Origin of the sequence: Streptomyces omiyaensis (assembly GCF_014650895.1) — a bacterium.
Lineage (GTDB): Bacteria > Actinomycetota > Actinomycetes > Streptomycetales > Streptomycetaceae > Streptomyces > Streptomyces omiyaensis.
In genome coordinates, this window is record NZ_BMVV01000017.1 from 56444 (window position 1) to 171786 (window position 115343).

100 protein-coding genes, 1 tRNA gene and 1 pseudogene (2 of these 102 running past the window's edge) are annotated in these 115343 nt (G+C 73.6%); 77 read left to right on the top strand and 25 right to left on the bottom strand.

The window, feature by feature from the left end; all coding sequences use genetic code 11:
* The 4 genes from IE287_RS25340 to IE287_RS25355 form a co-directional block, all read right to left on the bottom strand.
* On the bottom strand, nucleotides 1–66 hold the 5' portion of the coding sequence (locus tag IE287_RS25340; RefSeq protein ID WP_189851494.1) for a malonic semialdehyde reductase. Its footprint begins 525 nt before the window's first position; the window shows 66 of its 591 coding nt (coding positions 1–66); it begins with the start codon at nucleotides 64–66; its stop codon lies off the left edge, out of view.
* 307 nt (nucleotides 67–373) lie between these two features.
* Nucleotides 374–604, bottom strand: a complete 231-nt coding sequence (locus IE287_RS25345; protein WP_189851495.1) for an exodeoxyribonuclease VII small subunit — start codon at nucleotides 602–604, stop codon at nucleotides 374–376.
* 72 nt (nucleotides 605–676) lie between these two features.
* Nucleotides 677–1882, bottom strand: a complete 1206-nt coding sequence (gene xseA / locus IE287_RS25350; protein ID WP_189851496.1) for an exodeoxyribonuclease VII large subunit — start codon at nucleotides 1880–1882, stop codon at nucleotides 677–679.
* Nucleotides 1883–1913: 31 nt separating this feature from the next.
* Nucleotides 1914–3317 carry an APC family permease gene (locus tag IE287_RS25355; RefSeq protein ID WP_189851497.1) on the bottom strand — a complete coding sequence of 468 codons (1404 nt, stop codon included), beginning with the start codon at nucleotides 3315–3317 and terminating at the stop codon, nucleotides 1914–1916.
* Nucleotides 3318–3371: 54 nt separating this feature from the next.
* Between IE287_RS25355 and IE287_RS25360 the strand changes: the two genes are divergently transcribed.
* Together IE287_RS25360 and ppgK are read left to right on the top strand one after the other, a co-directional pair.
* A complete protein-coding gene (locus IE287_RS25360; RefSeq protein ID WP_189851498.1) occupies nucleotides 3372–4373 on the top strand; it encodes a 4-hydroxy-3-methylbut-2-enyl diphosphate reductase in 1002 nt (333 codons plus the stop codon).
* Between the two features lie 29 nt (nucleotides 4374–4402).
* Entirely contained in the window at nucleotides 4403–5155 is a 753-nt protein-coding gene (gene ppgK, locus IE287_RS25365) for a polyphosphate--glucose phosphotransferase (RefSeq protein WP_189851499.1), read from the top strand.
* 194 nt (nucleotides 5156–5349) lie between these two features.
* On the opposite strand, the gene IE287_RS25370 is transcribed toward ppgK, so the two are convergent.
* Nucleotides 5350–6042, bottom strand: coding sequence for a DUF6542 domain-containing protein (locus IE287_RS25370; protein ID WP_373307896.1), 693 nt, complete (start codon nucleotides 6040–6042; stop codon nucleotides 5350–5352).
* A gap of 179 nt (nucleotides 6043–6221) precedes the next feature.
* On the opposite strand from IE287_RS25370, the gene ychF reads away from it, so the two are divergent.
* Entirely contained in the window at nucleotides 6222–7310 is a 1089-nt protein-coding gene (gene ychF / locus IE287_RS25375) for a redox-regulated ATPase YchF (RefSeq protein ID WP_189851500.1), read from the top strand.
* A 186-nt stretch (nucleotides 7311–7496) separates the two neighbouring features.
* On the top strand, nucleotides 7497–8240 hold the full coding sequence (locus IE287_RS25380; RefSeq protein ID WP_189851501.1) for an SDR family NAD(P)-dependent oxidoreductase: 744 nt from the start codon (nucleotides 7497–7499) through the stop codon (nucleotides 8238–8240).
* 132 nt (nucleotides 8241–8372) lie between these two features.
* Here IE287_RS25380 and lipP1 read toward each other — a convergent pair whose 3' ends face one another.
* On the bottom strand, nucleotides 8373–9368 hold the full coding sequence (gene lipP1 / locus IE287_RS25385) for a LipP1 family hormone-sensitive lipase (protein ID WP_189851502.1): 996 nt from the start codon (nucleotides 9366–9368) through the stop codon (nucleotides 8373–8375).
* A 265-nt stretch (nucleotides 9369–9633) separates the two neighbouring features.
* Between lipP1 and IE287_RS25390 the strand changes: the two genes are divergently transcribed.
* The 9 genes from IE287_RS25390 (at nucleotide 9634) to IE287_RS25430 (ending at nucleotide 17560) form a co-directional block, all read left to right on the top strand.
* The gene (locus IE287_RS25390) at nucleotides 9634–9888 is read left to right on the top strand and encodes an acyl carrier protein (protein WP_189851503.1); all 255 of its coding nucleotides are present in this window, start codon (nucleotides 9634–9636) and stop codon (nucleotides 9886–9888) included.
* Nucleotides 9889–9926: 38 nt separating this feature from the next.
* A complete protein-coding gene (locus IE287_RS25395) occupies nucleotides 9927–10742 on the top strand; it encodes a hypothetical protein (protein ID WP_189851504.1) in 816 nt (271 codons plus the stop codon).
* Complete coding sequence (locus IE287_RS25400; protein WP_189851505.1) at nucleotides 10735–11925, top strand: beta-ketoacyl synthase N-terminal-like domain-containing protein; 1191 nt, start codon at nucleotides 10735–10737, stop codon at nucleotides 11923–11925. Before IE287_RS25395 ends, IE287_RS25400 begins: the two co-directional genes overlap by 8 nt.
* Nucleotides 11922–12701, top strand: coding sequence for an enoyl-CoA hydratase/isomerase family protein (locus tag IE287_RS25405; protein ID WP_229883725.1), 780 nt, complete (start codon nucleotides 11922–11924; stop codon nucleotides 12699–12701). The genes IE287_RS25400 and IE287_RS25405 overlap by 4 nt, the downstream gene beginning before the upstream one ends.
* Before the next feature lie 403 nt (nucleotides 12702–13104).
* Nucleotides 13105–14439 carry an MFS transporter gene (locus IE287_RS25410; protein WP_189851506.1) on the top strand — a complete coding sequence of 445 codons (1335 nt, stop codon included), beginning with the start codon at nucleotides 13105–13107 and terminating at the stop codon, nucleotides 14437–14439.
* 274 nt (nucleotides 14440–14713) lie between these two features.
* A complete protein-coding gene (locus tag IE287_RS25415; RefSeq protein WP_229883726.1) occupies nucleotides 14714–15574 on the top strand; it encodes an ATP-grasp domain-containing protein in 861 nt (286 codons plus the stop codon).
* Nucleotides 15575–15838: 264 nt separating this feature from the next.
* Nucleotides 15839–16426 (top strand): DUF1062 domain-containing protein, encoded by a 588-nt coding sequence (locus tag IE287_RS25420; protein WP_189851508.1) that lies wholly within the window; start codon nucleotides 15839–15841, stop codon nucleotides 16424–16426.
* Nucleotides 16427–16643: 217 nt separating this feature from the next.
* Nucleotides 16644–16811: a hypothetical protein gene (locus IE287_RS25425; RefSeq protein WP_189851509.1), complete on the top strand. Its 168-nt coding sequence runs from the start codon at nucleotides 16644–16646 to the stop codon at nucleotides 16809–16811.
* A 35-nt stretch (nucleotides 16812–16846) separates the two neighbouring features.
* Nucleotides 16847–17560 (top strand): response regulator transcription factor, encoded by a 714-nt coding sequence (locus tag IE287_RS25430; RefSeq protein ID WP_189851510.1) that lies wholly within the window; start codon nucleotides 16847–16849, stop codon nucleotides 17558–17560.
* Nucleotides 17561–17775: 215 nt separating this feature from the next.
* On the opposite strand, the gene IE287_RS25435 is transcribed toward IE287_RS25430, so the two are convergent.
* Genes IE287_RS25435 through lysX form a run of 5 tightly spaced genes read right to left on the bottom strand, consistent with a single transcriptional unit; the run spans nucleotide 17776 to nucleotide 25965 of the window.
* Complete coding sequence (locus tag IE287_RS25435) at nucleotides 17776–18831, bottom strand: acyl-CoA dehydrogenase family protein (protein WP_189851511.1); 1056 nt, start codon at nucleotides 18829–18831, stop codon at nucleotides 17776–17778.
* A 1-nt stretch (nucleotide 18832) separates the two neighbouring features.
* Entirely contained in the window at nucleotides 18833–19987 is a 1155-nt protein-coding gene (locus tag IE287_RS25440) for an acyl-CoA dehydrogenase family protein (RefSeq protein WP_189851512.1), read from the bottom strand.
* Nucleotides 19988–19997: 10 nt separating this feature from the next.
* The gene (locus IE287_RS25445) at nucleotides 19998–23960 is read right to left on the bottom strand and encodes a non-ribosomal peptide synthetase (protein ID WP_189851591.1); all 3963 of its coding nucleotides are present in this window, start codon (nucleotides 23958–23960) and stop codon (nucleotides 19998–20000) included.
* 5 nt (nucleotides 23961–23965) lie between these two features.
* On the bottom strand, nucleotides 23966–25090 hold the full coding sequence (locus IE287_RS25450; RefSeq protein ID WP_189851513.1) for a M20/M25/M40 family metallo-hydrolase: 1125 nt from the start codon (nucleotides 25088–25090) through the stop codon (nucleotides 23966–23968).
* Entirely contained in the window at nucleotides 25087–25965 is an 879-nt protein-coding gene (lysX, locus tag IE287_RS25455) for a lysine biosynthesis protein LysX (protein ID WP_229883727.1), read from the bottom strand. The genes IE287_RS25450 and lysX overlap by 4 nt, the downstream gene beginning before the upstream one ends.
* Nucleotides 25966–26218: 253 nt before the next feature.
* Between lysX and IE287_RS25460 the strand changes: the two genes are divergently transcribed.
* The 13 genes from IE287_RS25460 to IE287_RS25520 all read left to right on the top strand — a co-directional run bounded on the left by IE287_RS25460 (nucleotide 26219) and on the right by IE287_RS25520 (nucleotide 38936).
* Nucleotides 26219–26950, top strand: coding sequence for a sulfotransferase-like domain-containing protein (locus tag IE287_RS25460; protein ID WP_229883728.1), 732 nt, complete (start codon nucleotides 26219–26221; stop codon nucleotides 26948–26950).
* Between the two features lie 135 nt (nucleotides 26951–27085).
* Entirely contained in the window at nucleotides 27086–27682 is a 597-nt protein-coding gene (locus IE287_RS25465; protein ID WP_189851515.1) for a beta-sandwich domain-containing protein, read from the top strand.
* A 1-nt stretch (nucleotide 27683) separates the two neighbouring features.
* Nucleotides 27684–28736 carry a BtrH N-terminal domain-containing protein gene (locus tag IE287_RS25470; RefSeq protein ID WP_189851516.1) on the top strand — a complete coding sequence of 351 codons (1053 nt, stop codon included), beginning with the start codon at nucleotides 27684–27686 and terminating at the stop codon, nucleotides 28734–28736.
* Between the two features lie 100 nt (nucleotides 28737–28836).
* Nucleotides 28837–30075: a DegT/DnrJ/EryC1/StrS family aminotransferase gene (locus tag IE287_RS25475; RefSeq protein WP_229883730.1), complete on the top strand. Its 1239-nt coding sequence runs from the start codon at nucleotides 28837–28839 to the stop codon at nucleotides 30073–30075.
* A complete protein-coding gene (locus IE287_RS25480; protein ID WP_189851518.1) occupies nucleotides 30072–30923 on the top strand; it encodes a transketolase in 852 nt (283 codons plus the stop codon). The genes IE287_RS25475 and IE287_RS25480 overlap by 4 nt, the downstream gene beginning before the upstream one ends.
* Nucleotides 30920–31888, top strand: coding sequence for a transketolase family protein (locus IE287_RS25485; RefSeq protein WP_189851519.1), 969 nt, complete (start codon nucleotides 30920–30922; stop codon nucleotides 31886–31888). The genes IE287_RS25480 and IE287_RS25485 overlap by 4 nt, the downstream gene beginning before the upstream one ends.
* Entirely contained in the window at nucleotides 31885–32064 is a 180-nt protein-coding gene (locus IE287_RS25490) for a lysine biosynthesis protein LysW (protein ID WP_229883731.1), read from the top strand. Before IE287_RS25485 ends, IE287_RS25490 begins: the two co-directional genes overlap by 4 nt.
* Nucleotides 32065–32174: 110 nt before the next feature.
* Entirely contained in the window at nucleotides 32175–34079 is a 1905-nt protein-coding gene (locus IE287_RS25495) for a hypothetical protein (RefSeq protein ID WP_189851520.1), read from the top strand.
* Between the two features lie 115 nt (nucleotides 34080–34194).
* On the top strand, nucleotides 34195–35226 hold the full coding sequence (gene argC, locus IE287_RS25500) for an N-acetyl-gamma-glutamyl-phosphate reductase (protein ID WP_189851594.1): 1032 nt from the start codon (nucleotides 34195–34197) through the stop codon (nucleotides 35224–35226).
* Between the two features lie 22 nt (nucleotides 35227–35248).
* Nucleotides 35249–36118 (top strand): [LysW]-aminoadipate kinase, encoded by an 870-nt coding sequence (locus IE287_RS25505; RefSeq protein WP_189851521.1) that lies wholly within the window; start codon nucleotides 35249–35251, stop codon nucleotides 36116–36118.
* Nucleotides 36115–36675, top strand: a complete 561-nt coding sequence (cysC, locus tag IE287_RS25510; RefSeq protein WP_189851522.1) for an adenylyl-sulfate kinase — start codon at nucleotides 36115–36117, stop codon at nucleotides 36673–36675. Before IE287_RS25505 ends, cysC begins: the two co-directional genes overlap by 4 nt.
* 14 nt (nucleotides 36676–36689) lie before the next feature.
* A complete protein-coding gene (cysD, locus tag IE287_RS25515; RefSeq protein ID WP_189851523.1) occupies nucleotides 36690–37628 on the top strand; it encodes a sulfate adenylyltransferase subunit CysD in 939 nt (312 codons plus the stop codon).
* A gap of 6 nt (nucleotides 37629–37634) precedes the next feature.
* Complete coding sequence (locus IE287_RS25520; protein ID WP_189851595.1) at nucleotides 37635–38936, top strand: sulfate adenylyltransferase subunit 1; 1302 nt, start codon at nucleotides 37635–37637, stop codon at nucleotides 38934–38936.
* 75 nt (nucleotides 38937–39011) lie between these two features.
* On the opposite strand, the gene IE287_RS25525 is transcribed toward IE287_RS25520, so the two are convergent.
* The gene (locus IE287_RS25525) at nucleotides 39012–40202 is read right to left on the bottom strand and encodes an ATP-grasp domain-containing protein (protein WP_189851524.1); all 1191 of its coding nucleotides are present in this window, start codon (nucleotides 40200–40202) and stop codon (nucleotides 39012–39014) included.
* 261 nt (nucleotides 40203–40463) lie between these two features.
* On the opposite strand from IE287_RS25525, the gene IE287_RS25530 reads away from it, so the two are divergent.
* From IE287_RS25530 to IE287_RS25580, 11 genes are all read left to right on the top strand, one after another.
* On the top strand, nucleotides 40464–41603 hold the full coding sequence (locus tag IE287_RS25530; RefSeq protein WP_189851525.1) for a fatty acid desaturase family protein: 1140 nt from the start codon (nucleotides 40464–40466) through the stop codon (nucleotides 41601–41603).
* A 119-nt stretch (nucleotides 41604–41722) separates the two neighbouring features.
* Entirely contained in the window at nucleotides 41723–43654 is a 1932-nt protein-coding gene (locus IE287_RS25535; protein WP_189851526.1) for an FAD/NAD(P)-binding protein, read from the top strand.
* A 93-nt stretch (nucleotides 43655–43747) separates the two neighbouring features.
* Nucleotides 43748–44506 (top strand): SDR family NAD(P)-dependent oxidoreductase, encoded by a 759-nt coding sequence (locus IE287_RS25540; RefSeq protein ID WP_189851527.1) that lies wholly within the window; start codon nucleotides 43748–43750, stop codon nucleotides 44504–44506.
* Nucleotides 44507–44786: 280 nt separating this feature from the next.
* Nucleotides 44787–47753: an AfsR/SARP family transcriptional regulator gene (locus tag IE287_RS25545; protein ID WP_229883732.1), complete on the top strand. Its 2967-nt coding sequence runs from the start codon at nucleotides 44787–44789 to the stop codon at nucleotides 47751–47753.
* Nucleotides 47754–47785: 32 nt separating this feature from the next.
* Nucleotides 47786–47959: a hypothetical protein gene (locus IE287_RS25550; RefSeq protein ID WP_189851528.1), complete on the top strand. Its 174-nt coding sequence runs from the start codon at nucleotides 47786–47788 to the stop codon at nucleotides 47957–47959.
* A gap of 249 nt (nucleotides 47960–48208) precedes the next feature.
* The gene (locus IE287_RS25555) at nucleotides 48209–48388 is read left to right on the top strand and encodes a lysine biosynthesis protein LysW (RefSeq protein WP_189851529.1); all 180 of its coding nucleotides are present in this window, start codon (nucleotides 48209–48211) and stop codon (nucleotides 48386–48388) included.
* Between the two features lie 2 nt (nucleotides 48389–48390).
* Nucleotides 48391–49122, top strand: coding sequence for a 2OG-Fe dioxygenase family protein (locus IE287_RS25560; RefSeq protein WP_229883733.1), 732 nt, complete (start codon nucleotides 48391–48393; stop codon nucleotides 49120–49122).
* A gap of 238 nt (nucleotides 49123–49360) precedes the next feature.
* The gene (locus IE287_RS25565; RefSeq protein ID WP_189851530.1) at nucleotides 49361–52030 is read left to right on the top strand and encodes an AfsR/SARP family transcriptional regulator; all 2670 of its coding nucleotides are present in this window, start codon (nucleotides 49361–49363) and stop codon (nucleotides 52028–52030) included.
* Nucleotides 52031–52116: 86 nt separating this feature from the next.
* Nucleotides 52117–52878, top strand: a complete 762-nt coding sequence (locus IE287_RS25570) for a DUF4232 domain-containing protein (protein ID WP_189851531.1) — start codon at nucleotides 52117–52119, stop codon at nucleotides 52876–52878.
* A gap of 401 nt (nucleotides 52879–53279) precedes the next feature.
* The gene (locus IE287_RS25575; RefSeq protein ID WP_189851532.1) at nucleotides 53280–54854 is read left to right on the top strand and encodes a S8 family peptidase; all 1575 of its coding nucleotides are present in this window, start codon (nucleotides 53280–53282) and stop codon (nucleotides 54852–54854) included.
* A 221-nt stretch (nucleotides 54855–55075) separates the two neighbouring features.
* Nucleotides 55076–56281 (top strand): DUF4190 domain-containing protein, encoded by a 1206-nt coding sequence (locus tag IE287_RS25580; protein WP_189851533.1) that lies wholly within the window; start codon nucleotides 55076–55078, stop codon nucleotides 56279–56281.
* A 223-nt stretch (nucleotides 56282–56504) separates the two neighbouring features.
* Here IE287_RS25580 and IE287_RS25585 read toward each other — a convergent pair whose 3' ends face one another.
* A complete protein-coding gene (locus tag IE287_RS25585) occupies nucleotides 56505–57848 on the bottom strand; it encodes a glycoside hydrolase family 18 protein (protein ID WP_189851534.1) in 1344 nt (447 codons plus the stop codon).
* A 257-nt stretch (nucleotides 57849–58105) separates the two neighbouring features.
* Between IE287_RS25585 and IE287_RS25590 the strand changes: the two genes are divergently transcribed.
* From IE287_RS25590 to IE287_RS25610, 5 genes are all read left to right on the top strand, one after another.
* Nucleotides 58106–58858 (top strand): GntR family transcriptional regulator, encoded by a 753-nt coding sequence (locus IE287_RS25590; protein WP_189851535.1) that lies wholly within the window; start codon nucleotides 58106–58108, stop codon nucleotides 58856–58858.
* A gap of 501 nt (nucleotides 58859–59359) precedes the next feature.
* Complete coding sequence (locus IE287_RS25595) at nucleotides 59360–59536, top strand: SPOR domain-containing protein (protein ID WP_189851536.1); 177 nt, start codon at nucleotides 59360–59362, stop codon at nucleotides 59534–59536.
* 22 nt (nucleotides 59537–59558) lie between these two features.
* The gene (locus tag IE287_RS25600; RefSeq protein ID WP_189851537.1) at nucleotides 59559–60005 is read left to right on the top strand and encodes a (deoxy)nucleoside triphosphate pyrophosphohydrolase; all 447 of its coding nucleotides are present in this window, start codon (nucleotides 59559–59561) and stop codon (nucleotides 60003–60005) included.
* 182 nt (nucleotides 60006–60187) lie between these two features.
* Nucleotides 60188–60610 carry an ATP-binding protein gene (locus IE287_RS25605; protein WP_189851538.1) on the top strand — a complete coding sequence of 141 codons (423 nt, stop codon included), beginning with the start codon at nucleotides 60188–60190 and terminating at the stop codon, nucleotides 60608–60610.
* Nucleotides 60611–60754: 144 nt separating this feature from the next.
* Nucleotides 60755–63340, top strand: a complete 2586-nt coding sequence (locus IE287_RS25610) for a SpoIIE family protein phosphatase (protein ID WP_189851539.1) — start codon at nucleotides 60755–60757, stop codon at nucleotides 63338–63340.
* 33 nt (nucleotides 63341–63373) lie between these two features.
* Here the strand turns inward: IE287_RS25610 and IE287_RS25615 are convergent, their stop codons facing one another.
* The gene (locus IE287_RS25615) at nucleotides 63374–64084 is read right to left on the bottom strand and encodes a PspA/IM30 family protein (protein WP_189851540.1); all 711 of its coding nucleotides are present in this window, start codon (nucleotides 64082–64084) and stop codon (nucleotides 63374–63376) included.
* Between the two features lie 114 nt (nucleotides 64085–64198).
* The gene (locus IE287_RS25620) at nucleotides 64199–66265 is read right to left on the bottom strand and encodes a TPM domain-containing protein (RefSeq protein ID WP_229883734.1); all 2067 of its coding nucleotides are present in this window, start codon (nucleotides 66263–66265) and stop codon (nucleotides 64199–64201) included.
* Between the two features lie 146 nt (nucleotides 66266–66411).
* On the opposite strand from IE287_RS25620, the gene IE287_RS25625 reads away from it, so the two are divergent.
* The 15 genes and pseudogenes from IE287_RS25625 to IE287_RS25695 all read left to right on the top strand — a co-directional run bounded on the left by IE287_RS25625 (nucleotide 66412) and on the right by IE287_RS25695 (nucleotide 86895).
* Nucleotides 66412–67440, top strand: coding sequence for a glycoside hydrolase family 18 protein (locus IE287_RS25625; protein WP_229883735.1), 1029 nt, complete (start codon nucleotides 66412–66414; stop codon nucleotides 67438–67440).
* Between the two features lie 285 nt (nucleotides 67441–67725).
* Entirely contained in the window at nucleotides 67726–68481 is a 756-nt protein-coding gene (locus tag IE287_RS25630; protein ID WP_229883736.1) for a transglutaminase-like domain-containing protein, read from the top strand.
* A gap of 156 nt (nucleotides 68482–68637) precedes the next feature.
* The gene (locus tag IE287_RS25635) at nucleotides 68638–71064 is read left to right on the top strand and encodes an ABC transporter family substrate-binding protein (protein ID WP_189851541.1); all 2427 of its coding nucleotides are present in this window, start codon (nucleotides 68638–68640) and stop codon (nucleotides 71062–71064) included.
* A 275-nt stretch (nucleotides 71065–71339) separates the two neighbouring features.
* A complete protein-coding gene (gene typA / locus IE287_RS25640; protein WP_189851542.1) occupies nucleotides 71340–73241 on the top strand; it encodes a translational GTPase TypA in 1902 nt (633 codons plus the stop codon).
* 502 nt (nucleotides 73242–73743) lie between these two features.
* Complete coding sequence (locus IE287_RS25645) at nucleotides 73744–75384, top strand: peptide ABC transporter substrate-binding protein (RefSeq protein ID WP_189851543.1); 1641 nt, start codon at nucleotides 73744–73746, stop codon at nucleotides 75382–75384.
* A gap of 174 nt (nucleotides 75385–75558) precedes the next feature.
* Entirely contained in the window at nucleotides 75559–76491 is a 933-nt protein-coding gene (locus tag IE287_RS25650) for an ABC transporter permease (protein ID WP_189851601.1), read from the top strand.
* Nucleotides 76484–77437: an ABC transporter permease gene (locus IE287_RS25655; RefSeq protein ID WP_189851544.1), complete on the top strand. Its 954-nt coding sequence runs from the start codon at nucleotides 76484–76486 to the stop codon at nucleotides 77435–77437. Before IE287_RS25650 ends, IE287_RS25655 begins: the two co-directional genes overlap by 8 nt.
* 14 nt (nucleotides 77438–77451) lie before the next feature.
* A complete protein-coding gene (locus IE287_RS25660) occupies nucleotides 77452–78510 on the top strand; it encodes an ABC transporter ATP-binding protein (RefSeq protein WP_189851545.1) in 1059 nt (352 codons plus the stop codon).
* Nucleotides 78503–79591, top strand: a complete 1089-nt coding sequence (locus tag IE287_RS25665; protein WP_189851546.1) for an ABC transporter ATP-binding protein — start codon at nucleotides 78503–78505, stop codon at nucleotides 79589–79591. The genes IE287_RS25660 and IE287_RS25665 overlap by 8 nt, the downstream gene beginning before the upstream one ends.
* Nucleotides 79592–79768: 177 nt before the next feature.
* Complete coding sequence (locus IE287_RS25670; RefSeq protein ID WP_189851547.1) at nucleotides 79769–81397, top strand: peptide ABC transporter substrate-binding protein; 1629 nt, start codon at nucleotides 79769–79771, stop codon at nucleotides 81395–81397.
* 143 nt (nucleotides 81398–81540) lie between these two features.
* Nucleotides 81541–82464 carry an ABC transporter permease gene (locus IE287_RS25675; protein WP_189851548.1) on the top strand — a complete coding sequence of 308 codons (924 nt, stop codon included), beginning with the start codon at nucleotides 81541–81543 and terminating at the stop codon, nucleotides 82462–82464.
* Nucleotides 82457–83443 (top strand): ABC transporter permease, encoded by a 987-nt coding sequence (locus IE287_RS25680; RefSeq protein WP_189851549.1) that lies wholly within the window; start codon nucleotides 82457–82459, stop codon nucleotides 83441–83443. Before IE287_RS25675 ends, IE287_RS25680 begins: the two co-directional genes overlap by 8 nt.
* A 6-nt stretch (nucleotides 83444–83449) precedes the next feature.
* Nucleotides 83450–84433: an ABC transporter ATP-binding protein gene (locus IE287_RS25685; protein WP_189851550.1), complete on the top strand. Its 984-nt coding sequence runs from the start codon at nucleotides 83450–83452 to the stop codon at nucleotides 84431–84433.
* Nucleotides 84426–85490: pseudogene (locus IE287_RS25690) on the top strand (ABC transporter ATP-binding protein); the annotation flags it as partial. The gene IE287_RS25685 and the pseudogene IE287_RS25690, both read left to right, overlap by 8 nt.
* Before the next feature lie 466 nt (nucleotides 85491–85956).
* Nucleotides 85957–86895, top strand: coding sequence for a hypothetical protein (locus IE287_RS25695; protein ID WP_229883738.1), 939 nt, complete (start codon nucleotides 85957–85959; stop codon nucleotides 86893–86895).
* Here the strand turns inward: IE287_RS25695 and IE287_RS25700 are convergent.
* Nucleotides 86841–89057 carry a S9 family peptidase gene (locus IE287_RS25700; RefSeq protein ID WP_189851551.1) on the bottom strand — a complete coding sequence of 739 codons (2217 nt, stop codon included), beginning with the start codon at nucleotides 89055–89057 and terminating at the stop codon, nucleotides 86841–86843. The genes IE287_RS25695 and IE287_RS25700 overlap by 55 nt on opposite strands.
* 225 nt (nucleotides 89058–89282) lie before the next feature.
* Here IE287_RS25700 and IE287_RS25705 point away from each other — a divergent pair, with 225 nt between their 5' ends.
* From IE287_RS25705 to IE287_RS25730, 6 genes are all read left to right on the top strand, one after another.
* Nucleotides 89283–89477: a hypothetical protein gene (locus IE287_RS25705; protein WP_189851552.1), complete on the top strand. Its 195-nt coding sequence runs from the start codon at nucleotides 89283–89285 to the stop codon at nucleotides 89475–89477.
* Between the two features lie 41 nt (nucleotides 89478–89518).
* On the top strand, nucleotides 89519–90445 hold the full coding sequence (gene mshB / locus IE287_RS25710) for an N-acetyl-1-D-myo-inositol-2-amino-2-deoxy-alpha-D-glucopyranoside deacetylase (RefSeq protein WP_189851553.1): 927 nt from the start codon (nucleotides 89519–89521) through the stop codon (nucleotides 90443–90445).
* A complete protein-coding gene (locus IE287_RS25715) occupies nucleotides 90442–90795 on the top strand; it encodes a DUF6113 family protein (protein WP_189851554.1) in 354 nt (117 codons plus the stop codon). Before mshB ends, IE287_RS25715 begins: the two co-directional genes overlap by 4 nt.
* Nucleotides 90796–90947: 152 nt before the next feature.
* Nucleotides 90948–93116, top strand: coding sequence for a VanW family protein (locus tag IE287_RS25720; RefSeq protein ID WP_189851555.1), 2169 nt, complete (start codon nucleotides 90948–90950; stop codon nucleotides 93114–93116).
* Nucleotides 93117–93238: 122 nt separating this feature from the next.
* Nucleotides 93239–93607, top strand: a complete 369-nt coding sequence (locus tag IE287_RS25725) for a DUF1304 domain-containing protein (protein ID WP_189851556.1) — start codon at nucleotides 93239–93241, stop codon at nucleotides 93605–93607.
* Nucleotides 93608–93687: 80 nt separating this feature from the next.
* Nucleotides 93688–93762 (top strand) — tRNA-Ala (locus IE287_RS25730).
* Between the two features lie 17 nt (nucleotides 93763–93779).
* Here the strand turns inward: IE287_RS25730 and IE287_RS25735 are convergent.
* Entirely contained in the window at nucleotides 93780–94736 is a 957-nt protein-coding gene (locus tag IE287_RS25735) for a GlxA family transcriptional regulator (protein WP_189851557.1), read from the bottom strand.
* Nucleotides 94737–94849: 113 nt separating this feature from the next.
* Between IE287_RS25735 and IE287_RS25740 the strand changes: the two genes are divergently transcribed.
* Nucleotides 94850–95488: an MBL fold metallo-hydrolase gene (locus IE287_RS25740; protein ID WP_189851558.1), complete on the top strand. Its 639-nt coding sequence runs from the start codon at nucleotides 94850–94852 to the stop codon at nucleotides 95486–95488.
* Between the two features lie 233 nt (nucleotides 95489–95721).
* Nucleotides 95722–96522 (top strand): inositol monophosphatase family protein, encoded by an 801-nt coding sequence (locus IE287_RS25745; RefSeq protein WP_189851559.1) that lies wholly within the window; start codon nucleotides 95722–95724, stop codon nucleotides 96520–96522.
* A gap of 197 nt (nucleotides 96523–96719) precedes the next feature.
* Here IE287_RS25745 and IE287_RS25750 read toward each other — a convergent pair whose 3' ends face one another.
* Together IE287_RS25750 and IE287_RS25755 are read right to left on the bottom strand one after the other, a co-directional pair.
* Nucleotides 96720–97577: a transglutaminase family protein gene (locus IE287_RS25750; RefSeq protein ID WP_229883739.1), complete on the bottom strand. Its 858-nt coding sequence runs from the start codon at nucleotides 97575–97577 to the stop codon at nucleotides 96720–96722.
* A gap of 7 nt (nucleotides 97578–97584) precedes the next feature.
* Nucleotides 97585–98586, bottom strand: a complete 1002-nt coding sequence (locus IE287_RS25755) for a GNAT family N-acetyltransferase (RefSeq protein WP_189851560.1) — start codon at nucleotides 98584–98586, stop codon at nucleotides 97585–97587.
* A gap of 112 nt (nucleotides 98587–98698) precedes the next feature.
* Between IE287_RS25755 and fdxA the strand changes: the two genes are divergently transcribed.
* Nucleotides 98699–99019 (top strand): ferredoxin, encoded by a 321-nt coding sequence (gene fdxA / locus IE287_RS25760; RefSeq protein ID WP_030207635.1) that lies wholly within the window; start codon nucleotides 98699–98701, stop codon nucleotides 99017–99019.
* A 92-nt stretch (nucleotides 99020–99111) separates the two neighbouring features.
* The gene (locus IE287_RS25765) at nucleotides 99112–100206 is read left to right on the top strand and encodes a bifunctional succinyldiaminopimelate transaminase/glutamate-prephenate aminotransferase (RefSeq protein ID WP_189851561.1); all 1095 of its coding nucleotides are present in this window, start codon (nucleotides 99112–99114) and stop codon (nucleotides 100204–100206) included.
* An 86-nt stretch (nucleotides 100207–100292) separates the two neighbouring features.
* On the opposite strand, the gene IE287_RS25770 is transcribed toward IE287_RS25765, so the two are convergent.
* Nucleotides 100293–100742: an ATP-binding protein gene (locus IE287_RS25770; RefSeq protein WP_189851562.1), complete on the bottom strand. Its 450-nt coding sequence runs from the start codon at nucleotides 100740–100742 to the stop codon at nucleotides 100293–100295.
* 462 nt (nucleotides 100743–101204) lie between these two features.
* The gene (locus IE287_RS25775) at nucleotides 101205–102104 is read right to left on the bottom strand and encodes a hypothetical protein (RefSeq protein WP_189851563.1); all 900 of its coding nucleotides are present in this window, start codon (nucleotides 102102–102104) and stop codon (nucleotides 101205–101207) included.
* Nucleotides 102105–102133: 29 nt separating this feature from the next.
* Here IE287_RS25775 and dapE point away from each other — a divergent pair, with 29 nt between their 5' ends.
* On the top strand, nucleotides 102134–103249 hold the full coding sequence (dapE, locus tag IE287_RS25780; protein WP_189851564.1) for a succinyl-diaminopimelate desuccinylase: 1116 nt from the start codon (nucleotides 102134–102136) through the stop codon (nucleotides 103247–103249).
* Between the two features lie 73 nt (nucleotides 103250–103322).
* Nucleotides 103323–104072, top strand: a complete 750-nt coding sequence (locus IE287_RS25785) for an LOG family protein (protein ID WP_189851565.1) — start codon at nucleotides 103323–103325, stop codon at nucleotides 104070–104072.
* A gap of 46 nt (nucleotides 104073–104118) precedes the next feature.
* On the opposite strand, the gene IE287_RS25790 is transcribed toward IE287_RS25785, so the two are convergent.
* Nucleotides 104119–106377, bottom strand: coding sequence for a M9 family metallopeptidase (locus IE287_RS25790; protein ID WP_229883740.1), 2259 nt, complete (start codon nucleotides 106375–106377; stop codon nucleotides 104119–104121).
* A gap of 303 nt (nucleotides 106378–106680) precedes the next feature.
* The gene (gene folP / locus IE287_RS25795) at nucleotides 106681–107541 is read right to left on the bottom strand and encodes a dihydropteroate synthase (RefSeq protein ID WP_189851566.1); all 861 of its coding nucleotides are present in this window, start codon (nucleotides 107539–107541) and stop codon (nucleotides 106681–106683) included.
* A 120-nt stretch (nucleotides 107542–107661) separates the two neighbouring features.
* Between folP and IE287_RS25800 the strand changes: the two genes are divergently transcribed.
* Nucleotides 107662–107988, top strand: coding sequence for a DivIVA domain-containing protein (locus IE287_RS25800; protein WP_189851567.1), 327 nt, complete (start codon nucleotides 107662–107664; stop codon nucleotides 107986–107988).
* Complete coding sequence (locus IE287_RS25805) at nucleotides 107985–108626, top strand: DNA-3-methyladenine glycosylase I (RefSeq protein ID WP_189851568.1); 642 nt, start codon at nucleotides 107985–107987, stop codon at nucleotides 108624–108626. Before IE287_RS25800 ends, IE287_RS25805 begins: the two co-directional genes overlap by 4 nt.
* 190 nt (nucleotides 108627–108816) lie before the next feature.
* Here IE287_RS25805 and chcB read toward each other — a convergent pair whose 3' ends face one another.
* Nucleotides 108817–109620 (bottom strand): 2-cyclohexenylcarbonyl CoA isomerase, encoded by an 804-nt coding sequence (gene chcB / locus IE287_RS25810; protein WP_189851569.1) that lies wholly within the window; start codon nucleotides 109618–109620, stop codon nucleotides 108817–108819.
* 319 nt (nucleotides 109621–109939) lie between these two features.
* Here chcB and IE287_RS25815 point away from each other — a divergent pair, with 319 nt between their 5' ends.
* Nucleotides 109940–110107, top strand: a complete 168-nt coding sequence (locus IE287_RS25815; protein ID WP_009997451.1) for a DUF3117 domain-containing protein — start codon at nucleotides 109940–109942, stop codon at nucleotides 110105–110107.
* Nucleotides 110108–110272: 165 nt separating this feature from the next.
* Here IE287_RS25815 and IE287_RS25820 read toward each other — a convergent pair whose 3' ends face one another.
* Complete coding sequence (locus tag IE287_RS25820) at nucleotides 110273–110938, bottom strand: O-methyltransferase (protein ID WP_189851570.1); 666 nt, start codon at nucleotides 110936–110938, stop codon at nucleotides 110273–110275.
* 142 nt (nucleotides 110939–111080) lie between these two features.
* Here IE287_RS25820 and sigE point away from each other — a divergent pair, with 142 nt between their 5' ends.
* The 5 genes from sigE to IE287_RS25845 all read left to right on the top strand — a co-directional run.
* Nucleotides 111081–111839: an RNA polymerase sigma factor SigE gene (gene sigE / locus IE287_RS25825; protein WP_189851571.1), complete on the top strand. Its 759-nt coding sequence runs from the start codon at nucleotides 111081–111083 to the stop codon at nucleotides 111837–111839.
* Nucleotides 111836–112666, top strand: a complete 831-nt coding sequence (locus tag IE287_RS25830) for a zf-HC2 domain-containing protein (protein WP_189851572.1) — start codon at nucleotides 111836–111838, stop codon at nucleotides 112664–112666. The genes sigE and IE287_RS25830 overlap by 4 nt, the downstream gene beginning before the upstream one ends.
* 76 nt (nucleotides 112667–112742) lie before the next feature.
* Nucleotides 112743–114533 carry a S1C family serine protease gene (locus tag IE287_RS25835; RefSeq protein WP_189851573.1) on the top strand — a complete coding sequence of 597 codons (1791 nt, stop codon included), beginning with the start codon at nucleotides 112743–112745 and terminating at the stop codon, nucleotides 114531–114533.
* Nucleotides 114534–114651: 118 nt separating this feature from the next.
* Entirely contained in the window at nucleotides 114652–115107 is a 456-nt protein-coding gene (locus IE287_RS25840) for a sec-independent translocase (protein ID WP_189851574.1), read from the top strand.
* A gap of 88 nt (nucleotides 115108–115195) precedes the next feature.
* Nucleotides 115196–115343, top strand: the 5' end (the start) of a protein-coding gene (locus IE287_RS25845; protein ID WP_189851575.1) for a hypothetical protein. 455 nt of this gene lie beyond the right edge of the window; 148 of the gene's 603 nt are visible here — the first part of the coding sequence; it begins with the start codon at nucleotides 115196–115198; its stop codon lies beyond the right edge, outside the window.

The following is a 115343-nucleotide window of genomic DNA, read 5'->3' on the forward strand; positions in this document are numbered from 1 at the left end:
CGTGTTGGCAGTGCGGGCCTCGCGGAAGAGGAGGTCCTGGGCGGCGGGGTCGAGAACGAGGGACATGCTGCGTACCTTCCGGACTGCAAGGGGACGCCCGGCGGGGACCCGGGCGATGCCTCGACAGTACGCCCAGGATTGGTGAAATTTCAACTATCTGATCCGGATAGTGATCCGCTTCACTTCCGCCAGTCTAACCGGACCGCTTTCCGGATGCGCCGGGGACGCCCGTATCCGCCTCCCGGGTCGGCCGGACCGGCCTTCTGTCCCGGTCCGACGCTCGCCCCCGGCCCGCTCCCCGGTCCCCGCTCGTCCCCAGGGCCCCGCCCGCCCCTCGGTCCCGGGCCGTGCGCTCACCCCCCGGCCCGGGACCTCACTCCCCGGGCTCCTCCTCCGTGCCCCCCGCCGCCAGCGAGGCGTCGAGCCGGGCGCGGGCGCCCTCCAGCCAGTGCCGGCAGACCTTCGCCAGCTCCTCGCCCCGCTCCCAGAGCGCCAGTGACTCCTCCAGGGTGGTGCCGCCCGCCTCCAGGCGCCGCACCACCTCGATCAGCTCGTCGCGCGCCTCCTCGTAGCCGAGCGCCGCCGTCTCCGTACCGCTTCCCATGTCTTCTCCGTCCTCCGTCACTCTCGTCGGCCCCCGGGGTCCCGCGCCGGGCCCCTCGCGGGCCCGCCCCGGCTACGACCGGCGCACCGTGAACTCGCCGTCGGCCACCCGGGCGCGCAGCTCCTCGCCCTCCGCGACCTCCTCCGCCGCCCGGACCACCGCCCCGTCCGTCCGCTGGAGCACCGCGTAGCCGCGCTCCAGCGTCGCCGCCGGGGAGAGCGCCCGCACCCGCGCGCGGGTGTGCGCCAGCTCCGAGTCCGCCCGGTCCAGCAGATGCCCCAGGACCCGCCGGCTGCGCGCGAGCAGCGCGTCCAGCTCGTCCTCCCGGACCTCCACCATCCGCTCCGGACGCTCCATCACCGGCCGGGCCAGCGCGTGCGCCAGCCCCCGCTCCTCGCGGTCGAGCAGCCCCCGGACCGTCCGCAGCGCCCGGTCGCGCAGGCCGCGCACCCGCTCCAGCTCCTCGCCCACGTCCGGCACGACCTTCTTGGCCGCGTCGGTCGGCGTGGAGGCCCGCAGGTCCGCCACCAGGTCGAGCAGCGGGGAGTCCGGCTCGTGCCCGATCGCCGACACCACCGGGGTCCGGCACGCGGCCACCGCGCGGATCAGCTGCTCGTCGGAGAAGGGCAGCAGGTCCTCGACGCTGCCGCCGCCCCGGGCCACCACGATCACGTCCACGTCCTCGTGCGCGTCGAGCTCGCGGACCGCCTGGATCACCTGCGGCACCGCCTTCACGCCCTGCACCGGCACGTTCCGCACCTCGAAGCGGACGGCGGGCCATCTGCGCCGGGCGTTCTCCAGGACGTCCCGCTCCGCAGCCGAGGCCCGGCCGCAGACCAGGCCGATCAGGCCGGGCAGGAACGGCAGCGGCTTCTTCCGGTCGGCCGCGAACAGCCCCTCGGCCGCCAGCCCCCGCTTCAGCTGCTCCAGCCGGGCCAGCAGCTCGCCGATCCCGACCGGCTTGATCTCCACCGCCCGCAGCGACAGCTGCCCGCGCGGCGCGTACCACTCCGGCTTGGCGTGCACGACGACCCGGGCGCCCTCCGAGACGACGTCGGCCACCGCGTCGAAGACCTGCCGGTAGCAGGTCACCCCGATGGAGACGTCGTGCGAGGGATCGCGCAGCGTCAGGAAGACGACCCCGGCGCCGGGGCGGCGCGAGAGCTGCGTGATCTGCCCCTCGACCCAGATCGCCCCCAGCCGGTCGATCCACCCCCCGATCATCCGGGAGACCTCACCCACGGGCAGCGGTGCTTCGGCGGACGTAGTCAGACCCATGCACCGAGCGTAACGGGGCGCTCCGACAACGTCATCGCCGCGGCCCGTCCTCCCGGGAGCCGGGCCGGCCCCCGACCGGGCCCCGCCCGGCGCCCTGCACCGCCAGCACCACCAGCCCCACGCCCAGCCAGACCACGCCCACCACCTGGGCCGCCGGGGACGCCTCCACGATCACCGCGACCAGGATCGCCGCGCCGATTACCGGCAGCACCACGTGCTTCAGCCAGTGCGGCTCCCCCTCCGCCCGCCGGACCGCGAACCAGCCCACCACGCTCGCGTGCAGCAGGACGAAGGCGGTCAGGGCGCCGACGTCCACCACCGACACCAGGTGGTCCAGGCCGTCGTCACGGCTCGCCGCCCAGACCGCGGCGGCCATCGTCACCGTCGCCGACACCAGCAGGGCCACCCGCGGCACGCCCGAGTCGGTCCGCGCGAGCGCGTGCGGCAGCCGCCCCTCCCGGCCCATCGCGAAGAGCAGCCGCCCGCCCGCCGCCTGCCCGGCCAGCGCCGCGAAGGCCGCGCCGATCGCCTTCGACGCGGCGACCAGGTCGTGCAGCCACCCGCCGACCGAGCTGTCCACCGCGTCGTAGAAGGCGGAGCCCTGCTTCCCCGGATCGGCCGCCAGCTCCGCCGACGAGACCGGTTCGAGCAGCGCCACCAGCCAGGTCTGGGCGATGAAGAGGACACCGGCGAGCACCAGGCAGAAGAGCAGCGCCCGCGCCACCTTCGACGAGCCCCCGGTCACCTCCTCCGCGAAGGAGGCGATCGCGTCGAAGCCGAGGTACGACAGGACCGCCACCGACACCGCGCCGATCACCGCCGCGAGCGAGAAGGTCCCGTCGCCGGTGAGCGGCGACCACCAGTCGCGCTGCGCCCCGTCCCGTGCGAGCACCACCACCGCCGACACCACGAAGACCAGCAGCACCACGATCTCCATGGCGAGCACCGCGAAGCCGACGCGGGCCGCGGCCCGCACCCCCCACAGGTTGAGCAGGGTGGTCACCACCACCGCGAGCCCCGTCCACACCCAGCGGTGCACCTCGGGCACCAGCGCCTCCATCGCGATCCCCGCGAAGAGGTAGGCGACGGCCGGGATCAGCAGGTAGTCGAGCATCGCCATCCAGCCGGCGACGAAGCCCGGCCCCTCGCCCAGCCCCTTGCGGGCGTAGGCGAAGACCGAGCCGGCCAGCGGGGCGACCCGGACCATCTGCGCGTAGCTGAAGGCCGTGAACGCCATCGCCACCGTCGCCACGACGTACACCAGTGCGACGGCACCGTGGGACTTCGCGTCGAGCGTGCCGAAGACGCCGACCGGCGCCATCGGGGCGATGAACAGCAGCCCGTACACGACCAGGTCGCGGAATCCGAGCGTCCGTCGCAGCCCCGTGTGGTCCGGCCCCGTTGCCGCCCCGTCCACCTGCGCGTTCTCAGCCATGGCGTCAGTTTCGGACACGGCCTCGCTCCAGGCGGTCACCGACGCGGCCTTACGATGGGACGCATGACTGCAACGCCCGCGACCCACCGCCCGAAGCGTGTCCTGCTCGCCGCTCCCCGCGGCTACTGCGCGGGCGTCGACCGTGCCGTGATCGCCGTGGAGAAGGCCCTGGAGCAGTACGGGGCCCCCGTCTACGTCCGCCACGAGATCGTCCACAACAAGTACGTGGTCCAGACGCTGGAGCGGAAGGGCGCGATCTTCGTCGACCAGGCCACCGAGGTCCCGCCGGGCAACATCGTGATGTTCTCCGCGCACGGCGTCGCCCCGACCGTCCACGAGGAGGCCCGCCAGGGCCGGCTCGCGACGATCGACGCCACCTGCCCGCTGGTCACCAAGGTCCACAAGGAGGCCATCCGGTACGCCAAGGAGGACTTCGACATCCTCCTCATCGGCCACGAGGGCCACGAGGAGGTCATCGGCACCTCCGGCGAGGCCCCCGACCACATCCAGCTCGTCGACGGCCCCGAGGACGTCGCCAGGGTCGAGGTCCGCGACCCCTCCCGGGTCGTCTGGCTCTCCCAGACCACGCTCTCGGTCGACGAGACCATGGAGACGGTCGACGCGCTGAAGGACAAGTTCCCGCAGCTGGTCTCCCCGCCGTCGGACGACATCTGCTACGCCACGCAGAACCGCCAGACCGCGATCAAGGAGCTGGCCGGCCAGGCCGAGCTCGTCATCGTCGTCGGCTCGAAGAACTCCTCGAACTCGATCCGCATGGTGGAGGTCGCCAAGCAGGCCGGCGTCCCCGCCGCCCACCTGGTCGACTTCGCGAGCGAGATCGACGAGGCCTGGCTGGAGGGCGTCACCTCGGTCGGCCTCTCCTCCGGCGCCTCCGTCCCCGACGTGCTGGTCCAGGAGGTCCTGGAGTGGCTGTCGCAGCGCGGGTACGCCGACGTCGAGCTGGTCAAGACCGCCGACGAGCACCTCACCTTCTCGCTCCCCAAGGAACTCCGCCGCGACCTGCGCGCCGAGGCCGCCCGGCTCGTCGGGGAGTAGCGGCCCGCGGATGCCCGTACGGTGATTCCATGAACGTCTTCGGAGTGGACATCGGCGGCTCGGGCATCAAGGGCGCCCCCGTGGACCTGGGGCGCGGCGCCCTCGCCGAGGAGCGCCACAAGGTCCTCACCCCGCAGCCCGCGACGCCCCAGGACGTCGCGGGCCGCGTCGCGGAGGTCGTCGGCCACTTCGGCTGGACCGGCCCGATCGGCGTCACCTTCCCCGGAGTCGTCACCGGCAGCACCGTCCGCACCGCCGCCAACGTCGACCCGTCCTGGGTCGGCACCGACGCGGGCGCGCTCATCGAGGAGGCCGTCGGCGGCCTCCCCGTCACCGTCCTCAACGACGCCGACGCGGCCGGCGTCGCCGAGATGACCTTCGGCGCCGGCCGGGGCCGCACCGGCACCGTCATCCTGCTGACCCTCGGCACCGGCATCGGCTCCGCCGTCTTCACCGACGGCCGCCTGGTCCCCAACACCGAGCTCGGCCACCTGGAGCTCAAGGGCCACGACGCGGAGAAGCGGGCCTCCTCCAAGGCCCGCGAGGACGAGGAGCTGACCTGGGAGCACTGGGCGACCAAGCGCCTGCGGAAGTACCTCGCCCACGTCGAGATGCTCTTCTCCCCGGAGCTCTTCATCCTCGGTGGGGGAGTCAGCCGCAAGGCCGACAAGTTCCTCCCCTACCTCGACGGCATCCGCGCCGAGATCGTCCCCGCCGAGCTGAGGAACGACGCCGGCATCGTCGGCGCCGCGATGGCCGCGAGGGCGGCGGCCACGCGCTAGGGTCCCCGCGGCCCCGCACCGGCGGCTTCGTGGCGTACGGGCCTCGCGGCCCCGCGCCCGCGGTCCCGCGTCGTGCGGGCCTCGCGGCTGCGGGGCGGGGGACGCCCGTCAGTGAGGTGAGGGATGTCCGGAGGAATGTCCGTCGGAGGGGCAGGGGGCGCCCGGCGACGCGTCGGAGCGACCTTCCGGTCCGGTCACGGGGTCGTCCGCCGGCCGCGGGCGGGAGGGCCGCCCCGGCGCGCGGGAGCCGTGCCGGGGCGTGCGGGAGCCGCGGCGGGCCGGGCGGGAGCCGTGCCGGCCGGGCCGCGCGGGGGAGCGGCCGGGGCGGCGGGCCTGCGCCGGCGGCGGCTCGTCTCCCGCACCTTCCGGACGCTCGCGATGATCCCGGCGACCAGCGTGCCCCCGTACAGCCAGCCGGCGTGCACGGCGAGCGCCGTGACCACCGCCATGGCCTGCCCGCCGAAGCCGCCCGTGCCGCCCGCGATCGGCACCACGCCGACGGCGAAGGCGATCGGGACGGCGATCGGCGCGGTGACCAGGTCGGCGGTGCGGACCCAGAGCGCGGTGAGCGCGCTCACCGGCAGGAACAGCAGCCCGAAGGCCAGCGGCGAACCGTCCAGGACCAGCCAGTCCAGGAAGCCCACCACGAGCATCGCGGCCGAGGCGAAGAGTCCCGCGCCGAGCCCGGTGAGCCGGGGGGCCGGCAGCCGCCGCAGCGCCTGCACGACCGGCGGCACCGGCCGCCGCGCCGCCGCCGGGGCCCCGACCCGGTAGACGGTGGCCGCCCCGGCCGCGCCCCCGTCCACCTCCACCAGCGCGCCGGGCGGCGTGAGAGGGGTCTGCGGTCGGCGGCGGCCCTGCGGCTGACTTGTCCTGTGCTGCTCCACCTCACCAACGTAGGTCGGGAGGCGGCGGGAGGTGTCCGGGACACGCCCTTTGGGTGATCTCGGGACGCAGTTCGACCGAAGTCGACCGGACGCCGGTCCGGGCGGCCGGTGAGCCGCGCGCCGGGCCCCCCGTAAACTGGGGGATCGACCCATCATCCGTATCTAGGGAAGTCGCCACCGTGTCGCTCACGATCGGAATCGTCGGCCTGCCGAATGTCGGCAAGTCGACCCTGTTCAACGCCCTGACCAAGAACGACGTGCTGGCGGCCAACTACCCGTTCGCCACGATCGAGCCGAACGTCGGCGTCGTCGGCGTCCCCGACGCCCGGCTGACCAAGCTCGCCGAGATCTTCTCCTCGCAGCGGATCCTCCCGGCCACCGTCGACTTCGTCGACATCGCCGGCATCGTGCGCGGCGCGAGCGAGGGCGAGGGCCTGGGCAACAAGTTCCTCGCGAACATCCGCGAGTCCGACGCGATCTGCCAGGTCATCCGTGCTTTCAAGGACGAGAACGTCGTGCACGTCGACGGCAAGGTCTCGCCGAAGGACGACATCGAGACGATCAACACCGAGCTGATCCTCGCCGACCTCCAGACCATCGAGAAGGTCCTCCCGCGCCTGGCGAAGGAGGCCCGCATCAAGAAGGACGTGGCCCCCAAGGTCGCGGCCGTCGAGGCGGCGAAGGAGATCCTGGAGCGCGGCGACACCCTCTTCTCCCAGGGCGTCGTCCAGGGCTCGGAGAAGGCGGAGCTCCTCCACGACCTCCACCTCCTCACCACCAAGCCCTTCCTCTACGTCTTCAACGTCGACGAGGACGAGCTCACCGACGACGCCTTCAAGGCCGAGCAGAGCGCCCTCGTCGCCCCGGCCGAGGCGATCTTCCTCAACGCCAAGCTGGAGCAGGACCTCGCCGAGCTCGACGAGGAGGACGCCATGGAGCTCCTCCAGTCCGTCGGTGCCGAGGAGCCCGGCCTCGCCACCCTCGCCCGCGTCGGCTTCGACACCCTCGGCCTCCAGACCTACCTCACGGCCGGTCCCAAGGAGTCCCGCGCCTGGACGATCAAGAAGGGCGCCACGGCCCCCGAGGCGGCCGGTGTCATCCACACCGACTTCCAGAAGGGCTTCATCAAGGCCGAGGTCATCTCCTTCGCCGACCTCGTCGCCACCGGCTCCGTCGCCGAGGCGCGTTCCGCCGGCAAGGCCCGCATGGAGGGCAAGGAGTACGTCATGCAGGACGGCGACGTGGTGGAGTTCCGCTTCAACGTGTAGTCGTGCGTCCGTCGCGCGGCCGGTCGGGCGCGGGCGGGGCGGGAGGGGTCGGGCTCCGTGGAGTCCGGCCCCTTTGTCGTCGTCGTGCCGGGGCGGGGGTTCCCGTCGTCGGGCGGGGCGGCGTGGTGTCGGATTGTCTGTCATGTCCACGTGGAACGGGAAGATCGCCGACGGTACGATCGGCGCATGACACGGAACGTGGTGATCAGCGGTGGCGGAACCGGACTCGGCCTCGCGGCCGCGCGGACCTTCGCGGCGGGCGGGGACCGGGTGCTGCTGCTCGGACGGCGGCGCGAGGTGCTGGAGGAGGCCGCCGTGCCGGGCGCGCGCGTGTGCGCGGCCGACCTGACCGAGCCCGAAGAGGTGCGGGGCGTCAGGAAGTTCGTGGACGCCGAGCTCGGCGGCCGGGTCGACGTGCTGATCCACAGCGCGGGCGGCAACGGGGTGCTGGAGCCCCCGGCCGCCTCGGACGACCCGCTGGACGCCGTCGCCCACGACTGGACCGTCAACTTCCGGATCAACACGCTCACGGCCGCCCTGCTGACGGAGGGGCTGCGCGAGCAGCTCGCCTCGCCCGGCGGCCGGGTGCTCTTCCTCAGCTCCATCGCCGCCTACCGCGGGTCGAACCTCAGCGCGTACGCCGCCGCCAAGGCCGCGCTCCACCCGTACGCCCACGAGCTGGCCCGCGTCCTGGGTCCGCGGGGGATCACCGTGAACCTGGTGGCACCCGGGTTCATCGAGGAGACCGGGTTCTTCGGCGGGCCGCCGCCCGAGGACCGGAAGGCGATGTGGGTCGCCGAGACCTCCACCGGACGCGCGGGCACGCTCGCGGACATCGCCGAGACCCTGCACTGGCTGGCCTCTCCCGCCGCCGGGCACATCACCTCGCAGGTGATCCAGGTCAACGGGGGCGCCGAGCGCGGGCGTTGAGACCCGGGGCGGGTCCGCCCCGGGGAGACGACGGGGCTCCCGCGTCGCCGCGCCGGTGATCGAGATCGCCGGCCGGCGACGCGGGAGCCCCGTCCCGCGTCACGGGCCCCGCTGCGGGCCCGTCGGTGCCGCTCAGACTCCGGAGGGCACCCTTTCCTCCGCCGCCGCGGCGTTCTCCGCGGAATCCGAAAGGTCGGTCCCCCACTTCCGGCGCAGATATCCGGCCATCAGCGCCAGGGCGTCCCTGGACGTCCCGAGTTTCGCCGCCACGGCCAGGAAGCCGTGCGGAAGACCCGGATAGTCGTGGTGCTCCACCGGTACGCCCGCCGCCGAGAGCGCGTTCGCGTACGCTTCGCCCTCGTCCCGTACGGGGCACAGTTCCGCGGTCAGGATCAATGCCGCGGGAAGGCCGCCGAAATCGGCCGCGTTGAGCGGTGAGGCATACGGGGAATCGCCGTCGGCGGGCTGCGCGAGATAGTGATTCCAGAACCACGCGCTCGAATGCGCGTTGAAGAACATGAGGTCCTTGTTCTCGCGCATGGACTTCGAATCCATGTGATGGTGCAGCGGCGGGTAGACGAGCACCTGGGCGGTGATCTCGGGCCCCTTCTCGTCCCGCGCCATCAGGGCCATGACCGCGGCCAGATTGCCGCCCGCGCTGTCTCCCGCGACGGCGATGCGACGACTGTCCGCGCCGAATTCGGCAGCGTGCTCCGCCGCCCACTTCACGGCGCTGAAGCAGTCGTCGACGGCCGCCGGGAACGGGTCCTCGGGGGCCAGCCGGTAGCCCACGGACACCACGACGCAGCGCGCCATGGTGGACAGCGCCCGGCAGATCGAGTCCGAGGTGCTCAGGGACCCGACGACGAAGCCGCCGCCGTTGAAGTACAGCAGCATCGGCAGCGGTTCGTCGCTCCGCGGGCGGTACACCCTGACCGCCTGGGGGCCGGCCGGCCCGGTGAGGTCCACGTCGAGGACCTCCTCCGGGTGCTCGTGCCAGTCCCAGTTCACGGCCTCGGTCTCGGCGTCCGCCCGGCGGGCCTCCGCCACGGACATCTCGTAGAGCGGGGTGAAACCGGTCGCCTCACGATAACGCCTGATCATCGCATAGGTTGGATCAAGCGGCATGGAAACTCCTCAAACTCTCCGCCATCGTTTCCGTAATGAGAGCGCGGTGAATGGCGACCGGGCGAAACGCGCCCGATCCGCCGCGCCTCGACGGACGTTAGGATCACCTTCCGGCGAGGCGCGTCCGCATCGCGCTGGTCCGGGCGGAAGCACTTCGCTGATCATTCTTCCGCGCGGGTAAGTCCCGTGATTACTGCGTGCCGCTCTCCCCCCTGCCACACTCGATTCACGTTCGAAGCGTGTTCGGCAATCGCTAGGAGGGGAAATGTCTGACATTCTCGATGAGCAGCTCGTGAAGGCACTCAAGGGAGTCGCTGAACTCCCGGAGGAGTTCGAGGTCACCGGCGAGCAGAACCTCAGGTCGGAGCTGGGAATCGACTCCCTGGGGATGATCGACCTGGTGATGCACGTGGAGGAGGCCCTCGGCATCAAGATCGGCGAGGAGTCCATCGGCAACTTCGCCACCGTCGCCGACCTCCAGAGCCACGTCCGCGAGCTGGCCGCGACGGCGGCCGCCTAAGTCCCCCCGCCCCTGTTCCTGATACAACGGAGTGCCGTGTGTTCGAGTTCAGTCTCCGTCAGGTCGCGCTCTGCGGACAGCAACCCGGGGAGGAGCCAGGAGAACTGGCCGCACCCCCGTCGGACCTGACCGCGGTCATCGGCACCGTCGGTGACCAGTTCCGCGACTCCTTCACCCGTCTCTGCCTGTACCTGGCCCGCACCCACGACGAGGCGCCGCAGACGCGCACCGACGACACCGTGGTGATCGGCACCGAGTACGGCAACACCGAGGCGCTGGCCAGACTGCAGCGCCGCGCGGAGACCGACGGCAGGATGCTGTCCGCCAAGCACTTCCCGAACGCCACGTCGAGCTCCGCCTCGGCGTTCGTGAACATCGGGATCGGCGCCACCGGCAGGAACCTGACGCTCAACGGGGGTCTGCTCACGCCCGTGCTGGCGATCTGGCAGGCCCTGCTCGCCCTCGCCGTCGACCGGTCGTCGATCAGCAAGGTGCTGATCGGCGACGTCTACTCGCCGGAGGCGCTCCTGGACGCCGGCCTCGCCTCCCACGGGCTGCGGTGCCGGTCGGGGCTGACCCACGCCACGTTCGCCCGGGGCACCGAGTTCCGCGCGGAGTTCGACTTCACGCCCGACGACGACGAGACCGCCGCACCCGGGGGACGGATCGGGTCGGTCCCGTCCGAGGACCGCAACGGGGCCTTCGTCACCGCCGAGTTCCTCACCTCGATCCGGACGCTGGAGGTGGGCGAGCAGGCCGTGCTCACCTGCCGGGGTCCGCTCGCACGCCGCGGCGTGCTGACCGTCACCAGGCAGACCATCGACACGGCAGACCACGGAGGTCGCGGTGAATAGGGCAGCACGCATCTTCGTCACCGGCCTGGGGGTCATCTCCCCGGCCGGCGCCGGCACCGCCCCCTTCTGGGACGACCTGTGCGCGGCACGCAACCGGTTCACCGACCTCACCCCGCTGTACCCGGGGATGAAGGAGGGCATGCTCGGCGGCCGGGTGCCCAAGGACGCCTGGGACATCGCGCTCGAACAGGTCCGCGAGCAGACGCGCGCGCGGCCGCGGGCGGCCTCGGTGTTCGCCGAGTACGCGGCGCTCGAGGCGCTCCGCGACGCGGGCCTGGAGCGCGGCGACGACCTGGTGCGCGACGCCGTGGTGTGCATCGGCACCAGCGACGGCCAGGCCGACGCCCTGGAGGACCTCGTCGCCGGACGCAGGGACATCGCCGAGACCGGCGGCTTCTCCAGCTACTCGGTGACGACGGACGTCGCGGCGGCCGTCGGCGCCCGCGGGCCGGCGTTCACCACCCAGAGCACCTGCGCCTCGGCGAACGTGGCGGTGTCCAGCGCGATGGAGATGCTGCGCAGCGGGGTCGCCGACACCGCGGTCGTCGGCGGCTGCGACCCGTACTCCGAGAAGAACATCATCGGCTTCAGCTCGCTGCAGACCATCGGCGCCCAGCGGTGCAGGCCGTTCTCCACCGACCGGCGCTACGTGACGCCGTCCGAGGGCGCCGGCGTCCTGGTGCTCCAGACGGAGGACGCGCTGCGCCCCGGGCAGCGCCCGTACGCCGAACTCCTCGCGACCGCGATCAGCAACGACGCCGGCCACCCGACGGCCCCCGACCGCGGCGGCGTCGAGGCCTGCCACCGCCGGGCGCTCGCCGAGGCCGGGATCACCGCCGACGACGTCGACGCGATCTTCGCCCACGGCACCGGCAGCCGGGCCAACGACACGGTCGAGGGCGGCATCTTCACCGAGCTCTACCCGCGGGCCGCGGTGACCGCGATCAAGGGAACGGTCGGGCACCTGATGGGCGCGGCCGGCGCGGCGGGCGCGGTGGCGTCCTGCCTGACCATGCGGCACCGGCTCGTGCCGCCGACGGCCGTGGACCCCGAGGAGGTCGAGGGCGGCCTGAACCTGGTCACCGGCGCTCCGCTGGCGCTGCCGCGGCTGCGGTACGTGCAGAGCAACGCGTTCGGCTTCGGGGGCAACAACGCGATCAGCATCTTCCGGAACGTCGCGTGAGCGCGCCGGTGCGGCTGACCCACGACGGGCCGCTCGCGATCCTCACCATGGACGCCCCGCCGCTGAACCTGTTCGACCTCGCGATGTGGGAGGCGTGGGAGGCGGCGGTTGCGCGGCTCACGGACGATCCGCCCCGGGCCCTGCTCGTCAGGGCGGAGGGGCGGGTGGTCAGCGCGGGCGTCGACGTCCGGGTCTTCGCCGACACCGACCCCGCCGACGCGGAGTCGTTCTGGGCGAGGTGGCTGCGGATCGCCCAGGCGCTGGAGGCGCTGCCGTGCCCGACGGTCTTCGCCGCGCACTCGCTGACCCTGACCGCCGCCTTCGAGCTCGCGCTCGCCTGCGACCTGATCGTCTCGACCGGGTCCGCGCGGTTCGGGCTGGTCGAGCGGAAGGTCGCCTTCACCCCGTCGATGGGCGGCACCCAGCGGCTGGCCGAGCGCGCCGGCCCGGGGCGCGCCCGCGAGCTCGTGATGACCGGCGACCTGTACCGCGCGTCGGAACTCGCCGCGTGGGGCGTCGTCAACGCGCTGTTCGAGCCGGCCGGCTTCCACGAGGCCGCGCACGCCTACGCGATGCGGCTGGCCACCGGGCCGACCGCGGCGCACGCGGCGACCAAGCGGATCGTCCGCGCCTGTCTCGACGGCGGGGTCCCGGCCGCCGACGCGGTGCTCGCCCCGGTCGCGGCCGGCGTCGTGCGCACCGGGGACCACCGCGCCGCCGTCGCGGCCTTCCTGGCCGAGGGCCCGGAGCACCGCACGGCCTACGCCGGCCGCTAGAGCCTGTCTGACAATTCCCGCCGGGTCCGGCCCGCCCGGCACGCACTCCCCCGTAGCCCTTCGGGCACGGGAGGTGCCCCCATGCCGCACGGCCGGAACGCCCAAGTAGCTCCGCTACGCGGGCGCCCCGGCCGCACGCCGATCGCACGCACCGGACGACCCGGCCTGATCCGACGCCAATTGTCAGACAGGCTCTAGGGCCTCTTTCGGATCGTGCCGGGCCCGACCAACGCGATCCGGAGGAGACGGCCCGGCCGTCCGCGGCCCCCGCCGCCGCGGGCGGGCGAGGACGACCGGGACCCGGGCGCGGCCACGGCGCGCGGACCGCCGGTCCGGAGCAATCAACCGTCACCCGACCGCGAGCGGCCTCAGCACGGGACGCCCGCGAGAATTGCGAGCCATCATGTCGCCCACCCCGTCCGTAGACTCCCCGAGCACCGGCGACGGCGCGGAACCGCCGCAGACCCCGGAGGACCGCGTCCCGGAGCCCCGGACCGCGAAGAACCCCTTCGTGGCGGTCGTGCACGACAAGGTCATGCGCGCCCCGCTGTTCTGGAGCGCCGTCGGCCGGCTCCCGCTCTACCTGATCTCCGTCTCCATGGTGGTCTTCACCGCGTCACGGGGGCTCAGCTACTTCTCGGCCGGCCTGCTCCTGTCCGGGTACAGCCTGGGCGGGGCGGCCCTCGCGCCGTTCGTCGCCCGGGCCGTCGACCGGTACGGGCAGCCGCCCGTGCTGCTGATCACCGGCGCGGTCTATCCCGTCGCCCTGATCGGCTTCGTGGCCGCCGACCCGGAGGCGGTGGCCCTGCAGCTGGTGTGCGTGGTCGTCGCGGGTGCCGCGATGCCGCCGATCAGCGGCTGCATCCGCTCCCTGTGGAGCGCGCCGGGCAACACCGAGCGGGTGGGCCTCTCGCTGGAGGCGGTGCTGGGCGAGGTCTTCGTGATCGGCGGGCCGCTGCTGTTCAGCCTGGTGCTGATCTGGGGCGGCGCGGGGTCGGCCCTCGTCGTGGGCGCCGTGCTCACCAGCGTGGGCGCGATCGGGTTCGCGGCGACCCGGGCCTCCCGGGACCGGAAGGTCGCCCCCGTCACCGGCAAGCGCGACCCGCTGGGCGCGCTCCGCTCCCCGGCCCTGGTCAGGCTGCTGGTCCTGCTGCTCGTCGCCGGATGCGCGACCGGCGCGTACAGTGTGGCGGTACCGGCCTTCGTCGAGACCCACGGATCCGCCGGTGACATCGGGATGGTCTTCGGCGTATGGGGCGTCGGCGGCATCCTCGGCGGGATCTGGTACGGCAGCCGCACACTCCGCCGACCGTCCGAGACCGTCTTCGCCTGGGGCCTGCTCGCGCTCGCCGGGGCCTCCGCGCTGGTGCTGGCCGCCTGGGACAACTGGTCGATGGGCGTCGCCCTCGTCGTCCTCGGCCTCCTCCAGTCGCCGGTCACCGCGCTGTCGTACGAGCTCATCTCCCGCACCGCGCGGGAGGGTTACGTCACCGAGGCGTACACGTGGGCCATCACGGTCAGCGTGGGCGGCTCGGCGATCGGCTCCCAGCTGGGCGGCCTCGGGCTCGGCGCGTACGGCACCTCGGCGCCCTTCCTCGGGGCGGTCGTCGGCATGCTCGTGGTCGCCGCGCTGGCCTTCGGCGCCCGCCGGCTCTTCGCGGCGCCGGCCGAACCGGACGCCTCCGCCGGGCCGGCCGCGACCGCCGAGCCCGCCGCGGCCGTGACGTCACCCGCCTAGTCCGCTGCCACGGACGGTGAACGCCTTTCGGTCAAAGGGGAGTTCGCCGTGACGCAAAGGCAACCGGAGGGAACCAGAAGGGAATTGCGGGGGAAGTAGTCCCTGCATACTGGGAATTATGCGTGCACACTCCGAGAGAAGCTCGCAATTCAGGCTGTTGCTGGTGATGCCGAGTCATCAACTGGCACTCAAGGGGACGGAGTCGGGGTTTCGCATCTGGTCGCTATGGGATCCCGCGCAGCTCGACGCGGATCTGCGGTCCCGCCTCGAAGAAGTGTCCGAAGAGCTGCTGCTCGCCGACTTCACCGACGAGAGCGGTCTGCGCGAGCTCATCGCGCGGACCGCGCGGACCCACGACCTCGACGTCGTGCTCCACTGCGGGCACGACGGCTCGGTCCTGCCCGTGGCCCGGGAGGCGTGGCGGCTCGGGCTGACCCCGAACGCGCCGGAGGTCCACGAACGCCTCCGGGAGGGCGGGACGGACGATCCGGTCCCCGCCGGGGCCCCCCGGGTCAGCGTCGAGACGCTGACCGTGGACGGGATCCACCACGTCCTCGGCATGACGGCCCAGCGCACCACGGGGGCGCCGGACTTCCACGTGACCGGCCACCTCCACCCGGCGCCCCTGGACGAAGCGGCGCAGAAGGTCATCGCGGGGGAGGTCACGGACCTGCTGTCGGCGAGCGGATACCGCTCCGGGCCCGCCCACACCCAGGTGGCGCTGCTGCCGCTCGGGCCCCGGATCGTGTCCTGCCGGGCGCACCTCGGCGACGACCGCATCCCGCTGCTCATCGACATCGCGCGGGGCTTCGACCCGGAGGCGGCGGTCTTCGCCGGCCTGCTGGGCACCCGGCCGGTGGTGGGGCCCGCCTCGCGGTACGCGGAGATCGGTTTCTTCCGGCTGCCCGAGGGGCGCCTGGAGACGTACACCGGCACGGAGGAGATCGCGGTCACGCCCTGGGTGCGCGGCGCGCGCTTCCCCTACCGGCCCGGCGACCGGGTCGCCCCGATCGGCGAGCGGGCCAGCCGCCGCGCCTACGTGGTGGTCGAGGGGGACACGCCGGAGCTCACCCGCGCCCGGGTGGCCGACGCGCGCCGCGACCTGGTCGCGGACATCCGGCCGTCCGGGGACTGACCGCCGGGGCCGCCGCAGGGTGTTCCGGCGGTGGCCCCCGGCGGTCCGGCGGTGCTTCCGGCGGCGGTCCCGTAAGCGGGGCGTGTACGCGGACCGGCCGGACGTCATCGCCGCGTGTCGTGCCGGTTCCACCGCTCGCGGACGCGCCGGAACGCACAACCTCCGTAACTTTCCAGGTACTTGCCGGCGCAAGAGCGCCGGCGCGAATCGTCCCGGGTCCCCGGTCGACGAAGTGCCGATCGCTCACCAGTACCTGGCGGTGAAATGTCCGAGATCCAGTCGAGCAGTACTGCTGTCCTCGAGAACTGGGTGGTCAAGCCCGTCCGTCTCCCGCTGATTCGCCGCCGTTGCCACGGATGCGCGTCCGGCACCTTCCGGACGACCGGCAAATTCCGCGCCAACGCGAACCACAAGCTCATCGACATCTGGCTCCTCGCCCTCTGCACCGGGTGCGGGGACACCACGAAGATCGTGGTCATGGAGCGCGTCCACGTGAGGTCGGTCCGTCCCGAGCTGCTGGACCGGGTGCACGACAACGACCCCAGCCTCGCGGCCGAACTGCTCCACGACGCGGCCCTGCTGCGCCGCAACCACATCGACCTCGACTGGTCGGACGCCTGGCGCCTCGACACCGGCGGACCGGACCGGGCGGACCACCTGGACCGCGAGGCCGTCGACGTCTCGGTCCGCTTCGCGGCGCGCATACCCGTCCGGCCGGCGCGGCTGATCGCCGAGGGCTACGGCCTCTCGCGGGCCGGGGTCGAGAAGCTGATCGACGACGGCAAGCTCGTCTCGTCGGTCCGGCTGAGCGGCAAGCTCTCCGGCGACTTCACCTTCACCCTCAAGCGCTGAGCCCCCGCGCCGGCCCCGGTCCGGCCGGGCGCCGACCCCCTCTCCGTACGCCCGTGACCTCGCTCCACGCGAGGTCACGGGCGTCTTTCGTGCGGTGCGGGAGGTCCGGGCGGGCCGCGGGGATCAGGCGGGTGCCCAGAGGGGAACGGACCGGGAAGAGGGACCGGGACCATCGGCGGTGTCGGAACAACCGGCTTCCACGAAGGAGTCACCTCTCATGCGCCGTATCGCCCTCTCCGCCGCCTCGGTTCTTGTCGGTGCGCTGGCGGTCTGCCTCACCGCCCTCCACGCCCCCCAGGCGTCCGCGGCGCAGGAGCAGGCCGTGGCCTCCCAGCCGCCGGCCGTGGTCGTCGCGGCGCCGCTCGACAACCACGGCAACGACTGAGCCCCGCACGTTCCCAGGCCTCGGAGGGCAACGCAATGACCATCAGGGTGCTCATCTGTGACCAACTGCCCGTCATCGCGGATGGTCTCAAGACCCTTCTCGACGCGATGCCGGAGATCGAAGTGATCGGCACCACCCACAACGGCATGGAAGCCATGGTGCTGGTGCGCACCAACCGTCCCGACGTCGTCGTCACGGATCTGGAACTCCAGACCATCTCCGGCCTCGAACTGATCCGCCGGCTCGGCAAGGAGGAGGACTCGCCCAACGTCGTCGTCTTCACCGCGACCCCGTCCGACCGGACGGTGAGCGACGTGCTGCACGCCGGGGCGAGCTGTCTGCTCGGCAAGGCCGCCAGCCCCCAGGAGCTGATCGCCGCCATCCACGCGGCGGCCGCGGGGCAGACCCTCCTCGCCCCCAGCATCGCGGAGCGGCTCGTCAGCTGGTTCCGCGCCCAGCCGGAGCCGCAGGAGCCGGTGGCCTGCCCGGAGGTGACCGAACTGACCCCGCGGGAGCGGGAGGTGACCAGGATGGTCGCGCTCGGCATGTCCACCGAGGAAGTGGCCAGCGAGCTGATCATCGGCGAGGCGACCGTCCGCACGCACCTCTACCGGGTACGGACCAAGCTCGGCGTCCGCGACCGCGCCGAGCTCGTGTCCCTGGCCTACCGGACCGGACTGATCCACTCGGAGGAGCGGGCGTTCGGCGGCGAGCCGGCGCTGTCGTCCGGCGGCCTCAGAGCCAGCTGATCCACCGCACCGTCCGCGCCGCGCCGCACCGTCCGCGCCGCACCGCCCGCGCCGCCCGCTCCGGTCCGGCCGATCCGCCACGTCACGCCGCCCGGTCGGAGCCGGCCGGTCCGCCGTGCCGCCCGCCCCGCCCGCGGCGCTCGTGCCGCCCGCCCCGCCCCGCCCGCCCCGAGCGGCCGGGGCGCGCGGCGGCCGCGGTCCGCCCGCCGCCCGGCTCAGCCGGGGAACACCGCCGCGGCCCGGCTGCGGCGCGCCTCGCGGACGCGGTCCGCGCCGACCGCCCGCCACAGGGCGGCCGGATCGCCGTACCGGGCTGACTCGGCCGCGGCCAGCCGGTGGTACCGGTGCAGGCCCAGCTCCGGCGTCATCGCGCGCACGCCGCAGGTCTGCATGCTCAGCCGCACCACGTCGCGCGCGGTCTCCGCCGCCATCGCCAGCGCCACGGCCGGCGCGGTGCCGACCGCGCCGGGCTCGGAGTCGACCAGCCAGGCGCCCCGGTAGACCGCGGCCCGCGTGGCCCGCACCTCCACCAGGGCCCGCGCCAGCGGGAAGGAGACGGCCGGCAGGTCGCGCAGCCGGGTGCCGAACTGGCGCCGGAACCCCGCGTACTCGACGGCGGTCCGGTGCGCGCCCGCGGCGATGCCCAGCAGGTAACCGGCCTGCCGCAGCCGCGCCCGGGAGAGCGGGCCGGCCGGCGCGTCGTCCAGCGGCCCGGCCACCTCCCCGACGGAGACCGGCGTGCGGTCGAAGCGGACGGCCGGCGGCCAGCAGGCGTCCTCGACGGAGAGACCGGGCGCCCCGCGCCCCACCGTGAGGAGCACCGACCCGTCGCCGGTCCGGGCGGCCACCAGGAAGCGGTCGGCCGTGACGTCGTCGACCGTGGCCGTGCCGGTGAGCTCCCAGCCGCCCGCCACCGGGACCGCGGCGACCCGGCCGCCGGCCGGCAGGGTCTCGAACCCGGCCAGGGCCGCGCCCGCCGGGTGCCCCAGGTCGGCCGCCAGCGCGTCGGCGCGGTAGGAGTTGCCGCGCGCCGCGCGGCCCAGCTCCTCGCCGACCAGCACTCCGGCGGTGAGACCGAGACCGAGGCCGCCGGCGGAGACCGGGCGCTCGAAGGCGGACGCGTCCAGCGCGTCGAGGACCGGCCGGGTCGGGCCGGAGGACCCGTCGGTGACCGGCGCGCCGTGCAGGCCCTTGCGGGGCTCGACGCCGGCCAGGCCCTTGCGCAGGGCCTTGCGCACTTCGGTGAGGAGCGGATCGGGGTGCAGGTTCATGTCAGTGCTCTTCCTGTCCGAGGGAGTCGAACGCGGCGGTCACGATCTGGAGCATCACCTCGGAGGTCCCCGCCGACAGCGTGAGCCCCGGGGCCTCCCGGTGGGCGGAGTCGAGGACCAGTGCCTCCGGGGTGCGGTCGGCCCGCTGCCGGGGGGTGGGGACGCCGACGGCCCAGGCCGCCACGGACTGCGCGAGTTCGCTGCTGTGGTACTTGGCGACGGCCGCCGCGAGCTGGTCGACCCGGCCGTCGGCGAGACCGGTGAGGACCTCCCAGCACAGCACGTGGTCGGCCGTCAGCGCCCCGTGCCACCGGCCGATCCGCTCCAGGTGCTCCTCGTGGGCCGCGTCGGGGCCTTCGTCGAGCAGCGCGTCGAGCGCCGTGCCGAACCAGCGCTCGGCCTTGAGGTGGTAGTCGAGGCCGGTCCGCTCGACGGCCAGGGCCTCGTTGAGCAGCGGCCAGCCGCCGTCGCGCGGCCCGATCAGGTCGCCGCCCGGCACCGGCACCGCGTCGAGGTCCACCCGGTGGAAGTGCTCGTCGCCGATGCCGGGGATCACCGACACCGTGACGCCGGGGTCCGTCATGTCGACCAGGAAGAGGCTGATCCCCTGGTACTTGCCCGCGCCCGGCGTGGTCCGGGCCGCGCACAGCCCGAGGTCGACGAAGCGGGTCTTGAGGCTGAAGACCTTCGTCCCGGTGATCCGGTAGCCGTCGCCCTCCGGCCGGGCCACGGCGCGCAGCGCCCCGAGGTCCGAGGCCGCGTCCGGCTCGGTGTAGAGCACCGAGGCGAAGCTCTCCCCGCGGGCCATCGCCGGCAGGTACCGCAGCTTCTGCTCCTCGGTGCCCGCCATCAGCAGGAACTGGCCGACGATCTGGACGGTGTTGACGTGGAAGGTGTCCGGCACGCCGGCCCGCACCAGTTCCTCGGCCACGATCGCCGCGTCCGTCGGCGGGCGGCCCGATCCGCCGTACTCGGCCGGCCAGTGCACGGCGAGCAGACCCAGCCGCCCGAGCAGCCGGTACAGCGGGCGCGCGTCCGGCTCGACGCCGTCCGCGCCGGTGGCCTCCGCCGCGGCGGCGCGCACCTCGGGGGAGCGCAGCGCCTCGCGCACGTGCGCCCGGAACCTCTGCTGGTCCTCGGTGAATCCGAACCGCATGGTGGTCTCCTCAACTGGGGAGCGTCGCTTCGAGCGCCGCGACGACCCGGCTCAACGCCGGCTCCGTGAACAGGGTGTAGTGGTCGCCGGGCACGTTCTCGGCCCGGAAGGGGCCGGTGCACACCGCCCGCCACTGCTCTTCCATGGCGATCCGCGGCGAGGCGGTCAGCAGGGTCACCGGCCCGCCGTACGGGGCCGGCGGGCGGTACTCCTGCATCGCCAGGGCGCAGAACCGGAAGGTCCGGTAGCTGTCGGCCACCTCCCCGCCGGCCTCGTCGAGCTCCGGCGCGATCTCCTCCGGGGCGCGCCCGGTCAGCCTGGCGAGGTCGTGCACGAAGCGCTCCCGCACCGTCGCCTCGTCGAGCGGGACGGGGTCCTCGTCGTAGGCGGAGTCCAGCAGGACGACCGGAGCGCGCTGCCCGGTCTTCTCCTCGATCTGCCGGGCGACCTCGAAGGCGAGCACCCCGCCGTACGACCAGCCGGCCAGGCAGTACGCGTCCGGCAGCCCGGTCTCCAGGAGACGGTGCGCGATCCTGGCGGCGGACGCCGCGAGGCCCTCTCGCGGAGGCAGGGCGCAGTCCTGCGGATCGGCGGCGAAACCGGTGACCGAGACGGACTCCGGCAGCGCCCTGAGCAGCGGTACGTAGCAGAACAGCGCACCTCCCGAGGGGTGCATGAGGATCACCTGCGCCGGGCCCGACGCGCGCATCGGCACCGGTGTCCGGCCGGTGTCCCGGCGGACGGCGCGGCGGGCGTCGACGGTGGCGGCCAGGTGGGCGACGGTGGGCGAGGCGAAGAAGTCGCCGAGCGCGATCTCCACCCCGAACCGGCGCTTGATCGCCGACATCAGCTGGACCGCCTGGAGGCTGTTGCCGCCGGCCAGGAAGAAGTCGTCGTGCACGCCGACCCGGTCCTCGCCCAGCAGCGGGGCCAGGACCTCGCGCAGCAGCCGGCGTTCGGTCGCGGTGGGCGGGCGCCGGTCGCCCCGTTCCCCGCCCGCGCGGCCCGGGTCCGGCGCGGGCAGCCTGCGCCGGTCGACCTTGCCGCTGGAGGTGACCGGCAGCTCGTCGAGGACCACGAAGTAGGACGGGATCATGTACGCGGGCAGGAGCGCGCCCAGGTGCTCGCGCACCGCCGGCACCTGCTGCCCGGTCACCCCGGTGAGGTAGCCCACCAGGTGCTTCGCCCCGTGGTCGTCGGTCCAGGCGACCACGGAGACCGGGCCGATGCCGTCGAAGCCGGTCAGCGCCGACTCCACCTCGCCCAGCTCGATCCGCAGGCCGCGGATCTTGACCTGCTGGTCGATCCGGCCGAGGAAGACGAGGCGGCCGTCGGGCAGCCGCTTCACCAGGTCGCCGGTCCGGTACAGCCGGCCGCCGGGCGCGGTGCCGAAGGGGTCGGCGATGAACTTCTGCGCGGTCAGCTCGTCCCGGCCGAGGTAGCCGCGGGCCAGTCCGGCACCGCCGATCACCAGTTCGCCCGGCACCCCGACCGGCACCGGGCGCAGCTCGCGGTCGAGCACGTGCGCCACGTGGTTGGCCATCGGCAGGCCGATCGGCGGCGAGCTCTCCCAGCTGCCCGGGCACTCCTCGACGATCATGGTCACCGTGCACTCGGTCGGCCCGTAGCCGTTGAACAGCCGGCGCCCGGGGTTCCACCGGTTCACCAGCTCGCCGCTGAAGCTCTCGCCGCCCACGAAGGCGATCCGCAGCGCGTCGAACCGCTCCGGGGCCAGCAGCGGCATGACGGTCGGGGGCAGGTCGATGACGGTGATGCCGTGCCGCTCCATCAGGGACTGGAGCCGGTCGACGGAGAGCCGCTCCTCGTCGGTCGCCACGTACAGCCGTGCCCCGGTCAGCAGGGCGGAGAAGGTCTCGAAGACGGAGACGTCGAAGGTCGCCGAGGCGAAGCCGAGCACCCGGTCGGCCGGCGTCAGCTCGAACAGCTCCCGGGTGGAGTCGATGAAGTTCACCACGCCGCGGTGTTCGAGGAGCACGCCCTTCGGCTTGCCGGTGCTGCCGGAGGTGTAGATGACGTACGCGACGTCGCCGGGCCGGGCCGCGAGCGGCGGGTTGTGGCCGGGCAGCTCCGCCAGTTCGGCGCGGACCTCGTCCAGCACCACGACGGGCGCGCCGACCCCGCGCACGGCCCGGCCGGCCTCGGCGTGGGCGACCACCAGCCGCACCTCCGCGTCGGCGGCGATCTCCGCGACCCGCCCGGCGGGACTCGACGGGTCGAGCGGCACGTAGGCCGCGCCGGTCTTGAGGACCGCGAGGATCGAGGCCGGCAGGTCCGCGTTCCTGCGCAGGCACAGACCGACCCGGTCGCCCCGGCCGACGCCGCGTCCGCGCAGCAGGGCGGCGAGCCGGTTCGCCCGGAGGTTCAGCTCGGCGTAGGAGGTCGCGGCGTCGTCGACGACGACCGCCGTGCCGTCCGGGGCCTCCTCGACGCGGGCCTCGAACTCCCGCACGACGGTGGACTCGCGGACGGGCCGCACCGGTCCGCCGCCGACCTCGGCCAGGAACGCCAGGTCGGCCGGGCCGAGCAGCTCGGCGGCCGACAGCGGGGCGTCCGGGGCGGCGGTCAGGGAGTGCAGCAGGCCGTCGTAGTGCCCGGCGAAGCGGGCGACGCTCTCGGCGTCGAACAGACCGCCGTCGAAGACGATGTCCAGGACGCCGTCGGCGCCGGCCCCGGACGGGCAGGTCAGGGTCCAGCTCATGTCGGTGCGCGGGGCGCCCGCCCGGAGCAGCTCCACCGAGGTGACGAGACCCGGCAGGGCGACGGCGGCCTCCTCCCGCCGCACTTCGAACTCGACCGGGTAGACCGGCGGGCGCGAGGGGTCGGAGACCGGTTCGACCGCCTCGACGAGCCGGTCGAACGGCAGGCCGCCGTGGGCCGACGCCTCGGCCGACTCGCGGGCGACCCGCCGGACCAGGGCGCGGAAGTCCGGGTCGCCGGAGAGGTCGGCGCGCAGCACCCGCGGCGCGGTGAAGAGCCCGACGGTCGAGGCCAGGGCGGGGTGGGGCCGGTCGGCGGCCGGCGAGCCGATCACCAGGTCGTCCACGCCGCAGTACCGGTGCAGCAGCGTGAGGAACGCGGCGGTGAGCACGTCGGCCGTGGCCGCGCCCTCCTGCCGGGCCAGCTCCGCCGCGCGCTCCAGGGCCCGGTGTCCGACCGCGAAGCGGCGGGCGTCGCCCTCGGTGCCCCGGGTCTCGCCGCGGGGCCGGTCGGACGGGAACTCCAGCGCCTCGGCGCCGGCCAGCCGCTCGCGCCAGTGGGCGGTGAGCCGTTCCAGGTCGTCGGCGCCGCGCCGCTCGTGCTCCCACAGCGCGAAGTCCGGGTAGTGCACGGCGGGTTCGGGGAGGCCGGCGGCGTCGCCCGTACGGGCCGCCCCGTAGTGCCCGGCGAGGTCGCGGAGCAGGAGGCCGTGCGACTCCGGGCCGCAGTGGACCGGGGGGACGTCGAGCAGGAACAGGTGGTCGTCGGCCGCCACGCGCACCAGCAGCGCGCGCCAGGCCGGGGTGCCGGCCGGGTCGAACGGCTCGCGGGCGCGCCGCGCGACCAGCTCCCGGGCGGCGCGGAGCCGCTGCGCGTGGTCCCCGCCGTCGGCCTCGACCAGCGGAAGCCGCACCGGGACCCCGGGCGCGACCACCTGGACCGGGCCGTCCTCGTGCTCCACGAGCGTGGTCCGCAGCGCCTCGTGCCCGGCCGCCAGCGAGGCCAGCGCCGCGTGCAGCGCGTCCCGGTCGAGCTCGCCCCGCAGGCGCAGCAGCAGGGGCGTGCCGCCGGCGGGGCCGCCGCCGGGCGCGGCGGCGCGGTCGAGGAAGCGGAGCGACTCCTGCGCGGGCGAGAGGGGGGCCGGGCCCGTGTGCCCGCGCGGGGCCAGGCCGGGCTCCGCCGCCGCCTGCCGCCGCACCCGCTCCAGGAAGCGCGCGCGGCGCTCCTCGGGCAGCGCGGCGAGGCGCTGGGTCATGTCGGTCACTTGATGCTCCTCAGCGGCGGCGGCGCGGCGCCCACCAGGTCGCCGGTGCGCCCGGGCAGGTGGGCCAGCTCCGCGATGGCGATGGTCAGGACGTCGATGCCGCGCAGGTAGTCCGCGAGGACGATGTGCTCGTCGTCGGCGTGGTCGAGGCTGCTGTCGCCCGGGCCGTAGGTGGCCATGGGGACGTCCCACACCTCGGCGAGGGTGTTCATGTCCGAGGTGGCCGTCTTCAGCACGAGCCGCGGCTGGGCGTGCAGCCGGCGGATGCCGGTGACCAGGGCGCGTACCACCGGGTCGGCCCGGCCCACCCGGCAGGCCGACACCGCGTTCAGCACCTTGAGCTCGCCCTCGGCCAGCCGCTCGCGCAGCTCGCGCACCAGCTTCTCGTCGTCGAAGCCGGGAGGGGTGCGGATGCTGAGGTCCATCGAGGCGGAGGTCAGGTCGGCGTTGAGCCGGCACAGCGTGGGGCCCGGCCGGTCGAAGACGGCGTGGCTCGCGTCCGGGCCGAGCAGGTCGAGCAGTGCGTTCCAGCAGGAGACGGCCAGTTCGGACGCCTTCGGCACCGGGTTGCTCGGGTGGGTGGCGGCGCACTTGACGGTGTAGCGCAGGTCGAGCTTGCCCTTGTAGCCGAGCACCACGCTCGACCAGCCGCTCGGCTCGCCGATGATCAGGGCGTCCGGTCGCTCGTGGCGGGCCCGGATCGCCATCGCGCCCCGCGAGGAGGGGGTCTCCTCCTCGACGACGCCGATCACCACGATCCTGCCGGGGAAGTCCACCGCGCCGGCCGCGGCGCAGATCATCGCGGCCAGCGGTCCCTTCGCGTCCACCGCGCCCCGGCCGTAGAGCCGGCCGTCCTCGGAGCGGACCGGGACGTGGCCCGGGACGGTGTCCATGTGCCCGAGCAGCATCAGGGTCGGGCCGTCGCCGCGCTCGATCACGCCGATCGCGTTGCCCACGTCGTCGATGTGCGCGGCGAAGCCCAGGCCCGTCATCGCCTCGACGAGGAAGTCGGCCAGTTCGCGCTCGTGGTACGAGGGGGAGGAGGTCTCCAGCATCGTGCGCAGCAGTCCGGCGGCGTACGTCTCGGTGACTCTGCCCGAGGGGGTGAAGGGCCAGTTCATCGCTGACTCCGTTCCAGCAGGTGGTCGAGGATGCGGTCCGCGACGCTGACCCGGTCGCCGAGGACGGACTGGAAACCGGAGAACTCCACCCGGTGGTTGACCTCCAGGACCAGCAGACGGCCGTCGCGGTCCTCGATGAGGTCGACGCCGGCGATGTCCGCGCCGACGGCGACGGCCGCTTCGAGGGCGAGCTTCTCGATCTCGGGCGTCACCTCGCAGGGCAGCGTCCGGCCGCCGAGCGCCACGTTGGTGCGCAGGGCCTCGCCGGTCCGGTAGATCGCGCCGGCCACCTGTCCGCCGATCACGATCACGCGGATGTCCCGGTCCGGCTTGTCGACCAGCTCCTGCACGTACGCGAGGTGCGACTGCGGTCCGGCCAGCGCGCCGGCGTACTCCAGGACGCCCTCCGCCGCGACGCGGTCGGGGAGCTGGACCACCAGCCGGCCCCACGAGCCGACCAGCGGCTTGAGCACCGCCGGGTAGCCGAGGGAGTCCAGGGCGTCCAGGGCGGCCTGCGGGGTGAGGGCGAGCGCGGTCCGTGGCGTCGGGACGCGGGCCGCCGTCAGGGCCTGGGTGGTGAGCCACTTGTCGCCGCACACCTCGGTCGCGGACACGCTGTTGACCACGTCGACCCCCGCCGCGGCGAGGCAGCGGGCCGCGTACGCCGCGCGCGTCTGGCCGATCTCCCGGTTCAGCGCGAGGCCCCAGGGCAGCTCGCGCCGCTCGGCGGGGAACCACTGCCGCCGCGGGTCGAGGTGCTCGTAGGGGACACCACGCCGCTCGAAGGCGTCGAACAGCCGCTTCTCGTCAGCGCCGATCCTGCTGGCGAGCACGGCGATCCTGCGGGCGTCTGGGCGCTCGGGCGTTGCTGACACGTGACCTCCGTATGAAGCACCACTGCTGGACCGGACGGCGGGCCGGGCCCGCCGCGTGGAGGAAAAAAATAAGAGGGCGGGGCCGGCCCGCGCGTCCGCGCCGAATGGAATCGCAAGGACGCATCGCAGGGAGCCGGGCCGTCGTGATTGCGAATTCTGATTACCCGGCCCGGACCGGCGCCGTGCCATTCTTGACCGCATTCGAGAACACGGCGGAAATCATCGGCCGCCGCGAGGCACAGAGGGGGAAGTCGTGGAGAGAACGTCGGAACGGATTCCGGTGCTCGCCCTGTGGAGCGCGCCGCGCTGCCGGTCGACCGCGTTCGCGCGGATGATGACGGAGCGGGGCGACCACGCCGTCGTGCACGAGCCGCTCTCCCGGGTGGTCGACTTCGGCGAGGTCGAGGTCGGCGACCACGTCGCGCACGACGAGCGGGACGTGCTCGCCCACCTGCGCGCCATGGCGGCCCGTCAGCCGGTGTTCTTCAAGGACACCACGGACTTCCCCTACCCGGCGCTCCTCGCCGACGAGGACTTCCTCGCCGCCGCGACCCACACCTTCATCATCCGCGACCCGGCCGAGGCGATCGCCTCGCACCACGCGCTCAACCCGGAGCTGGGCCGGGACGAGATCGGCTTCGCCCGGCTGTACGAGATCTTCGCCGCCGTGCAGGCCGTCACCGGCACCACGCCGGTCGTCATCGACTCCGACGACCTGCTCGACCGCCCCGCCGAGACCGTGCGGGCCTACTGCGAGGCGGTGGGCATCCCCTTCCTCCCCGAGGCGCTGAGCTGGCAGCCGGGCATGCGCGCCGAGTGGCGGTCGACCGACCGGTGGCACCGGGCGACCAGCGAGACCTCCGGCTTCGCCCGCGGCAGGACCGACGGCGCCCTGAAGGTGGCGGCGGACCCGGTGCTGAGCGCCTTCCGCGACCACCACCAGCCCTACTACGAGAAGCTGCGCGCCGCCGCACTCCGCCCGTGACGTCCGGCGGGCCCGTCCGCCTGCTTACCCGGCGCGTACGCCGCATCCGCATTCGGATGGGCAGGGTAATCGCCATGCGGACGATGAGCACGAATCAGCAGACTACGTTCGAGTCGTACATTCCGTTCCAGCGAGGTGGGGCACTTGACGGGGATCTCGACGTCCTCAGCCACAAGGTTTCTGTTCGATCGGATCGATATTTCCGAGCATCGCAATAACGCGGCGATATCCTCGGCGGCGGAGACCGGAGCAGGGGCATTCAATGTGTGGCGGAACTCGTTCGCGGCGGAATACCTGCCGGCGGGCGGGAGCCTCGTCCACGTGGACGGGGTCCCCTTCGAGTTCCCGCCGGTCTGCGAGGGGTCCGACAACATCCGCTGCGCCGGCCAGTTCATCAAGGTCCCCCGGGACCGCTACGACTGGATCCACGTCCTGGCCGCGTCCGAGCGGCGCTCCGAGGACACCGTCGACCTGACCTTCGCGGACGGCTCGGTCGACGCCGAGCCGCTGCGGGTCTCCGACTTCTGGGCCGCCCCGGCGTGGTTCGGCGAGGTCAAGGCCTTCGAGAGCCTGGCCATGCACTACCCGCACCACGTGCAGCGGGGCATCCCCGCGGTGATGTGGGCGCAGCGGGTGGCCGTGACCCGGAGGGCCGACCTCACCGGCATCCTGCTCCCGCGCAACGTCGCGATGCACATCTTCGCCGTCACCCTCCAGCGGACGGAGCTCTGACATGACCGTCGAAACGACCGCGCGCACCTACACGATCAGCGGTCCGGAACCCGAGCTGTGGTACCGCGACCTCATCAGCTGCCTCCAGGCCACCACCGGTGCGGTGCTGGCACGCCAGGGCGCCGACCCCCTCGCCGTCCTCGGCTCGGGCTGGCGGTTCCTGCACCTGCCGGGCGACGTCCGGCACGAGGAGTTCTACTACCCGTGCCCGCCCGACGCGTCCGGGACGGTCGACCTCGGCACCGTGCTGGCGCCGCACCACGCGCTGAGCGCGCGCTGGTGGCGGCCGGCCGACGAGGAGGACGTCTGGAGCGAGGTGCGCGCCTCGCTCGCCGAGGACCGGCCGGTCATCGCGGCCGTCGACAACTTCCACCTGCCGTTCCGGCCCGCCTACGGGGACGTGCACGCCGCGCACCAGGTGGTGATCTACGGCCTCGACGAGACCCGCGGCGTCGTCCACGTCTCCGACGCGATGCCGCCGGCCTTCCGCGGCGCGGTCCCGATCGAGCAGTTCCTGCGCAGCTGGAACTCGGAGAACCCGACCGACGTCCAGGACGCCTTCTTCAGCGACTCCCGGATCGGCCGGCGCTGCCTCGACGTGCGGCTGGACGCCGTCCCCGCCCCCCTCACGCCCGAACTGCTCGGCGGCTTCCTCCGCTCCAACGGCGAGCACTTCACCACCGCGGGCCCGGCCCGCACCGGCCTCGCGGGCTTCGACCGCTTCGCCGCGGAACTCCTCGAACGGTGCCGTGCGGGCGACGCCGGCGCGCTGCGCGAGCTCTACCCCTTCGGCTGGGCCATGCAGGCGCAGGCCTCGCTCCACGGCGAACTGCTGCGCCGCTGCGGCGGCGAGTGGCGCGACCCGGCGCTGGCCGGAGCGGGCCGCGCGGTCGAGACCGTGGCGCACGCCTGGACCGGACTGCGCTTCACCGGCGCGCACGGCCTCGACGACCCGCGCGCGGCCGCCCTCGACATCGCGCACCACACCACCCTGCTGCGCGGCGCCTACGCCCGCGCGGTCGACGCCGTCGGCGCCGTGGCGGCCCGGCTCTGATCGTGTCCGCATCGACCCTCGTGACCTCCCGGAGTGAAGAGTGAGCAGCAAGCTGGCAGCGCTCGGCGGTACGCCGGCCGTGCCGAAAGACCGACGTCATGTGCAGTGGCCCCTGATCGAGGACGAGGACCGCAAGGCCGTCCTCGACGCCCTCGACGGCGCCCGCCTGGTGTCCGACACCGACGGCGTGAACCCGGTCTCCGACCTGGAGCACGAGTGGGCCCGCCGCTTCGGCTTCGCGCAGTGCGTCGCGGTGTCCAACGGCACCGCCGCGCTGTCCCTGGCGCTGTCCGCGCTCGGCGTCGGCCCCGGGGACGAGGTGATCGTGCCCGCGCTCAGCTTCATCGCCACCGGGCTCGCGCCGGTGCACCAGATGGCGGTCCCGGTCTTCGCCGACATCGACCCGGTCACCTTCAACATCGACCCGGACGACATCGAGCGGCGGATCACGCCCAGGACCCGCGCGATCATCCCCGTCCACCTGCACGGCGCGCCCGCGGACATGGACCGCATCATGGCGATCGCCCGCAAGCACGACCTCGTGGTGGTCGAGGACGCCGCACAGGCCCCCGGGGCGACCCACCGCGGCCGCCCGGTCGGCGGGATCGGCGACGCCGGCTCCTTCAGCCTCCAGGTCAGCAAGAACATCCCGACCTGCGGCGAGGGCGGCCTGCTCGTGACCGGCAGCGGCGAACTGGCCGAGGCGATGCGCCGGGGCCGGCAGTTCGGCGAGGTGATCGAGGCCGGCCGCGACCGCGACTACGTCTCGTACGGCCTCGGCTGGAACCACAAGATGAACGCCCTCCAGGCCGCCTTCACCTCCGCGCAGCTCGCCCGCTTCGACGGGTACGAGGAGCGCCGGCAGCGGAACGTCACCGACTTCCTCGCCCGGCTCGCGGAGCTGCCCGGCCTCCGGGTGCCCACCGCGCTCCCCGACACCACCCACGTCTGGCACATCCTGCGCTTCCGCTTCGACCCGGTCGCGTTCGGCCTGGACGGCGTGGGCCCGCAGGCGCTGCGCTCGGCCCTGCGCCGGCTGCTGCGCGCCGAGGGCGTCCCGATGTCGCAGTACCAGCTGATGCCGCTGCCCGACCAGAAGGTCTTCGTCGACCGCCTCGGCTTCGGCTCGGGCCACCCGTGGGCCGTGACCGGCGCGCCCGGCACCGTCCGGGGCGAGGACTACCCGGTGACCCGCGAGGTCATCGCGGACTCGCTGACCCTCCAGAAGCGCCACCTCAACCCCGGCGCGGGCGAACTGCTCTCGCTGTACGCCGACGCCTTCGAGAAGGTGTGGGCCAACAGGGACATGGTGGCCACGCTCGCGAAGGCGGCGTCATGACCGGGACCCAGCTCCTCGAACGGGACGCGCTCGGGACGCTCGACGCCGTCGCCGCCCGCATCCGCCGGCACGTGGTCGACATGTGCGCCGGGCCCGAGGGCGGCCACCTCGGCGGCGGCCTCTCCTGCACCGACGTGCTCACCGCCCTGTACTTCTCCGTCCTCGACGTGGACCCGGCCCGGCCGGACGACCCGCACCGCGACCGCTTCCTGCTCAGCAAGGGCCACGCCGCCGTCGCGCTCTACGCGACCCTGGCCGAGCGCGGCTACTTCCCGGTCGAGGAGCTCGCCGACTTCGGCCGCCCCGGCAGCCGGCTGATGGGCCACCCGGTCCGCGCGGTGCCCGGCGTGGAGCTGCCGACCGGCTCGCTCGGCCACGGGCTCGCCCTGGCCTGCGGCTTCGCGCTGGCCGCCCGCCACGCGCAGAGCCCGGCGCGCAGCTTCGTCCTGCTCGGCGACGGCGAACTGCAGGAGGGCTCGGTGTGGGAGGCCGCGATCGCGGCCGCCAGTCTGCGCCTCGACCGGCTGGTCGCCGTCGTGGACTGCAACGGCCTCCAGCTGACCGGACCGACCCAGGGCATCGCGCCCATGGAGCCGCTGGCCGACCGCTGGCGCAGCTTCGGATGGGCGGTGCGCGAGGTGGACGGCCACGACCCGGCGCTGCTCGCCGAGCACCTCGACGGCGCGCCGTGGGAGCCGGGCAAGCCGAGCGTGCTGCTCGCCCGCACGGTCAAGGGCCACGGCGTGCCCTTCCTCGCCGGCCGCCCGGCGAGCCACTACGTCACCCTCTCGCCCCGCAACCACTCGCGGGCGCTGAACGCACTGCGAGCCACGGAGGACCTGGGATGAGCCGCGCGACCCGCGAGGCGTACCGGGACGCCCTCCTTCCGCTGCTGGCCCGCCACCCCGAGCTGATGTGCCTGGACTCCGACACCGGACTGTTCGGCGCGGACCACGCGGCGGCCGCCGGCGAGCAGTACCTCAACCTCGGCATCGCCGAGCAGAACCTGATGGGCGTGGCCGCCGGCATGGCGGCCTGCGGACGGGTCCCGTTCGTCAACACGATGGCCGCCTTCGCCACCTCCCGCGCCCTGGAGGCCATCAAGATCGACATCGCCTACAACCGGCTGCCGGTCCGCATCATGGCCACCCACGGCGGCCTGGCCGCGGGCCACCTCGGCCCCACCCACCAGGCCCTGGAGGACCTCGCCGTGATGCGGGTGCTGCCCGGCATGACCGTGGTGGTGCCGGCCGACGCCGCCGCCACGGAGGCGTTCGTCGAGCAGAGCCTGGACCTGCCCGGACCGCTCTACGTCCGCCTCGGCCGCAAGGCGACCCCGGCGCTGCCCGCCGGCCCGCCCCCCGTCATCGGACAGGCGCAGACGCTGCGCGAGGGCGGCGACGTCGTCCTCGCGAGCTGCGGCCCGTACCCCGTGCTCGCCTGCCTCGCCGCGGCGGACGCGCTCGCCGGACACGGCATCGAGGCCACCGTGCTGAACATGCACACGCTGCGGCCGCTCGACACCGAGACGCTGGTCGCCGCGGCCCGCCCGGCCGGCCTCGTCGTGACGCTGGAGGAGCACTGGCGCGGCGGCGGACTCGGCGGAGCGGTGGCCGAGACGCTGGCCGAGCGCGCGCCGGTACGGGTGGTGCGGCTGGGCGTGCCCGACACCTTCGTCACCGAGGTCGGCCACCAGGAACACCTCGTCGCGCACTACGACCTCACCGCGGAGCGGGTCGTCAGGACGGTCCGCACCGCCCTCGACACCGCGGCCCGCACGGGAGGAACCCGCCGAAAGGAACACGCCTCGTGACCACCACGACCGCCCTGCCCTGCCCGGAGTGCGAGGAGCCGGTGACCCTCGGCGCCTCGGTCCGGCTCAACGAGATCCTGGAGTGCGGGGGGTGCCGCAGCGAGCTGGAGACCGTCGCGCTCGACCCCGTGGTGCTCGCCCTCGCCCCCGAGGTCGAGGAGGACTGGGGCGAGTAGCCGTCCCCGGCAGTGGCCCGCCCCGGCGCGCCGTGCACGCCGGGGCGCGCCGCCCCCGGACCCTCCGCACAGCCCAGAGACCCCCGACTTCCCCGAAGGAGCACCACCTCATGCAGTCCGAACCCCACGGTCCCGGCGTCGGGACGGCAACCTTGACGCGCTCGCCGTTCTCGGTCCTCGACGACGCGGGTTCGTACGCCGCCGCCGTCGACGCGTTCCTCGCCGCGGACGCGCCCGCCCCCGTCCCGGTGTGGACCGGCGGACGGGCCGACCTGGCCGCCTCCGCCGAGCGCGCGGCCACCCTCTACGGGGAGGTGGCCCGCCCGGCCGCCCGCACCTACGGCGTCGTGCTCAGGCCCGAGTCCCTGCCGGCCGGACTGCACGCGCTGATCGCGCCCTGCGCCCTCACCTGGCTCGACCAGGAGGAGCTGGCCCCCGCCCTGCTCGACCGGCTCGCCCCGCGGGACGACGGCCGCCCCGAGCCGTACACCCTCCTGGTCGCCGGCCTCTACGAGCACTTCACGGTCGACCTGATCTGGCCGCTGATCCGCGCCGCCTCGCGCCGGCCGGAGGTGCGGCTGTCCTTCCTCACCGGCCGCGACGCCGCCTCCCTCGCCTGGTTCACCGCCAAGCAGTACGCCGTGCCCGCCCCGGACGTCCACGAGCTCGGGCTCTTCACCGGCGTCGACCGCGGCCTCACCCGCGACGGCATCCACCTGCGCAACGAGGTCGAGGTGGGCAACACGGACGTCAGGTCCGAGATCCTCGGCACCCGCTGGCGGCGGCTGATGCTCCAGGGCCACGGCAAGGACGACTCGATCAACCTCGCCGAGTACACCGTCTGCGGCCTGAACGAGACCGTCGGACGCGACCCGTCCCTGGTCGCCCCGATCTGCGCCACCTCCACCTGCTACAAGCCCGTGGACAAGCTGATCCAGCTCAGGGACGTCCGCGCCGCCGAGGTGGTGCTGAGCTCCTGCAACAACGCCCCCTTCTCCGACGCCGCCGTCTTCGACCCGAAGTACCAGCTGATGCTCAACGCGATCGACGGGACCGCCAAGAGCGTCGTCGGCGCCATCACCGTCCACGCCTCCGCCCGCCCGGAGAACCTCGTCTGGACCGAGGCCGCCCTGACGGGAGCCTCCTCGGCCGAGGCGCTCAACGCGAGCATCGGCACCTCGGAGCCGTACCCCGCCTACGTCCAGTTCGGCACCGGCGAGGACACGGGACCCGCGCCCGAACTGCCCGCCGTCGAGCCGGAACCGCTGCTCCTCACCGCCTCCGCCCGCCTCACCGCCTACCTGGCCGGCGGGGTGCTGGCCCCCAACCACCCGCTCCGCCCCCGCCTGAACAAGCTCGCCGTCAAGGTCGAGAGCCAGGTCTCCCGGCGCGACCTCGCGGTCCACCAGGACCGCACCCCGGTCCTGCGCGGCCTGATGGACGACCTGCAGTCGCTGGACGTGACGATCGCCACCCAGTTCACCAAGGACCCGGAGACCGAACTCAGCAACTGCTTCGCCTACTTCGCCGAGCGCAGCCGGATCGACATGTCCGACGTCAGCCACGTGCGCTGCCAGTGCGGCCGGCCCGCCGAGCGCTACAGCCGGCGCGCCCTCGTCCCCACCGCGCTCGACTTCGAGGGCGTCGTCTGCACCCGCTGCGGCGACGTCGCCTTCCGGCTCTTCGACTCCCCGTCGCTGCTCGTCCACGCCGAGGACGGCGCCGAACAGGGCAGCACCAACGAGGTGCGGGTCGCCGTGCGCGACGCCCGCCCCGGCATCCTGCGCCTCGGCCTCTTCTTCGCCAGCTACGGGCGCGCCGGCTGCACGATCGCACCGGACCTGCGCAAGGTCAGGATCGCCCCGGACGGCACCGGCGAGACGACGTTCACCCTGACGCTGGACCCCGGCATCCCGCCGCACGGCTACTACATGACGGCCTTCGCCGTGCAGGACCTCGCCGTGTCGATCGCCCGCCGCAACTTCGGCGTCCTGGCCGCCGCGGAGAAGGCCTGACCGATCGGCGGACCGGACCGGTCCGCGTACGTGAATTCCCTTGGATACCAAGACCGTTCGAATTGGAGGACGTGGTGGAGGCGCTTCGGAGCGTGCAGGTGAGGAGGGCGTGGACGTGCTGCGAGTGACGGTGGTCGGCGCGGCCGGCTACATCGGCGGGGAACTGCTGCGGCTGCTGCTGGGGCACCCCGAGGCCGAGGTGGTGGGCGCCGTGTCGTCCCGCTTCCCCGGCAAGCGGATCGACGGCGTGCATCCCAATCTGCGCTCCGTCACCGATCTGACCTTCTGCTCGGCCGAGGACGCGCCGGAGAGCGACGCGGTGTTCCTCGCGCTGCCCCACCGGGTGGCGATGACCCAGATCGAGCAGTGGCGCTCGCGCGCCGGCGTCGTCCTCGACCTGACCGGCGACTTCCGGCTCCACGACACCGAGGTCTTCCGGCGCTACTACGGCGAGGAGCACCTGGCGCCGAAGCTGCTGGACGACTTCGTCCCCGGCCTGCCGGAGCTCTACCGCGAGCGCCTGCGCACCGCCGACCTGATCAGCGTGCCCGGCTGCATGGCCACCGCCGCCGTGCTCGCCCTCCACCCCCTGGTGGCGCACGACCTGATCGACCCCGAGCGGGGCGCCCAGGTCGACGCCAAGACCGGCTCCAGCGGTTCGGGCGCCACCGCGGGCCAGGCCAACCTGCACGCCGAACGCAGCGGCGCGATGCGCGTCTTCGCGCCCACCCGGCACCGGCACGAGGCCGAGATCGCCCAGCACCTCGGCCTGCCGGCCGCCATGACCGCCACCGGCGTCGAGGCGGTCCGCGGAGCCCAGACCCTCTGCCACGCCACCCTGCGCCCGGGCGTCGGCACCAAGGACGTCCGCCGGGCCTTCCGCGAGTGCTACGCGGCCGAACCCTTCGTCCGGATCGTCGCCCACCAGCGCGGCATCTACCGCTACCCCGACCCCAAGATCCTGCTCGGATCGAACTTCTGCGACGTCGGCTTCGCCCTCGACGAGGACACCCGCCGGCTGAGCGCCATCGGAGCCCTGGACAACCTGGTCAAGGGCGGTGCCGGCAACGCCGTGCAGTCCCTCAACGTCCGCATGGGTCTCCCCGAGACCCTCGGCCTGACCTTCCCCGGCCTGCACCCGCTGTAGCCCCGGCCGAACCGGAGAGAGCGTGATCACCCCACCCCTGACCGTCGTCAAGTGCGGCGGCAACCCCGCCGTCGACGCCGCAGGCATCTGCGCCGACATCGCCCGCCTGGTCCACCAGGGCCACTCCATCCTGCTCGTCCACGGCGGCTCCGGCGAGATCGCCCGGCTGTCCGGCCGGCTCGACGTCCCGCAGCGCACCCTGGTCGCACCGGACGGCGTGTCCACCCGCTACACCGACCCCGACACCCTCGACGTGGTCCTCCTCGCCCTGGCCGGTTCGGTCAAACCCCGGCTGGTGGCGGAACTCTCCCGCCACGGCGTGCCCGCCGTCGGCCTCACCGGCATGGACGGCGGCATGCTGCGGGCCCGCCGGAAGGCCGCCGTCCGCGCCGTCGTCGACGGCCGCACCGTCCTGGTCCGCGACAACCACAGCGGCCGGATCGCCACCGTGCGCCCCGAACTCCCCGCGGACCTGCTGCGGGCCGGCTACGTCCCGGTGGTCTCGCCCCCGGCCATCGACGAGCACGACCGGCCCGTCAACGTCGACGCCGACCGCGCCGCCGCCGCCCTGGCCGCCGCCCTCGGCGCCGACCGGCTGCTGCTGCTCACCGGCGCGCCCGGGGTCCTCGCCGACCCCGGCGACCCCACCAGCCTCCGCGACCGCGTCGAGGTCGCACCCGCCGGCGCGCCCGACCCGTCGGCCACCGGCGGCATGGCGCTCAAGCTCATCGCCGCCCGCGAGGCACTGGCCGGCGGTGTCACCACCGTCCGCGTCGCGGACGGACGCACCCCCGACCCCGTCAGCCGGGCCCTCGCCGGGGCCGGCACCACCGTGCACCTCGCCGGCGCCGGCGCGGCGCGGGACCGCTCGCACGAGGAGGTCCCGGCATGAGCGCGACCGACGGCGGGACCGCCGGATGGCGGGGCGGCACGGTCTGGCTGACCGGACTGCCGAGCGCGGGCAAGTCGACCGTCGCGGCCGGTCTCGCCGCACGGCTCTCGGCCGAAGGCCACCGCGTCCAGGTCCTCGACGGCGACGAGGTCCGCGCCGCGCTCTCCCCCGACCTCGGCTACTCGAAGGCCGACCGGGACACCAGCGTGCGGCGCGTCGGGTTCCTCGCCCGGCTCCTCGCCCAGCACGGCGTCACCGTGCTGGCCCCCGTCATCGCCCCCTACGCGGAGTCCCGCGCCGCGGTGCGCGACCAGCACGCGGCACACGGCGTCGGCTACCTGGAGGTGCACGTGGCGACCCCCGTGGAGAACTGCGCCGCCCGGGACGTCAAGGGCCTCTACGCCCGACAGGCGGCGGGCGAGATCAGCGGCCTCACCGGCGCGGACGCCCCCTACGAGGCGCCGGTCGACCCCGATCTGCGCCTCCACACGCAACACAACACGATCGACGAGTCGGTCCGGCAGGTGCGTGCGCTGCTCGCTGCACGGGGACTGTGACGAAGGAGAGTGACATGACTGTTGTCGACACCGCCGGCACGCTGCGCCCGCCGCGGCCGGCGCCGCCGGACCACCTCGCCGCCCTGGAGGCCGAGGCGGTGCACATCTTCCGCGAGGCCGCGGCCCAGTTCGAGCGACCGGTCCTGCTCTTCTCGGGGGGCAAGGACTCGATCGTCATGCTGCACCTCGCGGCCAAGGCCTTCTGGCCCGCGAAGGTCCCCTTCGGCCTGCTGCACGTGGACACCGGGCACAACTTCCCCGAGGTGCTGGAGTACCGCGACCGGGCCGCGGCCCGGGCCGGCGTCCGCCTCGACGTGGCACGGGTCCAGGACTACATCGACGACGGGCGGCTGCGCGAACGCCCCGACGGCACCCGCAACCCGCTCCAGACCGTGCCGCTGCTCGACGCCGTGACCGCGCACCGCTTCGACGCCCTCTTCGGCGGCGGCCGGCGCGACGAGGAGAAGGCCCGGGCCAAGGAGCGCGTCTTCTCGCTGCGCGACGAGTTCGGGCAGTGGGACCCGCGGCGCCAGCGCCCGGAGCTGTGGTCGCTCTACAACGGCCGGCACAGCCCCGGCGAGCACGTGCGGGTCTTCCCGCTGAGCGACTTCACCGAACTGGACGTGTGGCAGTACATCGAGCGCGAGCGGATCGAACTGCCCTCGATCTACTTCGCCCACGAGCGCGAGGTCTTCCGGCGCGGCGGCATGTGGCTCACCGCCGGCGACTGGGGCGGCCCCGCCCGGGGCGAGACGGTCCACACCCGCCGGGTGCGCTACCGCACCGTCGGCGACATGTCCTGCACCGGTGCCGTCGAATCCGACGCGGTGACGGTGCGGGAGATCATCGCGGAGATCGCCGCCTCGACGCTGACCGAGCGCGGCGCGACCCGAGCCGACGACAGGATGTCCGAGGCGGCCATGGAAGACCGCAAGCGCGAGGGGTATTTCTAGATGAGCATGTCCACGGTGCCGCTCGCGGCCGGGAACACGGATGCCGCACGGCCGGGCTCGCTGCTCCGGCTCGCCACGGCGGGCTCGGTCGACGACGGCAAGTCGACCCTCGTCGGCCGGCTGCTCCACGACACCAAGCAGGTCTTCGCCGACCAGCTCGACGCCGTCGAGCGGGTCTCCCGCGAGCGCGGACTGGAGGCCCCGGACCTCGCCCTGCTGACCGACGGGCTGCGCGCCGAACGGGAACAGGGCATCACGATCGACGTCGCCTACCGCTACTTCGCGACGCCCCGGCGCCGCTTCATCCTGGCCGACACGCCGGGACACGTGCAGTACACGCGGAACATGGTCACCGGCGCGTCGACCGCGCAGGTCGCCGTCGTGCTGGTCGACGCGCGCCACGGCGTGGTCGAGCAGACCCGCCGGCACGCCGCCGTCGCCGCGCTGCTGAACGTGCCCCACGTCGTCCTGGCCGTGAACAAGATGGACCTCGTCGGCTACGCCGAGGACGTCTTCGCCCGGATCGCGGACGAGTTCACGGAGTACGGCAGGGCGCTCGGCATCGCCGCGATGACGGCGATCCCGGTCAGCGCCCTGCGCGGGGACAACGTCGCGCAGCCGTCCGGACGGATGGACTGGCACACCGGCCCGACCCTGCTCGAACACCTGGAGACGGTCGACGCCGACCGCGACGCCTCGGTCTCCCCGGCGCGCCTGCCGGTGCAGTACGTGCTGCGCCCGCAGAGCGCCGAGTTCCGCGACTACCGCGGCTACGCGGGCCAGATCACCTCGGGCGTCTTCCGCCCGGGCGACGCCGTCGTCGTGCTGCCCTCGGGCCGGCGGACGACGATCGCCGGGATCGACCGGCTCGGCGAGCGCGACGTCGACGCCGCCCGCGCCGAGGAGTCGGTGACGATCCGCCTGGCCGACGACGTGGACGTCGCGCGCGGCGACCTCATCGCCGCCGTCGACCAGGCCCCGCGGGTGACCCGGGAGGTGACCGCGACCGTCTGCCACATCGCCGACCGGCCGCTGCGCGCCGGCGACCGCGTCCTGCTGCGCCACGGCACCGCCGTGGTCAGGGCCGTGGTCCGCTCGCTCGACTCGGTCCTCGACCTGGAGACGCTGCGCCGGCTGCCGGGCCCGGGGGCCCTGAAGGCCAACGACATCGGCCGCGTCACGCTGCGCACGGCCTCGCCGCTGCCGCTCGACGACTACGCCGACCACCGGCGCACCGGCTCGTTCCTGCTGGTCGACGAGGCCGACGGGGCCACGCTGACGGCCGGCATGGTCGCGTCGGACGCCTGAGCGGACGGCGCGAAGCCCGGTCCACCACACCCCGCGGGTGGTGGACCGGGCTTCAGACGTTCCCGGGGGAGCGGGTCACGGCCTGACGCGGTACTCGACGGTGTCGAGGACCCGCGCCGCGTGCTCGCGCAGCCGCTCCGGGGAGTCGCCCGTCATCGAGAAGGTGAGGAAGAAGTTCTCCATGTCCAGTCGCGTGACCCGGAAGCCGTTGTTCAGCCGCACGTGGAGGACGCCGGGCAGGGCGAGCAGTTCGGCCTCGGTCGTGACCACCTCCACCGTGCCGATCTCCTCCGCCTCCACGTCCATCCAGCCGATGAACGGCCGCTCGCGCAGCGTCGGCAGCTCCTGCGGCGCGTACTCGCCCAGCGCCATGGAGACGATCACCGCGAACACGTCGATCCCGTACAGCTCCTGGATCGACCGGGGGATCTCGCCGCCGCCGGCCCGGACGTTGATCTCGACGAGCTCGGTCCTGCCCTCCGGCGAGCTCCGGCCCTCGAAGTGCAGCCACAGCTGGTCGAGGCCGCGGTCGGCGCACAACCTGTCGATCGCCTCGCACAGGACCCGCACCCCTTCGCGCACGTGGTCCTGCTGGGGCGGGTGGAACTCGAGGCCCGCGTCATGGTGCCTGACGTCGTCGTGGTCGGGCTTCTCGACCGCGAGGAGCGGGTGGAAGCGGCCGTTCAGCACGGGCCCGTCGACGGAGAACTCGGTACCGGGCAGGAACTCCTCGGCGATCAGCTCCACACCGCCCGCCCCCTTCTCCTCCAGGTGCCGGAGGTGGGCGAGCAGTTCCTCCCGGTCGTCCACCCGCTTGACCAGGTACGAGGCCGAGGACTCCCGCGCGGGCTTGACGATGGCGGGGAAGAAGTCCACGGCCGCCGGGTCGTCGGTGAACCTGATCCCGGACAGGCCCAGGTCCCGCATGTGCCGCCGCACCAGGTTCTTGCTCGCCAGCACGGCGCGGCCGGGGCCGCCGCCCGGGAGGTCGTAGTGGGTGACGAGCGCGATGTTCCACTCGATCAGCTTCTCGATCATGCTGACGACGGCGATCGGCACGATGCCCCGCTCGTCGATCCGGGCCGTGAGGGCCGACAGCTCCTCGCCGTCCCAGTCGAACACCAGGTGGTCGTCGCAGAGGCCGGCGTTCGGGTCGTCCGGCAGGTTCGAGACCAGCACCGGCCGCAGACCGCGGGACCGGAGCTCCTCGACCGCGGCGGGCACGTTGCCGATGGCAATCCAGGAAAGAACGAGCACGGATTTCATGTCGCGGACCTCCGGGGGGCTTTCGGGAAGCGGTGTCTGATGACACGCGGGCGCCAATGCTGGCACAACGGCGAGCCGTGACGGATAAGCGAGATGACTAGTCTCCGGCGTCCCGGTAAATGCCTTGATCCCCCACGGATAAACCTGTGGCAGACGTGCCCGGAGACAAGGCGCCTATAACGTCCTGCGGACGGCGCCGTCCGGCGTCTCCCTCCATCCGAAAGAACGCATTGCACCGTGCGTACAGACCGAAGGACGGGCATGTCCGCAATAGAGCAACTGAACTTCGACCGACTGGCTCCCGGGGTCCGAAAGGAACTCCGGGAGCTCTGCCGGCTCGACAACCACCACGGCCCGCTGGCAATTCTCTTCGAGTACGCACTGATCGCCGGATCCATAGCTCTCTGCGTCGCGGGCTCGTACTGGTTCTATCCGGTGGCCCTGGTCGTCATCGGCTCCACCCAGCGCTTCCTCGCCCACTTCCTGCACGAGTCGTCCCACAAGGTGCTCGCCCGGAACCGGACGCTGAACCTGATCGGCGGCACGGTGCTCTCCGGATACCTGGTGTGGCACCTGCTCGGCCCCTACCGCAGCTCGCACGTCGGCAACCACCACCGCAACCTGGGCGACGCCGAGAACGACCCCGACTACAGCTTCCACATCGAGTGCGGCCTGTACGACACCGAGCGCTCCGACCGGTACTTCTTCTACAAGCACCTCGTCCTCTCGGCCCTCGGACTGCGCGCCTTCGACTACATCCGGTACGTGGCCCGCGAACGGCTCTTCTTCGACGCCTCCCAGGTCACGGTCTCCGTGCCGGTGTCGCTCCGGGTGGAGCGCGTCGTCGTGCTCACCCAGTGGGCGGCCGTCGTCGGGGTCTGCGCCTGGTTCGGGTGGCTGCCCGAGCTGGCCCTGTTCTGGTTCGTCCCGCTGTTCACCACCAACGCGGCCATCGGCTGGCTCGCCGAACTGGCCGAGCACTACCCGATGCCGGAGAGCGAGCAGCAGCCGGTGCTGCTCACCCGCAACCGCCACGGCCGCTTCCTGGAGCGGTTCCTGATCAGCCGTCACAACGACCGGTACCACCTGGTCCACCACCTGAACACCGGCATCCCGCACTGGAACCTGGGCCGCGCCCACCGGGTCATGCTCCAGGACCCCGGCTACGCCGCCTGGGACGGCCTGTGGGCCGGCGCCTTCACCACGCCCCGCTCGCGCAAGGGCAAGGAGACCGTCATCAGCTACGCCGCCAAGTACCGCAGGTGGCGCCAGGCCGGCGGCGACCCCGCCGGGGCGAGCCCGACCTTCGCCCAGCTCATGATGCTCGCGGCCGAACCCGGCTCCGCGACGCCCGCCCCGGCCGGGCGCTCCGGCACGCGGCTGACGGGCGTGCCGGGCTGACGCCTCCCGCCCCGGCGCGGCGCGGCCGGGGGCCGGGACCCGCCCCGGCCCCGGCCGCGCCGGACGGCACGACACCCATGCGACACGAACCAAGCCCGAGCGAGGCGTAGGAGCGGAACATGACCAGGACACCGACCGTGGCGATCATCGGCGCCGGCCCGCGCGGCACCTCACTCCTCGAACGCCTCGTCGCCAACGCCGCCGAGTGCGCCCCGGACCGGCCGATCACCGTCCACGTCATCGACCCCCATCCACCGGGCGGCGGCCGCATCTGGCGGTCCGAGCAGTCACCGCTGCTGTGGATGAACACCACGACCGACGAATGCACCATGTTCACCGACGAGACCGTCACGTGCGAAGGCCCGGTCGTCCCCGGTCCCACCCTCGGCGAATGGGCCCGGCAGCTGGCCGGGGGAAACCTCCCGGCGCCCCCGGGATTCCTCCCCGCCCCCTCCGCCTCGGCCGAGGCGGGAAGGATGCGGGACGGCTGGTACACCACCCGCACGACGCAGAGCGACTATCTTTCGTGGGCGTTCTGGAAGTCGGTGGAGAACGGCATGCCCCGGGTGCGGGTCCATTCGCACACGGGCCGGGCCGTCGACGTGCACGACCTTCCCCTCGGCCGGCAGCGCGTCGTCCTGGCGGACGGCCTTCCCCCGGTGGACGCCGACGTCGTTCTCTTCGCGCAGGGAAACGTCGATATCGCCCCGAACGCGGAAGAGGCACGGCTGGCGGAATACGCGGCCGCCCACGGCCTCGGTTATCTTCCGCCGGGATCGACCGTCGACCATTCCCTCGACCACATATCCGCCGGGGAACCGGTGATCGTGCGCGGACTCGGACTGTGTTTCGTCGACACCGCCGTGCTGCTGACCTCCGGGCGCGGCGGCACGTTCCACCGCGACGCGTCCGGCGAGCTGCGGTACACGCCGTCCGGCGAGGAACCCGTCCTCTACGTGGGCTCGCGGCGCGGCGTGCCGTACTGGCCGAAGATGCAGTACGGCCTGAACGGAACCCCGGAACCGTGCGGTCACCTCGACGCCGAGGCCGTGGCCGCCCTCGGCGACCGCCCCCTGGACTTCGCCCTGGACCTCTGGCCGCTGATGGTCCGCGAGATCACGCACGCGGGCTACCGCGAGCTCGCGGCATCGCACGGGGAACTCCTGGACGTCGACGCCCGCCGGTTCGCCGAGCGCCTCGACACCCTCGACTGGGACGGGCCGGAGCTCAAGGAACTCGTCGAACGCGCGGTGCGGTTCGACGAGGACCGGATCGACGTGCAGGAGACGGTCCAGCCGCTGGCCGGCCGCCGCTTCCCCGACCTGGACGCCCTGCAGAACTGGATGACCGACTACATCGACGCGGGGGTCCGGCGCGGACGCGACCCCCGGCACAGCGCGAGCCTGGCCATGCTGCACGGCCTGACCCACGCCTTCCACCGGCTGGTCGAACTCGTCGGCGAGAAAAGGCTCTCGCCCACCGCGTGGGACCACGACCTGCCCGCCTTCCTCGACCTCTGCCGGTTCCTCACCAGCGGACCGCCCGGACCGCGGCTGGAGGAGCTCCTCGCCCTGACCCGCGCCGGCGTCGTCAGGTTCCTCGGCGCCGAGACGAAGGTGACCACCGGCGAGGGGCTGTTCCACGCGCGGTCGGGCAACGTCGACGCGTCGGTCACGGCCCGGACCCTCATCGAGGCCCGGCTCCCGGAGCGGACCGTGCTCCGCGTGGACGACCCGCTGCTGCGCGCGCTCATCCGGCGCGACGAGATCAGGGAGGAGGGCGCGCCGGCCCCCGACGGCGGCGACCGCTATCCCACCGGGGTCATCGACACCGCGCGCCTCATCGAGACCGACGACGCGCACCGCCTCAAGCGTGCCGACGGAACCGTCCACGAGAGCCGCTTCGGGGCGGGAATCCTGTTCTCGGGATCCCTGCTGGCCTCCGGCCGGTTCCCCTCCCCGCGCAGCGACGACGAGTTCTTCCGGCAGAACGACACGATCGCCCGCGCCGCGCTCCGGGAGCTGTGCCGACGCGAGGAGCCGCTCCCGTGACGCCCCCGCTCCCGAGGCCCCGACCGGACCGGTGCCCCGCCGGTTCCCCTTCTCCGCACACCTCCCACCTCGACACGCAACAGGAGAGAACCAGTGAGTGACTTCACGGGACTGGTCGCGATCGTCACCGGCGGTTCGTCGGGAATCGGTCTGGCCACGGCGAAACTGCTGCACAGCAGGGGAGCCTCGGTCGCCGTACTCGACCTGGAACCGGACGGGCTCCCGGACGGCATCCTCGGCGTCCGGACCGACGTCCGTGACGACGCCCAGGTCAAGTCCGCCGTCGACGCCGTGGCCGAGCGGTTCGGCAGACTGGACGTCGTGGTGAACAACGCCGGCATCGGCGCGGTCGGCGACGTGACGCAGAACGGCGACGAGGAGTGGGCGCGGGTCCTGGACGTCAACGTGATCGGGATGGTCAGGGTCGCCCGGCACGCCGTACCCCACCTGCGGCGCTCGCCCGCCGCGGCGATCGTCAACACCTGCTCGATCGTCGCCTGGGCGGGAGTGCAGCAGCGGGTGCTCTACTCGGCGAGCAAGGGCGCCGTCCAGGCACTCACCCTGGCCATGGCCGCCGACCACGTCCGCGAGGGCATCCGGGTCAACTGCGTCGCCCCCGGCTCCGCCGACACCCCGTGGATCGACCGCTCCCTCCGGGACACGCCCGACCCCACGGCCGCCCGGGCCGCCCTGGACGCCTTCCAGCCGACCGGACGCCTGGTGACGGTCGAGGAGATCGCGGACGCCATCGCCTACCTGGCCGGCCCCCGGTCGAGCGCGACGGTGGGCACCGTGCTCGCCGTGGACAACGGCATGCACGGCCTGCGCCTGCGCCCCCCGGTCCCGTCCTAGGGCCTGTCCGACCCTTCCCGTCGGGTCCGACCCGTCCGGAAGATCCCGTCCCGCGCGCGGCGTCCGGTACGCACGGCCGCCGCGCGCTCCCCCTCCGGGCATACCGCGCAGCTTTTCGGACAGGTCCTAGTTGACAAGTCCGCACCGCACCTGGTGATGCGCCGAACGAGATGATCTACTCTCGCGAAGTCAGGTATGCCGTCCGGGGGGAGGCTAAAGGGTGCAGGCTGCTACGTCGAGGCGTATTCAGGACGACACCGGTCACAGACCGGAGTTCGCCGTGCTGGGCTCTCTGGAGGTCCGCAGCGGCGGCGAGGCCGTGCCGGTCGGCGGAGCGCTCCAGCGGCGCGTCCTGGTGACCCTGCTGCTGGAGGCCGGGCGCGTCGTGCCCGTCTCCCGCCTCGTCGCGGCCGGCTGGAACGAGGAACCCCCGGACAGCGCCGAGCACCAGGTGCGCAAGGCGGTCGCCAAGCTCCGCAGCCGCATCCCGTGCGACCCGCCCTTCATCGTCACCGACGGACCCGGATACCGCGCGGACGTCACCACCGACCAGCTCGACCTGCTGCGCCACCAGCAGCAGCTGGCCCAGGCCAGGGCGATGCTGGAGGCCGGGGAACCGGAGCGGGCCGCCGCCCGCTTCCGCGACGCCCTGGCCCTGTGGCGGGGACCGGTGCTCTCCGGCGACGGCGGCCGGGTCATCGACGCCGCCTCGGCGGCCCTGGAGGAACAGCGGCTCACCGCGGCCGAACAGCTCTACGACCTGTGCATCGCCGCGGGCGCCGCCGCCGAGGTCACCGGCGAGCTGCGGGCCCTCGTCGAGGAGCACCCGCTGCGCGAGACGCTGCGCAGCCGGCTCATGCTCGCCCTCTACCGCTCGGGCCACCAGGCCGCCGCGCTCGCGGAGTTCGCCCGCGCCCGCGCCCACCTCGCCGACGAGCTCGGCATCGACCCGGGCGTCGAGCTCACCGAGCTCCACGAACGCATCCTGCGCCAGGACCGGTCGCTCGTCCACCATCCCGCCCGCCCGCCCTCCCCCGCCCCGGCCGAACCGCCGGAGGTGCCGTACGCCCTTCCCTTCGACGTCCGCGACTTCTCGGGCCGCGACGCGGAACTCCAGTGGGTCTGCGACGCGGCCGCCCGCGCCCTGCCCCGGGTGCCGACGGTCCTCGCCCTCGACGGCATGGGAGGCAGCGGCAAGACGGCGCTGGCCGTGCGCGCCGCCCACCGGCTGGCCGAGCAGTACCCGGACGGCAGCCTCTTCATCGACCTGCACGGCTTCACCCCGGGCAAGACGCCGCTCAGCGCCTTCGACGCCCAGGGGGACCTGCTCGCCGCCGCCGGCGTGCCCAGCGACGAGATCTCCACGGTGCCCGCCGGCCGCGCCGCGCGGTGGCAGTCGTACATCCGGGGACGCCGCATGCTGCTGCTCCTGGACAACGCCGCCGCCTCCGAGCAGGTGCGCGGACTGATCCCCGCCTCCTCCGACAGCCTGGTCCTGATCACCAGCCGGCCGCGGCTGACCGGCCTCGACGGAGCCGGATGGCTCTCCGTGGGCGCCCTCTCGGAGTCCGACAGCCACCAGATCCTGCTGAGGACGCTGGGCGAGGAACGGGTCCGCAACGAGCCGGACGCGGCCCGCGAGCTGCTGCACCTGTGCGGAGGGCTGCCGCTGGCCGTCAGGATCGCCGCGGCCCGGCTGGCGAACCGCCCCCACTGGACCCTGCGGCGGCTCGCCGAGAGGCTGCGGGACCACAACCGGCGGCTGGACGAGCTCACCAGCGAGGGCAGGGGAGTCGCCGGCGCGCTGCTGCTGTCGTACCAGTCCATGCCCGACGACCAGCGCACCGCCTTCCTCCTCCTCGGCCACCACCCCGGGCGCTACCTGGACACCGAGGAGGCCGCCGCCCTCCTGGACACGGACGTCCTGACGGCCGAGGGCGTGCTGGAGGAACTCGTCGACATCCGGCTCCTGGAGGCCCGGGAATCGGGGGTGTACGCCCTGCACGACCTGGTGCGCAGCTTCGTCCACCGGGTCGCGCGGGGCGAGCGGACGTGGGAGACCGGACGGGCGGTGCGCCGGCTGCTCGACCACTACGTCCACATGGCCGAGTGCGCCGGCGACACGCTCTTCCCCGGCCGACGCAGCGTGGGCGACGAGGCGGGCGGCGCGCACGAGGAGTTCGACCACAAGGACAAGGCGCTCCACTGGCTCGACCAGCACCGCGACGGCATGCTCGCGGCCGTGGACGCCGCCTACGACGAGGGCCTGCTGTGGCACGCGGCGCGGCTCCCGCGCGAACTGGGCTTCCACTCCAGCGTCCGCGCCTACGACGCCAGCGCGAACGCCGCCCTGGAGAAGGGGGTGAGCGCCGCGCGACGGCTCGGGGACCTGTCCCTGACCCGGCTCAACCTGACCAACCTCGCCATGGGCAAATGGCGCCTCGGGCAGCTGGGCGACGCGATCGCCCGCCTGGAGGAGGCCGTGGAGCTGTCCCGGCAGATGGCCGACGAGCACAGCGAGGCCGCGTGCCAGGCCCGGCTGGGGCAGGCGTACAACAGCATGGGGGAGCTGGAACGCGCGCTGGAGCTGAACCAGGAGGTCAACCGGCGCTCCAAGGAGCTCGGCCTGACCCGGCTCGGCGGCTCGTCCCTCAGCATGCTCAGCCTGATCCAGGTCCGCCTGGGACGCTTCGACGAGGCGGCGGAGTCGGCGCAGCAGGCGCTGTCCGTCTTCGAGTCGATCCAGGAGGTCCAGCTCTCCGTGGACGCGCTGAGCAACCTCTCCCAGGCGATGGAGGGGCTCGGCCGCCTGGAGGAGGCGCTCGCCCGGGCCGACGCGGCACTGGAACGGTGCGAGCGGATCAGCATGCCGTCGGTGCTGCCCCTCGTCCTCGCCCGCCGGGCCGACGTGCTGACGCGCATGGGGGAGCTGAACGAGGCGGCGCACAGCGCCGACCAGGCCCTCCTCAAGGCCGCCAGGGGCACCGGCGACATCCACCGGGCCGGCGTCCACCTCACGGTGGGACGGGTCCGGTACGCCCAGGGCGAGCTGGAACTCGCGCGCGCCCAGCAGCTGCTGGCCCACGAGATCGCCTGCCGCATGGAACTGCGCTACGACGAGGCGTGCGCGCTCTGGGACCTCGCCCGCACCGCCGAGACCCGTGGCCAGCTGGAGCTGGCCCGGCAGCACCGCTCGGCCGCGGACGACCTCTTCTCTCTCATGAACGTGCCGGAGACGGCGCGATGAGCCCCGAGCGGCTCTTACGAAGGAGTCTGCACATGCGCCGTCTCGCCCGGTCCGCCGCCTCGGTGCTCGTCCTCGGCGTGCTGCCGGGCTGCGTCACCGTGGTCACCGCCGCCCGGTCGGCACTGGCGGTCCAGCAGCACGTCCCGGTGGCCGCGCCGCCGCCCGGGACCGCCGCGGGCCCCGGCGACAACCACGGCAACGACTGATCCGGCCCCATCCGGAAGGAACGGCCCGGGGCGTCTCCTCCGATCCGGAGGAGACGCCCTAGTCGGCACGCTTACCCCGGGTGCGACCCGGTCGGTGATCCGCCCGCCCGGGGTAGTCGCGACGCGGACGAAGGAACCGGACGGCCGCCCTAGGTTGGGGTTCAAGACGGTGCGCCCTCCGTCGGAAAAGGAACAGGCGGACCGGCGGATCCCCCCGGTCGCCGCAGAGATCCGGAAGGAGCACATCTCATGACCACGGCCATTTCGCACGCCTGCCCGGAGTGCGAGGAGTCGGTGCCGGTCGCCGATTCGGTGCGGCTCAACGAAATTCTGGAGTGCGCGGGCTGCCGGAGCGAGCTGGAGATCGTGGCCCTGAGCCCCGTCGTGCTCGCCCTCGCGCCCGAGGTCGAAGAGGACTGGGGGGAGTGACCGTGATCACCGTCGATTCGGCGGCCGACATCGCGCCCGCCGCGACGAAGGACCTCGCGGTGTTCGGTGCCCACCTCGTCCGGAGCGACGACTTCTCGTCGCTGACGGGCGTCTCCCGGGACGAGTGGGCGGAGTTCTCCGCGCACTGGGAGGCCCTCCACCGCGACCCCTACATGACGGACGGCGGCACCTACCGCTACCGCCGCTACGGCCAGTTCGAGCTGGAGACGGAGTCCGGCGAGCTCACCTGGCTCCCGCACGGCCCGTACCGCCAGGAGGCGGACGTCAACAAGCTGCACGGCGGCGTGGACCGGTACTACGAGCCGCTCACCGAGCCGTTCGTCGGCGGTCCCGTCCTGCGCCGCGTGCTGACGAGCCTGGCCGGGATCTTCAGCGGGGTCGAGGGCACCCGGAAGTGGAACGTCAAGGTGACCCCCATCCGGACGGTCGCCACGAAGGAGCGGGCCGGCGAGCCGACTCCGGAGGGCCGGCACCAGGACGGTGTCACCTTCATCACGTCGCTGATGATCGGCCGCGCCAACGTGACCGGCGGCGAGAGCACCGTCTACACGCAGGACGGCGACCTGCTCGTCACCACGACGCTCTCCGAGCCCGGCGACATCCTGCTCGGCGACGACCGCAGCACCCTGCACGCGGTCTCGGCGGTGCGCCCCGAGGACGACGGGGAGCAGGGCCACCGCGACGTCCTGATCATGGCCTTCACCGCGCTGTGATCCCCGCCCGTCCGCGATCGGAGCGGCGGGAACCAAGAGAAGGCGCAGCCCCCGGCGCGCCGGGTGCGCCCCCACCGCACCCGGCGCGCCGGGGGCTCCCGCCGTCGCGGGCCCCGTGCCCGGCCGGAGCGGCCCGCCGGTTTCGGCCGAATCCGCCGCGGCGGCGGGATCGGTGCAGGTCGGGTCCGGAGGGCCGCGTATCCTCTGCTGCCGGGGGGAGAGGGACGCGGAGGTACGGGTGGAGTTCCGGCTGCTCGGGTCCGTCGCGGTCGTGACGGAGGGCGGCGATGTCGCCCCGGGGCCGGCGAAGCGGACCAGTTTGCTGGCCGCTCTGCTGCTGCGCCCCAACACGGCCGTGAACGTGACCGGTCTGATGGACGCGCTGTGGGAGGACGAGCCGCCGACGCACGCCAAGACGGTGCTCCAGGGGCACGTCTCGCGGCTGCGGGCGCTGCTCGCGGAGCACGGGGCGGAGGCGTACGGCGTCGAGCTCACCACACAGGGGTCCGCGTATCTGCTGCGGATGCCCGAGTCGCTGGTCGACGCGCACCGGTTCGAGGAGCTGGTGGGCCTCGCGGCCGTGCAGCGGCACGCCGCCGACAGCGTGCGGATGCTGCGCGAGGCGCTCTCCTACTGGCAGGGGCCCGCGCTCACCGGCACGGTGCCGAGCGGGCCGCTGGAGGCGGCCGCCACCGCGCTGGAGGAGCTGCGGCTCTCCTCGGTGGAGGCGCTGGCGGAGGCCTACGGGAAGCTGGGCGAGCACGGGCGGGCCGCCGCCGTGCTGCGGACCGAGGCCGTCGCGCACCCGCTGCGCGAATCGCTGGCGGCCGCGCTGATGACGGCGCTGGCCCGGGCGGGGCGCCGCTCGGACGCCCTCGACTGGTACCACCGCACCCGCCGGCTGCTCGCCGACGAGCTGGGCGTGGACCCGGGCGGGGCGCTGAGCGAGACGTACGCGGGACTGCTGCGGGACCAGGGGGCGGTCCTGGCCCCGGCCCCGGAGCCCGCGCCGGAGACCGCCGAGGCGGCGGCCGGTCCGAGTGCCGTGCCCGAGCTGCTGCCGCGGGCCCCGCGCGGGTTCACCGGCCGGGAGGCCGAGACCGGAGTGCTCGACCGGGCGGCCGCCGGCGGCGAGGGCCCCGTCTGCCTGGTGACCGGGCCGGCCGGGGTCGGCAAGACGGCGTTCGCCGTGCACTGGGCGCACCGGCGCCGGGACGGCTTCCCCGACGGGCGGCTCTTCGCCGACCTGCGCGGCTTCAGCGACACCCCGGCCCCCGAGGCGGGCGTCGTGCTGCGGGAGTTCCTGCTCGCGCTGGGCGTGCCGCAGCAGCGGGTGCCGGAGACCGCGGTGGGGCGCGGGGCGCTCTTCCGCAGTCTGACCGCCGGCCGCCGGATGCTCGTCGTGCTCGACAACGCCCGCTCCTCGGAGCAGGTCCGGCCGCTGCTGCCGGGCGGCGAGGCGTGCGTGACCGTGGTGACCAGCCGGGACCGGCTCGGCGGGCTCATCGCCTCCGACGCGGCCCGGCCGGTGCCGCTCGACCAGCTGCCGCGGGACGCGGCGACGGCGCTCCTCGCGACCGTACTGGGGGAGGCGCGGGTCGCCGCCGAGCCGGACGCGGCGGCCCGGCTCGCGGGGCTCTGCGACGGGCTGCCGCTCGCGCTGCGGGTGACGGCCGCCCGGCTCGCCGAACGCCCGGGGCGCTCGCTCGGCGCGATGGTCGGCGAGCTCGCCGACGAGCAGGGCCGGCTGGCACTCCTCGACGTCGAGGACGTCGGCGTCTCCGCCGCCCTGCGCCTCACCGTGCAGCAGCTGCCGGAGTCCGCCGCCCGCGCCTTCCGCGCGCTCGGCCTGCACACCGGCTCCGACCTGGACCACTTCGCCGCGGCCGCGCTCACCGGCACCACGCCGGCGCGGGCCACGGCCGACCTGGAGCGGCTCGCCGCCGCGCACCTGCTGACGGAGGCGGTGCCCGGCCGCTGGACCCCGCACGACCTCGTACGCCTCTACGCCCGCGGGCTCGCGCCGCGGGCCGACCCGGAGGGGCTGCGCCGGCTCCTCGACCACTACCTGTACACGGGCCTCGCCGCCGACGCGGCCGCCGAACCCGGCTCGCAGCCCTGCTACGCGCTGCCCGCCGACGTGCGCCGCCCCGCCGCGATACCGGAGTTCGAGAGCCGGGCGGCCGCGCTCGACTGGTACGCGGCCGAGCGGCCGGCCCTGGAGGGCGCGGTGGCCGCCTCCGCCGCGCTGGGGCTGCACGACCGGGCCTGGCGGCTCGCCCTGGTGGCCTGGCCGCTGATGCTGATGCGGCTCCAGGACGGCTGGACGCCGCTCCTGGAGGCGGGGCTGGTCTCGGCCGAGGCGGCCGGCGACCCCGACGCGCAGTCGCGGACGCGGGCGCTGCTCGGCTGGATCCTGCACGAGGAGGGGCGGCACCGGGAGGCCCTGGCCCACCTGGAGCTGGCGCCGGGGCTCGCCGCGCTGGCCGGCGACCCGATCAGCGAGGCGATCGCCGTCGTCAACCACGCCGCCGTCCTCGACGCCACCGGGGAGTGCGTCCGGGCCCGGGCGCTCATGGTCGAGGCGGTCGCGCTCGCCGACCGGACCGGGCACCCGTCCACGCAGGTGCTGACCCTCCAGCACCTGGCGGCGCACTGTCTGGGGGCGGGGGAGTACGAGGAGGCGCTGGCGCACGTGCTTCGCGCCGGGGAACTCGTCGCGCCCGACGCCGTGGTGGTCCAGGCCCAGCTGCGGATCGTGCGGGGCGAGGCGCTGGCCGGCATCGGACGGCTGGAGGAGGCCGCCCACCAGCTGGAACGGGCCGCCGCCGACGCGGAGGCGGCCGGTTTCAAGGAGGGTTCGGTGCGGGCGGCGGAGCGCCTCGCGCGGCTGGCGGCGGGGCGTTAGCCATACGCAAGCGGGACGGCAGTGCCGGGGCGGAGTCTGTACTCGGCAACGACCGACCGCTTCACGCTCCACGGGGGAAACACCGCATGCGTACCACTCACCGCTCGACCAGGACCGCCCTTCTCGTCGCCGCCCTCGCCGCGGCCTCGCTCTCGCTGACGGCCTGCGGGGGAGGGGACGCGGGCGCGAAGGACGCGGGCAGCGCGAGGACCACGCAGTCCGCGGCGCCGCAGAGCCCGACCTCCGCCCCGGCGGCCCCGGCCACGACCGGCTCCGGGGAGAGCGCCACCGGCACCACCGGCACCACCGGCACCACCGGCACCACCGGCACCACGGGCACGGCCGGCGGGTCCGGGGACGCGACCGCGTCCGCCGCCCCGGCCGCCGCGAAGGGCGGCACGGTCGCCGACGCCAAGGCGCCGGTCTGCGCCCACGGCGACGTGAGGATCACCGCGGCGAAGGCCGACGAGGTGCCCACCGAGCACGTCGTGCTGACCGCCACCAACACCTCCGGCCGCGCCTGCCGGCTCCTCGGCCACCCGCTGATCGCCTTCGGCGAGATCCAGACGGCGAAGGACGTGCCGCCCGTCGCCCAGAGCAAGCCGGCCGCCCCGGTGGTCCTGGCCCCGGGTGCCCCCGCGTACGCCAACGTGCGGATCTCCGCGGGCGGCGTCCACGAGGACAACAAGGTGGTGAAGGAGTTCAACGTGAACCTCTTCGCCGCCGACGGCCCGGCCGAGGGCAGCGTCGTGGTCGCGGCTCCGGCGGGCGGGATCGCCGTCGACGAGAAGGTCGCGAAGACGGGCTACTGGACGCCCGAACTCCGCAACGGCGCCGACGAGTTCTGATCGCCGCGGCGCCTCGCGGCGTCGTCGTCGCGGCGGCGGGTCCGTCTCCCGGGGGATCGGGGACGGGCCCGCCGTCGCGTTTCGGCGCGGTGAATTCGCTTGCTCCGGAAGGGATCCGAGGGCGACCCGGCCGGCGCGGAACCTCGCAGGTGAGCGCGGCGAGGAGCGCTCCCAAAAGCTGACGATCAATCATGTCCACTCTGTGGCACAGATGTTGCCGTCGTGTGGGCGCCCTTGTGCGATTCCTATGGATCGGTCAATCTTTCGGTCGACGGCAGGGCGGCCGGAAGCCGCGGGATCCCGTGTCGGACCCCGTGCGTTCTTGTCATGTTCCTGTCGTGAGTGACGGTCACTCGGGCTCCACCCCCACGGGAGCACCCCCCACGAGGAGGACACCTCACATGGCAGTGATGCGCGCATCGCGTCGCCGGATCTCCACCGCCGCGGCCATAGCCGTCACGGCGCTCGCCCTCGGCTCGCTCTCCGCCCTCCCCGCCACCGCCGCCCCGGCGGCCGCGGAAGGCGTCATCGAGAACGCCGGCGCCGAAGGCACCGTCCCGGGCAGCTACATCGTCACCCTCGACGAGTCCGCCCGGGCCGGGACCGCCGAGGGCCGGGCCGTCCCCGGCAAGTTCGGCGCCAAGATCAAGCGGACGTACACCTCCGCGGTGAACGGCTACGCGATCGAGCTGTCCGAGGCGCAGGCGAAGAAGCTCGCCGCCGACCCCGCCGTGAAGTCCGTCGTCCAGAACCGCGTCTTCACCATCGACGCCACGCAGCCCAGCCCGCCGTCCTGGGGCCTCGACCGGATCGACCAGAAGGCCCTGCCGCTGAACCAGAGCTACACCTACCCGGACAGCGCGGGCCAGGGCGTCACCGCCTACATCATCGACACCGGCGTCCGGATCAGCCACAGCGACTTCGGCGGCCGCGCGGCCAACGGCTACGACGCCATCGACAACGACAACACCGCCCAGGACGGCCACGGCCACGGCACCCACGTCGCCGGCACGGTCGCGGGCACGGCCCACGGCGTCGCCAAGAAGGCGAAGATCGTCGGCGTCCGCGTCCTCGACAACAGCGGCTCCGGCACCACCGACCAGGTCGTCGCCGGCATCGACTGGGTGACGCGCAACGCCGTCAAGCCGGCCGTCGCCAACATGAGCCTCGGCGGCGGCGTCGACACCGTCCTCGACCAGGCCGTCCGCAACTCCATCGCGGCCGGCATCACCTACGCGGTCGCGGCGGGCAACGACAGCTCCAACGCCTCCAACTACTCCCCGGCGCGGGTCGCCGAGGCCATCACGGTCGGCTCCACGACCAGCACCGACGCCCGCTCCAGCTTCTCCAACTACGGCACCGTCCTGGACATCTTCGCCCCGGGCTCCTCCATCAAGTCGGCCTGGAACACCAACGACACCGCCACCAACACCATCTCCGGCACCTCGATGGCCACCCCGCACGTGGCCGGCGCCGCCGCGGTCTACCTCGCGGGCAACCCGACGGCCACCCCGGCCCAGGTCTCCACCGCCCTCACCACCGCCGCCACCCCGAACGTGGTGACCAACCCCGGCACCGGTTCCCCGAACAGGCTCCTCTTCGTCGGCGGCGGCGGCACCACCCCGCCGCCCGGGCCGAAGTTCGAGAACACCGCCGACCACGCCATCGCCGACAACGCGACCGTCGAGTCCCCGGTCACCGTCAGCGGCGTCACCGGCAACGCCCCCTCGGCCCTCCAGGTCCCGGTGAACATCGTCCACACCTACATCGGCGACCTCCAGGTCCAGCTGATCGCCCCCGACGGCACGGCCTACACCCTGAAGGCCTTCGGCACCGGCGGCAGCGCGGACAACATCAACACCACCTACACCGTCAACGCCTCCTCCGAGGTCGCCAACGGCACCTGGAAGCTCCGCGTGACGGACAACGCCAACGCCGACACCGGCAAGATCGACTCCTGGGCCCTCCAGTTCTGACGGAGGCCCCCCGTCCCCGCGGCCGGGTCCCCGACCCGGCCGCGGGACCCCGAACGCCCGCCCGAACGCCCGAGGGGCGGCCACCCACCGGTGGCCGCCCCTCCGGCGTGCCCGCGCTCCCGTGCGGCCGAGGGCCCCTCATCGTCGCCCCTCCGGCGGACCGCGTACGATGCGCGCGCCCGACCGTCCGTTCGTCCCGCCCCCACAGGAGCACCGTACTCGTGGAGCCGTCCCAGCCGTCCCAGCCGTCCGAGCCGGTGGTGCCGGTGGTGCCCGCCGCGCCCGGCGGACCCCCGGCGCCCGTGCCCGGCCCCGCCGCGCACCCGGGCGCGGGGCCGTACGCCGCGCCGGGTCCGTACACCTCGCCGGGCATGCCGTACGCGGGCCCCTACGGGCCGTACGGCAGGCCGCCGGCGCCGGCCACCAGCGGTCTCGCGGTCGGGTCCCTCGTCAGCGGGATCGTCTGCTGCCTGCCGCCCCTCGGACTCGTCCTCGGGATCTTCGCGCTGCGCCGGATCCGGAAGGGCGGGCAGAGCGGCAAGGGGCTCGCGATCGCGGGCATCGCGCTCTCCACGGTGAGCACCCTGCTCGTCGTCCTCGGCCTGGCCACCGGGCAGATACAGGACGCCGTGCGGGGATTCGGCGAGGGAGTGAGGGAGGCCGCCGCCTCCCGTTCGCCGATGGAGCTGCGCACGGGCCAGTGCTTCCTCGACGACGCGGAGGAGGGCGGCTACACCCTCGGCGTCGAAACCGTCGACTGCGCGCGGCCCCACGACGGCGAGATCACCGGCCGCTTCGAGGTCACCGGCTTCGACCGCTGGCCCGGCGACGACGAGCTGGAGCGGCTCGGCGAGGCGCGCTGCGAGGCCCTGGGCGCCGACTACGCGCTGGACACCTGGGCGCTGGGCACCGGGACCCTGAGCCTCTACTACTACCCGGACCGGCAGTCCTGGCGCGAGGGGGAGCGCCGTGTCGCGTGCGGTCTCGGCGGCGAGGAGCGGACGAAGGGCTCGCTGCGCTCCGACCGCACCACCCTCACCCCCGACCAGCTCGCCTTCCTCACGGGGGCGAACCCCATCGAGGACGCCCTCTACGCGGAGCCGGAGGAGGACCCGGAGGAGGAGCTCCAGTCCAACCGCGCCTGGGCCGCCGACGTGCGCTCGGCGATCGACACGGCCCGCTCCGGGATGCGGGGCCGGGTCTGGGAGCGGCCCGCGCAGGCCCCCGTGAAGGAGTACCTGGCGAGCCTGGACGCGGCCTCGAAGCGGTGGGCGAAGCTGGCGCTGGCGAAGGACGCGGACGCGTTCTGGGAGGAGTACGACCAGGCCTGGGAGCTGATGCCGGCGGACGACGGCGCCGCCGTCCGCAAGGCCCTGGGGCTCACGGACACGCCCCCGGAGGCCCCGGGCGAGCACGGCTCCGCCTGATCCGCCGGGTGCCCGCCGGCGTGCGCGGACGGGGCCGGGCCTCCGCGCGAGAGACCCGGCCCCGTCGTGTGCGGACCGGCCCGGGCGCCGGGGGGCGGCTCCGGGTGGGGGACGGCGGCCCGTGACCAGTCGCCGTCCGTGCCCCGGATCCGCCGGGTCCGGCGGTCCGGTCCGCGGCCCCGCGGGTGCCGCCGGCGGGGCGGCCCCGGGGGAGCGGGGCGGTTCAGCGGCGGGTGAGGCCGCGGTCGATGGCGCCGATCAGCTCGCCGTCGGCGGTGTCGCCGTCCAGCGACCAGACCATCGCGCCGGCGAGGCCGTGGGTGCGGACCCAGTTCGCCTTGGTGCGCAGCACGGACGGGTCGTCGTAGGTCCACAGCGTGGTGCCGTCGAAGAGCCAGGCGTGCCCGTTCCGGTGGCCCCGGTAGAGCTTGTACGTCCCCGAGTCCGCCAGCTTCTTGAGGTTCTTGTAGTCCTCGGAGCCGGGGGCCCAGGTCGCCGGTGCGGGGCCCGCGGCGGGCTGGCCGAGGCCGTCGCCGCCGCCGGTCACGCCGGTCCAGCCCTGGCCGTAGAACGGCATGCCCACCACGAGCTTGTGCGCCGGGGCGCCGCGCCGCAGCCAGGACGCGACGGTCCCCTCGACGCTCCAGTCGTTCTTGGCGAAGAGGGCGGACTGCTGGTTGGCGGTCGCCTCGCCGGAGACGTGGAAGTCGTAGCCCTGGAGGTTCACGAAGTCGAAGTCCCGCATGATCTTGGCGACCTCGAAGCCCGCGTCGATCTTGGCGGGGGCGGTGGGCACGTACGCGCTGAGCTCGTAGTGCTTCCGCTTCGGCAGCGAGCGCCCGTAGGCGTCCAGCTGGGTGCGGAACTCCCGCACCAGCGCGGTGAAGTTGACCTTGTCCTCGGGGCGGATGACGTTGCCGGGGTTGCCCTCGGAGCCGGGCCACTCCCAGTCCAGGTCGATGCCGTCGAAGAGGCCGGCCGCCGCTCCGGCGCCGCCCCGGGCACCGTCCTGGGGCAGGTTCCCCTTGACGTAGAGGTCGATGCAGGAGGAGACCAGCGCCTTGCGGGAGGCCGGGGTGCGCACGGCGTCGGAGAAGTACGCCGATCCGCTCCAGCCGCCCAGCGAGATCATGACCTTGAGGTTCGGGTGCTTCGCCTTCAGCTCGCGCAGCTGGTTGAAGTTGCCGGCGAGGGGCTGCTCGGCGGTGTCGGCGACGCCGTCCACGGAGGTGGCCGCGTCGACCGGGCGCACGTAGTCCGCCCAGGGGTCGGAGCCGGGCACGGGGCCGATGACGCACTTGCCGGCCTTGTCGACGATGCCGAAGGCGTAGTTGATGTGGCTGAGCTTGGCCGCGGAGCCGCTCGTGTCCAGGTCCTTGACCTGGAAGTTCCGCCCGTAGATGCCCCATTGGGTGAAGTAGCCGATCCGCTTGAGGGCGTGCTCGGCGGCGGGCGGACGGGGGGTGGGGCGCGGGTGGGCGTCGGCGGCGGGGGCCAGGGTGGCCAGGAGGCCGAGGGCGGCGGCCGCCGTGCCGAGGGTCAGCTTGGTCAGGACTCTGGGACGCATGGGCTCGTTCCTGTGCGAGGCGGGATGGAGCGTGCGAAGGGGTGCGGGGAGAGTGCCGAAGGGGTGCGCCGGCGCCGGTGTGACGGCCGCGCAGCAGGAAAGTATTGGTCCAGACCAATGCGGGTCAAGGGGTCGTGCGGCACGGAATCCGCCGCGCCGCATCTTCATCACTTCGGGTGAAACTCTGGCCCATGCTTGCGGATGGCCACATTCGGTTGCCAGGCTGTAGCTGTCCGTCAACCTGAGGGGAGTGTCCAGTGACGTTCGGTGAGCAGCCCGCCTATCTGCGCGTGGCGAGCGATCTGCGGGAGAGGATCGCGAACGGCTCGCTCCCGCCGCATACCCGCCTTCCCTCGCAGGCACGCATCCGCGAGGAGTACGGGGTGTCGGACACCGTCGCGCTGGAGGCCCGCAAGGTGCTCATGGCCGAGGGGCTCGTCGAGGGCCGCTCCGGCTCGGGGACCTACGTGCGGGCCCGCCCGGTGCCCCGTCGTGTCGCCCGCTCCGGCTACCGCCCGGTCTCCGGCGCCACCCCCTTCCGGCAGGAGCAGGCCGCCGAGGGCGCCCGCGGCACCTGGGACGCGCACAGCGAGCAGGAGGCGGCGGGCCCCGAGGTGGCGGCCCGGCTGGGCATCGAGCCGGAGGACCGCGTGATGCGCACGCGGTACGTCTACCGGGACGGCGGCGAGGCCATGATGATCGCCACCTCCTGGGAGCCGCTCGCCGTCACCGGCCGCACCCCGGTCATGCTCCCCGAGGAGGGTCCGCTCGGCGGCTGCGGCGTGGTCGAGCGGATGGCCGCGATCGACGTCGTCGTGGACAACGTGGTGGAGGAGGTCGGCGCCCGCCCCGGCCTCGCCGAGGAGCTGCTCGTCCTCGGCGGCGTGCCCGGACACGTGGTCATGGTCGTCGAGCGCACCTTCTACGCCTCGGGCCTCGCCGTGGAGACGGCCGACGTCGTCGTCCCCGCGGACCGCTACCGCCTCTCGTACCACCTCCCGGTCCGCTAGGGCCTGTCTGACCCTTCCCGTCGGGTCCGGCCCGCCCGGCACGCACTCCCCCGTAGCCCTTCGGGCACGGGAGGTGCCCCCATGCCGCACGGCCGAAACGCCCGAGTAGCTCCTTCCCCGAGCTCTCGGCTTCGCTCGAGCGGGGGAGACCCCGACCGAGGGCGCCCCGGCCGCACGCCGATCGCACGCACCGAACGACCCGGCCTGATCCGACGCCCATGGCCGGACAGGCCCTAGCGCCGCCCGCCGGTCCCTCCGTCCGGCCCGTCGCGCCCGGCCCCTGCCGCCGTCCCGATCCCCTGCGCCGCCCCGGCCCCCACGGCCGCGGGCGGCGTCCGGCGTGCGCGCCCCCGCCTCCTTCCGTCGGTTCCCGGCCGATCCGTATCTCTTGGTGAAAACCCGTATCCGCTGTGTGAAGGTCAGGCGTAAGGTCAGGCATATGCGGATTGCGGTTTCCCGGAGATCCTTGGTGACGCCTGGCCCGGCGGAGGGAGAAGCCTGATGACCGACAGCGGCGCCGTCCAGCCATGGCTCGTGATACGGCAGGACGACAACGGCAACCGCTACCGGGTGGGGCGGTACGCGACCCAGGACGAGGCCCAGAAGGTCGCGGACGCGCTCGACTCCCGCGGCCACCGGCGGCTCTACCGGGTCGAGCGCGTCGCCCCCGCCACCTGATGCCCCCGATACCCTCGCGGGCATGACCGAAAGCACCACTCGCCACGGCGCCGGACCCGATCGCGGGACCGGTGCCGTGGTCGTCGTCGCGGCCGCTCTCCTCGACCGCGGCCGGCTCCTCGCCGCCCGCCGCAGCGCCCCCGCCGAACTCGCCGGCCGCTGGGAGCTGCCCGGCGGGAAGGTCGAGCCCGGCGAGCGCCCGGAGGACGCCCTCGTCCGCGAACTGCGCGAGGAGCTCGGCGTCGAGGCCGAGACCGCCGAGCGGATCCCCGGCGAATGGCCCCTCAAGCCCGGCTACGTCCTGCGGGTGTGGACCGCCCGGCTGCTCTCCGGGGAGCCCCGCCCGCTGGAGGACCACGACGAGCTGCGCTGGCTCGCCCGCGACGAACTCGACACCGTGGACTGGCTCGACCAGGACCGCCCCGCGGTCGCGGAGGCGGCGCGCAGACTCCCCGGCGTGCGCCCCTGAACCCGGCGTGCGGCGCCGTTCCTACGCCGTTCGTGCCACCGTGCGCCGGTGGCCGCCCCCGGATGGATATTTCGCGTCGAATTCCGGGTATGTCCCCATTGGTCCCCTGGGAGAAGGTGATTCCCTCCCGGTCGTACCACCGCCGGACCACGGCCGAACCACGGTTGGGGAAGTGATCGCGTGTGATCGACACCGACGGCACCCGCGCCGAGTGGAGCTTCCCGGCGGAGGCCGACGCCGTGCGTACCGCCCGCCACGCCGTCCGCGAGACGCTCCGCTCCTGGGAGGTCGACGCGGCGGTGGGGGACGTGGCCGTCCTGCTGGTCAGCGAGCTGGTCACCAACTCCCTGCGGTACGCCTCCGGACCCATCGGGGTGCGGATCGTACGGGCCGAAGGCGCCGCCACCGACCCGCCCCGGCACTCCGCGCTCCTCGTGGAGGTTTCCGATCCGCTTCCGGATCCGCCCACCGAGCGGCCCGCGGGACCCGACGACGAAGGGGGCCGCGGGCTCGGTCTCGTGGCCTGTACCGCACGCCGCTGGGGGACCCGTCAGGGCGGCGCCGGGAAAACCGTATGGTTCGAGCTGGCTCTCCCTGGTGAGTAAAGAGAGAGGGACGACGATCACCGGAGCGGGTCGCGAGCCGACCGAGACCACCCTGTGATCGTGGACGTCGTGCCGCCGGTGCCCGCCGTGCTGAATACTGCGGGCATGGCCGGTCCGGTGCGGTGAGCTGGAGGGGACGGTCGCGTGAGCGAGATATCCGAGACGACGGGCGGCGTCGTGTGGCAGAGCAGCCCGCCCGGTTCGATCTACGACTACATCCGGGTCGCCGCCTTCTCCCTCGGGCCCGACGGGCGCGTCGACCAGTGGAGCCGGAGGGCGGCCGAGCTCTTCGGGGTGCCCGCCCAGGAGGCCCGCGGCAAGGACCCCGTCGAGGCCTTCATGCCCCCCGAGCTGCGCGATCGCGGCCGTCAGAGGGTCAAGGAGATCCTCGACGGGCGCGAATGGACCGGCCTCGTCCCCTTCCGTGTCCCCGGACGGCCCGGGGCCCCGGGCCGGGACCGGCCGCACGGCCTCGCCGAGATGTACGTGATGCCGAGCGAGACCGAGACCGGCGAGCGGGCCGCGCTCTGCATCGTCGTGGACGTCCGCGCGCTGCGGCGGATCGAGACCGACCTCGCCGCCTCCCAGGCGATTTTCGGCCAATCGCCCTTCGGCTTCCTCCTCTTCGGCACCGACCTCACCGTCAAGCGCGCCAACCAGCGCTTCGCCGCCGTCTTCGGCGGGGAGGCCGACGACCACCGGGGCCGGGGCGTCCACGACTACCTCGCCAAGCCCGAGGCCGACCGGATGACCACCGCGCTGCGCCGCGTCCTGGAGACCGGGGAGTCCGTCACCGACCTCCGGATCACCGGCGCCGCCCCCGGCGCCCGGATCCGCCGCCACTGGTCCATCAACCTCTACCGGGTGCACAGCGGCTCCGGCCGCCCCATCGGCGTCGCCGGCCTCGGCATCGACGTCACCCGCCGGCAGAACGCCGCCCGCGAGGCCGCCAGCGCCCGCCGCAACCTCGCCCTCCTCAACGAGGCCGGAGCCCGCATAGGGAACTCCCTCGACCTGGAGGCCACCGCCCGCGAGCTCCTCGACGTCGCCGTCCCCGGCTTCTGCGACCTCGCCTCCGTCGACCTCTACCAAGGACTCCTCACCGGCGACGAGGCCCCGCCCGGCCGCTGGGGCAGCTCCCACGACATCGGCTACGGCGCGGGCAGCGCCGAGCTGCGCCGTGTCGCCTTCGCCAGCGCCGTCTCCGACACCCCGCTGAGAACCGACGAGGGCCACGGACCGGCGGGCGACGGCGACGGCCCCGTGCCCATCGAGGTCGGCGCCGTCCACCGGTACCCCTTCAACTCGCCCTGCGCCGGGGCGCTGCGCACCGGCCGCGTCCGGAGCGTGCCCGGCGGCGACGGCGACCTGGTCCGCTCCACCCTGGTCGTCCCGATGGTCGCCCACGACACCGTCGTCGGCCTCGTGCAGTTCTCCCGCACCAAGGGCAGCGAGGCCTTCGGCGACCGCGACCGGGCCCTCGCCGTGGAACTCGCCGCCCGCGCCGCCGTCTGCATCGACAACGCCCGCCTCTACCGGCGCGAGCACGAGCGGGCCCTCATCCTCCAGCGCAGCCTCCTCCCGCCCGGCGACCCCGAGGCCGCCGGACTCGACATCGCCTGCCGCTACCTCCCCGGCACCGACGCCGCCGAGGTCGGCGGCGACTGGTTCGACGTCATCGAACTCCCCGGCCACCGCACCGCCCTCGTGATCGGCGACGTCATGGGCCGCGGGCTGCGCGCCGCCGTCGCCATGGGCGAACTGCGCACCGCCGTCCGCACCCTGGCCCAGCTCGACCTCGAACCCGCCGAGGTCCTCTCCCACCTCGACGAGATCGCCCGCGGGCTCGGCGCGCCCATCGGCGCCCAGCAGTCCCGGGCGCACAAGAACCGCGGCCCCGAACTCGCCGAGGTCTACCTCGCCACCTGCGTCTACGCCGTCTACGACCCGGTGACCCGGCGCTGTACGTTCGCCAACGCCGGCCACCTCCCGCCGGTCCTCGTCGAACCGGGCGAGGAGGCCCTGCTCCTCGACGTGCCCCCCGGGATGCCGCTCGGCGTCGGCGGCGAACCCTTCGAGGAGGTCGAGGTCGAACTCCCCGAGGGCTCCCTCCTCGCCCTCTACACCGACGGACTGGTCGAATCCCGCGACCACCCCCTCGACGAGGGACTCAGCGCCTTCAAGCGGGCCCTCGCCGACCGGGCCCGACCCCTGGAGGACGTCTGCGACCGGGTCCTGACCACCCTCGACACCGGCCACGGCGAGGACGACATCGCCCTCCTGATGGCCCGTATCCAGGGACTGCCCGCCGAGGCCGTGGGGGACTGGCGGCTGCCCCGCGAGCCCCGCTCCGTCGGCCGGGCCCGCGAGCTCGCCCGCACCCAGCTCACCGCCTGGGGCCTGGAGGCCCTCGTCGACACCGTCGAACTCCTCGTCAGCGAGCTGGTCACCAACGCCCTGCGGTACGGCGAGGGCGAGATACGGCTCCGGCTGCTCCGCGACCGGACCCTCGTCTGCGAGGTCTGGGACGCCGGCCTGGTCCAGCCCCGCCGCCGGCGCGCCAAGGACACCGACGAGGGCGGCCGAGGCCTCCAGCTGGTCGGACTGCTCTCCGCCTCCTGGGGCTCGCGCCGCACCCCGCGCGGCAAGACCGTCTGGTTCGAACTGGCGCTGCCCGACGGCGGCCCCGCGGCGGAGCCCACCGTGGACCAGCTGCTGAGCATGTTCTAGGGGCCGTGGACGTTCCGGGGGCGGGGCGGCGCCTCAGGCCGTCTTGAGCGCGGCCAGCCGGGCCGCGATCTCCGCCTCGTCCCCGAGCGCGTCCAGCTGCTCGAACTGGGCGTCCAGCGAGGACGCGGCCAGCTCCTGCTTGCCCAGCGCCCGCGCCTCCTCCCGGCGCACCTTGTCCTCGAAGCGGTTCAGGTCGCTCGTCGGGTCCAGCACGTCGATGTTCTTCACCGCGTCCATCATCGTGTTCTGCGCCTGCGCCGACCGGGAGCGGGCGACCAGCTCGTCCCGCTTGGCCTGGAGCTCGACCAGCTTCGCCCTCATCCGGTCCAGGCCGGAGGTCAGCTTGCCCACCACCTCGGTCTGCGCGGCGATGGTCGGCTCGGCCGTCCGCGCCTCCTTCTCCGACTGGAGCTGACGGCCGAGCGCGACCTTGGCCAGGTTGTCGAAGCGGTCCGCCTCCGCCGGCTGCCCGCCGGCCCGCAGCTCGTCCGCCTTCCGGCTGGCCGCCAGCGCCTTCCCGCCCCACTCGGCCGCCGCCGCCACGTCCTCCGCGTGGTCCTGCTCCATCAGCCGCAGGTTCCCGATGGTCGTCGCCACCGCCTCCTCGGCCTCCGTGATGTTGGCCGAGTAGTCGCGGATCAGCTGGTCCAGCATCTTCTGCGGATCCTCCGCCTGGTCGAGGAGGGCGTTGATGTTCGCCTTCGCCAGCTGGGTGACACGGCCGAGGATCGTCTGCTTGCTCATGGCGCTGCTCCTTGGGGAACGGGTGACCGGATGAATGGGTGAACGGGTGAACGGGTGACAGGGGGACCGGATGACAGGGGGATCAAGCGGCAGGTGGCAGGGGGCGGGGGGAAGTCAGAAACGGCCGCCGCCGCCCCGCCGGCCGCGCGTGCCGCTGCCGCCGAAGCTGCCGGGTCCGCCGCCGAAGCCTCCGCCGCCGAAACCGCCCCCGCGCCCGCCCCCGCCGGACCCCCCGCCGAAGAGGCCGCCGAGGACGATGCCGCCGAGCACGGCCCCGCCCAGCCCGCCGCCTCCCGCACCCGCCACCCCTCCCGGGCCGTTCGGGTTGCCGTACCGGCGCACGTCCTGTTCGGCGAGCTCCTGCGCCCGGCGGGCGAGCGCGTCGGCCTGCCGCGCCTCCGCGAGCGCCGCCTGCGGGTCGCCCGCCGCCAGCGCCCGCGCCTTCTCCAGGCGCCGCTGCGCCTCGGCCAGCCGGGTCCTGGCCTCGCTGCCGACCGCGCCCCGGTGGGTCCGGACGTAGTCCGAGGCCGCCCCCAGCTCGGAGCGGGCCGTCAGCAGCGCCTGGTCGAGGAGGTCGCGGGCGCGCCGGTCGCCGGACTCGCGCTCCCGGGCGCCGGCCAGCGCCTCGTCGAGCGCCGCGTCCGCCTCCTCGACCCGCCGCAGCGCGTCCAGGGGGTCGTACCTGCCCGCCTCCACCTCCCGCCGGACCTCCGCCGCCACCGCCTCCGCGCGGGCGATCCGGCCGCGCAGCTCGCCCGTCGAGGCCTCCCGGCCGGTCCCTTCGAGGAGCCCGCGGGCCTCCGCCAGGTCGGCGCCGGTCTCGGTGAGCACGCCCGGCAGCCGGCCGGCCGCCTCGGCCAGCTCCCGCGCCCGCCGGTCCACCGCCTCGATCAGCCGCGCCGCCTGGTCGACCGCGCCCTCGGCGGCCCGCACGTGCACGGCCGCGGAGCCGGTGTCCCCGTCGTCGACGGACTGACGCGCCCGGTTGATGCGGGCGGTGGCGAAGACCAGCCGGTCCTTGGCCTGCTCGACGTCGCCGGCGACCGGCGCCGCCGCGGACGCGGCGTACCGCTCCCGCATCGCCGCCAGCGCCGCCTCGGCGCCGCCGACCCGGCCGGTCTGCGCGCGGAAGGCGGTCTCCACCGCCGCCAGCGCCTGGGGCGCGGTCCGCTCCAGGGCCCGCAGCCGGTCGAAGTCCTCGGTCTCGGCGTCGAGCCGGGCGTCGGCCTCGGCACAGCGCCGCAGGATCTCGCCGAGCATCGAGCGCCGGGTGGCGTCGTCCTCGGGGAAGGCGTCGTCGAGCTTCTGCCGCAGCCGGAAGGAGGCGGTCAGCTGCTCCTCGGCGAAGGCCACCGCCTCCTCGAAGGGGCGGGTCGCCTCCTCGCCGAACTGGGCGGTGGCGAAGCCCAGTTCCTCCTGGCTGGTGCGGACGGCGTCGTCGGTGGCGACCAGCGCCCGCCGGGCCTCGCCGTCCAGCTCCTCCAGGGAGGGCGGCGCGGGCCGCTCGGGCCGCCCCCGGCCCCCGCCGCCGGGGGTGGTGCGGGTCGCGGCCCGCCGGCGCCGGCGGGCGTACGCGTACGCCGCCACCGCCCCGGCGCCGCCGACGAGCGCCACCGGGAGGATCAGATCGGCCCCGGAGGAGCCGGAGCCGCCCGGGTCGGCCGGTCCGGGGGTGAGCGGGGGGACGGGGACGGGGAGGCCGGCGAGGACGGCGGCGTAGCCGTCCGCCGCGCCGATCGCCGCGCCCGCCCAGTCGTTCACCCTGAGCGCCGGCTCGATCGCGGTCCGGGCCACGTCGTCGAGCTGGGCCTGGGTCAGCCGGGAGCCGGGGTCGGCGGTGTAGCCGTACTGCCGGTCGCGGGTGGCGACGGCGAGCAGCACGTCGTCGAGGCCGAGGCCGTTGCGCTCGGCGGTCGCGTCGGCCCAGTCCTGCCCGGAGCGGCCGGAGAAGTCCCGTACGTAGACCACGAAGAGCTGCATCCGGCGCTCGTCGTAGAGCCGGTCGAGGGCCTCGGCCACCTCGGGGCGCCGGTCGCCCAGCGCGCCCACCCGGTCGAGGATCTGCCCCTCGGCGGGGAGGACCACGGGGTCGTCGGCGCGGGCGCCGGCCGCGGCGGGCGCGACGAGCCACCACGCCGCCACCAGCACCGCGAGCAGGGCTCGGGTGGCTGTTCGGGTCACAAAAGGGAGGTTATGTACGGTGATGCGGGCCCGCGACCGGACGGACGCCCACCGGAAACCGACCGCGCCGGTCCGGATGTCCCCGTCGGTGCACATCTCCACAGGGGGCTCCGGCGGGCGGAGGCCCGCGGCTCTCGGGGGTTCGGATGGACGGTCGGCTGAAACGGGTGTGGCGCAAGGGGCGCTGGTGGGTGCTGGGGCTGGTGCTGCTCCTCGTCGTGCCGCCGCTCTTCGGCGCGCTCGCCCTGCGCGTCAGCTACGCGGGCGACCTCCGCGACGACGCCCGCACCCGGGGGAAGGACGCGTACTGGATCGGGCACGCGTGGGTGGACGGCAGGAAGAAGGACGCCGACCTCCAGGCCCTCGCCGAGCGCCTGAAGGGCACCGGGATCAGGGACCTGTACGTGCACGCCGGCCCGCTCGAACACGACGGCACCCTGCCCGCGGACCGGCACCCCCGCGCACGGTGGCTGACCGACGGCGTCCACCGGGTCCTGCCCGGCGTGCGCGTCCAGGCGTGGCTCGGCGACGTCCTCGCCGACGAGGGACCGAACGGGCTGTGGCTCTCCGACGCCGCCTCCCGCACGGCCGTCGTCGCCTCCGCCCGCCAGGTCCTCGGCGCGGGATTCGACGGCGTCCACTTCGACCTGGAGCCGCTCCAGTCCGGCGACGCCGACTACCTGACGCTCCTCGACGACCTGCGGCGCACGACGAAGGCCCGCGAGGCGGTGCTCTCCGTCGCCGCCCACCAGATCGACCCGGTGCCGGGCGCCCACTCGGCGCTCGGCCTCTTCGGGGACAACGGCAAGTGGTGGTCGCAGGAGTACTTCGGCGAGGTCGCCCGGCGGGTCGACCAGATCGCGGTGATGTCGTACGACACCTGGATGCCGCTGGAGTCCCTGTACGGCGGCTACGTCGCCCAGCAGACCGCGCTCGCCCTGGAGGCGACCCCGGTCTCCACCGACCTGCTCATGGGGCTGCCCTTCTTCCACGAGGACGACCTGGGCCACCACGAGGACGCCGAGACCGTCGCCGCCGGCGTCCGGGGCGTCCGCCTCGGCCTCGGCCGCACCGATCCGGGCCGCGAGCGGTTCGGCGTGGCGCTGTACGTGGACTTCGCGGAGGAGCCGGCCGACTGGACCGCCTACCGCACCGGCTGGCTCCCCCACCCCTGACCGCACCCACCGCGCCGCGCCTCCGCGCCCGCCGTTTCGCCGCGGCCGCGCGTGCCGCGCCCGCCGCTCCGTTGCGGACACGCGTCCCGCCGGGGCGTGGGGGGGACCCCCATCGCCCTGCGGGACGCCCGCCCACAGGTACGGCGGGGCCTGCCCACAGCGGTGGCGGGCGCCCGCCCGCAGGGACGGCGGGGGCCCGCCCGCAGGGGTCGGTGGGGGCCCCGGCCGCGGGGGGAGGAGGATGGGGCGGGGGCGTCGTGGGCACGTCCCGGGGGGAGCGCCGTCGTGACCAGTCGCCTGTTGATGCCCGTACGGAGCCGCGGGACCGCACCCGCCGGCGTACCGGAGCCCGCCGCCGACCCGACGCCCGGGTCGACCCGGGCGACCGCGATCCTCGACCACGGGCACCCGCTCGTCGCCGCCCTCGCCGCGCGCGCCGCGAGGGGCGGGCGGACCGACCGGGACCGGCTGCGGGCGGCGCACCGGCTGATCGTCGCCGGGGTGCGGCCCGTCTACTCGGTGGAGGACCGCCGCCGGGCCTCCCGCACCCTGCGGCTCGGCCGCGGTTCGTGCAGTCAGCGGATGGCGGTCCTGGAGGCCGTGGCCCGGTCCCTCGGCATCCCCACGCGCGTGCGGGGGCTGCTCGTCGACGGGTCCTTCTGGTACCCCCGCTTCCCGCGCCTGCGGCCCTTCGTCCCGGCCGAAGTGCTGCTCGCCTGGCCGGAGTTCCGCCTCGACGGCGGCTGGGTCCCGATCGCCGGCCTCTTCGACCACGCGGGCCCCTCGCGGGAGGGCGGCTTCGCCAACACCGGGGCGGAGACGCTCTTCGAGGCGGTGGCCCGCACCGGCGTCGACTGGGACGCCCCGGCGGCCTGCGACGGCACCTCCGGCGCCTGCGACCTCTCCGCCCACCTCCGTACCGATCTGGGCCGCTTCACCTCGCGCGACGAGCTCTTCGGCCGGTACGGGCAGACCCTGTGCCGGCCCGCCCGCACCCTGGCCGAGCCGGTCCTCGGCCGCTGGAGCGCGGGGGCCGCCTGAGCCCCGCCGCGGCGGCCCTTGGGCCGCACGAGTGGGGTTTGCCGGGGCCGCCGCCGTGTCGGCGGGGCCGCGTCCGGAGGGTGCCGTTCAGTGGGACGAGTCAGAGAAATCTGATCATCTCCAAATGGCACGAAACCGGATGAAGGGGTAAAAGTCATGTCCCAGGTCGGCGCCCCCCGGGGGAGGACATGGGCCGGTCCGTCCGGGAGCCCCCGCTCCCGGACACTCCGCTCCGTCGCCACCCTCACCAGCGTGGTCCTCGCCGTCACCGTCCTCGCCGGATGCAGCTCCGACGAGGACGCCGCCGCCGGTCCGGCCGCCGCCCAGGACAACGCGCCCACCGCGCGCGGCATGGTCGACGACGGCGGCACGCTGCGCTGGGCGGTGGACGCCCTGCCGTCCACCCTCAACACCTTCCAGGCCGACGCGGACGCCGCCACCGGCCGCGTCGCGGGCGCCGTCCTGCCCGCCCTGTACACCCTGGACGAGCGCGGCCGGCCGCGCCTCAACCCCGACTACCTGGAGACCGCCGAGGTCGTCGCGACCGAGCCCCGCCAGGTCGTCCTCTACAAGCTCAACCAGCAGGCCGTGTGGAGCGACGGGCGCGAGATCGGCGCCGCCGACTTCGTCGCCCAGTGGCGGGCCCTCAGCGGCCGCGACACCGCCTACTGGACGGCCAGGAACGCCGGCTACGAGCGGATCGAGAAGATCGAGAAGGGCAAGAACGACCTGGAGGTGCGGGTCACCTTCGCCAAGCCCTACGCCGACTGGCGCTCCCTCTTCACCCCCCTCTACCCGAAGCAGGTGATGGGCTCCCCGAACTCCTTCAACGACGGGGCGCGCACCACCCTCAAGGTCACCGCAGGACCGTTCCTGCTGGGCAAGGTGGACGCGAAGGGCGGCGATCTCACCCTCACCCGCAACCCCCGCTGGTGGGGGAAGCCCGCCAAGCTCGACAGCCTCGTCCTGCGGGCCGTCCCCCGCGCCGACCGCGAGGCCGCCCTGGCCGCCGGCAAGCTCGACCTGGCCGAGGTCGACCGCTCCACCGCCGAGCGGATCGCGCTCGCCCTCAAGGACGCCCGGGCCGGCCGCAGCGGCGCCGAGGCCGCCCGGCTGCACGGCCCCGGCGCCGGGATCACCCCCGGCAAGGCCCTCGGCTCCTGGGCGCTCGCCCACGGCGAGGACGGGAAGCTCGCCGAGGAGGTCCGCGCCGCCCGCGCCGAGAACAAGGCCGCCGTGGCCCGCTACGCCCAGGCCCAGACCACCCTCGCCGGCTATGTCGTCCGCAAGTCCCTGGAGCCCGCCTACACCCAGCTCTCCCTCAACGGCGAGTCCGGACCGCTCGCCGACGAGCGGGTCCGGCGCGCGGTCGCCCGCGCCATCGACCGCAGGGAACTGGCCGAATCCGTGCTCAAGCCGCTCGGCCTCCCGGCCCACCCGCCCGGCAGCCACCTCGCGCTCGCCGGCCAGGCCGCCTACGCCGACAGCAGCGACGCCCTCGGCGGCCAGGACACCAAGGAGGCCCGGGCCCTCCTCGCCGACGCCGGCTGGGTCCCCGGCGGCGCCCGGCAGAAGCCGGCCGGCACCAAGGCGGGCTCCGAGGCCGAGAAGGCGGGCTCCGGGGCCGGGAAGACCGGCGAGAAGGCCGAGAAGCCCGGGGAGAACGCAGAGAAGGCCTCCGGCAAGGCCGGGGACGCGGCGAAGAAGGAGGACGCGGCGAAGAAGGCCGACACCGCCTCCGACGAAGGCCTCTACATCGTCGGCGACGACAAGCCCGGCGAGGCCCCCGCCGCCGCCCGGATCGGCCCCGGCGGACCCGAGAGCGGCACCCGGGTGCTGGCCCCGGCCCCCGCCGCCGCCCGGGAGAGCGCCGCCCTCCTGGCCCGCGCCGAGGCCCTCGACACCGGCGCCCGCGCCGCCGCCCGGCCCGGCAACGCCAAGCCGGACAAGGGCGTCGCCGGCGCCTACGCCCCCCTGGGCAGCGCCGCCCCGGCCGTCGCACCCGCCGTCTCCGAGGCCCTCGGCAAGGACGGCAAGGCCCTCAGCCTCCGCTTCGTCCTGCCCTCCGGGCCCGGCTCGGAGACGCTGCGGGCGGTCGGCGACCGGATCGTGCGGATGCTCGACGCGGTCGGGATCCGCACCGAGGTCACCAAGGTCTCCGACGAGAGCTTCTTCAAGGACCACATCGCCTCCGGCGACTACGACCTGGCCCTCTACTCCTGGCCGGCCTCCGCCTTCCCGGCGACCGACGCCCGGCCGATCTTCGCCAAGCCCGAGCCCGCCTCGGACGGCTCCCTGCTGGTCGAGCAGAACTACTCACGGGTGGGCACGGACCGCATCGACCAGCTCTTCGACCAGGCGGCCGGCACCCTCGACGAGGAGGAGGCGGGCGAGCTGATCCGCCAGGCCGACGCCCGCATCTGGGCCGCGGCCGGATCCATCCCCCTGTACCAGCGCCCCCAGCTGGTGGCGGCCCGCCAGGACGTGGTGAACGCCGGGGCCTGGGGCTTCGCCGCCCCCCAGTACCAGGACATCGGTTTCAAGAAGAGCGAAACGACCAAGGGTAGCCCGTCGAACCGCTGAAATCACAGGTCACAACCTCAGAAGCAGCTCAAGTTCCTTGCCCGCCGGTGATCCCGGCGGGCAGGATCGCGTCGGCCCCTTGACCCGGCCCGCATGACCTTCCCCACACCCTGAGACCCACCCTGAAACGTCCCAGTAGACCCTCTCGGATCGATCCGGGGAAGCCCCTTGCACGGCAGCCCCGTACCATAGGACATAGCCGTGGCGCGTCCGCCCGGCGGGCGTAAGAGGAACTGACGCCGATTCCCACGATCCGAGAGAAGCGCAAGCCACCCATGCCCACGCGCCACGACATCCGTAACGTCGCCATCGTCGCCCACGTCGACCACGGCAAGACGACCATCGTCGACGCCATGCTCAAGCAGGCCGGTGCCTTCGCCGCCCACCAGCAGCTCGACGACCGCATGATGGACTCGAACGACCTGGAACGTGAGAAGGGCATCACGATCCTCGCCAAGAACACGGCGGTGAAGTACCACCCCAAGGACGGCGGGGCCCCGATCACGATCAACATCATCGACACCCCCGGCCACGCCGACTTCGGTGGCGAGGTCGAGCGCGGTCTGTCGATGGTCGACGCGGTCGTCCTCCTGGTGGACGCCTCCGAGGGTCCGCTCCCGCAGACCCGCTTCGTGCTCCGCAAGGCCCTCCAGCAGCGCAAGCCGGTCATCCTCTGCATCAACAAGACGGACCGCCCGGACTCCCGGATCGACGAGGTCGTCAACGAGACCTACGACCTCTTCCTCGACCTGGACGCCGACGAGGACCAGATCGAGTTCCCGATCGTCTACGCCTGCGGCCGCGACGGCATCGCCTCGCTGACCAAGCCGGAGGACGGCACGGTCCCGCAGGACTCGGAGAACCTGGAGCCGTTCTTCTCCACGATCCTGGAGCACGTCCCGGCCCCGGTGTACGACGAGGAGGCCCCCCTCCAGGCCCACGTCACCAACCTGGACGCCGACAACTTCCTCGGCCGCATCGCGCTGCTCCGCGTCGAGCAGGGCGAGCTGCGCAAGGGCCAGACGGTCGCGTGGATCAAGCGGGACGGCACGATCTCCAACGTCCGCATCACCGAGCTGATGATGACCGAGGCGCTCACCCGCAAGCCCGCCGAGGTCGCCGGCCCCGGTGACATCTGCGCCGTCGCCGGCATCCCCGACATCATGATCGGCGAAACCCTGGCCGACCCGGAGAACCCGATCGCGCTCCCGCTGATCACGGTCGACCAGCCGGCCATCTCCATGACCATCGGCACCAACACCTCGCCGCTCGTCGGCCGTGGCGGCACCGGCAAGGGCGCGGAGGCCAAGTCCGCGGTCAAGGACCGCAAGGTCACCGCCCGCCAGGTGAAGGACCGCCTCGACCGCGAGCTCGTCGGCAACGTCTCGCTCCGCGTCCTGGAGACCGAGCGTCCGGACGCCTGGGAGGTCCAGGGCCGCGGTGAGCTCGCGCTCGCCATCCTGGTCGAGCAGATGCGCCGCGAGGGCTTCGAGCTCACCATCGGCAAGCCCCAGGTCGTCACCAAGGAGGTCGACGGCAAGGTCCACGAGCCCGTCGAGCGCCTCACGGTCGACGTGCCCGAGGAGCACATGGGCGCCGTCACCCAGCTCATGGGCGTCCGCAAGGGCCGCATGGACAACATGTCGAACCACGGCTCCGGCTGGGTCCGCATGGAGTTCGTCGTCCCGTCCCGCGGTCTGATCGGCTTCCGTACGGAGTTCCTCACCAACACCCGCGGCACCGGCATCGCCCACTCCATCCACGAGGGCCACGAGCCGTGGTTCGGCCAGCTCCAGACCCGTAACAACGGCTCTCTGGTCGCCGACCGCGCCGGTGCGGTCACCGCCTTCGCGATGACCAACCTCCAGGAGCGCGGCGTCCTGTTCACCGACCCCGGCACCGAGGTGTACGAGGGCATGATCGTCGGCGAGAACTCGCGCTCCGACGACATGGACGTGAACATCACCAAGGAGAAGAAGCTGACGAACATGCGGTCCTCGTCGGCCGACTCGTTCGAGGCGATCGTCCCGCCGCGCAAGCTCTCCCTGGAGCAGTCCCTGGAGTTCTGCCGCGACGACGAGTGCGTCGAGGTGACCCCGGAGGCCGTCCGCATCCGCAAGGTCGTCCTGGACCAGAAGGAGCGCAGCCGCTCCGCCTCGCGCGCCAAGAACGCCTGACGCGCCCGGAACGCCTGACGTCCGGCCGGTGACGGCCGGCGTCCGCCGAGGGGCGGCGGGCGTCCGCCGGCGACGGCCGCAGGCCGTCCAGAACGGCTGAGCCGCATCTCACACCGAGGGCCTGGCCACTCGCACAATGTGCGAGTGGCCAGGCCCTTTTCGTCAAACCCATTGCCCGGGCCGACCGTCCGGATTCCGGTCATCGCTCACCGGTACGTGTGTTAACGGTCCGTTTCGGGGGTGTCTGTCTGTGCTCAGTTTGTCCGGATTTCGGTATCCGGGGCCTTGGTGATGTTGTCAAAACGAGACCACTTAAGTGTGGTTTACGGGTCGGACGTACTTAATAGTTGGCTCCATTGAGCTCGGGTCAATGGGTCACGCACTGTGGGGAGTGCCGACTCACGAGCACACTCGGGGTACCGGGGGATCAACGCCGTCAGGGGTGTCGGCAGGTCTCGAAGTGCCCTTCTTGATGACAAGTGGACTCATGAGGAGGAAACCCATGCGCGGTGCCAAGAGCGCCAAGTGGGTAACGGGCGCGATCATCGTCGCCCTGGCTGCTACCGCCTGTGGCGGGGGCAACGGCGACAAGGGCGACAGCGCCGGTGGCAAGGTCGACCCGAACGGCATCTTCTCCGTCGAGCTGGGCGAGCCGGAGAAGCCCCTGCTCACCGGTGACACGATGGAGTCCAACGGCTCCGCCGTCATGGCCGGCCTGTTCTCGACCCTGGTCGACTACAAGGCCGACGGCTCGCTCGAGATGATCAACGCCGAGTCGGTCACCACCACCGACTCGAAGACGTGGACCGTCAAGCTCAAGAAGGGCTGGACCTTCCACGACGGCACCCCGGTCACCGCCAAGTCCTACGTGGACGCGTGGAACTGGAACGCCAACGTCGAGAACGCCCAGGGCCTCGCCTCCTGGTTCGCCGACATCAAGGGCTTCGAGAAGGTCCACCCGGAGGAGGAGGGCGCCAAGCCGACCTCCAAGACCCTCGACGGCCTGAAGGTCGTGGACGAGAGCACCCTCACGATCGAGCTCGCGAAGCCGGTTCCGTACTTCGCCCACAAGCTCGCCTACATCGTCTTCGCCCCGCTCCCGGAGTCCTTCTTCAAGGACCCCGAGGCCGGCGGCCAGAAGCCGGTCGGCAACGGTCCCTACAAGTTCAAGAACTGGGACCACAAGAAGCAGATCGAGATCGTCCGCTACGACGACTACAAGGGCCCGAACAAGGCGAAGAACGGTGGTGTGACGTTCAAGAACTACACCACCCTCGAGGCCGCGTACGAGGACCTGAAGTCGGGCAACGTCGACGTCCTGCGTCAGATCGCCCCGAAGGACCTCCCGCTGTACCGCACGGACCTCGGCGACCGCGCCGTGGACCAGGCGTACTCCGCGATCCAGACCATCGCCGTCGCCTTCTACGCCGACCAGTGGAAGAAGCCGAAGCAGGTCGACCCGCGCGTCATCCAGGGTCTGTCCATGGCGATCGACCGCGCGACCATCACCAAGACGGTCCTCAACGGCACCCGTGAGCCCGCCACCGGCTGGGTCGCCAAGGGCGTCCTCGGCTACCAGCCGGACGCGGTCGAGATCACCAAGTACGACCCGGCCAAGGCCAAGGAGCTCATCACCGCCGGTGGTGGCGTCCCGAACAACCAGATCTCCATCCAGTACAACGCCGACGGCGGCCACAAGGAGTGGGTGGAGGCGGTCTGCAACTCCATCACCCAGGCCACCTCCGTCAAGTGCGTCGGCGACGGCAAGCCGGACTTCCAGGCGGACCTGACGGCCCGCAAGGAGAAGCAGGTCAAGTCCCTGTACCGCTCCGGCTGGGTGCTCGACTACCCGGTGAACGCCAACTTCATCTCGGACCTGTTCCGCACGGGTGCGGGCGGCAACCAGGGCGACTTCTCCAACAAGGAGCTGGACGCCAAGATCGCCAAGGCCGACTCCGCGAAGACGCTCGAGGAGTCCGTCAAGGAGTACCAGGCGATCGAGAAGGACCTGGTCAACTACATGCCGTCCATCCCGCTCTGGTACTACAAGGTCAACGCGGGCTTCTCGGAGAACGTCTCCGGCGTCGCCTACGGCCAGGACGGCGACCCGATCCTGACCGGCGTCGAGGTCAAGCAGAAGTAATCACCCGAGCGTAGTCCGCATGCCGTCAACGGGACTGACGGATCGTCAGTCCCGTTGCGGTGCCTTACGCAGTGGCTGGGGGGCCCTTCCACGGCATCACGCTGTCCGCATACGGGCAGTCATGTCGCGGGAGGGCCCGTCCGGCTGCGGCCGTCTTATCTCAACGGAGGCATGATGGGGCGCTATGTCGCACGACGACTGCTCCAGATGATCCCGGTCTTCTTCGGGACAACCCTGCTGATCTTCCTCATGGTCTACAGCCTGCCCGGTGACCCCGTGGCCGGCCTGTTCGGCGACAAGGGCGCGAGCCCGGCGACCATCGAGGCGATCAAGCACAAGCTCGGGCTCGACCAGCCGCTGTGGAAGCAGTACTGGGACTACATGAGCGGCATCATCCTTCACTTCGACTTCGGGACGCAGATCCGCAACGATCGCCCCGTGACCGAGGTGCTGGGAGACGCGTTCCCGGTGACGCTCCAGCTGGCCACCCTGGCCTTCGCGTTCGAGCTCATCTTCGGTATCGGCCTCGGCATCATCGCGGGCCTCCGTGCGGGCCGCCTGGCCGACAACTCGATCCTGATCTTCACCCTGCTGATCATCTCGATCCCGGTCTTCGTGCTCGGCTACATCATCAAGATGGTGTTCGCGTTCAACCTGGGATGGATCCAGCCGAACGTCAGCAACGACCAGTTGTGGTCCGAGATGATCGCGCCCGCCGTCGTGCTCGGCGGTCTCTCACTCGCCTACGTGGCCCGGCTGACCCGCACCACCATGGCGGAGAACCTGCGCGCCGACTACATGCGCACGGCGATCGCCAAGGGCCTGCCGCGGCGCCGCGTCATCGGCGTCCACCTCATGCGCAACTCGATGATCCCGGTCGTCACCTTCCTCGGTACCGACATCGGCGCCCTCATGGGCGGCGCGATCGTCACCGAGCGCATCTTCAACGTGAAGGGCGTCGGTGGCCTGATCGCCGAGTCGATCACCCGGCGCGAGGGAACGACCCTGGTCGGCCTCGTCACCATCCTGGTGATCGTCTACCTCGTCACCAGCCTGCTCATCGACCTGCTGTACGCGGTCCTGGACCCGAGGATCCGGTATGCCTGACGTGACCAAGACCGCCACCGCCGTCGAAGACGCCGTCGCACCCCCCTCGGCGACGGAGCCGAAGGGCAGGCACAAGCCGGAGAAGGCCCGCTCCCTCTGGGGCGACGCCTGGGCGGACCTGCGCCGCAACCCGTACTTCCTCGTGTCGTCGGTGCTCATCGCCTTCCTGCTGCTCGTCTCCGCGTGGCCGAGCCTCTTCACCAGCGCCTCGCCCACCACGGGTGACCTCGTGAAGCACTTCCTCGGCAAGCCCGAGCTCGGCAACATCGGTTCCGAGGGCTGGTTCGGCTACGACCAGCAGGGCCGCTCCGTCTACGCCCGACTGATCTACGGCACCCGCGCCTCGATCATCGTCGGCGTCTGCGTCACCGCCATCGTCACCATCGTCGGCGGCCTGATGGGCATGATCGCCGGCTACTTCGGCGGCGCCTGGGACGCGATCCTCTCCCGGATCACCGACATCTTCTTCGGCATTCCCTTCCTGCTCGGCGCCATGGTCGTCCTGCAGGCGTTCACCGAGCGCACCGTCTGGGTCGTCGTCGGCGCCCTGGCCTTCCTCGGCTGGACCCAGATGGCCCGCGTCATGCGCGGTGCCGTGATCACGGTCAAGCAGGCCGACTACGTCCACGCGGCCAAGGCCCTCGGCGCCGGCACCACCCGGATCCTCTTCCGGCACATCCTGCCCAACGCCATGGCCCCGCTGATCGTCGTCGCCACCATCGCGCTCGGCGGCTACATCTCGGCCGAGGCGACCCTGTCCTACCTGGGCCTGGGCCTCGCCTCCCCGACCGTCTCGTGGGGTGTCGACATCTCCACCGCGGTCGACCAGATCCGCGTCGCTCCGCATGTCCTGCTCTGGCCGTCGATCATGCTGAGCCTCACCGTCCTGGCGTTCATCATGCTCGGCGAAGCCGTTCGCAACGCCCTCGACCCCAAGCTGCGCTGAGGAGGGCGTACAACGTGAGCACTCTGAACAAGACCGCGACCGTCCCGGCGCCCCGCGAGGGCGCCGGCCACACCGGCCCGCTGCTCGAAGTCAAGGACCTGCACGTCGAGTTCCACACCCGTGACGGTGTGGCCAAGGCGGTCAACGGCGTCAACTACTCGGTGAACGCCGGCGAGACCCTCGCCGTCCTCGGCGAGTCCGGCTCCGGCAAGTCCGTCACCGCCCAGGCCATCATGGGCATCCTCGACATGCCGCCCGGCAGGATCCCCAAGGGCGAGATCCTCTTCCGCGGCGAGGACATGCTCAAGATGTCCGACGAGGAGCGCCGGAAGATCCGCGGCCGCAAGATCGCGATGATCTTCCAGGACGCGCTCTCCTCGCTGAACCCGGTCCTCTCCGTCGGCTACCAGCTCGGCGAGATGTTCCGGGTCCACCAGGGCCTGTCCAAGAAGGACGCCACGCGCAAGGCCATCGAGCTGATGGACAAGGTCAAGATCCCCGCCGCCAAGGCGCGGGTCAGCGACTACCCCCACCAGTTCTCCGGCGGCATGCGCCAGCGCATCATGATCGCCATGGCGCTGGCCCTGGAGCCGGACCTGATCATCGCCGACGAGCCGACCACGGCCCTCGACGTGACGGTCCAGGCGCAGGTCATGGACCTCCTCGCGGAGCTCCAGCGCGAGTACAACATGGGCCTGATCCTGATCACCCACGACCTCGGCGTCGTCGCCGACGTCGCGGACAAGATCGCCGTCATGTACGCCGGCCGGATCGTCGAGCAGGCGCCCGTGCACGAGCTGTACGCCCGCCCGGCGCACCCCTACACCCGGGGTCTGCTGGACTCGATCCCGCGCCTGGACCAGAAGGGCCAGGAGCTCTACGCGATCAAGGGCCTGCCGCCGAACCTGCTCAAGGTCCCGACGGGCTGCGCCTTCAACCCGCGCTGCCCCAAGGCCACCGACCTCTGCCGTACGGAGATCCCGGCCCTGGTGCCGGTCACCGAGCAGGACGGCGCCGATCTGCCGGGCCGCAAGAGCGCCTGCCACTTCTGGAAGGAGACGATCCATGGCTGACTTCACGAACGACGAGGCCGCCGTGGCCGCCGCGCTGGACGTTCCCGTCCAGCGGGGGGAGCCGATCCTCCAGGTGCGCAACCTGCAGAAGCACTTCCCGCTGACGCAGGGCATCCTCTTCAAGAAGCAGGTCGGCGCGGTCAAGGCCGTGGACGGGGTCTCCTTCGACCTCTACCAGGGCGAGACCCTCGGCATCGTGGGCGAGTCCGGCTGCGGCAAGTCCACGGTCGCCAAGCTCCTGATGAACCTGGAGCGGGCCACCGCGGGCGAGGTCTTCTACAAGGGCCAGGACATCACCAAGCTGTCCGGCCGCGCGCTGAAGGCCGTCCGCCGCAACATCCAGATGGTGTTCCAGGACCCGTACACCTCGCTGAACCCGCGCATGACGGTCGGCGACATCATCGGCGAGACCTTCGACATCCACCCCGAGGTGGCCCCGAAGGGCGACCGGCGCCGCAAGGTGCAGGAGCTCCTCGACGTCGTCGGTCTGAACCCGGAGTACATCAACCGGTACCCGCACCAGTTCTCGGGCGGTCAGCGCCAGCGCATCGGCATCGCCCGCGGCCTCGCGCTCAACCCCGAGATCATCATCTGCGACGAGCCGGTCTCGGCCCTGGACGTCTCCGTCCAGGCGCAGGTCATCAACCTGATGGAGAAGCTCCAGGACGAGTTCAACCTGTCCTACATCTTCATCGCGCACGACCTGTCGATCGTCCGGCACATCTCGGACCGCGTCGGCGTCATGTACCTCGGCAAGCTCGCCGAGATCGGTACGGACTCCGAGATCTACGACCACCCGACGCACCCCTACACCCAGGCGCTGCTCTCCGCGGTGCCGGTGCCGGACCCGCAGGCGCGCGCCAACCGCGACCGGATCATCCTCACGGGCGACGTGCCCTCGCCGGCGAACCCGCCGTCGGGCTGCCGCTTCCGCACCCGGTGCTGGAAGGCCCAGGAGAAGTGCTCCACGGAGCAGCCGGTGCTCGCGATCCCGGAGCGCTTCCGCGGTCTGGACACCCTCGCGGCCCACGAGTCGGCGTGCCACTTCGCCGAGGAGCGGGACGTCGTCCACTCGGGCTGACCGGCCGTGACGGTCCGAAGGAACCAGGGCCCCTCGCACCCCCGCCGGGTGCGGGGGGCCCTTTCCGCGCTCCCGTGTCCGCCCGCGTACTCCCTCGGGTGCCGTAAAAGTGCACCCCCGTCAATATCGGGTGATATTGGGCCCTAAGTCACGCTTAGGACAATCGGGAGGCACTCCATGCGCGGAGCCACGCATGCCAAGTGGGCCGCACTGGCCACCGCCGTCGCCCTCGCGGCGACCGCCTGCGGCGGCGGTGACGACAGCGGCGGCGGCGGGGGGGCCGACGGCATCGTGAGCTCCTCCTGGGGAGACCCGCAGAACCCGCTGGAGCCGGCGAACACCAACGAGGTCCAGGGCGGCAAGGTCCTGTCGATGATCTTCCGCGGCCTCAAGGAGTACGACCCGAAGACCGGCGAGGCCAAGGACATGCTCGCCGAGAAGATCGAGACCACGGACTCGGTCAACTTCACCGTCACCGTCAAGGACGGCTGGACCTTCTCCAACGGCGAGAAGGTCACCGCCCAGTCCTTCGTCGACGCCTGGAACTACGGCGCCGCCCTGAAGAACAACCAGAAGAACGCCTACTTCTTCGGCTACATCGAGGGCTACGACAAGGTCCATCCCGAAGAGGGCGAGGCCACCGCCGACACCCTGTCCGGCCTCAAGGTCACCGGGCCGCAGACCTTCACGGTCAAGCTCACCCAGAAGTTCTCGACCTTCCCCGACACCCTCGGCTACGCCGCCTACGCCCCGCTCCCGAAGGCCTTCTTCGACGACCACGACGCCTGGCTGGCGAAGCCCGTCGGCAACGGCCCGTACACCATCGACTCGTACTCCAAGGGCTCCCAGATGCAGCTCAAGCGCTGGGACGACTACCCCGGCGACGACAAGGCCCGGAACGGCGGCATCACCCTCAAGGTCTACACGGACAACAACACCGCGTACACCGACCTGATCGCCGGCAACCTCGACCTCGTCGACGACGTCCCGGCCGCCCAGCTCAAGAACGTCTCCGCCGACCTCGGCGACCGCTACATCAACACCCCGGCCGGCATCATCCAGACCCTCTCCTTCCCGTTCTACGACCCCGCGTGGAACAAGCCCGGCCAGGAGAAGCTCCGCCAGGGCCTGTCGATGGCGATCGACCGGAACCAGATCACCGAGACGATCTTCCAGAAGACCCGCACCCCGGCCGTCGACTGGACCTCCCCGGTCCTCGGCGAGGAGGGCGGCTTCAAGGACGTCTGCGGCGACTTCTGCAAGTACGACGCCGCCGAGGCGAAGAAGCTCGTCGCCGAGGGCGGCGGCATCCCCGGCGGCACGATGAAGATCTCGTACAACGCCGACACCGGCTCCCACAAGGAGTGGGTGGACGCGGTCTGCAACTCCATCAACCGGGCGCTCGGCAACAACACGGCCTGCGTCGGCAACCCCATCGGCACCTTCGCCGACTTCCGCAACCAGGTCACCACCCAGAAGTTCGACGGACCGTTCCGGGCCGGCTGGCAGATGGACTACCCGCTGATCCAGAACTTCCTCCAGCCGCTGTACTACACCAACGCCTCCTCCAACGACGGCAAGTACAGCAGCGAGGAGTTCGACAAGCTGGTGGACCAGGCCAACGCCGAGTCCGACATCCCGAAGGCCGTCGGGCTCTTCCAGCAGGCGGAGGAGGTCCTCCGCGACGACATGGGCGCCATCCCGCTCTGGTACCAGAACGGCAGCGCCGGCTACTCCGAGCGGGTCGAGAACGTCACCCTGAACCCCTTCAGCGTCCCGGTCTACAACCAGATCACGGTCAAGTGACCGCCTAGGGCCTGTCTGACCGTTCCCGTCGGGTCCGGCCCGCCCGGCACGCACGCTCGCCGCACGGCCCGGCCCGCGGACCTCCCGCGCCGGGCCGTACGCCTTCCCCCGCTCTTTCCCGGAGCCAACCCCCGGAGCCTCCCATGGGTCGATACGTGATCCGGCGGCTGCTGCAGATGATCCCGGTCTTCTTCGGCGCCACGCTGTTGATCTTCCTGATGGTGAACGTGATGGGCGATCCCATCGCCGGACTGTGCGGCGACCGCGCCTGCGACCCGGCGACCGCCGCCCAGCTGAGGAAGGAGTTCGGCCTCGACAAGCCGGTCTGGCAGCAGTACCTGACCTACATGGGCAACGTCTTCACCGGAGACTTCGGCACCGCCTTCAACGGCCAGCCCGTCACCGAACTGATGGCCAGCGCCTTCCCGGTCACCATCCGGCTCACCATCGTCGCCATCCTCTTCGAGATCGTCATCGGCATCAGCCTCGGCGTCCTCACCGGCCTCAAGCGCGGCCGCCCCGTCGACACCACCGTCCTGCTGCTGACCCTGGTCGTCCTCTCCATCCCCACCTTCGTCACCGCCCTCCTCGCCCAGCTGCTGCTCGGCGTGAAGTGGGGCTGGATCGAGCCGGCCGTCTCGCCCGAGGCCAACTTCGACGAGCTGATCGTCCCCGGCCTCGTCCTCGCCTCGGTCTCCCTCGCCTACGTCACCCGGCTCACCCGCACCTCGATCGCCGAGAACAAGCGCGCCGACTACGTCCGCACCGCCGTCGCCAAGGGACTCCCGCGCCACCGTGTCATCAGCCGCCACCTGCTGCGCAACAGCCTCATCCCGGTGGTCACCTTCATCGGCGCCGACATCGGAGCGCTCATGGGCGGCGCCATCGTGACCGAACGGATCTTCAACATCCACGGGGTGGGATACCAGCTCTACCAGGGCATCGTCCGGCAGAACACCCAGACCGTGGTCGGCTTCGTGACGATCCTCGTCCTGATCTTCCTGCTGGCCAACCTCCTGGTGGACCTCCTGTACGCCGTCCTTGACCCGAGGATTCGCTATGCCTGAGCCGACCGAGCCGTTCGAAGAGGGCCGCGCCATCGCCGCGACCGGCGCCGGGGGAGCGACCGACCTCGCCATGGAGGAGGGCGAGAGCCTGGAGAAGACCCCGGGCGGCCCCCGGGGCACGGGACCCGAGAAGAAGCCCCGCTCCCTCTGGTCCGACGCCTGGCACGACCTGCGCCGCAACCCGGTCTTCATCGTCTCGGGACTGGTCATCCTCTTCCTGGTGGTCATCGCCATCTGGCCGTCCCTGATCGCCTCCGGCGACCCCCTCGACTGCGACCTCTCCAAGGCGCAGGAGGGCTCCCAGCCGGGCCACCCCTTCGGCTTCAACGGACAGGGCTGCGACGTCTACACCCGCACCGTCTACGGCGCCAGGGCCTCCATCCAGGTCGGCGTCTTCGCCACCCTCGGCGTGACGCTCCTCGGCTCCGTCCTCGGCGGCCTCGCCGGCTTCTTCGGCGGCGCCTGGGACGGCCTCCTCTCCCGCATCACCGACATCTTCTTCGCCATCCCCGTCATCCTCGGCGGACTCGTCCTCCTCTCCGTCGTCAGCAACAACACCGTCTGGCCCGTCATCGGCTTCATGGTGCTGCTCGGCTGGCCGCAGATCTCCCGCATCGCCCGCGGCTCGGTGATCACCGCCAAGCAGAACGACTACGTGCAGGCCGCCCGCGCGCTCGGCGCCTCCAACTCCCGGATGCTGCTCCGGCACATCACGCCCAACGCCGTCGCGCCGGTCATCGTCGTCGCCACCATCGCGCTGGGCACCTACATCGCCCTGGAGGCGACGCTCTCCTTCCTCGGCGTCGGCCTGAAGCCGCCCACCGTCTCCTGGGGCATCGACATCTCCTCGGCCTCGCCGTACGTCCGCAACGCCCCGCACATGCTGCTCTGGCCCTCCGGAGCCCTCGCGATCACCGTGCTCGCCTTCATCATGCTCGGCGACGCCGTCCGCGACGCCCTCGACCCGAAGCTGAGGTAGGGACCCATGCTGCTCGAAGTACGCGACCTGCACGTGGAGTTCCACACCCGCGAGGGGGTGGCGAAGGCGGTCAACGGGGTCAACTACTCGGTGGACGCGGGGGAGACCCTCGCCGTCCTCGGCGAGTCCGGCTCCGGCAAGTCCGTCACCGCCCAGGCCGTCATGGGCATCCTCGACATGCCGCCCGGCAGGATCCCCAAGGGCGAGATCCTCTTCCAGGGGCAGGACCTGCTCACGCTCAAGGAGGAGGAGCGCAGGAAGGTCCGCGGCGCCAAGATGGCGATGATCTTCCAGGACGCCCTGTCCTCCCTCAACCCCGTCCTCAGCGTCGGCGAACAGCTGGGCGAGATGTTCATCGTCCACAAGGGGATGAGCAAGAAGGACGCCCGCGCCCAGGCGGTCGAGCTGATGGACCGGGTCCGCATCCCCGCCGCCAAGGAGCGCGTCGGCCAGTACCCCCACCAGTTCTCCGGCGGCATGCGCCAGCGCATCATGATCGCCATGGCGCTGGCCCTGGAGCCCGAGCTGATCATCGCCGACGAGCCGACCACGGCCCTCGACGTGACGGTCCAGGCGCAGGTCATGGACCTCCTCGCGGAGCTCCAGCGCGAGTACAACATGGGCCTGATCCTGATCACCCACGACCTCGGCGTCGTCGCCGACGTCGCGGACAAGATCGCCGTCATGTACGCCGGCCGGATCGTCGAGCAGTCCCCCGTCCACGAGATCTACAAGGCGCCCGCCCACCCCTACACCCGCGGCCTCCTCGACTCGATCCCCCGCCTGGACCAGAAGGGCCAGGAGCTCTACGCCATCAAGGGCCTGCCGCCCAACCTGCTCGCCATCCCGCCCGGCTGCGCCTTCAACCCGCGCTGCCCGATGGCCCAGGACGTCTGCCGGACCGACGTGCCCCCGCTGTACCCGGTCACCGAGTCGCCCGTCCCGCGCACGAGCGCCTGCCACTTCTGGAAGGAGTGCCTCCATGGCTGAGGCGATTCTCGAGGTCCGGGACCTGCACAAGCACTACCCGCTCACCCAGGGCATCCTCTTCAAGAAGCAGGTCGGCGCGGTCAAGGCGGTCGACGGCGTCGACTTCGACCTCGCCGCCGGCGAGACCCTCGGCATCGTCGGCGAGTCCGGCTGCGGCAAGTCGACCGTCGCGAAGATGCTGGTCAACCTGGAGAAGCCGACCTCCGGCTCGATCAGGTACAAGGGCGAGGACCTCACCAAGCTCTCCCCGCGCGCCCTCAAGGCCGTCCGCCGCAACATCCAGATGGTCTTCCAGGACCCGTACACCTCGCTCAACCCCCGGATGACGGTCGGCGACATCATCGGCGAGCCGTACGAGATCCACCCCGAGGTCGCGCCCAAGGGGGACCGGCGCCGCAAGGTGCAGGACCTGCTCGACGTCGTCGGCCTCAACCCGGAGTACATCAACCGCTATCCGCACCAGTTCTCCGGCGGCCAGCGCCAGCGCATCGGCATCGCCCGCGGCCTCGCGCTCCAGCCCGAGATCATCGTCGCCGACGAACCCGTCTCCGCCCTCGACGTCTCCGTCCAGGCGCAGGTCGTCAACCTCCTCGACCGCCTCCAGTCCGAGTTCTCCCTCAGCTACGTCTTCATCGCGCACGACCTGTCGATCGTGCGGCACATCTCGGACCGTGTCGGCGTCATGTACCTCGGCCGGATCGTGGAGATCGGCACCGACGCCCAGATCTACGACCACCCCACCCACCCCTACACCCAGGCGCTGCTCTCCGCCGTGCCCGTGCCGGACCCCGAGGCCCGCGCCCACCGCGAGCGGATCATCCTCACCGGTGACGTGCCCTCCCCGGCCAACGTGCCCTCCGGCTGCCGCTTCCGCACCCGCTGCTGGAAGGCGCAGGAGCGGTGCGCGCTGGAGGTCCCGCTGCTCGCCGTCCCGGCCGTCTTCCGCCTCACCGACTCCCCGGCCAGGCACGACTCCGCCTGTCACTTCGCGGAGGAGAAGCGGGTCGTCCCGCCGGAGGACTCGCTGCCCCACCCGGTGCCGCTGGAGGAGGGCCCCGCCCCGGCGGAGGCGACCCGCGAGGCGGAGTCCGAGGCGGCCGCGGAGGCCGAGGCGGTGGCGGTGGCGGAGGCCGACGAGGCAGCGGTGAGGCGGGCCGACGCCGCGGCGGACGCGGAGGAGCGCGCCGGGGAGCAGACGGGGGAGCCGTCCGGGGAGCCGCCCGGGGAGCCGTCCGGGGAGCCGCCCGGGGAGCGTCCCGGGGAGGGGACCGGGGAGCGGACCGAGCGGCGTCCCGGGGAGCCGCCCGAGGAGCCCGGAGGGCCGAAGTCGCTTTAACGCCCCGGCAACCCCCGGGAAGCGGATCCGATATGCGACCGCCGGATCCTGGGGAACGTGCGCCGTGCGGGTGCCGTCGGCCGGCGGGGTCCTCCGGGACCCCGCCGGCCACTACTCCGTCACCTCCGCACCGGCCGTTCCCCGGAACCGCTTGTATCGGCCGCCCCTGACCGTGAGTATCGGCCGCGTGACTGTGACACGACCGGCACGTCTCACCGGGGCCGCGCTCGCCGCCGGACTCGCCCTCGTCCCCTTCGTCTGGATCCTGCGCGACCTCGCCGCCCTCGGCGCGCCCGCCGACCTGTTCCGGTACTGGGCCGGCGACCGCTTCCCCCTCGCCCGCGCCCGGTCGGCCACCACCCTGCTCGACCCGGTCCTCTGCCTCGCCGCCGCCGGCACCGCCCTCGCGGCCCTCCGCTCCCGGCACGCCGCCGCCGCGCTCGCCGCCACCGGCGCCGTCACCCTCGCCCTGCGCCTCCCCGGCCTCTGGAACCACGGCACGGGCCCCCTCGTCACCGCCCTCGCCGAACTCGCCCTCGCCACCGGGCTCCTCGTCACCGCCCTCGCGGGCCGCCGCCCGCCCGCCGGACCGGACGAGCCGACCCCCACCCGGCCGCGCCCCGGACCGGCCCTCGCCGCCGGCCTGCTGCTCGCCGTCGCCGCCTGCCTGCTGCTCGCCGCGGAGATCCGCACGGCCCTCGGCCTCGACGCCCGCCTCGCCGTCGACCGCTTCACCGGCGGCCGGTCCGTCCTCGACGCCACCCTCGGGGTGCCGCCCGGCTGGCTCGCCGCCGTCCTCGTCGCCCTCCACCTGACGGGCGCCGTCTCCGCCTTCACCGCCGCCCGGCACACCCGGGCCGTCGGCGTCCTCGCCGGCGGCTTCCTCCTCGCCGCCGGTCTCGCCGAGCTCGCCCGGCTCGCCCGCCTCCACCTCGTCCTCGACGTCCGGTACGTCACGGCCCCCGAAGCGGACGTCCCCGGCCTCGCCGCCGCCGGCTACGGGGCGCTCGCCGGGGCCGCCGTCCTCGCCCTCCTCGCAGGGCGCGGCGTCCCCGACGCCGCGCCCGCCCCTCAGGCCCCCGCGACGGTCCCGCCGCCGCCCTCCCCGCGCCCGCCCGGCTGGTGATCCGGGAAGCCGCCCAGCGACCGCTTCAGGAAGTCGACCTGGAGCAGCAGCAGGTTCTCCGCCACCTGCTCCTGCGGGGTCATGTGCGTCACCCCCGACAGCGGCAGCACCTCGTGCGGCCGGCCCGCCGCGAGCAGCGCCGACGAGAGCCGCAGCGCGTGCGCCACCACCACGTTGTCGTCCGCGAGGCCGTGCACGATCATCACCGGCCGGACCCGCTCCGCCGCCCCCGAGAGCCCGTCGTCGGTGAGGAGCGACTGCGCCGCGTACACCTCCGGATCCGCCTGGGGGGTGCCCAGGTACCGCTCGGTGTAGTGGGTGTCGTACAGCCGCCAGTCCGTCACCGGCGCCCCGACCACCGCCGCGTGGAAGACGTCCGGCCGGCGCAGCGCCGCGAGCCCCGCCAGATAGCCGCCGAACGACCAGCCCCGGATCGCCACCCGCCCCAGGTCGAGCGGGAACCGCTCCGCGAGCGCCCGCACCGCCGTGACCTGGTCCTCCAGCGTCACCGAGAAGTCCCGCAGCACCGCCTTCTCCCACGCCGGTGAGCGCCACGGCGTCCCCCGGCCGTCCGCCACGACGACCGCGAAGCCCTGCTCCGCGAACCACTGCGAGGTCAGGTGCGCGTTGTGCGCGGCCACCACCCGGGGCCCGTGCGGGCCGCCGTACGGGTCCATCAGCACCGGCAGCGGCCCCCGCCCCTCCTCGTACCAGGAGGGCAGCAGCACCGCGCAGGGGATCCGCCGCCCGCCCGCCTCGGTGAAGACCGGCCGGGCCCGCAGCGGCGGTTCGGCCGCGTGCGAGCCCACCACCGCCACCTGCTCCCCGTCGCGCAGCACCCGCGCCACCGCGCCCGGCGCGTCCGGGACGGCGGAGACCAGCACGGTCACCGCGCCGGAGCGCACCGCCCCGTGCCAGCCCGGGCCCCGCGAGACCCGCTCCGCGCCCCGCGCCGACACCCGGTACACATGGGTCTCGCCGGTCTCCGGGTCCGCCGCCGCCTCGCCCGCCGACGCCGACACCAGCACGTCGTCCCCGCCCGCGTCGAGCACCGCCCGCACGTGCAGCGAGGCGTCCGTCAGGGGCTCCCCGTCCACGCTCAGCGCCCGCGCGCCGCTCTCGTCGCCGATCCGCACCAGGCGCCCGTCCGGCGACCAGCAGGGGACCCCCGGCAGCAGCTCCAGCCAGGCCGGGTCCGCCTCCTCCCGCACGGTCGCCGTCGTGCCCGAGGCCTCGTCCACCGCGAGCACCCGCCCGCTGCGCTGGTCCCGCGCCTGCACCAGCAGCAGCGGGGCGCCCGCCGCCGACCAGTGCACGCGCGCGAGGTAGGGGAACCGCTCCCGGTCCCAGACCACTTCGGTGCGCGCCCCGTCGAGGCCGTACAGGAAGAGCCGCACCTCCGCGTCGGGCGTCCCCGCCGCCGGGTACCCGACGCGCTGCGGCTCGCGGTCCGGGTGCGCGGGGTCGGCGATGTACCAGCGGCGCACCGCGCGGTCGTCGACGCGGGCCACCAGGAGCCGGTCGGAGGCGGGCGACCACCAGAATCCGCGGTCCCGCCCCATCTCCTCCGAGGCGATGAATTCGGCCAATCCGTAGGTCAGGTGCGCGTCCTCCGGAACCGCGAGTTCCGTGTCGCCGGAACCATCTGTTCCGACCACCCGCAGGGCGCCCCCCGACCCATAGGCCACCCACCGCCCGTCCGGCGAGGGCCGCGGGTCGATCACCGGCCCCGGCACCGGCAGCTCCCGTGCCGTCCCGGTCCGCAGCCCGGCCGTGAAAAGCCGTCCGGACAGGGCGAACGCCGCCAGCTCCACCGCCGCGTCCACCGCGTAGCCGACGATTCCGGCCGATCCCTCCCGGCTGCGCTCGCGCCGGGCCCGCTCCTCCGCCGACAGCTCCTCCTCGGCCCCCGAGAGCAGCGCGGAAGGCTCCGCCACCCTCCGCTCCACCGGCGTCCCGCCGTCCGCCGGCAGGTCGAGCACCCACAGCGCGTGCGTCCGGTCCGTGCCCGATCCGGAGCGCACGAAGACGATCCGCTCCCCGTCCGGGGAGATCGAGAAACCGCGTGGCGCCCCGAGCCCGAAGCGCTGGGTCCTGGCGTGCAGACGCGGGAAGGAGGGCCCCACGGATGGGGCGGACGAGGACTGCTGAGGCTTGGTCATACGGCTGAAAGTAGCGTTGTACGCCCCCTCTGTGCGCCCGTACGCCGATCGATGCGAGGGCACGGATAGTTATGATCCGTAGCGCTTGGTGGATGCCTCTCCGTGGGTATGCACAGGTGGACGAGCGCCGGGCACATGCCCGACGGTTCGACCACCGGCACCATCCGTACGCGTCCCGCTCGACTCAGTGCTCGCATATCCGACCGAAGGTGGAGGTGAACCGCCGTGGCACTCTCGATCTCCGTGGTGGTGCTGCTGGCGATCGTCGTCTTCCTGCTGATCCGGAAATCCGGGCTCAAAGCCGGACACGCGGCGATCTGCGCGCTCCTGGGCTTCTACCTGGCCAGCTCCTCCCTCTCCGACTCGATCACCACCCTCACCACCAACGTGGCGAGCATGATCGCCGGCCTCAAGTTCTGACCCGGGCGGTCACCCGCGGCCCCGCCTCGTAGGGTGGGGCCATGACCGATCTCCCCGCCCGTCGTCTGCTCCTCGTGCACGCGCACCCCGACGACGAGTCGATCAACAACGGCGCCACCATGGCCCGGTACGCGGCCGAAGGCGCCCTTGTCACCCTGGTCACCTGCACCCTGGGCGAGGAGGGCGAGGTCATCCCGCCCGAGCTGGCCCACCTGGCCCCGGACCGCGAGGACCGCCTCGGCCCCCACCGCGTCGGCGAGCTCGCCGACGCCATGGCCGCCCTCGGCGTCACTGACCACCGCTTCCTCGGCGGCGAGGGCCGCTTCCGCGACTCGGGCATGAGGGGCGTCCCCCAGAACGAGCGCGCGAACGCCTTCTGGAACACGGACGTGGACACCGCCGCCGACCCGCTGGTCGAGGTGATCCGCGAGACCCGCCCCCAGGTCCTCGTCACCTACGACCCCGACGGCGGCTACGGCCACCCGGACCACATCCAGGCCCACCGGGTCGCCATGCGCGCCGCCGACCTCGCCGCCGACCCCGCCCACCGCCCCGAGCTCGGCCCGGCCCACGCCATCGCCAAGATCTACTGGAACCGGGTGCCCCGCCCCGTCGCCGAGGCGGGCTTCGCCCGGCTGGCCGCCGAGGGCTCCGCCTTCCCCGCGGACGCCGTCCTCGACGACGTCCCCGGCGTCGTCGACGAGGACCGGATCACCGCCGAGATCGACGGCGGCGACCTCGCCGCCCCGGGCTCCCCCGCGGCCCGCAAGAGCGCCGCCATGGCCGCCCACGCCACCCAGGTCGCCGTCGACGGCCCCTGGTTCGCCCTCTCCAACGACCTCGGGCAGCCCCTCTTCACCACCGAGTACTACGAACTCGTCCGCGGCACCTCCGGCGCCCCGGCCGGGACCCGCGAGACCGACCTCTTCGCCGGTCTCCCCGGCGCGCAGGAGGCGACGGGCCGATGAACACCTCCGCCGTCCGGTACGCCGCCTACGCCGGCCTCCTCGTCCTCGGCGCGGTCGTCGGCGCCGCCGGGACCCTCGTGCAGGCCGCCTGGTTCCCCCTCGGCCTGCTCCTCGCCCTCCTCGCCACCGCCGCCCTCTTCTACGGAGGCATGCGCGCCACCGGCAACCAGGCCGGTCTCGCCGCCGCGGGCGGCGGCTGGCTCCTCACCGTCATCCTGCTGAGCCTCGGCCGCCCCGAGGGCGACGGCCTCTTCGGCGGCGGCATCGGCGAGCTGGTCTTCCTCTTCGGCGGGATGGGCGCCGCTGTGATCTGCGCCACCGTCGGCAGACTCCCGCAGGGCACCCCGTAGGCCCTCCCGCGGACCCCCTGTGAGCAGCCGGACTTCGCACCGGGCGGATAACCGGCGGCGCCGGACAGTATGGTGGTGCGCGCCGCCGAACCGCCCGGGACAGAACGAGCATCAGCAAGAGCGGGCGGCGGAGCCAACCGGGAGATCCTGCTTTGAGTCGTGAAACTGGTCGAGAGACCGACAGTTCGTCCTCCGGCGCCCAGGGGCGCGGCGGGGCCGCCTACCCGTCGGGAACCCAGCCGTACGGATCCCGCCAGTATCCGTCGCTCCATCCGACGCAGGACGCGCAGGGGGAGCCCTCCGCCGCGCCCGCGCCGCCGGAGGAGCCGAAGACCGAGACCACCCTGACCACCCGGATCCGCATCAACATTCCGGGTTCGCGGCCCATCCCGCCGGTCGTGGTCCGCACGCCCGTCGCCGACGCCGCCGACGCCCCCGACGGATCCGCGGCGGCGCCGGCCGCGCCCGAGCGGCCCGCTCCCGCGCCGGCCCCCGCGCCCGAGCCGGAACCGGCTCCCGCACCGGCCGCGCCCGAGCAGCCGCAGGCCGCCGCCGAGGCCGCCCAGGCCAAGGAGACCAGCGACTGGTTCGCGCCGCGCAAGAACAGCGGCCCGGCTCCCGCCGCGCCCACGGGCGGCCCCGCCGCCCCGGCGGCCCCCGCCCCCGCGCCGAAGGCCCTCGGCGGCCCGCAGACCCCCGGCACCGGCTTCGCGGGCTCCGCGACCGCGGGCGTCCCCACGGTCGGCAGCGCGCCCTCCAGCCGCCCCGTCAGCAACCCGCTGTACGACACCGGCACCCTTCCGGGCTACGACGGCACCCCCGCCGCCGGAGTCCCCCTCTACGACGGTCCCCGGCCGGGCGACGCCCCGGCGCCCGGCGCGCCCCGCCACGACGGCACCCCCGCCGGCGGCACGCCCCGACTCGACGGGACCCCGGCGGCCGGCACGCCCCGGTACGACGGCCAGCCCACCGGTCCCACCACGGGCCCGGCCGGCGGCGTCGCCGACCTCGGCGGCGGAGCCCGCCGTCCCGCCGCGCCCCGGCGCCCCGGCGGCCCGGCGGGCGGTCCCGCGGCGGGTGCCCCGGCGCCCGGCGGCCCCGGCCCGTACGGCGCCGGCGGCCCCCCGCGGATGTCCGACGACACCGCGATCCTGACGCCGCAGCAGCTCGCGCCCCCGCCGGGCACCGGCGGCGGCCGGGTCTCCGGCGACACCCTGACGAGCGGCATCCCCGTCGTGCCCCCGGCCGGCGGACGCCAGGGCCAGGGCCCGGGCGCCGCCGGACGTCCGGCACCGGCGCCCCGGACCGGCCGGTCCGAGCAGGCCGCGCCCGCGCCGAAGCCCGCGCCCGAGCCCGCCCCGGCCCCGGCGAAGAAGGGCCGTTCCAAGCTGGTCCTCCTCGCCGTCGGGGTCGTCGGCATCGCCGGCGTCGCCTACGGCGCCGGACTCCTCCTCAACCACTCCGACGTCCCCAAGGGCACCACCGTCCTCGGCGTCGACATCGGCGGCAGCACCAAGGAGGAGGCCGTCGACAAGCTGGAGAAGACCCTCGGCAAGCGCGCCGCGACCCCGCTCCAGCTCACCGTCGGCGGGAAGAAGATCGAGCTGGCCCCCGACAAGGCCGGCCTCTCCCTGGACAGCCAGCAGACCGTCCGCAACGCGGCGGGAAGCGACTACAACCCCATCTCGGTGATCGGCTCCCTCTTCGGCGGCGAGCGCGTCGCCAAGCCGGTCTTCCCGGTCGACGACGAGAAGCTCGCCGTCGCCCTGCGGGACCTCGCGGGCACCTCCTCGTCGGCGACCGAGGCGACGATCGTGTTCGCCCCGAACAAGGTCACCGCCGTCGAGGGCAAGCCCGGCCGCGGGCTCGACGTCCAGCGCTCGGTGATCTCCGTCAAGGACGCCTTCCGCGCCCAGGTCGAGACCGGTCTGAGCAAGGTCGTCGAACTCCCGGCGAGCGTCCGCAACCCCACCGTCACCAAGGCCGAACTGGACCGGGCGATGAAGGAGTTCGCCCAGCCCGCCATGTCCGACCGGATCACCGTCCGGGCCGGCGGCAAGGAGATCGACTTCGGCCCGGCCCGTTCGCTGCCGCAGATCCTCTCCATGAAGGCCGTCGACGGCCACCTGGTGGAGGTCTACGACAAGAAGGCGATCACCCGCCTCCTCGAAGGCACCTTCGACGGCGTGATGATCACCAAGGGGGACGGCTCCAAGCACCAGGTCTCCGCCGACGACGTCGCCTTCGTCATGCGCGACGCCCTCCGCGGCAGGACCAAGGCGGAGCGCACCGCGACGATCGACCTCACCGGCGAGGGCTGACCCCTTCCCGGCACCCCGGCACCCCCCCCGCGGGCGACGTCCGGCGGGGGGTGCCGGCGCCCGGGGCCGCGCACCCCGCGTCGTACCGCGTCCGCCGCCGTCCGCCCGCCCACAATGGCCCCATGCCGCTGACCGCCGACCTCCTCGTCGCCCTCATCGCGCTCCTCCACGTCTACATCCTCGTGATGGAGATGTTCCTGTGGGAGAAGGAGACCGGCCGCCGGTTCTCCGGCTTCGACGCCCGGCTCGCCCGCGAGACCGCCGCCATGGCCGCCAACCAGGGCCTCTACAACGGCTTCCTCGCCGCCGGACTCGTCTGGGGCCTCGTCTCGGGCGACCCCACCGGCTTCGCGGCGAAGGTCTTCTTCCTGTCGTGCGTCGTCATCGCGGGCCTCTACGGCGCCGCCACCGCCAACCGCCGCATCCTCTACGCCCAGGCGCTGCCCGGCGCGCTCGCCCTCTCCGCCGTGCTCGTCGCCGGCCCGTCCTGAGCCGACGGCACCTCACCACCGGTCGTGCGAAACCCGTTTGCCCCCGTCGAACGGGCCCGCCTAGACTCGGCGGCCTGGGAGCGGGGTCGTAGCACAGAGGTAATGCGCCGCGATGGCATCTCGGAGGACGCCGGTTCGAATCCGGTCGCCCCGCTCCCTCCCCGCCCGCCCGCTACGGCGTCGACGCGAACGTCCGCCGGTAGGTCCGGGGCGGCACCCCCCGGCGGCGCACGAACTGCTCCCGCAGCACCGCCGCGCTGCCGTAGCCGACGCGCCGGGCGATCTCCTCCACGGACAGGTCCGTCGTCTCCAGGAGCTCCTCCGCGCCGCTCAGCCGCAGCCCGCGCAGCCAGGCGTGCGGGGTGGTCCCGGTGGCCGCGGCGAAGCGGCGCGCGAAGGTGCGCCGGCTCATGGCGGCCCGGCGGGCCAGTTCCGTGACGGTCAGCGGCTCGTGGAGGTGGGAGCGGGCCCAGGCGAGGACCTCGGCGAGGTGCTCGTCCCGGCCCGTCCCGGGGGCCGGCGCGGCGAGGTACTGGGCCTGGCCCCCGTCGCGGTGCGAGGGCAGCACGACGTCCCGGGCGACCGCGTTCGCGAGGGCCGCCCCGTGCTCCCGGCGCAGGAGGTGCAGACAGAGGTCGAAGCCGGCCGCCGCGCCCGCGCCGGTGGCGATCCCGCCCTCGTCCACGTACAGGGCCGTGGCGTCGACCGTGACCTCCGGGTGGCGGCGGGCCAGCAGCTCCGCGAACCGCCAGTGGGTGGTCGCCCGGAGCCCGTCCAGCAGCCCGGCGGCGGCGAGCGTGAACGCGCCGACGCAGTGCGCCGCGACCAGCGCTCCGCGCGCGTGGGCGTCCCGGAAGGCGGCGAGCACGGCGGGCCCGGGCGGCGTGCGGAAGTCTGCCCCCGGCAGGGCGATCACCAGATCCGCCGAGGCCAGCCGGTCGAGTCCGTGCGGGACGGAGAGCGGCATCCCGCCGTCCGTGCGCACCGGGCCCGGCCGGTCCGCGCACAGGGCGAGGTCGAAGCCCGGCACCCCCTCGCCGTGCGGGCCGAAGACCTCCGTGACGACCCCGACGGCGAGCAGGCCGACACCGGGGGGCGCATAGGCGGCGACGGTGGTGAAGGCGGGCACGCGGGCAGTCTGCCACGCCGTCCGCCGCCCTCCGGAGCGAGTGGCACGAATCCCGCGATCAGTGGCATCCGTGCCACTCGTCCCCGGTGCGCCGCCCCGGAAGGATCGACCCCATGACCACGGACACGACGCACCCCACCGCCACCGCCACCACCGCCGCCGCCGACGCGCCGCGCGGCCGGGGCGCCCGCTTCACCGTCCTCACCACCGGCTACGTGGGCTCCACCGGCCCCGGCGTCGCCGCCACCGTCTCGTACGTCACGGAGGGCGACCGGCACGTGATCTTCGACCCCGGCATGGTGGCCGGCGTGGGCGCCATCCTCGACCCGCTCGCCGCGCTCGGCCTCGGTCCCGACGACGTCACGGACGTCGTGCTCAGCCACCACCACCCGGACAACACCCTGAACGCCGGCCTCTTCCCCCGCGCCCGGGTCCACGACCACCGGGTCGAGTACGCCGGCGACGGCTGGACCGACCGGGACGCCGAGGGACACGAGCTCACCCCGTCCCTGCGGCTGATCCGCACCCCCGGGCACAGCGCCGAGGACATCACCCTCCTCGCCGGCACCGCCGAGGGCGTCGTCGCCTTCGCCGGCGACCTGTGGTGGCACGCGGCCGGCCCCGCCGACGACCCGGTCGCCCCGGACCGCGCCCTGCTGCGCGCCTCCCGGCAGCGGGTGCTCGCCGTCGCGGACCTGGTCGTGCCGGGCCACGGCGCCCCCTTCGCGCCCGACGGGAACACCCCGCTCTAGAGCCTGTCTGACAATTCCCGCCGGGTCCGGCCCGCCCGGCACGCACTCCCCCGTAGCCCTTCGGGCACGGGAGGTGCCCCCATGCCGCACGGCCGGAACGCCCAAGTAGCTCCGCTACGCGGGCGCCCCGGCCGCACGCCGATCGCACGCACCGGACGACCCGGCCTGATCCGACGCCAATTGTCAGACAGGCTCTAGGCTCCTCCCGCCGCCTTCCCGCGTACCCTCGCCGCATGATCGTCCAAGAGCTCTCCGACGCCGAGGTCGCCGCGGCCGCCGCCCGTGCCGGTGCCGAGGTCGTGCGCGGCCTCCACGGGCGCGAACTCGAACGGATCGACAAGGGGGCCGGCGACTTCGCCACCACCGCCGACCTGGCGGCCGAGCGGGCCGTCCTCGACGTCCTCCGGGCCGCCCGGCCCGACGACGCCGTCCTCGGCGAGGAGGGCGGCCGGCAGGGCGCGGACGGGGCCCGCCGCGAATGGCTCGTGGACCCCCTCTGCGGCACCCTCAATTACGCCGTCGGCCACAAGCTCGTCGCCGTCAACGTCGCCCTGCGCGGCGGCGGGGCGGCCGCCGTGGCGGACCCGTTCGCCGGCGAGGACGGCGAGGTGTTCCTGACCGACGGCACGCGCGCGTGGACGGCCGGCGGCGCCCCGCTCGCCCCCACCGCCGCCACCGGCCTCGTCGACGTCAACCTGGACCCGCCCTTCCCCGGCGCGCCCGGTTTCCGCGCCGTCGACCTCCTCGCCCACCCGGACTTCGTCGCCGGCTTCCGGCCCCGCGTGGTCTCCACGACGCTCGCGCTCGCCTGGGTGGCGGCCGGGAAGCGGGCCGCGTACGTCACCGACGGCGGCGACCTGTCCGGCAGCGTCCACTTCGCCGCCGGCATCGCCCTCTGCCGGGCGGCCGGCTGCGTCGTCACCGGCGTCGACGGCCGGCCGGTGGGGGAGGGCGCCGGGCGCGGCCTCGTCGCCGCCGCCGACGCCGCCACCCACGCGCGGCTCATGGCGATGATCGCCGCGCACCCGGCCTGACCGGCGGGGCGCCCCCCAGGCCGCCCCTTCCGGATCGTGCCGGGCCCGCACCGCCCGGCACCGCACCTCGCCGCGCGGCCGGGGCACCCGGGTACGCCCCGTACGAGGGCGCCCCTCGGCCCCGCGGCGCACGGCACCGGAGGACGCCGGCCCGACCGGCGCGATCCGAAGGAGAGGGCCCATCCGAAGGGGAAGGCCTAGTTGAGCCGCGCCCGCGCCGCCTGCGCCTGGTGGCGGATCGCGGCGGCGGAGTCCGGGTCGACCGCGTCCATGATCTGCGCGTACGCCTCCATCTCCGCCGCCCCGGTGAGGAAGTCGCCCCGCTGGACGAGGAGTTTCGCCCGCTCGTAGCGGAGCCGCGCCGGGTGGGAGGGGAGCAGCAGGGCCAGCTCCACCGCCCACAGGGCCACGTCGGAGTGCTCCGGGCGGGGGGTCGCCCACGCGCGGATGTTGCCCAGGATCCGCAGCACGATCGCACCCGGCTCGGCGGGCCGCAGCATGGAGCGGTCCAGCGCTTCGCCGGTCGCGCTCGTCACCAGCAGCTCGGCGTCCTCGGCGGTCATCGGGCGGCCGCCCGCGAAGGGATCGGCGAGGTCGAGCGCGGTCGGGTCGCCGAAGCCGACGACGAAGTGCCCCGGCAGGCCGAGTCCGTACACGGGCGCGCCGGCCCGCCGGGCGACCTCCATCCACACCACGGACAGCAGGATCGGCAGGCCCCGGCGCCGCCGCAGCACCTCGTGGAGGAGGGACGACTCCAGGCGCTGGTAGTCGGCGGGGACGCCCTCGAAGCCCTCCCGGCCGCCGAGCAGCGCCGTCAGCTCGTCCTTCCACGCCCCGGTGAAGCGGGTGGCGTACGGGACGAGTCCGGCGAGCCGGTCGAGCTCCACGTCGGCCTCGACCAGGTCGTGCTCGGTGACGGCGGGGTCGGCCACGGCGCAGATCAGCAGGCAGAGCCGGGCGAGGTCGGGCCGCTCGGCCCGGGCCTCCTCCGCGAACTCCCGCCGCCGGTCGGGTGACGGCCCGGACGGCCGCTCCAGGGGGTCCTCCGCGCTCACGCCGCGCTCACGCCTCCGCCCGCCGGTAGTGGTGGTAGTGGTGGTGCACCGCGAAGCCCATCCCCTCGTACAGCGCCCGCGCGCCGTCGTTGTCTGTCTCCACCTGGAGCCAGGCCGCCGACGCGCCCTCGTCGAGGGCCTGCCGGGCGAGCGCGGCCATGACGGCGGTGGCGAGGCCCCGGCGGCGCTGTCCGGGGTCGACCTCCACGGCCGTGAAGCCCGCCCACCGGCCGTCGACGACGAGCCGTCCGACGGCCGCGGGTACCCCTCCCGTGCCCGGGACGGAGGCGAACCACACACTCGGCCCGGAGGCGAGCACGTGGCGCACCGCCGGAGTCGTCACGACGGACGGCCGGGCGCGCCGCAGCCACGGCTCGTCGAGCGTCCGGGAGAGGCGGACCTCCGCCGGGCCGGGTTCCCGGTCCCCGAGCGGCGCCAGGGCGGCGATCCGCAGCTCGGCGGTGACCTCCCGGCTCCAGCCCAGCCGTTCGAGCTCGGCCGCGAGCAGCTCCTGGGTGCCCTCGGCGCCGGTGGCGGTCTGCACGTACGCGGGCAGCTTCCGGTCCGCGTACCACTCCCGTACGGCCTCCAGGGCCTCGGCGACCGGCATGCCGGGGTCGCCCGCCGGAAGCACCGAGTTGGCCCGCCGGGTGAACCCGTCGGCGGCCCTCAGGGTCCAGTCGCCGAGCGCCTCGCTCTCCACCGGCTGCCAGCCGCGCGCGCAGGCGCGGGAGAGCTCGGGGAAGGTGGCGGCGGGGCCCCGGCGGCGGGCCGGGGCGGCGGGCACGATCTTGCCCGCGACCAGGCGGAGTTCCGCGATCCGGACGGTCTCCCCGCTCTTTCGTGTGATCGTGAGCACACCCTCGTCCCAGGATGTGAGCACCCCGACCGCGTCGGTGAATCGCCCGCCCGCCCCGGGGGAGTCCGTCACATACCGAACGGAGACACGTTTTCCCACGTCAGCGCTGGTGAGGCGGACCTCCAACCGCCCTCCGCCGGTGAATTCCACAGCTTCTCCGCCCCTCCTGTTCGGATCGCCCCCGAGAACGGAGATACTAGGTGCGGGCATCGACGACACCGCGCTCCCGCGCAGACCAGCCCTACCGAGGAGGAACGACAGCGTGACCTACGTCATCGCGCAGCCTTGTGTCGACGTCAAGGACAAGGCTTGCATCGAGGAGTGCCCCGTCGACTGCATCTACGAGGGCAAGCGATCTCTCTACATCCACCCGGACGAGTGCGTCGACTGTGGAGCCTGTGAGCCGGTCTGCCCGGTCGAGGCGATCTTCTACGAGGACGACACCCCGGAGGAGTGGAAGGACTACTACAAGGCGAACGTCGAGTTCTTCGACGACCTGGGTTCGCCCGGTGGCGCGTCCAAGCTCGGCGAGATCGAGCGCGACCACCCCTTCATCGCCGCCCTGCCGCCGCAGAACGGCTGATCTTTCGTTGCACCCGCTCTCGGTCCCGTACGGCTCCGCCGCCGTACGGGACCGACGCGTATCGCGTACGCACTGAGGAAGTGAGCCAACCCGTGAGCGCTGTCTCTTCGCGCCTGCCCGTCTTCCCCTGGGACAAGCTGGAGCCGTACAAGGAGACGGCCCTGTCCCACCCGGACGGGATCGTGGACCTGTCGGTCGGCACGCCGGTCGACCCGGTCCCCGCGCTGATCCAGGAGGCCCTGGTGGCCGCCGCGGACTCGCCCGGCTATCCCACGGTGTGGGGCACGCCGGCCCTGCGCGACGCGCTCACCGGCTGGTGCGAGCGGCGCCTCGGCGCGGTCGGCTTCGCCCACGGGAACGTGCTGCCGGTGGTCGGCTCCAAGGAGCTCGTCGCCTGGCTGCCGACCCAGCTGGGCCTCGGCCCCGGCGACCGGGTCGCCTACCCGCGGCTCGCCTACCCGACGTACGAGGTCGGCGCGCGGCTCTGCGGCGCGGAGCCCGTCGTCTACGACGACCCGACCGAGCTCGACCCGTCCGGACTGAAGCTGCTCTGGCTGAACTCCCCGTCCAACCCGACCGGCAAGGTCCTGCCCAAGGACGAGCTGACCCGGATCGTGGCGTGGGCCAGGGAGCACGGCGTCCTCGTCTTCTCCGACGAGTGCTACCTCGAACTGGGCTGGGAGGCCGACCCCGTCTCGGTCCTGCACCCGGACGTCTCCGGCGGCTCCTACGAGGGGATCGTCGCCGTCCACTCGCTCTCCAAGCGCTCCAACCTGGCGGGCTACCGGGCGGCGTTCGTCGCCGGCGACGCGGCCGTCCTCGGCGAGCTCCTCCGGATCCGCAAGCACGGCGGCATGATGACCGCGGCGCCCGTCCAGGCCGCCACCGTCGCCGCCCTCGGCGACGACACCCACGTCGCCGAGCAGCGGGAGCGGTACGCGGCCCGGCGCGCCGCCCTGAGGGCCGCCCTGGAGGCCCACGGCTTCCGCGTCGAGCACTCCGAGGCCAGCCTCTACCTGTGGGCCACCCGCGACGAGCCCTGCTGGGACACGGTCGCGTACCTGGCCGGGAAGGGCGTCCTGGTCGCCCCGGGCGACTTCTACGGCGAGGCGGGCGCCCGCTTCGTCCGCGTGGCCTTCACGGCGACGGACGAGCGGGTCGCGGCGGCGGTCAAGCGCCTCGGCTGACGCCGCGGCCGCCGCCACGGTCACGGCACGCGGAAGGGCCCGGGTCGCACCTGCGACCCGGGCCCTTCCGCGTGCCTGCCGCCGGCTCAGCCGATCGGCAGGCCGCCCAGCATCTGGCCGGCCGGGGCGCCGCCCAGGGCGCCGCCCGCGGGGGTGTTCCCGGCGCTCTCGGCGGCGGCGCCGGCCGTCTGGCCCAGCGCCTGGCCCGCGCCGCCGGCGGTCTCGCCCGCGATCTTCTGGGCGGCGGGGGTGGCGGTCTTGCCCGCCGCGCCCACGGCCTTGCCGGCCGCCGGGACGGCCGTGCCGACGGCCTCGCCGCCCGCGGCGCCGGCGACCCCGGTCGTGGTCTGCGCGGCACCGTCGACGGCCGAGCCCGCGTTCGCCGCGTCCAGCGCGGTCAGGCCGCCGAGGGCGCCGGCCGGCGCGAGGCTGTGGTCCAGGGCGCTCGCGGAACCGGCCGCACCGACCACGGGGGCTGCGCCGGCCGCGACGATCAGGGCGGCGCGGGCGATCCGACGGGTCAGGGGGAGGGTCATGGTGCTCCTTCGACGGAGAGGCGGTGGGACGTTTGCGTCTGCGGGCTGCACAACCGAGCCGGGGGCGGGGGAGGTTGCGGGCGGCGAAGGTAAAGGCTGGGCAATGGGTCGTATTGTCGGGTGGGGAGGAAAGCGGACGAACGCCGCCGGGCGCTGCGCCGTGCCGAACCGTCACTCCCCTTGTGCCGCACGGGCGGCGCACCCCTCGTGACCCCCGTGCCCCAGCCGTACCGTCGCGCACCCCCCGTTCCCCGCCCCGGGCGACCCCTCGCACACGAGTCCCCCACCCGTTCCGCCACGCACGCGCGCGCCCTCGCCCCCGCCCCGGCGCACACCGTTCCGCTGTGGGTGTGCGTGCCGCGCCCTCGTTCCGTGGGGCGCGGGAGAAGGTTTCGTTTTGCCGGGGCCGGGGCCGGGGCCGGGGCCGGGGCGGGGGCGGGGGCGGGGGCGGGGGTGGAGGGGTCAGCGGGTGAGTCGGAGGTGGACGGTGGGGGACGCGGGGGCGGGGGACCAGCCGCCCCCGGAGTCGTCCGCGCGCCAGACCTTCCCCCCGTACGAGACCTCCGCGATCCGCAGCGTGTCCGCCCGCGCCACCGCCCACTGCGCCAGCTCCCAGCCGCGCCGCTCCCCGCCGCCGCGGACGGGCACGACGAGGAGGGCCGGTTCCGCCGCCGAGCGGCCCGCGCTGGCTCCGCCGGAGACGGAGCTGGGCGCGGCGGAGCCGCCGAAGGCCCGGACCAGCTCGGTACGGACGAGGGCGGGGTCGCCGGGCCGCCCCTCCTCCAGGTCCGCCGTGCACGAGAGCGCGGCCGGAGTCCGGCCGGTGAGCGCCGCGGACAGCAGCGTCGCGTCCGGCTCGTGCTTGGCGTACGCCTGGGGGAAGCCGCTCTTCTGGACCTTCTGCGCCGCCACCGTCAGCGGCATCCGCGAGTAGCCGGGGACCTTCTCCAGGCCCTCGTAGAACTTCGTCGCCGAGTAGACCGGGTCCATGATCTCCTCCGGCGTGCCCCAGCCCATCGAGGGCCGCTGCTGGAAGAGGCCGAGCGAGTCCCGGTCGCCGTGCCCGATGTTCCGCAGCGCCGACTCCTGGAGCGCGGTCGCCAGCGCGATCGTGACCGCCCGCTCCGGCAGGCCGCGCGAGGTGCCGACCGCCGCGATCGTCGCCGCGTTCGACGCCTGCTCGGGGGTGAACTCGTACCGGCTGTCCCCGCCGCCCACGGCGCACCGGGGCGCGCCCTTGCTGCCGGTCACCTGATGGACGGCGACGTACGAGGCGAGGCCGCACAGGACGGCGAGAGCGACGGCCGAACGGGCGAGCCGGCCGCGACGGGCGGGGCGGGGGGAGTCGGACACGGGGCCCACCGTACTGGAGGCCGGGTTAGGGTCGGCATATGGCTGACATCACCCCGCAGGAGACTGCCCAGGAGACCCCGATCGACCTCGCCCTCGACGGGGCCGCGCTCACCGCCGCCCTCGTCGACTTCGCCTCCGTCAGCGGGACCGAGAAGCCGCTCGCCGACGCGATCGAGCAGGCCCTGCGCGCCCTGCCGCACCTCACCGTGGACCGCCACGGCAACAACGTCGTGGCCCGCACGACCCTCGGCCGCGCCGAGCGGGTCGTCCTCGCCGGTCACATCGACACCGTGCCGATCGCCGACAACGTGCCGTCCCGGCTCGACGAGGACGGCGTCCTGTGGGGCTGCGGCACCTCCGACATGAAGTCCGGCGTGGCGGTGCAGCTGCGGATCGCGGCCACCGTGCCCGCGCCCAACCGCGACCTGACCTTCGTCTTCTACGACAACGAGGAGGTCGCCGCCGACCTCAACGGGCTCGGGAAGATCGCCGCCGCCCGCCCGGAGTGGCTGGAGGGCGACTTCGCCGTCCTCCTGGAGCCCTCCGACGGGCAGGTCGAGGGCGGCTGCCAGGGCACCCTCCGGGTCATCCTGCACACGGCCGGCGAGCGCGCCCACTCCGCCCGCTCCTGGATGGGCTCCAACGCCATCCACACCGCGGCCCCGATCCTGGCCCGCCTCGCCGCGTACGAGCCGCGCAAGCCGGTCATCGACGGCCTGGAGTACCACGAGGGCCTCAACGCGGTCGCGATCCAGGGCGGCGTCGCCACCAACGTCATCCCCGACGCCTGCACGGTGACGGTCAACTACCGGTACGCCCCGGACCGCTCGCCGGCCGAGGCGCTGGAGCACGTCCGCGAGGTCTTCGCGGAGTGCGACGTCGCCGAGTTCGTCGTGGACGACGAGAGCCCGGGCGCGCTGCCCGGCCTCTCCCACCCGGCCGCCGAGGCGTTCATGAAGGCCGTCGGCGGGACCGCGATGCCCAAGTTCGGCTGGACCGACGTCTCCCGTTTCAGCGCGCTCGGCGTGCCCGCGGTCAACTACGGTCCCGGCGACCCGATCTACGCGCACAAGCGGGACGAGCACGTGCACGTCGACCGGATCCACCACTGCGAGGCACGGCTCCGCGACTGGCTGACCGCCCGTCTCCCGTAATTTCGCATTTCGTCACCTCAGTAGTCCTACGCTGACCCGACAGAAAGATCTGGATCGGCGGAGGGAGCAGGCCATGGGCATTCCCGAGGGAATGGCGAAGCCGGAGGAGCAGCGCCTCGGACCGGTGCTGAGGCGGAGGGACCAGGTCCAGCCGGGCACCACGGACCAGCGGCTGCTCGACACCGAGGGCGACTCGGAGTGGGTGCACACCGACCCCTGGCGGGTCATGCGGATCCAGTCCGAGTTCGTCGAGGGCTTCGGGGCCCTCGCCGAACTGCCGAGCGCGATCAGCGTCTTCGGCTCGGCGCGGACGCGGCCGGACTCGCCCGAGTACGAGGCGGGCGTCCGGATCGGCCGGGCGCTGGTCGAGGCGGGCTTCGCGGTCATCACGGGCGGCGGGCCGGGCGCCATGGAGGCGGCCAACAAGGGGGCCCGGGAGGCGAAGGGCGTCTCGGTCGGCCTCGGCATCGAGCTCCCCTTCGAGCAGGGGCTCAACCCGCACGTCGACATCGGCGTGAACTTCCGGTACTTCTTCGTCCGCAAGACGATGTTCGTGAAGTACGCGCAGGGCTTCGTGGTCCTGCCCGGCGGCCTCGGCACCCTCGACGAGCTCTTCGAGGCGCTGACCCTGGTGCAGACCCGCAAGGTCACCCGCTTCCCGATCGTGCTGTTCGGCAGCGCGTACTGGAAGGGGCTCGTCGACTGGCTGAAGGACACGGTCGTCGCCGGCGGGAAGGCGTCCGAGCGCGACCTGCTCCTCTTCCACGTCACGGACGACGTGGACGAGGCGGTCGCGCTCGTCACCAAGGAGGTCGGCCGGTAGGGGTCCCGGCGGCCGCCCCGCCCCTCGGGGGCGGGGCGGCCCGGGGTCAGTACCGGACGGAGAGGCTCGCGCCGGTGAAGCCCTGCCGGGCGTGCAGGCTGATGTAGACGTACCCGGCGGGCGGGTTCTCCACGGTCAGGGTCTCCGCGCTGCCGGTCTGGACGGAGCGGCTCGTCCAGGCGCTCGTGGTGGCCCAGGCGGGGGCGTGGTAGTACAGGTCGGCGTCGCCGTTCGCGCCGGTCGCGGTGAGGGTCAGCCGCGGCGTCCCGGCGGGCACGTACAGGTAGTGGTAGGCGTAGTTGCCGGTGGTCGCGGAGATGCCGCTCCGGGCGCAGTCCCGGTCGAGCCGGCGGGTGTCGGCGCCGGTGCACTCGGGCAGGGACGGGCCGGGACCGGGATCCGGGACGGTGGCGCAGGCACCGGCGGCGCAGGCGGTCAGCCAGGCGTCGAAGTCCGCGTCGTAGCGGGTGCCGATGGTGGTCTTCAGCAGGGTGCGGGCGCCGTTCCAGTCGCCGGCCCGGTACCGGGCGAGCACGGCGTCCACGTCGCCGCGGTGCTTCTCCAGCATGTAGCGCACGGCCAGGTAGCCCCAGCGGTAGGTGCGCTCGCTGTCGGTGTTCTCGTAGGTGGTGTCGAAGAGCGTGCTCAGCTTGTGGGTGTGCAGCCCGGCCGCGGCGATCGCCGCGTCGTAGGGCAGCTTGCGGTAGGAGTAGGAGACGTACTCGGCGAAGCCCTCGATCCACCAGATGGTGGGGGTGGAGACGCCGGCGGTGAAGTCGCCGTGCATGTTGAAGCGTCCGTCGAGGTAGTGCGTGTACTCGTGGTTCAGGTTCCACACCTGGAAGTCGGGGAGCACGCGGGTGTCCTCGTAGGCGAGGAAGCGGGGCAGGTTGCCCGGCACGGCCGGGTCGCCCTCCAGGTACATGCCGCCGTTGTCGGTGTTGATGCCGTAGATGGCGGCGGCGAACACCTGGTAGTCGAAGCGCTTGTCGAAGACGACGACCTCGATGGTGGTGTTGTGGTCGTCGGCGACCGGGCCGGGGTCGCGGGCGACCGCGTGGAAGTAGGCGTCCTGCTTCAGGAGGCTGTCGCAGGCGGCGGCCAGGTTCGCGGCGGTCACCTGCTGGGCCAGCACCCGGACGGACGGGCTGCACGAGTGGCTGGTGACGAGGATGCCGGCGCGGAGCCGGGCGGCGGCGTCGGCGGTGCCGTAGTCGGCGGCCCGGCCGGCGTCGTAGGCGTCGACCATCTCGGAGACCGCGGCGAAGAGGTGGGCGGTGTTCCCGCTGGGCGCGCTCTGGTCGACGAGTCCGCGCAGCAGCGGCTGGAGCTTCGACCGCAGCCCGGGGTGCTGGAGGAAGCGGCCGAGCTCGCGGGCGGTGTTGTACGGCAGGTAGCCGTGGGCGCCGCCGAGGAGCGCCTTGTTGCGGGAGGTGAAGGCGGCCAGGGTGTCGAGGACGCTCGGGTCGGCCTGGACGGCGGCGAGGAAGCCGTCGGTCTGGTGGCCGCGGAAGAGCACGGTGTTGACGTTGTTGACGGCCGCGGTCATGCCGGCGACGGCGTTGTGGGTGGTGGCGTCGTAGTCGGTGAGGAGGCGCTTGACGACCGGGAGGTAGCGGGCGTTCTCCTGGGCGCTGTCGATCAGGGTGACCGACTCGCCGAGGATGCCCGCGTTGGCGGCGGTGACGTCGCGGGAGCGCGCGCTGCCGAACCAGCCGTCGAGGGCGCCCCGGATCGCGGTGGTCAGGGCCGGGCCGTAGCTGCCGACGTCCGAGGAGTTGTACCACTGGACGTAGTAGCCGGCGCGGAGGAAGAGCACCAGCTGGAGGGTGGAGGTGCCGTTGTCGCCGGGGTACGCGGCGGAGTTCGCGCGCAGCGCGTCGGCGACGGTCACCATCTGCGCCTCGCGGAAGGCGCCCCGGGCGTCGGTGCCGGTGAGCTGGAAGAGGGTGTTGACGCAGCTCGTGTCGGAGGCCTTGACCAGCTGGACGAGGGCGCTGCCGGTGCGGGTGGTGAAGTCGGCGGTGTTGCAGGCGGCGGCGTCGGCCGGGGCCCGCAGGGCGCCGGAGGCCTTCGCGGTGGCGGACGGGTCCTTCGCGGCGGCCAGGACCGGCGGTCGCGCGGCGGCGGGCACGCGTCCGGAGGCGCGGTCGGCCTCCAGGCTCTCCGGGGCGGGGAGGGCCGCCGGGCGCGGTGCGGCGGCCGCGGCGGGAGCGGGCGGGGGGGAGGGGGCGGGGGCGGCGGTCGCCTGGCCGGCCGGGGTGAGCACCCCGAGTGCCAGAGCGGACGCCACCGCGGTGGTCAAGAGCCGTACGCGGGACGGCGGTCCCGGTATGCGGGCGGAATGCACCTGGGGCCTCCTGGCCTTGCGCGGCCGTGTGACGGGCCGGGCGTGTGGGGGAGTGATTGACGGCGCTCCGTCAAGTTCTCTCGGAGCGGACGTACAATTTCACACGTCACATGGTCACGGGAAGGGGTGTGACGGAACCCGTCGCGTCATCCGCGCGCCACCCGCCCGTCGCCCGCCCGGCACGCACGACGCCGCCCCCGGTCCCGTCGGGTACGGGGCCGGGGGCGGCGTCGCGAGAAAATCGGGGAGGGCGGGAGGCTAGGCCAGACCCCGGCGGGTCACCGCCGGCTCGCGGTGCCCCGCGATCGTCGCCACCATGTCGAGCACCTGCCGGGTCTCCGCGACCTCGTGCACCCGGTACACCCGGGCACCGAGCCAGGCCGACACCGCCGTCGTCGCCAGGGTGCCGAGCACGCGCTCCTTCACCGGCCGGTCCAGGGTCTCGCCCACGAAGTCCTTGTTGGAGAGCGACACCAGCACCGGCCAGCCGGTCTCCGTCATCTCGCCGAGGCGCCGGGTCGCCTCCAGGCTGTGCCGGGTGTTCTTCCCGAAGTCGTGGCCCGGGTCGATCATGATCCCGTCCCGCCGCACGCCCAGCGCGACCGCGCGCTCGGCCAGGCCCACCGTGACCCGCAGGATGTCGGCCATCACGTCCTCGTACTCCACCCGGTGCGGCCGGGTGCGCGGCTCGGCGCCCCCCGCGTGGGTGCAGACGAGGCCCGCGCCGTACCGCGCGGCGACCTCCGCGAGCCGCGGGTCCACCCCGCCCCACGCGTCGTTCAGCACGTCCGCGCCGGCCTCGCAGACCGCCTCGCCGACCTCCGCCCGCCAGGTGTCCACGCTGATCACCACGTCGGGGTGGCGGCGCCGGACCTCCGCGACGAACCCGACGGTGCGGCGGGCCTCCTCCTCGGCGGTCACCTCCTCGCCGGGACCGGCCTTGACCCCGCCGATGTCGATGATCCCGGCGCCCTCGGCCACGGCCTGCTCGACCCGGGCGAGCGCCGGCTCGTCGCGGAAGGTCGCGCCCTGGTCGTAGAAGGAGTCCGGGGTCCGGTTCACGATCGCCATGATCACCGGCTCGTGCGGCCCGAACTCACGCCGTCCCAAGCGCAGCATCCCTTATGTCCTCCCTCGTGCCCCGTCGACGGCGTCCACCGCGCCGTCTGTGACCCTAACCGCCGGTGGTGCATGGCACGATCGGCACCGGACGTTTTCCACCCGGGGAGAGGCGCGCTGGTGTTCTGGTTCCTGCTCATCACGATGGTCGTGGTCGTCGCGGCCGTGACCCTCGCCGTGGTCGGCGGCGGCGACAGCGAGGTGCTGCCCGACGCGGCTCCCGAGCAGCTGGTCGACCCGCTGCCGCTGAGCCGCCCGGTGGACCGCGCGGACGTCGAGGCGCTGCGGCTCCCCGTCACCGCCCGCGGCTACCGCATGGAGGACGTGGACGACGTCCTGGACCGCCTCGCGGCGGAGCTCGCCGAGCGCGACGCCCGGATCGCCGAACTGGAGGCGGCCCTCGCGGGCGCCCCGGCCGGCGAGCCGGCGGAGGGCGACGAGCGGTGACCGGCGAGGCGATCCCCGGCCCGGACGGGCTGCCGCGCTGTCCCTGGGGGCTGTCCGCCGAGGACTACACGGCCTACCACGACGGGGAGTGGGGCCGCCCGGTCCACGGCGACGACGCCCTCTTCGAGCGGCTCTGCCTGGAGGCCTTCCAGTCGGGACTGTCCTGGATCACGATCCTGCGCCGCCGGGAGGGCTTCCGGCGCGCCTTCGCGGGGTTCGGGATCGCCTCCGTCGCCGCCTTCGGGGAGGCCGACCGCGAGCGGCTCCTCGCCGACGAGGGCATCATCCGCAACCGCGCCAAGATCGACGCCACCCTCGCCAACGCGAAGCTCCTCGCCGGCTGGGCCCCCGGTGACCTGGACGCCCTGATCTGGTCGTACGCCCCCGATCCGGCGGCCCGCCCGGCCCCCCGCACCCTCGCGGACGTCCCGGCGGTCACCGACGAGTCCACGGCCCTGGCGAAGGCCCTGAAGAAGAAGGGCGTCCGCTTCGTCGGCCCCACGACGGCCTACGCGCTGATGCAGGCCTGCGGCCTGGTCGACGACCACCTCGCGCGGTGCGCCGCCCGCGGCGGGGGGCTCCCCGCCCCGGACGGCGCCCGGGACCGGAGGACGACGACGCGCCCGGCGGTGTCGTAGCCCGCGTCCGGCCGCGGGCCCGTGACGCCGCCGCGGCCGGTGCCGGGGTGGAGCCGGAGGGCGCCGGCGCCGCGCCACGGGCGCGCGGCAGGAGAAGGACGCGCGGAACCCCTCCCGGGCATGTGCGGGCGAAGGTGGCCGGATCCTGGGTGCCCGGCCCCCTCGGGCACGAACGGGTCCCCCCGGGCCGTCACTTGCCCAGGTACCGCGGCCTCTCCTTGGCGAGGAAGGCGCGGACGGCGATGGTGTGGTCCTCGGAGGCCCCGGCCAGGCTCTGGAGCTCGTCCTCCTTGTCCAGCGCCTCGTCGAGGGAGTGGTCGGCGCCGTAGGCGACGGAGGCCTTGAGGGCCGCGTAGGCGACCGTGGGGCCCTCGGCGAGCCTCCGGGCCAGCGTGCGGGCCTCGTCGGCCAGGCCGGCGGCGGGCACCAGGCGGTTCACGATCCCCAGCTCGTACGCCTCCTGGGCGCTGATCGAGCGGGGGAAGAGCAGCAGGTCGGAGGCGCGGCTCTGCCCGATCAGGCGGGGGAGCGTCCACGACATGCCCGAGTCGGCGGTGAGCGCCACGCCCGCGAAGGAGGTGTTGAAGGTGGCGGTGTCGGCGACGATCCGGAAGTCCGCGGCGAGCGCGAAGCCGAAGCCGGCTCCGGCGGCGACGCCGTTCACCGCGGCGATCACGGGCTTCCTCATGCCGGTGAGGGCCCGGACGATCGGGTTGTAGTGGTCCCGGACCGTGTTCATCGTGGCCCGGGTGCCCGACTCCTGGTCCTGGAGGAGCAGGCCGACGTGCTCCTTGAGGTCCTGGCCGACGCAGAACGCCCGGTCGCCCGCCGCCGTGAGCAGCACCGCCCGCACCGCCGGGTCGGCCGCCGCCGCCTCGGCGGCGTCCCGCAGCGCCACCTTCGCGGCCACGTTCAGCGCGTTCATGGCCTCCGGGCGGTTGAGCGTGATGGTGGCGAGCCCGTCGCTCACTTCGTACAGGACCGTGTCGGCCATCGGGACCCCTTCGTCTCGTGGATGGTGGATGGGCTGATCCGCCCAGCATGACGGAGATCACCCGTACCGCCCATGTGAGCTGCGTCAAAGAATTGGGGCCCGCGGAGCGACCCGCGGCGGCGAAGTATCGCAGCCCCGACGCCGAAATATGGGGTTTTGCGGGAGCGCGTTGCGCAAGCGATGCGGAACGATGTTGGTCATCGGGTCCTGCGATGCGGGATAATGACCTGGAAGCAATGTGTTCGAAGCCGGCGACGCGTGCTCCGCATCACGGAGCTGCCCGGCTGAAGATGAGCTGGTTTCAGGAAGGGGAACGAGCATGGCGGCCATGAAGCCGCGGACGGGCGACGGCCCGCTCGAGGTGACCAAGGAGGGGCGGGGCATCGTCATGCGCGTTCCGCTCGAAGGCGGCGGTCGGCTCGTTGTCGAGCTGACCCCGGACGAGGCCGAGGCTCTCGGTGACGCCCTGAAGAAGGTCGTCGGCTGACCCTCCCCGTTTTCCTGCCCCGCTGCCCCGGTACGGCCCCGCCGTCCGGGGCAGCGGCGTGCCGGGACCCGGCAGCCCGCCCCCGCGGGGGCGGGAACGGGCGGCGGACGGGGGCGGGAGGCGCGGGGACCGGGGGTCCGAGGGACGGAAGCGGGAGGGGCGGGGTCAGCCCCGGCGGACCGCGCAGAGCAGGCCGTCGCCCACCGGCAGCAGGGTCGGCAGCAGCTGGCTGCTCTCCCGCACCGTGCGCAGCAGTTCCCGGACCCGCTGCACCTCGGCCGGCTGGGCGCCCGAGTCGACCGTGCGGCCGTCCGCGAAGACGCCCTCGAAGCAGACCAGACCCCCAGGTCGGAGCAGGCGCAACGATTCAGCGAGATAGTCCGGGTACTCCCCGCGGTCGCCGTCGCAGAAGACGAGGTCGTACCCGCCGTCCGCGAGCCGCGGCAGCACGTCCAGTGCCCGGCCCGGGATGAAGCGGGCCCGGTTCCCGGCGAAGCCCGCCGCGCGGAACGCCGCCTTCGCGAACTGCTGGTGCTCCGGCTGCACGTCCACCGTGGTGAGGGTCCCGTCCGGGCGCATCCCGAGCAGCAGGTAGATCCCCGACACGCCCGTGCCCGTGCCGATCTCGGCCACCGCCTTGGCGTCCGCCGACGCGGCCAGCAGACGCAGCGCCGCACCCGTGCCCGGCGACACCGAGGGCAGCCCTGCCTCCCGGGCCCGCTCCCGGGCCCAGCGCAGCGCTTCGTCCTCGGCGACAAAGGCGTCGGCGAACGCCCAGTTCGTCTGCCGGTTGGCGGTAATGGCCCTCTCCTGTCCCCTTAGTTGGCGCAACGGTGACTGTATCCGCTGTCAGCGGGAACCCGCAGATGGGACCGGGCGTTCACCAGGGGAGGGACGGGCACGGGGACCGGCGCGGGACGCCGATTCAAATGCTCGTAAAGATTCTTATCCGGAGCTAACGGGCGAGGTGGCTATGGTAGGGGCTCCACTGGACACCACCAGAGCCGATAGGGGAGGTGCGGCTGCGCCTGTGGATCGGAGAGGGGCGCTGCGGCGTCTTCTCAGGTCGGCGGGTGAGCCGAAATCCGTGACCGACACCGCTGACAAGATCCACACCACCGCCACCGCACCCACGACCGCGACGTTCGCCTCGGATGCGGAATCGCAGGCGTGGACTCCGCCCACCTGGGAGGAGATCGTCAGCACGCACAGTGGTCGCGTCTACCGCCTGGCCTACCGCCTCACCGGCAACCAGCACGACGCCGAGGACCTCACCCAGGAGGTCTTCGTCCGCGTCTTCCGCTCGCTGTCGACGTACACCCCGGGCACCTTCGAGGGCTGGCTGCACCGCATCACCACCAACCTCTTCCTCGACATGGTCCGCCGCAAGCAGCGCATCCGCTTCGACGCGCTCGCCGACGACGCCGCCGAGCGGCTCCCCAGCCGGGAGCCCTCCCCCCAGCAGGTCTTCAACGACACCCACTTCGACGCCGACGTCCAGCAGGCCCTCGACACCCTGGCGCCCGAGTTCCGCGCCGCCGTCGTCCTCTGCGACATCGAGGGGCTCTCGTACGAGGAGATCGCGGCGACCCTCGGCGTGAAGCTCGGCACCGTCCGCAGCCGCATCCACCGCGGCCGCTCCCACCTGCGCAAGGCCCTCAAGCACCGGTCTCCCGAGGCCCGTGCCGAGCGGGCCCTGGCCACCGTCGGATGGGAGGCCGCGACAGCGTGAGCGGCACCCACCCTCCGTCCCCGAGCCCCGCGGAGCACCACCTCGGGGACCGGCTCGCCGCGCTCGTCGACGGTGAGCTCGGTCACGACGCGCGCGAGCGGGTCCTCGCCCACCTCGCCACCTGCGCCCGCTGCAAGGCCGAGGCCGACGCCCAGCGCGCCCTGAAGAGCGTCTTCGCGTCCAGCGGGGCCCCCCAGCCCTCCGAGGGCTTCCTCGCCCGCCTCCAGGGGCTTCCCGGCGGCCCCGGCGACCCCGGCCGCTCCCCCCTGGAGCAGCTCCTCGAAGCCGGCGGCGTGAAGAGCGACGGCTTCGCCACCGCGCCCCCCGCCGTGCCCGAGACCGGCACCGGCTTCCGGGTCCACGCCGTCGCCCCCTCCGGCCGGGGCCGGCGCTTCGCCGTCGCCGCCGCGGGCGCGGTCTCCTTCGCGGCCATCGCCCTCGGCGGCACCCTGCCCGTCGAGAGCTCCCTCACCACCACCGCCCGCGGCGGACAGGGCACCGGCAGCGCGGTCACCCCGCTGCGCGCGGGCGCCTCCACCGGCCCCGGCACCGGCTCGGTCGTCGGCCGCTCGGACCGATCCGAGCGCTCCGGCGGCGCCCAGGCGCTCGGCAGCGCCCCGCTGGTCCCCGGCGGCACCGTCCCCTCGGGAGCCGTCCCGGCGGACGTGGACCGGGCCGGCCCGGTCGCGGCGGTACGGCTCCGGGCCGTGCAGGCACACCCGTTGCTCGCCCTCTCGCCGTTCGTGCGCCCCGGGGTCTCCGCCCTCCGCCCGGTCCTCGGACCGGCGCCCAGTCCGGCCGCCGGCCCGCCGGGCTCCCCCCGCTGACCCCCGACCTGGTTGAATCCTCGCTCAGGGCGCCCGATCGCAGGGGCGCCCACGGGTCAGCGGTTGCGGGGAGAGCATGAACGACGGGAAGCCGAACTGGTGGAGCCGGCCTTCGACGCCCCCGGAGGCGGCGCGGATACCCACGCCGCCCCCGGCGGAGGAGGACGACTTCCCCCTCCAGGCCCCCGGCCCGGCCGGTCCCGCCGCGCCGGAGCGGGCCGCCGAGGCGCCCGCCGGCCCCAGGGTCGACATGACGAAGCAGCCCGCCCCGGCGTCCGAGGCCGCCCGGCCCGCCGCGGACCCGGCCGCCGGGGCCGCCGCGGACCCGGAGACGGCCACCACGCCCCTCCAGGCCACCGGGCCCGTCCAGGCCCCCGAGCCCGTGGCGGCCCCGCCCGTCGAGGCCGCTCCGCCCGCCCCGCACAGCGAGGTCGGCCCGCCCGTCGAGGCCGCCCCGCCCGTGGCCGGGCCGGCGCCCGCCGCGCCCCCGCCGCTCCACGCCCCCGACGAGTACCGCACGCCGCCCTACGGCGAGCCCGGGCCGTGGGCGCCCGCCCCGCCGGTGCAGCGGCCCGGCGCACCCTCCCCCGTACCGCCGCCGCACGCCGTACCCGCCCCGCACGCGGCCGCACCGGCCCCGCAGGGCACCGTGCCGCCGCCGCAGGGCCCCGTGCCGCCCCCGCAGGCCGCCTGGGGCCAGTACGACCCCTGGGGCGCCGGAGCCGGAGCCGTACCCCCGCCCGCCCGGAAGAAGTCCCGCCGCGGCCTCGCCCTCGTCGGGGCCCTCGCCTTCGCCCTGGTCACCGGCGTCATCGGCGGCGGCGTGGGCGCCTACGTCGAGCGCAACGGCGGCATCGGCAGCGTCCAGCTGCCGCAGGCCGGCGCGGGGACCTCCGACCGCGCCCCCGACAGCGTCGCCGGCATCGCCGCCCGCGCCCTCCCCGGCGTCGTCACCCTGCACGTCAGCGGCGGCGGCTCGGCCGGCACCGGCACCGGCTTCGTCCTCGACAACCGCGGCCACATCCTCACCAACAACCACGTCGTCGACGCCGCCGCGACCTCCGGCGACATCACCGTCACCTTCTCCAGCGGCGAGACCGCCTCCGCCAAGCTCATCGGCAAGGACACCGGCTACGACCTCGCCGTCGTCCGGGTCACCGGCGTCAGCGGCCTCCAGCCGCTCCCGCTCGGCAACTCCGACGACGTCCGCGTCGGCGACCCCGTCGTCGCCATCGGCGCCCCCTTCGACCTCTCCAACACGGTCACCTCCGGCATCATCAGCGCCAAGGAGCGCCCGATCACCGCCGGCGGGGAGAAGGGCGACGGCAGCGACATCTCCTACGTCGACGCCCTCCAGACCGACGCGCCCATCAACCCCGGCAACTCCGGCGGACCCCTCCTCGACGGCAAGGGCCGCGTCATCGGCATCAACAGCGCCATCCGGGCCGCCGGCGGCTCCGGCGAGGGCGACGGCGGCACCGGCCAGGCCGGCTCCATCGGCCTCGGCTTCGCCATCCCCGTCAACCAGGGCAAGCGGGTCGCCGAGGAGCTCATCAACACCGGCAAGGCCACCCACCCCGTCATCGGCGTCAGCCTCGACATGCAGTTCAACGGCGACGGCGCCCGCGTCGGCGACAAGGGCAAGGACGGCACCGCCTCCGTCACCCCCGGCGGCCCCGCCGCCAAGGCCGGACTGCGCCCCGGCGACGTCATCACCAAGGTCGACGGCCAGCGGGTCCACAACGGCGAGGAGCTGATCGTGAAGATCCGCGCCCACCGGCCCGGCGACAAGCTCGCGCTGACCCTGACCCGCGACGGCCGGGAACTCACCCGGACCGTCACGCTCGGCTCGGCCCAGGGCACCTGACCCGGTCCCCGGCCGGCACCCGGGGTACATGTGGCGGACATCGCAAGGTACCCGTCCGGCAGCCCGGGCGGGTACCTTGGTGCGGGCCGCCCCGGTCCGGCGTGAAGGAGCGACATAGATGTTCAGCGACATAGGCGCACTCGAGCTGGTGACGCTCGTCGTCCTCGCCGTGCTCGTTTTCGGGCCGGACAAGCTGCCGAAGGTCATCCAGGACGTCTCGCGCTTCATCCGGAAGGTCCGTGAGTTCTCCGACAGCGCCAAGGAGGACATCCGCACCGAGCTCGGCCCGGACTTCAAGGACTTCGAGTTCGAGGACCTCAACCCGAAGACCTTCATCCGCAAGCAGCTCGACGGCAACGAGGACCTCGGCGAGCTCAAGGAGCTGCGTTCCACCTTCGACCTCCGCAAGGAGATGAACGAGGTGGCCGACGCCGTGAACGGCCGGGAGACCCCCTCCGGGGCCGCCCCGGCCGCCGTGCCCGCGACGGTCAACGGCTCCGCCCCCGACCTGCTGAAGAAGCAGGACAAGCCCGAGGCGCCGGAGCGCCCGCCGTACGACTCCGACGCGACCTGACACGGGCGGTCACCGACCGGTCGCTATCCTCCTTGAGTTGGGGGTACCCCCGGACGGAGTCCGGGGAAGGAACGAGGAGGCGGCCGAGATGAAGACGACGAGTCGGGTGGAAGCCGAGGGCTTTCTGCGCGCGCCCTTCGCCTGGTACGGGCTCGACGAGGCGTTCACGGGGCCCCGCCGGCTGATGCAGATCGGCACGGCCGCGGACGGCACCGTCCAGCACGGCTCGGTGGGCC

Bases quoted from the DNA above. Each gene is read 5' to 3' on its own strand.
- IE287_RS25840 (WP_189851574.1), top strand. From the start codon at position 114,652: ATGTTCAGCGACATAGGCGCACTCGAGCTGGTGACGCTCGTCGTCCTC.
- IE287_RS25525 (WP_189851524.1), bottom strand. From the start codon at position 40,202: ATGAAATCCGTGCTCGTTCTTTCCTGGATTGCCATCGGCAACGTGCCC.
- IE287_RS25360 (WP_189851498.1), top strand. From the start codon at position 3,372: ATGGGACGCATGACTGCAACGCCCGCGACCCACCGCCCGAAGCGTGTC.
- chcB (WP_189851569.1), bottom strand. From the start codon at position 109,620: ATGGCCGACACGGTCCTGTACGAAGTGAGCGACGGGCTCGCCACCATC.
- IE287_RS25485 (WP_189851519.1), top strand. From the start codon at position 30,920: ATGAGCCGCGCGACCCGCGAGGCGTACCGGGACGCCCTCCTTCCGCTG.
- IE287_RS25520 (WP_189851595.1), top strand. From the start codon at position 37,635: ATGTCCACGGTGCCGCTCGCGGCCGGGAACACGGATGCCGCACGGCCG.
- folP (WP_189851566.1), bottom strand. From the start codon at position 107,541: ATGCTGCGCTTGGGACGGCGTGAGTTCGGGCCGCACGAGCCGGTGATC.
- IE287_RS25655 (WP_189851544.1), top strand. From the start codon at position 76,484: ATGCCTGACGTGACCAAGACCGCCACCGCCGTCGAAGACGCCGTCGCA.
- lipP1 (WP_189851502.1), bottom strand. From the start codon at position 9,368: ATGCCGCTTGATCCAACCTATGCGATGATCAGGCGTTATCGTGAGGCG.
- IE287_RS25445 (WP_189851591.1), bottom strand. From the start codon at position 23,960: ATGACCCAGCGCCTCGCCGCGCTGCCCGAGGAGCGCCGCGCGCGCTTC.
- IE287_RS25635 (WP_189851541.1), top strand. From the start codon at position 68,638: ATGTCCCAGGTCGGCGCCCCCCGGGGGAGGACATGGGCCGGTCCGTCC.
- IE287_RS25740 (WP_189851558.1), top strand. From the start codon at position 94,850: ATGACCACGGACACGACGCACCCCACCGCCACCGCCACCACCGCCGCC.
- IE287_RS25585 (WP_189851534.1), bottom strand. From the start codon at position 57,848: ATGCGTCCCAGAGTCCTGACCAAGCTGACCCTCGGCACGGCGGCCGCC.
- IE287_RS25665 (WP_189851546.1), top strand. From the start codon at position 78,503: ATGGCTGACTTCACGAACGACGAGGCCGCCGTGGCCGCCGCGCTGGAC.
- IE287_RS25380 (WP_189851501.1), top strand. From the start codon at position 7,497: ATGACACGGAACGTGGTGATCAGCGGTGGCGGAACCGGACTCGGCCTC.
- IE287_RS25615 (WP_189851540.1), bottom strand. From the start codon at position 64,084: ATGAGCAAGCAGACGATCCTCGGCCGTGTCACCCAGCTGGCGAAGGCG.
- IE287_RS25645 (WP_189851543.1), top strand. From the start codon at position 73,744: ATGCGCGGTGCCAAGAGCGCCAAGTGGGTAACGGGCGCGATCATCGTC.
- cysC (WP_189851522.1), top strand. From the start codon at position 36,115: ATGAGCGCGACCGACGGCGGGACCGCCGGATGGCGGGGCGGCACGGTC.
- IE287_RS25700 (WP_189851551.1), bottom strand. From the start codon at position 89,057: ATGACCAAGCCTCAGCAGTCCTCGTCCGCCCCATCCGTGGGGCCCTCC.
- xseA (WP_189851496.1), bottom strand. From the start codon at position 1,882: ATGGGTCTGACTACGTCCGCCGAAGCACCGCTGCCCGTGGGTGAGGTC.
- IE287_RS25440 (WP_189851512.1), bottom strand. From the start codon at position 19,987: ATGCGGTTCGGATTCACCGAGGACCAGCAGAGGTTCCGGGCGCACGTG.
- IE287_RS25410 (WP_189851506.1), top strand. From the start codon at position 13,105: ATGTCGCCCACCCCGTCCGTAGACTCCCCGAGCACCGGCGACGGCGCG.
- IE287_RS25570 (WP_189851531.1), top strand. From the start codon at position 52,117: ATGCGTACCACTCACCGCTCGACCAGGACCGCCCTTCTCGTCGCCGCC.
- IE287_RS25425 (WP_189851509.1), top strand. From the start codon at position 16,644: ATGCGCCGTATCGCCCTCTCCGCCGCCTCGGTTCTTGTCGGTGCGCTG.
- IE287_RS25550 (WP_189851528.1), top strand. From the start codon at position 47,786: ATGCGCCGTCTCGCCCGGTCCGCCGCCTCGGTGCTCGTCCTCGGCGTG.
- IE287_RS25390 (WP_189851503.1), top strand. From the start codon at position 9,634: ATGTCTGACATTCTCGATGAGCAGCTCGTGAAGGCACTCAAGGGAGTC.
- cysD (WP_189851523.1), top strand. From the start codon at position 36,690: ATGACTGTTGTCGACACCGCCGGCACGCTGCGCCCGCCGCGGCCGGCG.
- IE287_RS25600 (WP_189851537.1), top strand. From the start codon at position 59,559: ATGACCGAAAGCACCACTCGCCACGGCGCCGGACCCGATCGCGGGACC.
- IE287_RS25625 (WP_229883735.1), top strand. From the start codon at position 66,412: ATGGACGGTCGGCTGAAACGGGTGTGGCGCAAGGGGCGCTGGTGGGTG.
- IE287_RS25430 (WP_189851510.1), top strand. From the start codon at position 16,847: ATGACCATCAGGGTGCTCATCTGTGACCAACTGCCCGTCATCGCGGAT.
- IE287_RS25725 (WP_189851556.1), top strand. From the start codon at position 93,239: ATGCCGCTGACCGCCGACCTCCTCGTCGCCCTCATCGCGCTCCTCCAC.
- IE287_RS25420 (WP_189851508.1), top strand. From the start codon at position 15,839: ATGTCCGAGATCCAGTCGAGCAGTACTGCTGTCCTCGAGAACTGGGTG.
- IE287_RS25345 (WP_189851495.1), bottom strand. From the start codon at position 604: ATGGGAAGCGGTACGGAGACGGCGGCGCTCGGCTACGAGGAGGCGCGC.
- IE287_RS25450 (WP_189851513.1), bottom strand. From the start codon at position 25,090: ATGAACTGGCCCTTCACCCCCTCGGGCAGAGTCACCGAGACGTACGCC.
- typA (WP_189851542.1), top strand. From the start codon at position 71,340: ATGCCCACGCGCCACGACATCCGTAACGTCGCCATCGTCGCCCACGTC.
- IE287_RS25715 (WP_189851554.1), top strand. From the start codon at position 90,442: ATGAACACCTCCGCCGTCCGGTACGCCGCCTACGCCGGCCTCCTCGTC.
- IE287_RS25575 (WP_189851532.1), top strand. From the start codon at position 53,280: ATGGCAGTGATGCGCGCATCGCGTCGCCGGATCTCCACCGCCGCGGCC.
- IE287_RS25680 (WP_189851549.1), top strand. From the start codon at position 82,457: ATGCCTGAGCCGACCGAGCCGTTCGAAGAGGGCCGCGCCATCGCCGCG.
- IE287_RS25555 (WP_189851529.1), top strand. From the start codon at position 48,209: ATGACCACGGCCATTTCGCACGCCTGCCCGGAGTGCGAGGAGTCGGTG.
- IE287_RS25670 (WP_189851547.1), top strand. From the start codon at position 79,769: ATGCGCGGAGCCACGCATGCCAAGTGGGCCGCACTGGCCACCGCCGTC.
- IE287_RS25835 (WP_189851573.1), top strand. From the start codon at position 112,743: ATGAACGACGGGAAGCCGAACTGGTGGAGCCGGCCTTCGACGCCCCCG.
- ppgK (WP_189851499.1), top strand. From the start codon at position 4,403: ATGAACGTCTTCGGAGTGGACATCGGCGGCTCGGGCATCAAGGGCGCC.
- IE287_RS25745 (WP_189851559.1), top strand. From the start codon at position 95,722: ATGATCGTCCAAGAGCTCTCCGACGCCGAGGTCGCCGCGGCCGCCGCC.
- IE287_RS25650 (WP_189851601.1), top strand. From the start codon at position 75,559: ATGGGGCGCTATGTCGCACGACGACTGCTCCAGATGATCCCGGTCTTC.
- IE287_RS25495 (WP_189851520.1), top strand. From the start codon at position 32,175: ATGCAGTCCGAACCCCACGGTCCCGGCGTCGGGACGGCAACCTTGACG.
- mshB (WP_189851553.1), top strand. From the start codon at position 89,519: ATGACCGATCTCCCCGCCCGTCGTCTGCTCCTCGTGCACGCGCACCCC.
- IE287_RS25355 (WP_189851497.1), bottom strand. From the start codon at position 3,317: ATGGCTGAGAACGCGCAGGTGGACGGGGCGGCAACGGGGCCGGACCAC.
- IE287_RS25675 (WP_189851548.1), top strand. From the start codon at position 81,541: ATGGGTCGATACGTGATCCGGCGGCTGCTGCAGATGATCCCGGTCTTC.
- IE287_RS25685 (WP_189851550.1), top strand. From the start codon at position 83,450: ATGCTGCTCGAAGTACGCGACCTGCACGTGGAGTTCCACACCCGCGAG.
- dapE (WP_189851564.1), top strand. From the start codon at position 102,134: ATGGCTGACATCACCCCGCAGGAGACTGCCCAGGAGACCCCGATCGAC.
- IE287_RS25785 (WP_189851565.1), top strand. From the start codon at position 103,323: ATGGGCATTCCCGAGGGAATGGCGAAGCCGGAGGAGCAGCGCCTCGGA.
- IE287_RS25815 (WP_009997451.1), top strand. From the start codon at position 109,940: ATGGCGGCCATGAAGCCGCGGACGGGCGACGGCCCGCTCGAGGTGACC.
- IE287_RS25770 (WP_189851562.1), bottom strand. From the start codon at position 100,742: ATGACCCTCCCCCTGACCCGTCGGATCGCCCGCGCCGCCCTGATCGTC.
- IE287_RS25530 (WP_189851525.1), top strand. From the start codon at position 40,464: ATGTCCGCAATAGAGCAACTGAACTTCGACCGACTGGCTCCCGGGGTC.
- IE287_RS25535 (WP_189851526.1), top strand. From the start codon at position 41,723: ATGACCAGGACACCGACCGTGGCGATCATCGGCGCCGGCCCGCGCGGC.
- IE287_RS25470 (WP_189851516.1), top strand. From the start codon at position 27,684: ATGACCGTCGAAACGACCGCGCGCACCTACACGATCAGCGGTCCGGAA.
- IE287_RS25435 (WP_189851511.1), bottom strand. From the start codon at position 18,831: ATGAACCTGCACCCCGATCCGCTCCTCACCGAAGTGCGCAAGGCCCTG.
- IE287_RS25480 (WP_189851518.1), top strand. From the start codon at position 30,072: ATGACCGGGACCCAGCTCCTCGAACGGGACGCGCTCGGGACGCTCGAC.
- sigE (WP_189851571.1), top strand. From the start codon at position 111,081: ATGGTAGGGGCTCCACTGGACACCACCAGAGCCGATAGGGGAGGTGCG.
- IE287_RS25595 (WP_189851536.1), top strand. From the start codon at position 59,360: ATGACCGACAGCGGCGCCGTCCAGCCATGGCTCGTGATACGGCAGGAC.